This window comes from Marichromatium purpuratum 984 (genome assembly GCF_000224005.2).
Lineage (GTDB): Bacteria > Pseudomonadota > Gammaproteobacteria > Chromatiales > Chromatiaceae > Marichromatium > Marichromatium purpuratum.
The window spans coordinates 2,313,879-2,429,221 of record NZ_CP007031.1 but is presented as its reverse complement, the minus strand read 5'-3'; the positions used below and the strand labels follow the sequence as shown (position 1 = coordinate 2,429,221).

The window sequence follows — 115,343 nt, the reverse complement described above, 5'->3', positions numbered from 1 at the left end:
GAGCGGGTTGCGCGCGGTCAACTTCTCCTCCGCGCAGGGCGTGGCCTTCATGCACGAGTCGCTCTACGCGGCCGTCGGCAAGCGCCTGCCCTATGTGCTCAACATCGGCGCACGTGCCATCACCAAGGCCAGTCTCAACGTGCACTGCGCGCACGATGACTACCACTGCATCGACGACACCGGTTTCTTCCAGGTCTTTGCCAAGAACGCCCAGGAAGCCGCTGACCTCAACCTGATCGCGCGCAAGGTCGCCGAACTCAGCCTGACCCCGGCCGCCGTCGGCCAGGATGGCTTCCTCACCACCCATCTGATCGAGCCGCTGCAGGTGCCCGAGCGCGCCCTGGTCGAGGAGTTCTGCGGTCGCCCCGACGACATCATCGAGTCGCCGACCCCGGCCCAGCGCCTCGCCTACGGCGCGACCCGCCGGCGCGTGCCGCTGGTGTGGGACGTCGACAACCCGGTCGCCTCGGGTACGGTGCAGAACCAGGACGCCTACATGCAGGCGGTCGCGGCGCAGCGCCCCTATTTCTTCGATCACATCGCCGAGATCACCGACCAGTGCATGGACGAGTTCTTTGAACTCACCGGCCGTCGCTATCACCGCGCCATGGGCTACCGCCTCGAGGACGCCGATTACGTGCTGCTCGGTCAGGGCAGCATGGTCACCCAGGCCGAGGCGGTGGCCGACTATCTGCGTGAGACTCGCGGCCTGAAGATCGGTGTGATCAACCTCACCATGTTCCGGCCCTTCCCGGGCGAGCTGATCGCCGCGATGATCCAGGGTAAGAAGGGCGTGGCGGTGCTCGAGCGTACCGATCAGCCGCTCGCCGAGGACCTGCCGATCATGCGCGAGGTGCGCGCGGCGCTGGCCAAGTCCCTCGAGAACGGCATGATCGAGAAGGGCGAGGCGGCACCTTACCCGGACTACCCGAGCTATGGTCGTGGCGAGATGCCGCGTCTCTACTCCGCCAGCTATGGCCTCGGCTCGCGCGACCTGCAGCCCGAGGGGCTGATCGCCGCGGTCGAGAACATGGTGCCGGGCGGCGCCCAGCGCAAGTTCTTCTATCTCTCGGTCGACTTCGTGCGCGATCCGGTCGACCCCAAGGACGAGATCCGCATCCAGAGCCTCAAGGACGCCTACCCGAACGTTGGCGAGCTGGCGCTGCGCGGCAGCGAGAACCCCAACCTGCTGCCCAAGGGCGCGGTGACGGTGCGCATGCACTCGGTCGGTGGCTGGGGTGCGGTGACCACCGGCAAGAACCTCGCCATGACGCTCTACGAGCTGCTCGGCTATGACATCCGCGCCAACCCCAAGTACGGCTCGGAGAAGAAGGGGCAGCCGACCACCTACTTCCTCTCGGCCGCGCCCGAGCCGATCCGGCTCAACTGTGAGTACACCTACGTCGACGTGGTGCTCTGCCCCGACCCGAACGTGTTCACCCACTCCAACCCGCTCGCCGGTCTCGATCGCAAGGGCAGCTTCGTCATCCAGGCGAGCCTCGACGATGCCGAGCAGGTGTGGGCGAGCTTCCCGGCGTCGGCGCGCAAGTTCATCGTCGACAACGAGATTCGCGTCTTCTTCATCGACGGCTTCAAGATCGCTCGCGAGGAGGCCTCCAATCCCGAGCTGCAGTTCCGCATGCAGGGTAACGCCTTCCAGGGTGCCTTCTTCGCCGCCTCGCCGCTGATGGAGCGCTCCGGGCTCGACGAGGCCGGGCTGTTTGCGGCCATCGAGGAGCAGCTGCGCGCCAAGTTCGGTGCCAAGGGCGAGCGCGTGGTGCAGGACAACCTGCGCATCGTGCGGCGTGGCTTCGACGAGATCGTCGAGATCGTCGACAAGCCGCTGGTCGCCGGCCAGCTGATGCCGCGTCAGGAGCCGGCGCTGCCGGTGATGCTCAAGGCCATGCCCGAGGGCGATGGCGGCATCAGCGATGTGCACCGCTTCTGGGAGCAGACCGGCTCCTTCTACGCCAGCGGTCAGGGCAACGACAACCTCGCCGACCCGCAGATGGCGCTGTCGCTGATGCCCGCAGCCAGCGGCGTCTATCGCGACATGACCCAGATCCGCTTCGAGTACCCCAAGTTCATCCCCGAGAACTGCACCGCCTGCGGTAACTGCTTCACCGTGTGTCCCGACAGCGCGCTGCCGGGTCTGGTCAACAGCGTCTCCGATATCTTCTCGGCGGCGATCCTGCGCGTCGAGCGCAGCATGCCCACCCAGCACCTGCGTCGCGAGAGCCGCAACGTCGAGAAGCGTCTGCGTGCGCTGATCAACATCAACGGCGAGGCGGCCGACCTGCGCCAGCTGATGGATCAGGCGATCCTCGAGGTGCTCGCCGAGTTCTCCGGCGAGGAGAGCCAGAAGGCCGCGCTGGAGCAGGAGTTCGGGCTGCTGATGCAGGCGCTCGGCGACTACCAGTTCGCCGTCACCAAGCCCTACTGGGGCAACCGCGAGAAGCAGCAGAAGGGCAGCGGCGGGCTGTTCAGCATCACCGTCAACCCCTATACCTGTAAGGGCTGCATGGAGTGTATCGACGTCTGTAACGACGGCGCCCTGGTCGCCGAGCCGCAGACCGACGAGAGCATCCGCCAGATGCAGGCGCGTTGGGACATGTGGCTCGATCTGCCGACCACCGACCCGGACTTCATCCGCATCGACGACCTCGACGACAAGGTCGGCGCACTCGAGACCCTGTTGCTCGACAAGACCAACTATCTGTCGATGGTCTCGGGCGACGGTTCGTGCATGGGCTGCGGCGAGAAGACCGCGCTGCACCTGTTCACCTCGACCGTCACCGCGCTGATGCAGCCGCGCGTCAAGCGTCATCTCGCCGAGCTCGACGACCTCATCAACCGTCTCGAGACCCATGTCCGGCTCAAGCTCGCCGAGAGCATGGACCTCAGCAACACCGCCGCCATCACCAAGGCGCTCGACGAGCACAAGGACAGCGACCTGACCCTCAGCGGCCTGACCTCGGAACTCGATCAGGGCAACGGCGCGCGTCCGGTCGACCCGGAGTGGCTGAAGTGGGTGACCGGTCTGCTCGACACCCTGCGTCAGCTCAAGGCGCAGTACACCAGCGCTCAGCCGCGCGCCAACATGGGTATCGTCAACGCCACCGGCTGTAGCTCGGTGTGGGGCGCGACCTTCCCCTACAGCCCCTATCCCTTCCCCTGGGCCAACCATCTGTTCCAGGACTCGCCGTCGATGGCGCTGGGTCTGTTCGAGGGCCACATGCGCAAGATGGGCGAGGGCTTCAAGGCCATCCGTCAGGCCCGCATGGAACTCGAGGGGCGCTACAACGCCGCCGATCCGGCCTGCGACCTGACCTACTTCGGCTGGAAGGACTTCAGCGACGAGGAGTGGCTGCTGTGCCCGCCGGTGGTCGCCGTCGGCGGTGACGGGGCGATGTACGACATCGGCTTCCAGAACCTCTCGCGCGCGCTGATGTCCGGCCACCCGGTCAAGATCATGGTGCTCGACACCCAGGTCTACTCCAACACCGGTGGTCAGGCCTGTACCTCGGGCTTCATCGGCCAGGTCGCGGACATGAGCCCCTACGGCAAGGCGTGGAAGGGCAAGACCGAGATCCGCAAGGAGATGGGTCTGATCGGCATGGCGCACCGCACCAGCTTCGTGCTCAACAGCTCGGCCTCGCACCTCACCCACCTGCTCGAGGGCTACATCGACGGTCTGAACTCGCGCCACCCGGCCCTGTTCAACGTCTACACCAGCTGTCAGCCCGAGCACGGCATCGGCGACGACATGTCCAACCGTCAGGGTCGCATGGCCGTCGAGTCGCGCGCCTACCCGCTGTTCCGCTATGACCCGGATGCCGGTTCGACCTTCGAGGAGTGCTGCTCGATCGAGGGCAACCCGCAGATCGAGCGCGACTGGATCAGCTGGAGCATCGACTACACCAACGAGGACGGCGAGCCGGCCAGCCTCGAGGTGCCGCTGACCTTCGCTGACTTCGCGCTCACCGAGGGCCGCTTCCGCAAGCACTTCCGCAAGGCACCGCCGGAGACCTGGAACGACTCCATGGTGCCGATGGCCGAGTTCCTCGAACTCGACGAGGACGATCGCGAGGGTCGCTTCCCCTACATCTGGGGCGTCGACGGCAAGAACCGCCTGATGCGCGTGCTGGTGTCGCAGGAGCTGGTGCTCAGCTGTGAGGAGCGCCAGCAGTTCTGGGCGCAGCTGCGCGGGCTCTGTGGCGAACTCAACCGCATCGACCTCGACCGCGTGCGCAACGAGGCCAAGGCCGACATGGCGCAGAAGCTCACCGCCAACCTGCTGGCGATGGCCGGCGGCGAGGGCGGTGGTATCAATGCGCTGATCGGCAACGGCAATGGCAACGGTGCCAACGGTCACGGTGCCAATGGTGCCAACGGTCATGGTGCCAACGGTGCCAATGGCGCCAACGGCAGCGCCGACTGGGAGCCGGTGTGGGTGGAGACGCCCGAGTGCACCGCCTGTGACGAGTGCGTCAACATCAACCCGTCGATCTTCCGCTACAACGCCGAGCGCAAGGCCGAGATCGTCGACCCCAAGGCCGGTCCGTTCAAGGACATCGTCAAGGCCGCCGAGAAGTGCAGCGCCGCGTGCATTCACCCCGGCACCCCGTGGAACCCGTCCGAGCCCGGCGTCGACAAGCTGGTCAAGCGTGCGGAGAAGTTCCAGTAAGTCGACCGCCCCTGGCCGCCCGGCGTCCTGACGCCGGGCCACGCTAGAGGAATGCGCACGCGGCGCCGCGTCAGGCGCCGCGTGCCCCCGTTCGCCAGACACCCTCGGGTGTCGATCACACAGCAGTACTGACGCATGGCTCTATTCAGCATCTTTCCACGCCGCAAGACCTTCGATCACGGGATCTATCCCGTCGAGCACAAGGAGCTGACGGCGGACAAGCCGATTCGACGCATGCCGTTTGCCCCGGAGCTGGTGATCCCGCTGGAGCAGCACAAAGGCAAGCCGGCCATCCCGACCGTGCGCGTTGGTCAGGAGGTGGTGCGTGGCGAGCCGATCGCCGAGGCCGATGGTCATGTCTCGGTGCCGATGCATGCCCCGGCCACCGGCGTGATCCGCGACATCGGGTTGGCTCCCACCGCCGCTGGCCCCAAGGCCCCGGCGATCTTCCTCAAGGTCTACCAGGCCGCCAGCCAGCGGGTGCTGTTCGACAGCGCCCCCGATCTGACGGCGATGTCGCGCGCCGAGCTCGTCGCTGCCGTGCAGCAGGCCGGTCTGGTCGGGCTCGGTGGCGCCGCCTTCCCCAGTCACGTCAAGCTCGTGCCCCCCGAGGGGCGCACCATCGAGACGGTGCTGGTCAATGGTTGCGAGTGCGAGCCCTATCTCACCTGTGACCACCGCATCATGCTCGAACAGACCGCGGCGCTGGTGCGCGGCATCCAGCTGGTGCTGCGTGCCACCGGCGCCGAGCGGGCCGTCATCGGTGTCGAGGACAACAAGCTTGATGCCGTCGAGCATCTGCGCCGCGAACTCCCCGCGGACCTGCCGATCACCGCCGAGGCGGTGCAGAGCAAGTACCCGCAGGGCGCCGAACGCATGCTCATCAAGAGCCTGACCGGGCGCGAGGTGCCGGTCGGCGGGTTGCCGGCCGATGTCGGCGTGGCCGTCTACAACGTCGGCACCCTGGCGCAGATGGGCGAGTTGCTGCCCAAGGGGCGGGGGCTGATCGAGCGCGTGGTCACGGTCAGTGGCCCCGGCATCGAGCGCCCCGGCAACTTCATGGTGCCGGTCGGCACCCCGGTGCGCTTCCTGCTCGAGCAGGTCGGGCTCAAGGAGAGCTTCGGCGAGGTGATCCTCGGCGGGCCGATGATGGGCATGGCGGTGGCCTCGCTCGACGTGCCGGTGACCAAGGCCGTCTCCGGGGTGGTGGTGCTCGAACGCGAGGATCTCGACCTGGCCGAGCGCAAGGTCTACCCCTGCATCAAGTGTGGCGCCTGCGTCGAGGCCTGCCCGATCTCGCTCAACCCCTCGGTGCTGGGCGAGCTGGCGCAGGTGCGCGATTATGCGGCGATGGCCGAGCACTATCACCTCGACCAGTGCTTCGAGTGCGGCTGCTGCGCCTATGTGTGTCCGTCGAACATCCCGCTGACCCAGTATTTCCGCATCGCCAAGGCGATCAACCGAGAGGACAAGTAGCAGGGGCGGGCGTCATGACCGTCTTCCGGCCCGTGCCACGCGGGCATGGAGGCGAGGGTTGGCGTCGCCCCGTGCCCCAGGACCTCCGTCGCCCCGGCCCCGGCCGGTGGCGTGCGGACCTCAGGATATTCCGACGCCCCGGCGTCGTTGCGGTTTCGAAAATCTATGGCTAAAGGCATCGAAATAAGAACATCGCCGCACCTCAAGAAGGTGTTGACGGTTGATCAGATCATGCGCTCGGTGGTGCTCGCGCTGCTGCCGGTGAGCGCCTTCGCCGTCTATCAGTTCGGCCTCAGCGTGCTGCTGCTGCTGATCACCACCACGGTGGTCGCGGTGGCCACCGAGTGGCTGTTCGCGCGTCTCTCGGGGCAGGGCAACACCGTCTCCGACTGGTCGGCAGTGATCACCGGGCTGCTGCTCGGGCTCACCCTGCCGCCGGGCTTCCCGCTGTGGATGGCCGCGGTCGCCGCCTTCGTCGGTATCGCCCTCGGCAAGGCGCTGTTCGGCGGGCTCGGCTACAACGTGATGAATCCGGCGCTGGTCGGACGCGCCTTCGTGCAGGCCGCCTTCCCGGTGGCGATCACCACCTGGACCCCGGCCTTCGCCCCGGAGCGTTTCTCCGAGCTGATCCCCTCGACCCTGACCCTGCCGTTCATGCAGCCGGTGCCGGTCGCCGACTGGATCGCCGGACTCGGGCTCGATGGTTGGAGCGGGGCGACGCCGCTGGCGTTGCAGAAGTTCCAGCAAATCGAGCTGCCGCTCGGCGAGGTGTTCTCCGGCACCATCGCCGGTTCTGCGGGCGAGACCTCGGCCGTGCTGATCCTGGTCTGCGGGCTGTGGCTGGCGTGGCGGCGGATGCTCGACTGGCGTATCCCGGCCTCGGTGATGGCCGGCGCCGTGCTCACCGCGCTGCCCTTCTGGCTGCTCGATCCCACGCTCTATCCCTCGCCCTGGTTCGTGCTCTGCTCGGGCGGGTTGATGCTCGGCGCCTGGTTCATGGCCAGCGACATGGTCGCCTCGCCGGTGACCGCGCGCGGGGCCATCATCTACGGCCTGTTCATCGGCGTGCTGACGGTGATCATCCGGCTCTTCGGCGGCCTCGTCGAAGGGGTGATGTACGCCATCCTGCTCGCCAATGCCCTCGGTCCGCTGATCTCGGGCTGGACCCAGCCGCGCGTCTACGGCGCCGGCTCGCGGCCCAAGGCATGAATCGCCGGCTCCAACCTCTATCGGGCATTGACTCATGACGATCGAACAACAGACCCAAACCCCGGCGCCGAGCACCCCGGCCTGGGCGATGCTGCGCACCCTCGGCGGCATCGCCATGCTCTCCGGGCTGCTGGTGGTGCTGGTCTATCAGTTCACCCTGCCGATCATCGCCGAGAACCAGCGGCGGATGACCGAGAAGGCGGTGTTCCACGTCCTCGACGGCGCGGTGGCCAAGCGCGACTTCGTGCTCACCGCCGAGGATGCGCTGGTGCCGGCGGGCGAGGGCGCCGAGGGCGTCCATCTCTACGCCGGTTACGATGCCGCGGGCGCACTCGTCGGCATTGCCTTCCCGGGCGCCGCGCGCGGCTACCAGGACGTCATCCAGTTCCTCTTCGGCTATGACCCCGCCTGTCAGTGCGTGATCGGCAGCAAGGTGTTGAAGTCGACCGAGACCCCGGGACTCGGCGACAAGATCTCCACCGATGCCGAGTATCTGAAGAACTTCGAGGCGCTGGACGCGCGGCTCGATGCCGCCGGGACGGCGCTCGCCAACCCCATCGTCCCGGTCAAGCACGGCACCAAGACCCAGCCCTGGCAGATCGACGCCATCTCCGGCGCGACCATCACCTCCAACGCCATGGCGCGCGCGGTCAACGACGCCGCCCAGCGGGTGGCACCGGCGGTGCAGCGCGAGCTGGCGCTCTTCTCCGAACCGAACCGTAGCGAGGGCCGATGAATGGCTGAACTGCCCAACCAACAAGAGAGCCTGTCGCTCGACACCTTCGTGCGCGGGCTGTGGGAAGAGAACCCGGTGTTCGTGATGCTGCTGGGCATGTGCCCGGTGCTGGCGGTGACCAACACCACGGTCAACGCCATCGCCATGGGTCTGGCCACCACCTTCGTGATGGTGTGCTCGAGCTTGCTGGTGTCGCTGCTGCGCAACTGGATCCCCAAGCAGGTGCGTATCGCCAGCTACATCGTCATCATCGCCACCTTCGTCACCATCGTCGATTATGCCATCCAGGCCATCAGCCTCGAGCTGTATGCCGCGCTCGGCGCCTTCATCCAGCTGATCGTGGCCAACTGCGTGATCCTCGGTCGCGCCGAGGCCTATGCCTCCAAGCAGCGGCTGCACACCACCCTGGTCAACAGCCTCGGCATGGGCGCGGGCTTCACCCTGGCGCTGCTCAGTCTCGGCACGGTGCGCGAGGTGCTCGGTAGCGGCACCATCCTCGGCATCCCGCTGTTCGGCGCCGACTTCCAGCCCTGGGTAGTGATGATCCTGCCCCCGGGCGGGTTCTTCGTCCTCGGTGCCTGGCTGTTGTTGTTCAACTGGCTGCGGTTGCGTAAGGAACGCAAGCTGCAGTCCGCCGCGGAGAGCGCATATGCACGCTGAACCCTTGTCGCTGATCTTTCTCAACGCCGCGGTCGTCAACAACTTCGTGCTGGCGCTGTTTCTCGGCATCTGTCCCTTCCTCGGCGTCTCGGCGAAGAAGGAGACGGCCTGGAACATGGGCCTGGCGACCATGTTCGTGATGCTGGTGAGTTCGGCCGCGGCCTATGGCATCAACTGGGTGCTCGGCGAGCTGCAGCTCGAGTTCCTGCGCCTGATCTGCTACATCGCGGTGATCGCCTCGGCGGTGCAGCTGGTGGAGATGTTCGTCAAGCGCTTCAGCCCGGCGCTGTTCCGCTCGCTCGGCATCTTCCTGCCGCTGATCACCACCAACTGCGCGATCCTCGGTCTGGCGCTGTTCCAGACCGCCAAGGAGTATGACTTCGCGCAAAGCCTGGTCTATGCCGTCGGCGCCGGCGTGGGCTTCACCCTGGCGCTGATGCTGATGGCCGGATTGCGCGAAAAGCTCGCCCTGGCGCGGGTGCCCCGGGTCAGCGAGGGCGCGGCGATGAGCCTGATGCTCGCCGGGCTGCTCTCGCTCGCCTTCATGGGTTTCGCCGGGTTGGGTGGCAGCCATGGCTAGGTTGTTGCTGGTCCCGGTGATCATCTTCGTCGTGCTTGCCGGCTGGGTCGGGGTGCAGCAGCTGTACGCACGCTTCGCGCGGCGTCATCCGCAGCTCGGCCCCTACCGCCCCGAGGGCGGTGGCTGCTCCTGTGGCAGCGGTCACTGCGAGGTCGAGGTGGCCGTGCCTGGCCCCGTGCACGGCGAGTGCAACGCCGATCGTCTCTGATCGGCGTCCCTCTCGCGACCCCGCGTGGGTCGCAGGACAGCGTTTAAGGAGCTGACATGAGTGAATCACAGGCCGCTGGCGGCCCGCAGACCGAGGCCCTGATCAAGGCCTCGCGACGCATCACCCCGGAGGATACCGAGGAGGTCCGTCACCTCACCCTCGAGGTGCTCGATCCGGCCTTCCAGTTCGTCGAGGGCCAGAGCATCGGCGTGCTGGTGCCGGGGCCGCATCCCTTCGGCAACGCCGTGCACATGCGTCGCTACTCGATCGCCAACGCCCGACCCATGCCGCTCGACGAGGGGGTGGTGATCGAGCTGCTGGTGCGTCGCTGTTTCTATCTCGACGAGGTCAGCGGCGAGCGCTATCCGGGCATCGCCTCGAACTATCTGTGCGACGCCCAACCCGGCGACAAGATCAGCATCACCGGTCCCTATGCGAGCGCCTTCCGCATGCCGCTCGACAACCGGGCCAACCTGTTGATGATCGGCACCGGTACCGGGATCGCGCCCTTCCGTGCCTTCGCCCAGCACATCTACGAGCGGCGCGGCGACTGGAACGGTCAGGTGCGCCTGTTCTACGGCGGTCGTACCGGTCTCGACCTGATGTATGCCAACGACGAGACCTCGGACCTCGCCAACTACTACGACGAGAAGACCTTCAAGGCCTTCCGTGCGCTCGGCACCCGGCCGCTGATGCGTTCCTCCGAGGCACTGGCGCAGGGGCTCGAGGCCCATGCCGAGGAGACCCTGCGGCTGATGCGCGAACCCAACACCCAGGTGTTCATCTCCGGTCTGCGCAAGACTGCCGAGGCGTTCAACCGGGTGATGGCCGAGCAGGCCGGCGGCGAGGAGGCGTGGGAGACGCTCAAGCAGTCGCTGATCGACGACCAGCGCTGGTCCGAGCTGTTCTACGACTGACGCCCGCAGTGGTCGGGGCCGGAGGCCCTGACTGACGACAGGCTTGAACCCGACCGCCGCGCTTGTCAGGCTGGCGGTCGGATCCAGCCCCATGTCGTCAACCGGCCAGGAGGCCGACGCCATGTCCGTCGCACCATCCGTTCCGTCCAACGTCCTCTGGTCAGTGGTGCGCCGTCTCTCGGCGCTGCTGTTGCTGGCGGCGCTGATCCCCTTCCTGCTGCGCTTCCCCGCCATCGCCCCCTGGTTGGCGCTGGGGCTGGCGCTTTACCTGCTGGTGCTGTTGCGCGACCCCGACGCCTGGCTGGTGGTGGTGCCAGTGGCGCTGCCGCTGCTCCAGCTCGCGCCCTGGAGCGGCTGGCTGTTCGTCGACGCCTTCGATGCGCTGCTGCTCTGCACCCTCGCCGCCGGACTGTGGCACGGTGGTGGAGAAGGGCGGGCGCGCCCGAGCGCCGGCGCCCGGTTGCTCCTGCTGCTGCTGATGGTGCTCGCCGCGATCGGCTGCTGGCGCGGGCTCGGCGGCGCCTGGCCGCCGCTCGATGCCAACGCGCTGGTCTCCTACTACAGCCCGCTCAACGCCCTGCGTCTGACCAAGGGGCTAGTCTGGGCGCTGCTGCTCTATCCGTTGTGGCTGGCCGCGCGCGGTCGCGATCCGGCGCGCGCCGAGCGGCGCTTCGTCGCCGGGGTGCTGATCGGGCTGCTCGGGGTCGCGCTGGTGGTGGTGTGGGAGCGCGGGGTGCTGCACCAGCTGATCTTCTTCGAGGGTCCCTATGCGCTGCTCGGCACCCTGCTCGACTTCTCCACCGCCTATCGCGTCACCGCGCTCTTCGCCGACATGCACGTCGGTGGCGGCGCGATCGACGGCTATCTCAGCCTCGCCTGGCCGTTCGCGGTGCTCGCCCTGCTGATGGCGCGCTCACGCTGGTGGGGCGCGCTGGTCGCCATCGTCCTGCTCGGCGCCTGTTACGCGATGGTGGTGACCTTCTCGCGCGGGGTCTATCTCGGGTTCCTGGCGGTGGTGGCGGCGGCCTTGCTGCTCGGCTACTGGCGTCAACGTCGGGTGTTGCCGCGCGGGGTGGCGCTGCTCACCCTGGCGGCGCTGGCCGGCTCGGCGGCGATGGCGTTGTGGTCGTTCCGCTCCGGGGGCATGTTGGCGATGAGCTGTGCGCTCCTCGCCCTGGTGGTCGCGGCGCTGCCGGGCTGGCTCGCCGGTCTCGGGGTGTCCGTGCGCCGTCTCGCCTGGCTGAGTGGTGCGGTGGTGCTGGCGCTGGCCGGGCTGGCCGCTCACGGCGCGGCGACCAGCAAGTGGACTAGCCTGCCACTGCCGCTGGCAATGGCGATCGTCGTCGCCGGGGTGGCGCTGCTGGCGATGATCGGCTGGCGGCTCGAACGCGACTGGGGCGCTCGGCTGGCGCCGCGCCATCGTATCCTCGCGATGATGCTCTGGTGCGTGATCCTCGGGGCCTTCATCCCGAGTCTCTTCGGCAGTCGCATGGAGGCGCGCTTCGCCGAGGCCGGGAGCGATCTTCAGGCGCGGCTGACGCACTGGCAGGAGTCGCTCGCGGTGGTGCCGGCGGACTGGTCCGAGCGGCTGCTCGGGGTCGGCGCCGGGCGCTTTCCCGAGCGCTATCTGTGGACGCGGCGCGCCCCTCAGGAGTTTGGCACCCTGGGCCTCGCCACCGAAGCGGACAATCGCTATCTGCGTCTCTCCGGTGCGCGCGGTATGCGTCTTGGACAACGCATGCGGGTGCAGCCGAACACTGCCTATCGGCTCCGCCTGGCGGTGCGTACCGAGGCCCCCGAACTCAAGTTGCAGCTGCGTCTGTGTCACCGTCAGATGATCGCGCCGAGCGAGTGGAACCCGCGCTGCGCCAGCTTCGCCCCGATGGTGACCGATACCGCCGGTCGGTGGCGCCGGCTCGAGTTCGTCTTCGACAGCGCCAACCTCGGCTCTCTCGAGCAGGCGCTGCGCGCGCCGCTGCTGCTGACCCTCGCCAATCGCCGTGAGTACCGTCTGCTCGAGCAGCCGCAGACCCTGGTCGACATCGACGACGTCTCGCTGCAGCCGCTCGAGGGTGGGCGCGAACTGGTGCGCAACGGCGACTTCGGTGCGGGGATCGACCATTGGCTGAGCTATTCCGACTTCGACCACCAACGTTGGCACACCGATAACCTCTGGGTCCATCTGCTGGTCGAGCGCGGCCTGCTCGGTCTCGTCGTGCTGTCGCTGCTGCTGCTCGTCGCCACCCGTGGTCTGCTCGCCGGGCGCGTCGTCTCGCCGGCCTTCGGGCTCACCGTCTGGCTGGCCTTGCTCGGCTTCCTCGCGGTGGGCACCTTCGGCACCCTGCTTGATGCCCCGAGAGTGGCGCTGCTGTTCTATCTGCTGGCCTTGATGGGGCTGCCACTACAGGTCGAGACCCCGCTTCGGCGTCGACGCAGCGTGGCTGTCGAGGGTTGATTCCGCTTGCCTCGGCGGGAGTGGAGCCTCTACCCTAATTGGCCGAGTCCCACCGACTTGAGGAGTCGTGTCCGCCATGTCGATCGCCACGGAATATTTCGCCTTCCATCGGCAGTTGCAGGAGCGCGGGGTAGTGTTCTCCTTCGTCGGCTATCTCTCCGAGGGGATCCTGTTCTCGCTCGGTGAGGCGCTCAAGCAGAAGATGAGCCTGGAGGACGCCGACTCGCGGGTGATCAAGCGGGTGTTCTCGATCTTCGTCGAACAGGTGCAGAACATCATCCGCTACTCGGCCGAGCGGGTCGAGGGCGACCTCGGCAAGCCGGTCGAACTCAGCTCGGGGATCGTGGTGGTCGGTCGCGAACGCGACCGCTTCTTCGTCGTCTGCGCCAACATGGTGCGTCGTGACGAGGCCGCCGAGCTACAGCGCCGACTCGAGCAACTCGCCTCGATGGACAAGGACTCGCTCAAGTCCTATTACCGCGAGCGATTGCGCGCCCCGGTGGAGGATGACAGCCGGGGGGGCAACATCGGGCTGATCGAGATCGCGCGTCGTTCGACCGATCCGATCGAGTTCGGCTTCGTAGAAGTCACCGAGGCTCGCTCCTTCTTCTGTCTTAAGGCCTATATCTGAGAGAAGGATGGAGACGTTGGAGACGCTGTATCGCGCACCGACCGAACGCTCGCCGCTGCTTGAGTTCGATTTCGCCAATCGCCGTCTGCGCATCGAGGGTGAGTCCTACCCCGAGGACGCCGCGGCCTTCTTCGGTCCGGTGATCCAGGCGCTCGACGCCTTTCTCGCCACGGCCTCGACCGGTCAGTCTCCCGCGCTGCTGGTCGAGCTGCGCATGTCCTACTTCAACAGCAGCAGCGCCAAGGCGTTGATGAACATCTTCCAGCGCCTGGAGCGGGCCGCCGGCGCCGGGCTCGGGGTGCGCATCCGCTGGCACTACCATGTCGAGGACGACACCATGCAGGAATTCGGTGAGGACTTCAGCGAGGACTTCGAGCACGCCCTGTTCGAACTCTGCGAATTCGATGATGACTGACCGGCACCGATCATGAGCGCCGACGAGTCCGAGGAAGAATTCTCGCTCTATGCCCATGAGCAGGCGGTGATCCGTCAGGCCGAGGCGATGCTCGAGCGGCTCGACGAGGTCGCCGAGGGGGTGCGTCAGCTCGCCCGCGCCTATCAGGACGGCTATCACGAGTCACGCCGATTGGTGCGCATCAGCGACCGCATGCAGCTCGATCTGCACGACGCCAACCGCACCCTGTCGTTGCAGACGCGCGAACTCAACGCCCTCAATGCCACCCTGGTCAAGGAGATCGAGCGGCGCGAGCAGCTCGAGCAGGAGCTACGCCGGATTGCCTCGGTCGACGAGCTGACCGGACTGCACACCCGTCGCCACCTGCTCGAACTCGGCGAGCACGAGCTCAAGCGCATGGCCCGTCATCGGCGCGGTTTGTCGGTGCTGCTGCTCGACCTCGATCACTTCAAGCGGGTCAACGACGTCCACGGTCATGTCGCCGGCGACCGGGTGCTCGAGCACTTCGGCACCCTGTTTCGCAGCGCGCTGCGCGAGGATGACGTCCCCGGACGTTTCGGCGGCGAGGAGTTCATGGCGGTGCTCCCGGAGATCCGCCTGGAGGCTGCCGCCGAGGTCGCCGAGCGGCTGCGGGCGCGGGTGGCCGAGGCCGAGACCCAGTGGAAGGGCGAGCGGCTGCGCGTGACCGTCAGCATCGGCGTCGCCGAGGTCGCCGTCGACGAGCCGCTGGAGCGGGCGATCGCGCGCGCCGATCGGGCGCTCTACGTCGCCAAGCGCAACGGGCGCGACCGCGTCGAGCTGGCCGAGACCGAGCTGCCCGGCGCGAGCGGGCAGGACGTTCCAGACGCATGATCGCGCGGCTGGTTGCACTGCTGCTGATGCTGCTCCCGGGGGTGTTGCAGGCCGCCGGAGAGCGTTATGTGATCGGGGTCGAGAACATCGACTATCTGCCGCACTATGCCGCGCATACCGGGCACTTCGAGGGCTTCGCCCGCGAGCTGCTCGATGCCTTCGCCGTCGCCGCCGGGATCGAGTTCGAGTACAAACCGCTGCCGGTGCCGCGGATGGTCGTCAGCCTACTGCGTGACGAGGTCGATTTCCTCTATCCCGACGATCCGAGTTGGCGCACCGAGGCACGCGGCGGTCGAGCGTTCCACTACAGCGCCCCGGTGGTCTCTTATATCGACGGTACCCTGGTACGGCCCGAGTCCCTGGGGCAGGGAGACGAGTGGGTACGGCGCCTCGGGATCGTTGTCGGTTTCACCCCCTGTGCCTGGCACTCGCGCCTGGAGACCGGCACGCCGGTGCTGCGCGAGAACGCCGGCTTTGCCGCGCTGCTCAATCAGCTGCACAGCGGCCGGATCGATGCCGCCTATGCCAATGTCGCGGTCGCCGCCGAGCAGTCGCGTCGGCTGTTCGGTCGCGCCGATGCCCTGGCCTTCGATCCCGGGCTGCCGCTGGCACAGGGTGAGTACCGTCTCTCCACCCGGGCGCACCCCGAGGTGTTGGCACGCTTCGACCGCTGGTTGGCGAGCGAGGCGGCGCGGGTCGAGGCGATCAGACGCGCCCATGGTCTCGGCGCCGTCGCGCTGGAGGCGCATTGAGTATGCCTGGGCAACAGGATGCCACCCCGCCCGAGGTCCCGTTCTGGCGCGGGCTGACCTTCCGCCAGGCGGCCGTCACCCTGGCGGTGGTGTTGCTGTTGGGCATGTTGGTGGGGCTGCTGGAACTCTTCCTCGACTGGCGCGGGATGCGCGCCGATGTCGAGCGCGATCTGCGCGAGACCCTCACCCTGGTCGAGGGCTCGGCCTCCGAGGCGCTCTATCAGCTCCATCCCGAACTCGGTCGCCAGCTCGTCGACGGGCTCTTCGCCAGCGCCTCGATGCGTCGCGCCGAGCTGCGTGACGACTTCGGTCGGGTGCTCGCCGAACGGGTGCGCGAACCCGCAGCGACTGCGCTGGCCGAGGACTGGTCGTGGCTGTTTGCCGATGTCACCCGGATGCGTCTGACGCTCGATTACGGCTTCGCTGGCGCTGATGCGGAGCCGGTCGGAGCCCTCGAGGTCGAGCTTTCTGCGGCGGTGTTGACCCAGCGCTTCCTCGCCCAGGCCGGGCGCGACGCGCTGCTCGGGCTGGCGCGTGCGCTGGTGATCTCGGTGCTGGTCGCGCTGCTCTTCTATCTGATGATCACCCGCCCGCTGGTACGACTGGTCGGCGCCATCGCAGCGGTCGATCCGGCGCGTCCAGGGGGGTGGGCGCCGCCGCGTCTGCCTCATCATCGCGGTGACGAGTTCGGGCTGCTGCGCGCGCGCCTCGGTGAGCTGTTCGCCGCCTCGCAGCGCGGTCTCGATCAGCGCGACCGGGCGCAGCTCGAGCTGACCGCGCTCACCCAGGAACTCGAGGCGCGGGTACGGCGGCGTACCCGGGAGATCGAGCAGCAGCGCGATGCGCTCGAGCGGGCCTTCGGTGAGCTTGACGCCGCCCATCAGGAACTGGGCAAGGCCAACCGCATGATGGTCGAGAGCATCCAGTACGCGCGGCGCATCCAGACGGCGATGCTGCCCGACAAGGGTGCGTTGGGCGACGGGGTGCGCGAGATCCAGGTGTGCTGGGAGCCGCTGCATCTGGTCGGCGGCGACTGGTTCTGGCTCGAGCGGCTCGACGACGCGCGTTATCTGATCCTGATCGCCGATTGTACCGGGCACGGCGTGCCGGGGGCCTTCATCACCCTGGTGCTGGCCTCGGCGATGACCGACATTCTGCGCGATCATGCCAGCGCCGACCCGGCGACCATCCTGCGCGCGATCGATGCCGTGGTGCGCACGCGACTGCGTCAGGATCACCCCGAGGCCGAGTCGGACGACGGGCTGGAGGCGGCGGCGGTGATCTGGGAGCCGGCGCGCGCCGAGCTGAGCTTCGCCGGTGCCGGCATCCCGCTGCTGTGCATGGACCCTGCCGGGCGGGTGGAGACGATCCGCGGTGCGCGCGCGCATCTCGGCTACCGCAGTCTGCCGGCCCCCGAGGAGATCCCGGTGCACCGCATCGCGGTGGCGCCGGGGGCGCGCTTCTATCTGCTCACCGACGGCATCTCCGACCACATGGGCGGGCAGCCCCGGCGGCTGCTCGGTCGCCGCCGTCTGGCGGGCTGGCTGGAGCGTCACGCCGGGCTCGGTCTGGCCGAGCAGCTCGCCGCCGTCGAGCGTCTGCTCGAGGACTATCGCGGCGACGAGCCGCGGCGCGACGACATGACCCTGATCGGCTTCCAGCCGCGTTGAGCCGTCGCGGTCCGGTCGGTCAGCGGATGATGTCGGTGATCCGCCACTCGCGTCCCTCGAGTTCGAGGCGGATGTGGGTCGGCGCCTTGCCGAGTTCGCCGATGCGCACCAGGAAGCGATCGTAGGACTCGAAGAAGGCGTAATCGATGCCGGCGAGCAGATAGGGTGGAGTCTGCGAGGTGGCGCGTCCGACCGCTTCGCGCAGCGTCTGCCGCGCCCAGGGCAGGGTGATCGCCTGTTCGAGCGCGGCGTCGCCGAGTTCGCCGACGTTCCGGCGCAACCAGTCCATCACTCCGCCGGCCTCGCCCGCGGGCAGCATACCCTCGACGCCATCGGCGATCCGTGTCTTGTAGTTGTCGCGGATCGCCGGCAGGTCGACCAGGGCCGCCAGCTCGCTGGTGTCCTCCTGGTTGATGGCGTCATCGAGCTGGTAGACGGCATAGTAGGGCCACAGCCCGTAGCCGAGCACGGCGAGCAGGATCAGATAGCCGAGAAAACGCATCGTCGCTCCTCATCAGGTCAGGGCGGGAATCGATGGGGCATTCTAACCGCAAGCATCGCCCCGATATAATCATCCTCCCAAAAACCAGCCCGAGGTGATCGTGGACGACCCGACTCCCAATCCGAGCCCGCAACCCGACCCCGCGACCGCCGGGCTCCGTGTCTATCTGGTCGGTGGCGCGGTGCGCGACCGGCTGCTCGGTCGGGCGGTGCGCGAGCGCGACTATGTGGTGGTGGGCGCGCGCGCCGAGACCCTGCGCGCGCGCGGCTTCCAGCAGGTCGGCAAGGACTTCCCGGTGTTCCTGCATCCGCTCACCAAGGACGAGTACGCGCTCGCCCGCACCGAGCGCAAGACCGCGCCCGGCTATCACGGCTTCACCGTGCACGCCGACCCCGATGTCACCCTCGAGCAGGACCTGCTGCGTCGCGACCTCACCATCAACACCTTGGCCGAGGATGCCGAGGGCCGCATCATCGACCCCTATGGCGGGCTCGCCGATCTCGAGGCGCGGGTGCTGCGTCATGTCTCGCCGGCCTTCGCCGAGGACCCGGTGCGCATCCTCCGTCTGGCGCGTTTCGCCGCGCGCTTCGCCGAACTCGGTTTCACCATCGCTCCCGAGACCCTGGCACTGATGCGCGAGATGGTCGCCGCCGGCGAGGTCGATGCCCTGGTCGCCGAGCGGGTGTGGCAGGAACTCTCGCGCGCGCTCTGCGAGACCCGACCCTCGCGGTTTTTCGAGGTGTTGCGCGAGTGCGGGGCGCTGGCGCGCCTGCTGCCCGAACTCGATCGCTTGTGGGGGGTGCCGCAGCCGCTCAAGTGGCACCCGGAGGTCGATACCGGGGTGCACGCGATGCTGGTGCTCGACATGGCCGCACGGCTCTCGCCGTCGCTTGAGGTGCGCTTCGCCGCGCTCTGTCACGATCTCGGCAAGGGCACCACGCCGGCCGAGATCCTGCCCAGCCACAAGGGACACGAGGCGCGCAGCGTCGAGCTGCTCGAGGCGGTCTGTGAGCGCTTCCGGGTACCCAACCGCTGTCGCGAGCTGGCGCGCATCACCGCCGGGCAACATGGTCTGGTGCACAAGGTCGAGGAATTGCGCGATACCACCGTGCTCGATCTGCTCGAGCGCGCCGATGCGTTGCGTCGGCCCGAGCGCTTCGAGCAGATGCTGATCGCCTGCGAGGCCGATTTCCGTGGACGCACCGGCTATGCCGAGCGCGCCTATCCGCAGGCAGCGCTGTTGCGCCGGTTGCAGGCCGCGCTCGCCGTGCTCGATGTCGGCGCCATCGCCCGCGCCGCCCCCGAGCCGCGGTTGATCGCCGGGCGCATCCGCGAGGCGCGACTGGCGGCGATCAGGGCGGCGCGCGGCGGGGGAGCGCCCTGGTTTGTCCTCGGGACCGCCTTGGCGCATCATGATGGGTTTCCTTGCGAGTCGACCCCTGACCTACCGAGAACCATGAGCGAGACCATCAGCTATTCCGCCGAGGGCCTGGAGCAGCGCCCACTCAGGGCCTTCACCGAGAAGGCGTATCTGGACTATTCCATGTACGTCATCCTCGATCGCGCCTTGCCCCATGTCGGCGACGGTCTCAAGCCGGTACAGCGACGCATCCTCTATGCGATGTCCGAGCTGGGGCTGTCGGCGACGGCCAAGTTCAAGAAGTCGGCGCGCACCGTCGGCGACGTCCTCGGCAAGTTCCATCCTCACGGCGATTCGGCCTGCTACGAGGCGATGGTGCTGATGGCGCAGTCCTTCACCTATCGCTACCCGCTGGTCGACGGCCAGGGCAACTGGGGCTCGCCCGACGACCCCAAGTCGTTCGCGGCGATGCGTTATACCGAGTCGCGTCTCGCCCCCTATGCCGAGGTGCTGCTCGATGAGGTGGGGCAGGGCACGGTCGACTGGCAGCCGAACTTCGATGGCACCCTGGAGGAGCCGCGGCTGCTGCCGGCGCGTCTGCCCAACCTGCTGCTCAACGGCGCCACCGGCATCGCCGTCGGCATGGCCACCGACATCCCGCCGCACAACCTCCGCGAGCTGGCATGCGCCTGCACCCATCTGCTCGAGCATCCCGATGCCGATGTCGACGCGCTGATGCGCTTCGTCCCCGCGCCCGACTATCCCAGCGAGGCTGAGATCGTCACCCCCGCGGCCGACCTGCGCAAGCTCTACCACAGTGGCGGCGGTAGCGTACGGCTGCGTGCCCGTTACGAGGTCGAGCGCGGCGATATCGTCATCACCGCGCTGCCGCACCTGGTCTCGGGCAGTCGCGTGCTCGAACAGATCGCCCAGCAGTTCAACGCCAAGAAGCTGCCGATGGTCGAGGACTTCCGCGACGAGTCCGATCATGAGTTCCCGACCCGGTTGGTGATCGTGCCGCGCTCCAACCGCGTCGACATCGAGCGGCTGATGTCGCACCTGTTCGCCACCACCGATCTCGAGCGCAGCTATCGCGTCAACATGAACATGATCGTGCTCGATGGTCGTCCGCGGGTGATGAACCTGCGCGAGATCCTCGTCGAGTGGCTTGCCTACCGCACCGAGACGGTCCGCCGTCGCCTCAACCACCGGCTCGACAAGGTGCTCGAGCGTCTGCATCTGCTCGATGGGTTGCTGATCGCCTTCCTCAACCTCGACGAGGTGATCGCCATCATCCGCACCGAGGACGAGCCCAAGGCGGTGCTGATGGCGCGCTTTGCGCTCACCGAGACCCAGGCCGACTACATCCTCAACACCCGACTGCGCCAACTCGCGCGGCTCGAGGAGATGAAGATCCGCGCCGAGCAGGAGACGCTGAGCGCCGAGCGCGATGAGTTGCGCGCCATCCTCGATGAGCCCGCCGCGCTGCGCCGGCTGCTCGCCGCGGAGTTTGCCGCCGATGCCGAGCGCTACGGCGATGCGCGCCGTTCGCCGCTGGTCGAGCGCGCCGCGGCGAACGCCATCGACGAGACCGAGCTGGCGCCGAGCGAGCCGGTGACCGTGGTGCTCTCGGAGAAGGGCTGGGCGCGCGCGGCCAAGGGTCACGACGTCGACCCGGTGGGCTTCAACTACCGCTCGGGGGATGGCTTCCTCGCCGCGGCGCGCGCGCGCAGCAACCAGGCCGTCGCCTTCCTCGACTCGCGCGGGCGCAGCTACAGCCTGCAGGCCCATACATTGCCCTCGGCACGCGGCCAGGGCGAGCCGCTCACCGGGCGTTTCGATCCGCCCTCGGGCGCGCGTTTCGTGGCGGTGTTGGCCGCCGCCGAGGGGCGCTATCTGCTCGCCTCGGATGCCGGTTACGGCTTCCTCGCGCGCGCCGCCGACCTGGTGGCCAAGCCCAAGGGCGGCAAGGCCGTGCTGACCCTGCCCAAGGGCGCCGAGGTGCTCGACCCGGTGGCGGTTCCCGAGGCCGCGGGCGCGCTGGTGGCGGTGGCCAGCAGCAGCGGTCATCTGCTGCTCTTCCCCCTCGACGAGCTGCCGGAGATGAGCCGTGGCAAGGGCAACAAGCTGATCGCCATCCCCGGCGCGCGCGCCGCCACGCGCGAGGAGCTGATGGTGGCGATGGCGGTGGTCGCGCCCGAGGGCGCGTTGCGGGTGCGCGCCGGCAAGCGCGAGCTGACGCTCAAGCCGCGTGACCTCGAGCTCTATCGCGGTGATCGTGGTCGTCGCGGTCGGTTGTTGCCGCGTGGCTTCCAGCGGGTCGAGGCGCTGAGCGCCGAGACCTGATCGCGCGCCGGGTGCGGTGCGCGCGCCGGGTGCGTCGGGGCAGGGCGAGACCCTGCCGATGATGCGGCGCACCGCTACGGGTGACAGGCAAAAGGAGGTGACGATGCTCGACGGAACCCGCTCGACGATCCTGCTCGTCGATGACTCGCCCGAGAACCTGGTGGTGCTCAGCGAGCTGCTGCAGCCGGAGTTCCGGGTGCGCGTGGCCATCTCCGGCGAGAAGGCGTTGCGCGTGGTCAGTCGCGCGCCGCTCCCGGACCTGGTGTTGCTCGATGTGATGATGCCGGACATGGACGGCTATGCGGTGTTCGAGCGGCTGCGCGCCGATCCGCTGACCGCCGACACCCCGGTGATCTTCGTCACCGCGATGGACAGCGACGAGGCCGAGACCCGCGGACTCGACGTTGGCGCCGCCGACTATATCGCCAAGCCGGTCAATCCGCGCATCCTGCTCGCCCGTGTCCGTACCCAGCTCGAACTCAAGCGCGCGCGTGATCTGTTGCGTGACCAGAACGCCCAGCTCGAGCTGGAGGTCAGGCGGCGGATGCGCGACAACGTGCTGACCGAGCAGGTCAGCATCCTCGCCCTGGCGCACCTGGCCGAGATCCGCGACCCCGAGACCGGCAACCATCTGCGCCGCACCCAGCGCTATGTCCACGCCCTGGCCCAGCAGTTACGCGAACACCCGCGTTTCGAGACCTTCCTCGCCGGGCATACCATCGAGGAGCTGGCGCGCTCGGCACCGCTGCACGATATCGGTAAGGTCGGTATCCCCGATCACATCCTGCGCAAACCCGGTCGTCTGTCGGCCGATGAGTGGGAGGTGATGAAGACCCATGCCAAACTCGGCAGCCTCGCCATCGAGCAGGCCGAGCGCGATGCCGAGCGTCCGGTCGAGTTTCTCGCACTCGCCAAGGACATCGCCCACTATCATCATGAGAAGTGGGACGGCAGCGGTTATCCCGAGGGGCTTGCCGGGGATGCCATCCCGATCGCCGCGCGACTGATGGCGCTCGCCGATGTCTTCGACGCCCTGATCTCGCGCCGGGTCTACAAGGCGCCGATGGGATTTGCGGAGGCGCGCGACATCATCCTTGCCGGTCGGGGTGCGCACTTCGACCCGGACGTCGTCGATGCCTTCATGGCGCGCTTCGAGGAGTTCTGCGAGATCGCCACGCGATTCGGCGAGATCGAGGCATGAGTCCGTGACAGTCGTGACGGCGGGTCGGTGATTCGCGGCGCCCGCTCCAGTGCAGCCCAATCAAGCATTCAGATGGAGGTGAAGGCGATGGCGCGATCATGGCATAGCGGCTCCGCAGCGGGTCATCACGCCAGGGCTTGCCGGGTGAACGCCCGTCGATGAAGAGCGATCAGGGGCGCGCCACCGCCGGGGGGCAGGGACATGCCGGGCGTCGATGGCTGGTCGGATATGTCATCGTCGCCGGGCTGTGGGTACTGTTCTCCGACCTGCTGCTGGTTGCGCTGGGTGGTGGGCCATCCTGGTTGGTGATGGCGAGCGTGCTCTCCGGCGCCCTCCTGGTTGCCGCCAGTGCGCTGCTGTTGCTCGTCGCCGCGGACAGACCGCTGGAGTCGACTCCGCCGTCCAGGTTGCCGCGTGCGCAATGGCCGCCGGTGCTGTTGATGCTCGCGGCGATCGTGTCGCTGGCGATTACCGGGGGTTGGTTCTCCTACGAGCACCAGCGCGCCAACCTCACCGAGACCCTGCAGACCATCGCCGAGCTCAAGGTGCGCCAGGTCGAGCACTGGCTCGGCGAGCGCCTCGGTGACGCACGGATGGTCCAGACCAGCCAGCTCTATGCCGGACTCTATCGCGACTGGCAAGCCGGTGACGTCGCCGTGGGTCAGGCGTTGTGCACGCGGATCGTCGAGTACGCCCGTTTCAACAATTTCGGCGAGGCGCGGCTGGTCAGCGCCGAGGGCGATCAACTCTGTGATGTCGGCGATCCCGGGCCGCCGTTGCCGCGATTGCTGCGCGAGGCGGTGGCGCAGGCCGTCGCCGCGCGGCAGGTCGTGGTGCAGGGGCCTTATCGCGATGCCGCCGACCGTCTCCATGTCGATTTCCTGGTGCCGCTTCCGCTCGAGGCGGAGGAGTCGCCGCCGGTGGCGGTGCTGCACAACGATCCCTCCGAGCAACTCTATCCGCTGCTCGCCTTCTGGCCGTTGCCGAACTCCTCGGGCGAGTCCCTGCTGTTCCGACAAGAGGGCGACACGGTACTGTCGCTCAACGCCTTTCGTTATCGCCCGAACAGTGCCGCGCGGGCACGTACCCCGCTGACCGCCGAACAGGTGATCGCGGTGCAGGTGACGCGCGCTCCGGAATTGCTCGGCACCCTGGTCGAGGGGGTGGACTATCGCGGGGTGCCCTCGCTCGGCGTGGTGCTGCCGGTTGCCGGAGTGGACTGGCTCCTGGTCGCCAAGGTCGATCGTCGCGAGCTGTGGGGCGAGGTGATGCGCGATGTGCGCTGGATCGCGCTGGCGGCGCTGCTGGCGGCGCTGATGGTCCTGGCCGGCGCGGCGTTGTTGCGCCAGCGTCAGCGCCTGCTCTATGCCGAGCGGCTGCGCCATTCGCACGACGAGCGGTTGCGCGCGTTGAACCTGCTCGGGGCGATCGCCGAGGCCTCGCCCGATGCCATCTTCGCCAAGGATCTCGACGGACGCTATCTGCTCTTCAATCGCGCCGCGTCCATCTTGGTCGGGCGTGATCCCGAAGAGGTGCTGGGGCACGACGACCGGCTGCTGTTCCCGCCCGATCAGGCCGCTCAGGTCATGGCCAGGGACCATGACACCATCGCCCGCGGGGTCGACACGACCTTCCTCGAACACCTGAGCTGCGCCGCCGGCGAGCGCATCATGCAGAGCATCAAGGGGCCGCTGCGCAACGGGAATGGTGAGATCATCGGGGTGTTCGGGGTCGCGCGCGACATCACCGAGATCCACCGGGCCGAGCAGGCCCAGGCCGACGAGGCGCTGATGCGCAAGATCCTGATCGAGCAGTCGCGCGATGCGATCGTGATACTCGACCAGGACGGTGGTGTGCTCGAAGCCAACGAGAGCTTTGCCAGGATGCTCGAGCGCCCACTCGAAACCGCGCTGCAGCTGCGGCTCTGGGAGTGGGATCCGGGCTGGTCGCGTGAGCGTACGCTGGAGGTGCTGCAGCGCTTCGAACTCGGTTCGGGCATTCTCGAGACCAAGTGGCGGCGCAGCGATGGCCAATGCATCGATGTCGAGGTCGCCTTCAATCAGATCGAGCATCGCGAGGTCCGGCTGGTGTTCTGTGTCTGTCGCGACATCACCGTGCGCAAGCGTGCTCAGGAGGAGGTGACACGACTCTCGCGGGTGATCGAGCAGACCCAGGAGAGCATCGTCATCACCGATCTCGAGGGTCGTATCGAGTTCGTCAACGAGTCCTTCCTGCGGACCTCGGGCTACACCGAGACCGAAGTGCTCGGCGAGAACCCGCGGTTGTTGCGCTCGGGCAAGACCCCGCGGGAGACCTATGTCGAGCTGTGGCAGGCGATCACCAACGGACGTTCGTGGAGCGGTGAGTTCATCAATCGGCGCAAGGATGGCGAGGAATTCATCGAGTTCGCCATCATCAGTCCGATTCGTCAGCCCGACGGCGGCATCAGCCATTACGCGGCGATCAAGACCGATGTCACCGAGCGGCGGCGGATCGATCGGGAACTCGCCGCGCACCGTGATCACCTCGAGGAGCTGGTGGCCGACCGGACCGTGGAACTCGAGCGCGCGCGCGAGAACGCCGAGGCGGCTACCCGCGCCAAGAGCGCCTTCCTCGCCAACATGAGTCACGAGATCCGTACCCCGATGAACGCCATCCTCGGGCTCACTTATCTGCTCCAGCGTGCCGATCTGGGGCTCGAGCAGAGCGAGCGGCTCGACAAGATCGGTGGCGCGGCGCGTCACCTGCTGTCGATCATCGACGATATCCTCGACCTCTCCAAGATCGAGGCCGGACGGATGGAGTTGCATCAGCTCGATTTCCCACTGCTCGCGATCCTCGATCACGTACGCTCGCTGATCGCCGATCAGGCGCGGGTCAAGGGGTTGGCCGTGGAGATCGATTGCGACGCTGTGCCGCACTGGCTGCACGGTGATCCCACCCGACTGCGCCAGGCGCTGCTCAACTATGCCGCCAATGCCATCAAGTTCACCGAGCACGGGCGCATCGCGCTGCGCGCGCGACTGCTCGAGCAGCACGCCGATGAGGTGTTGGTGCGCTTCGAGGTCAGTGATACCGGTATCGGCATCGCGCCGGAGCAGTGCGCGCGCCTGTTCACCGCCTTCGAGCAGGCCGATGCCTCCACGACCCGGCGCCACGGTGGCACCGGGTTGGGGCTGGCGATCACCCGGCGCCTGGCCGAGCTGATGGAGGGTGCGGTCGGGGTCGATAGCCAGCCCGGCCTCGGCAGTACCTTCTGGTTCACCGCTCGGTTGCAGCGCGGGCGCGGCAAGGTGCCGCCACAGCTCGATGTCAGCGCGCCGGTTCAGGAGGCGGAGCTGCGCGAGCATTTCTCCGGAGCCCGCGTGCTGTTGGTCGAGGACAATGTGGTCAATCGTGAGGTGGCGCTCGACCTGCTGCAATCGGTCGGTCTCAAGGTCGATATCGCACACAACGGCGGCGAGGCGGTGGCCAAGGTCGGGGTGGAGCGTTATGCGCTGGTCTTGATGGATGTGCAGATGCCGGAGATGGACGGGCTGGAGGCGACCCGCCGGATCCGTGCCCTGGAGCTGGAGCGTCAGCCGGCGATCCTGGCGATGAGCGCCAACGTCTTCGACGAGGATCGGCAGCAGTGTCTGCAGGCCGGGATGAACGACTTCGTCGCCAAGCCGGTCGATCCCGACACCCTCTACGGACTCCTGCTCAAATGGCTGTCGAGTGGTGCGCCGCCTCTCGAATCGGCGCGTGTGCCGGCACCCGAGATCGTCCCCGACGACACCGTGCTGGCGGCGCGGCTGGCGATGCTCCCGGGCATCGACGGGCGCCGCGGATTGACCGCGGTACGCGGCCGTACCCAATCCTACCTGCGGCTGTTGCGGCTCTTCCTGCGTGACCATGGTGGAGAGCCGGAGCGCATCGCCGAGGCGCTGGCCCGTGATCAACTGGCCCATGCCCGGCAGCTGGTGCACGCGTGCAAGGGCGCGGCTGCGACGGTCGCCGCCGATGCCGTGACCGATCCGTTGATCCGGTTGCTGCCGCTGATCGAGCGCGATAGTGAGAACACACGCCAGCGACGCGCCGAGCTGCTGATCGATCTCGAACAGGGGTTGCGCCGGATCGAGCGCGGGTTGGGCGAGCTGGCGGCCGAAGGGCTGGATGAGCGAGTCGCGATCGATGAAGTGATCGATCCCGGTCACTTCACCTCGACCCTCGATGAACTCGAGCGCTTGCTGCGCGAGGATGATGCCGCCGCGCTGCACTTGCTCGAAGAGGCCGAGCCGCTGCTGCGCGCCGCGCTCGGCGAGCGCCTGCACGCGCTCACCCACGAGATCGAGCGCTTCGACTTCGATGCGGCGCTGGTGACGTTGGGCGCGGCGCGCGCGCGGATGACCCCGGGCGAGCGCTGATCCTTGGGGCGGCGTTTGGCGTGTGCACCGGCGCCGGATGGCAAGAGGCGGACGTCTCGATGGAGGCCGACTCCAAGGGAGGAAAGAGGGCGTGGCGGACTGACCGGTTCAAATGGGCTTGACACGATCGGACTGAAGCCTTAAAGTTTCAGTCCTCGCCAGGGAGCTAAGGGTTATTGCCCTCATCCCGACCCTTATGCCGAGGTGGCGGAATTGGTAGACGCGCATGGTTCAGGTCCATGTGGGCGAAAGCTCGTGGAGGTTCAAGTCCTCTCCTCGGCACCATATTCCAAGGTCATGTCCAGGTGACGTGACTCGAGCGAAAGAAGCAAACCGGCCCATTGGTCGGTTTTTTCGTTTCTGCGTACCGATCAGGCCCTCGAACGACCGCATTCATCGCCTCGGTGAGGCATGGCGGGCGCGCGATCGGTATGATGGGCGCACCGTTGCGCCACCCGTCGGCGCGCGTGCCCGATCATCCCGCCGTCACGGCCTCAGCGTTCTGGATCCATGACCCGTATCGACTTCTACACCCTCGCCGCAGACAGCAGCGGCGACCGCTTCATCTTCACCTGTCGCCTACTCGAGCGCATCCGTGCCGAGGGGTTGCGTGCGCTGGTGTATTGCCCGGAGAGCGAGTGGGCGCGCCATCTCGACCGGTTGCTGTGGACCTTCCGCGAGGACGGTTTCCTGCCCCATGGGCTGGTCGGGCAGGTCGATGCCGAGTTCACCCCGGTACTGATCGGCGCCGACCCGCGCCCGCCGGTGCCGACCGAGGTACTGGTCAACCTCGCGCTGACGCCGCCGGATGACCTGTCGCCCTTCGCGCGGGTCTGCGAGCCGCTCGACCAGACACCGAGCGTACTCGAGGCGGGGCGGGCGCGTTATCGTCACTACCGTCAGCTCGGCCATCCGCTGGAGCACCATCAGGTGCGACTCTGAACCATTCGGGCACGGCGCGGTACCGCTCAGGTGGCGCGCAGCTGGCGCGTCGAGCAATCCCGGCGCTGACCGCTCGAAGAGGGCGCAAGGCGAAGCGGCAACTTTTCGACTAACATAAGGGTGCGACTCGATCGCTGCGTCGTCATCAGGATGATGGCGTCGGTCGAGCGACTCGATGGATGCAATCGGGGGGTATCTCGGGAGGGAGATGGTGCCGAGGAGAGGACTTGAACCTCCACGAGCTTTCGCCCACATGGACCTGAACCATGCGCGTCTACCAATTCCGCCACCTCGGCATGAGGGTCGGGAGAGGGTTGAAAACCTTCGCTCCCTGGCGAGGCGGCAAATAATAGTGAGACAAGCCGACCCTGTCAACGCTAAACTTGATTTTTTTCCGACAGACTGGATTCACGTGCCAAAAAGAAGACCCTCATCGACCGCGCGACACGCGGACCCGCATCGCCAGCGCGAGGCGAAGAAGTACGCAAACCCCATCCCCAGCCGCGAGTTCATCCTCAAACGCATGGAGGAAGCGGGCGCGCCGCAGTCCTTCGAGGAGCTTACCGGCGTGCTCGGGCTCGACGACGAGCAGGACCTGATCGCGCTCGAGCGCCGTCTTGGCGCCATGGTGCGCGACGGCCAGCTGGTGCGTAACCGCAACGACGCCTTCTGTCTGGTCAACAAGCGTGACCTGATCGCCGGACGGGTGATCGGTCATCCCGACGGTTTCGGTTTCCTGCGTCCCGATGCCGGTGGTGACGACCTCTATCTCTACAACAAGGAGATGCGCACGCTGTTCCACGGCGACCGCGCGGTGGTCCGGGTCAGCGGCCGGGATCGTCGCGGTCGGCTCGAGGGCGCGGTGGTCGAGATCCTCGAGCGCAACACCCGCTCGGTGGTGGGGCGGCTCTACAAGGAGAGCGGTGTCGGTTTCGTGATGCCCGACAACAAGCGTCTGGCCCACGACGTCATCATCCCCAGCGACCGCTATGCCGGCGCCGACCAGGGGCAGATCGTGGTCGCCGAGATCACCGACCAGCCGACCCGCCGTACCCAGCCGATCGGTCGTGTCGTCGAGGTGCTCGGCGACAACATGGCCGCCGGGATGGAGACCGACATCGCCATCCGCACCCACGACCTGCCGGTGGACTGGCCGGTCGAGGTCGATGCCGAGATCGCCGGGCTCTCCGCGGAGGTCCCGGAGGAGGCGAAGGCGGGGCGTGTCGACCTGCGCAAGCTGCCGCTGGTGACCATCGACGGGGCCGATGCGCGCGACTTCGACGACGCCGTCTACTGCCAGCGCACCCCCAAGGGCTGGAAGCTGCTGGTCTGTATCGCCGACGTCTCGAGCTATGTCCGCCCCGGCACCGCGCTCGACAAGGAGGCCTATGCCCGCGGCAACTCGGTCTACTTCCCCGACCGGGTGATCCCGATGCTCCCGGAGGTGCTCTCCAACGGGCTGTGCTCGCTCAACCCCCACGTCGATCGGCTGTGCATGACCGCCGAGCTCTATCTCAACGACGAGGGCAAGATGATCCGCAGCCGCTTCTACGAGGCGGTGATGCGCTCGCACGCGCGTCTGACCTACGATGAGGTCTGGGCGATGCTCGACGCCGGCGATGCCGAACTCTGTGAGCAGCATGCCGAGGTGCTGCCCCATCTCCACGAACTCTACCAGCTCTTCCAGGTGCTGCAGCGCGCGCGCGCCGAGCGCGGTGCGATCGACTTCGACACCACCGAGAGCAAGTTCGAGTTCAACGACCAGGGCCGCATCTCCGGCGTGGTCCCGGTGATCCGCAACGACGCCCATCGCATCATCGAGGAGTGCATGCTCGCGGCCAACGTCGCCGCCGCGCGCTTCTTCGAGCGTCGTCGCATTCCGGCGATCTTCCGTATCCACGACACCCCCAGCGAGGAGAAGCTCAGCGATCTGCGCGAGTTCCTCGGTCAGCTCGGGCTGCGTCTGCCCGGTGGCGCCAAGCCGACCGCGGCGGACTATGCCGAGCTGCTCGACTACGTCAAGGATCGTCCCGATCGCCACCTGATCCAGACGGTGCTGCTGCGCTCGATGCAGCAGGCGATGTACAGCTCGGACAACGCCGGTCACTTCGGCCTCGCCTTCGACGCCTATACCCACTTCACCTCGCCGATCCGCCGTTACCCCGACCTCATCGTCCACCGCATCATCAAGCAGGTGCTGGCAGGGGCCACCGCGGCCGATCTCGACTACTCCAAGACCGAGCTGCAGCAGGCCGGCGAGCACTGCTCGGGCACCGAGCGGCGCGCCGACGAGGCCACCCGCGATGCCTCCGACTGGCTCAAGTGCGAGTTCATGCGCGACAAGCTCGGTCAGGAGTTCGACGGCACCATCACCAGCGTCAACTCCTTCGGCCTGTTCGTCGAACTCGACGAGGTCCATATCGACGGGCTGGTGCACATCACCGCACTCGACAACGACTTCTACCACTTCGATCCCATCGGGCACCGGCTCGACGGTGAGCGCACCGGCACCGTCTACCGGCTCGGCGATCGCCTGCGGGTACAGCTCGCGGCGGTCAACCTCGACGACCGCAAGATCGACTTCGTGCTCGCCGAGTCGACCCGTCCCAAGCGCGCGCCCAAGCCCGGTGCCTCGCGCAACAGCCGCAAGCGCAACGGTCGCAGCCGCAAGCAGCGCGCCGAGGGTCAGCCGCAGCAGCCGGTCGAGTCGGTCGAGCAGCCGGTCGTCGAGCACTCGCCCGCGCCCGAGCTCGCCGCCGAGGAGACGCCGAAGCCGCGCAAGTCGCGCCGCAAGCCCAAGGGTGCGCGCCAACCTGCCGTGTCCGAGCAGGCGCAGCAGGTACAGCCGGAGCCGGCGGCCGAGCCCGCCCCCCAGGGCGAGCAGGGCGGGGATGCCCCCAAGCCGGCGAAGAAGCGTCCGCGCAAGCGCAAGCCGAAGAAGGCGCCCGAGTCTGCCGCCGCACCCGCGCAGCAGCCGGTGGCGCCGTCGGGTGACGAGGCCCCGAAGGCTGAGGCCAAGGCGCGCAAGCCACGCTCGCGCAACCGGCGCAAGCGCAACAAGAGCGGCAACGGTAACGGCAATGGCAACGGGGCCCCGCAGGCATGAAGGACTGTGCCGCAGTCGCCGGGATCCACAGCGCCCGCGCGGCGCTGAAGTTCGGCGCCGACGGGGTCGGCGCGCTTTGGCTCGAACGCAGCCGGCGCGATCGTCGGCTCGGTGAGCTTGCCGAGCTGGCGCGCGCCGCCGGCGTCGAGGTCCGTCAGGTCGATCGCGACACCCTGGAGCGCGCCGCCGAGGGCGCCAACCACCAGGGCGCGGTGGCCTGGGTGCGGGTGCCCGCGGCACGCGCCGAGGCCGATCTCGATCGTCTGCTCGATGCCCTCGAGGTGCCGCCGCTGCTGTTGTTGCTCGACGGCGTGCAGGACCCGCACAACCTCGGGGCCTGTCTGCGCAGCGCCGACGCCGTCGGCGTGCATGCGGTGGTCGCGCCCAAGGACAACGCCGTCGGGCTGACCCCGGTGGCGTGCAAGGTCGCCAGCGGCGCCGCCGAGACCGTGCCCTATGTCCAGGTCACCAACCTCGCACGCACCATGGACCGGCTCAAGGAGCGCGGCATCTGGCTGATCGGCACCGCCGGCGAGACCAATGCCGAGCTCTATGGCGCTGATCTGCGCGGCCCGCTGGGGCTGGTGATGGGCCGCGAGGGCAGCGGACTGCGCCGCCTCACCCGGGAGCGCTGCGATGCCCTGGTGCGGCTGCCGATGCTCGGTCAGGTCGAGAGCCTCAACGTCTCGGTTGCCGCCGGGGTCTGTCTCTACGAAGCGCTGCGCCAACGGCGCGGCTGAACCCATCGACGCGCCACGCCGCCCCCTGTCCCGTCCTCAGTCGGCGGGCTCCGGGGCGTAGGCGCGCAACAACACCTCCACCCCCTGCTCGATCCGGCGCGCCAGCGTCGCCGCGTCCGCGCGTGGACAGCCGCCGCTGAACAGCCCGGTGGTCTGCAACCCCTGCCACATCCCCAACAGCTGCTCGGCGGCCAGGGTGCAGTCGTGCGCCCGCAGGTCACCGCGGCGCACCGCCTCGGCGAGGATGTCGGCGAGCTTGTCGCGGGTGGCCGTCGGACCCTCGCGATAGATCAGCGGCCCCAGCCAGGGCTGCTGACTCGCCTGGCTCGCCACCATCCGGTGCATGGTGACGAAGCCCTCGCTGGAGAGGAACTCCATCAACACCCCGCCGAACTCGATCAGGGTGCGGCGCAGCCCCGGTGCGTCGGTCGGCAGCTGGTCGAGGATTGCGGTCATCTCCGCGCGTTGGGCGAGCACGGTGGCGCGGACCAGGCCCTGCAGGTCGCCGAAGTGGGCATAGACGGTGACCTTGGACACCCCGGCGGCGCGGGCGATGCCCTCGATGCTCAAGGCCTTGGTCGAGCCGGCGAAGAACAGCGCGCGGGTGGCGTCGATGATCGCCTGGTGCTTGGCGGGATCGGGTGGCCGACCGCGGCGGGGCGTGGTGGCGGCGTCTGGCTTGATCGTGGTCTTTTGCATTTACTAAACGCTTTCGTACAGTAATAATGGATAGGTCCCGTCACGGGAGCCGTCCAGACCATAACCGAATCCCGTTCGGCGACGAACGGGTGGAGTCCCGCGAGTGCGTTATCTGATCCTTCCGCTGGCGCTGCTACTCGGTGCCTGTCAGCCCCAACCCTCCGGGAACGAAGCCGTCACCGAGGCCCCGCCTTGGGTGCTCGCGACCACCATCGAGCCCGCTGCGGGCACCGTCTGGCGACTCACCGGAAGCGTCCATGCCCGTCACGAGATCCCGCTGGCCTTTCGCATCGGCGGGGCGATCGTCCGGCGCGCGGTCGATGCCGGTGAGCGGGTCGAGGCCGGAGCGGTGCTCTTCACCCTCGATCCGGCCGATGTCGAGCAGCAGCGGGTGGCGGCCGAGGCCACGGTGGCCAGTGCCCGCGCCGAGACCGAGAACGCCGAGCGCGAGCGCGAGCGTCTCGCCGACATGCTCGAGCGCCGCCTGGCCAGCCAGCAGGAGTACGACCGCGCCGAGACCGCCGCGCGCGCCGCGCGCGAGCGACTGGTGGCCGCCGAGGCGAGCCTCGAGCAGGCGCGCAACGCAGTCGGCTATGCCGCCCTGCGCGCGCCTACCAGCGGCGTGCTGATCGCTGTCTCCGGTCAGCCGGGACAGGTGGTGGCCGCCGGCGAGCAGATCGCAGTGCTCGCCGAGGACGGCGCGCGCGAGGCCGTGGTCGAGGTCCCCGAGGACCGGCTCGAGGCGCTGCCCGAGCACGCCGAGGCGCGGCTGCTCGGCGTGAGCGCGGGCTTCGATGCCGAGTTGCGCGAACTGGCCGGGGCGGCCGACGCTGCTACCCGGACCTGGCGCGCCCGCTATCGACTGATCGAGGGCGCCGCGGCGCCGCTCGGCGCCACCGTCACCCTGCGCTTCACCAGTCCGCTCGACGCTGCCGCGGGCCTGGTGGCGCGGGTGCCCCTGGGCGCCGTGCTCGAGCGCGGTCGCGGCGCCCAGGTGTTCCGGATCGACGGCGATCAGGTGGTGGCCGAGCCGGTGCGGGTGCTGGGGCTGTTCGACAGCGGGGTGGAGATCCACACCCGGCTCGCCCCCGGGACCCCGATCGTCGCGCTCGGGGTCGATCGGCTCGAACCCGGTCAGCGGGTGCGGGTGCGGCCATGAGCGAGGGACGCTTCAACCTCTCCGCGCTCGCGGTGCGCGAGCGCTCCGTCACCCTGTTCTTCATCCTGCTCACCGCACTGGTCGGGCTGATGGCCTTCCTCCAGCTCGGTCGCGCCGAGGATCCCGCCTTCACCGTGCGGGTGATGGTGGTCTCGGCGCAGTGGCCGGGGGCGAGCGCGCGACAGATGCAGGATCTGGTCGCCGAGCCGCTGGAGAAGCGCATCCAGGAGGTCGCCTACTTCTACAAGGTCGAGACCACCGCGCGACCGGGGCGCGTCGACCTGCTCGTCGAGTTCCAGGACTACACCCCCTCGGAGGAGATCCCGGAGCTTTACTACCAGGTACGCAAGCGGATGCAGGACGCCGCCCCGAGCCTGCCCGCTGGGGTGCGCGGTCCCTTCGTCAACGACGAATTCTCCGATGTCTACTTCGCCCTCTATGCGCTCTCGGCGCCGGGGCTCGAGCCGCGTCTGCTGGTGCGCGAGGCCGAGCGCGTGCGCGACCGCCTGGCGCGGGTCGAAGGGGTGCAGAAGGCGCGGCTGCTCGGCGAGCGCCCGCAGCGCTTCTTCGTCGAGTTCGATCACGCCCGGCTGGCCAACCTGCAGCTCACCCCGCAGGCGGTGATGGACGCGCTGCAGGCACAGAACCAGTTGCTGCCGGCCGGTTTCGTCGAGACCGAGGGGCCACGCCTGGCGCTGCGCCTGGACGTCGGGCTGCGCGACCCGGAGGAGATCCGTCGGGTGCCGCTGCGCGTCGGTGGCCAGCTAGTCAGCCTCGGCGAGGTCGCCGAGGTGCGCCGCGGCTACGAGGACCCGCCCGCGTACCTGGTCCGCGCCGGTGGCGAGGACGCGGTGCTGCTCGGGGTGGTGATGCGTCGCGGCGAGAACGGGCTGGAGCTGGGCGCGCGGCTCGATGACTTCGTCGCGCGTCTGGAGGCGGAGCTGCCGCTCGGCATCACCCTGACCCGGCTGACCGACCAGGCCGACGCCATCGCCCACGCCGTCGACCTGTTCCAGATCAAGTTCCTGGTCGCCGTCGGCGTGGTGATGCTGGTGAGCTTCGTCGCCCTCGGTTGGCGTGCCGGACTGGTGGTCGGTATCGCCATCCCGCTGACCCTGGGGCTGACCTTCCTGCTGATGCTGATCCGCGGCATCGATCTCGACCGGGTCTCGCTCGGCGCGCTGATCATCGCCCTCGGGCTGCTGGTCGATGACGCCATCATCGCCATCGAGATGATGCTGGTGAAGATGGAGGCCGGCTGGGACCGGCTGCGCGCCGCCGCCCACGCCTGGACGGTGACCGCCGCGCCGATGCTCAGCGGCACCCTGGTGACGGCGATCGGCTTCGTGCCGATCGGCTTCGCCCGCTCCGGGGTGGGGGAGTACGCCGGCAACATCTTCTGGGTGCTGGCCTTCGCGCTGCTCGTCTCCTGGCTGGTGGCGGTGACCTTCACCCCCTACCTGGGCTCGCTGCTGCTCGCCGACCCCAGGCCCGGCACGGGCCATGGCGAGGGCTACAACGGCCCGCTCTACCAGCGGCTGCGCGCGCTGATCCGCCGCTGCGTGGGCCACAAGCGGCTGGTGGTCGGCTTCACCTTCGCGCTGCTGGCAGTGGCCGTCGCCGGACTCGCCGGTCCGGTGCAGAAGCAATTCTTCCCCAGCTCGGACCGCCCCGAGGTGCTGGTCGACATCTATCTCCCCGAGGGCAGCAGCATCGGCGCGACCGACGCGGTGACCCGTCGTGTCGAGTCGGTCTTGGCCGAAGCACCGGGGATCGCCTCGGTGTCGAGCTATGTCGGCGCCGGTGCGCCGCGCTTCTTCCTCGCGCTCAACCCCGAGCTGCCCAACCCGGCCTTCGCCAAGCTGATCGTGGTGGCCGAGGACGTCGCCGCGCGCGATGCGCTGATCGCGCGGCTGGAGTCGCACATCGCCGCCGGCGACTTCCCCGAGGCGCGGGTGCGGGTGCACCGGCTGCTCTACGGCCCGCCGGTGATCTGGCCGGTGACCTTCCGCGTCGTCGGTCCCGACCCGTTGCAGCTGCGCGCGCTGGCCGACCGGGTGCGTGCCCTGGTCGCGTCCGACCCGCACACCCGCGGCGCCCATCTCGACTGGGACGAGCGGGTGCCGGTGGTACGTCTCGCGCTCGACCCCGACCGGCTGCGACTGATCGGGCTGACCCCACGCGAGATCGCCCAGCAGATGCAGTACGCGCTCACCGGCATCGTCGCCACCGAGATCCGCGAGGACATCCGCAACGTCTCGCTGGTGCTGCGCGGCAGCCAGGACCAGGCGGTGCGGGCCGAGGCGCTCGCCGACCTCACCCTGAAGACGCTCGACGGGCGTACCGTGCCGCTGGCCCAGGCCGGCAGCCTCAGCGTCGGCTTCGAGGACCCGGTGCTCAAGCGCTACAACCGCGAGCCCTTCATCGCGGTGCAGGCCGAGGTGAGCGGCGCCCAGCCGCCGGACGTCACCATGGCGATCTGGTCGCGACTGGCCGAGCTGCGCGCGACCCTGCCGCCGGGCTATCGCATCGACATCGGCGGCGCGGTCGAGCAGTCGGCCAAGGCCGACGCCTCGATCCAGCGGGTGCAGCCGATCATGCTGGCGCTGCTGCTGATCGTGGTGATGCTGCAGATGCGCAGCTTCTCCGGCACCCTGATGGTGGTAGCGACCGCACCGCTGGGGGTGATCGGCGCGACCCTGGCGCTGTTGGTCGGCGATCGTCCGTTCGGTTTCGTCGCCCTGCTGGGGATGCTCGGGCTGGCCGGTATCCTGATGCGCAACACCCTGATCCTCGCCCAGCAGATCGAGGTCAACCTCGCCGCAGGCATGGCCCGCGCCGACGCGGTGATCGAGGCCACGGTGCGTCGCACCCGGCCGGTGGTGCTCACCGCCATCGCCGCCATCCTCGCCTTCCTGCCGCTGGCCACCGACACCTTCTGGGGACCGCTGGCCTATGTGTTGATCGGCGGCATCCTGGTCGGTACCGCCATCACCCTGCTGTTCCTGCCGGCGCTCTACGCCCTCTGGTTCCGGGTGCGGCTGGAGGGGTGAGGGAGGTCGCCAGCGACCAGCCGTCAGCGGGTTGAACCGCAAAGCCGCGAAGGGCGCAAAGGGGAATGAGCCGCCAGCAACCAGCCGTCAGTGGGTGCGGACCCGCGCCGCCTGTGGCCTCACGCCGACATCACACATCATTCACTTCGCGTGCTTCGCGGCTTTGCGGTTCAATCCTGGCCGCTGGCCGCTGGCCGCTGGCCGCTGGCCGCTGGCCGCATTGCGTCCGTCCCGCGAGGGCGTAGAATCCCACATCGATCCCAGTGATTTTCCCGCGCCGGTGTCCGCGTGACGCCGCGACCTCGCTGTCACCCCGACGTCCACGGCGTCGGGGTGGTGTTGTTGAAGCCTGACGGATGCCGACCGCTATGACCGCACTGGAATGGTTGCTCATTCCGCTCCTCGCGCTCACCCTGGTGGTGCTGACGCTGTTCTCCGCCAATCTGGCGACCCTGAGTCTGGCGCGGCTGCTCGCGCCGCGGCGAGCGCTCGCCAGCGCCGCGCTCGACCCCGAGCGGCTGCCCGAGGTGCTGGTACAGTTGCCGCTCTACAACGAGGGCGAACTGATCGGCCCGCTGCTCGAACACATGGCCGCACTCGACTGGCCGCGCGAGCGGCTGCACGTGCAGGTGCTCGACGACAGCACCGACGACTCGCTGACGCTCAGCGAGCAGGCGGTGGCCCGCGCCCGCGCTGCCGGGCTGCGCGTCGAGCTGATCCACCGGCGTGAGCGCACCGCCTTCAAGGCCGGCGCCCTGGCCGCCGGACTGGAGTGCTCGGAGGCGCCGCTGGTGGCGATCTTCGACGCCGACTTCGCGCCGCCGCCGGACTTCCTGCGCCGCACCGTGGCGGTGCTCGAGGCCGACCCGGGGCTGGCCTATGTGCAGACCCGCTGGGCGCATCGCAACCGTGATCACAGCCTGCTCACCCGGGTGCAGGCGCGGTTGCTCGACGCCCACTTCCGCGTCGAGCAGGAGGCGCGCTGGCGGCTCGGGCTGCCGGTGCCCTTCAACGGCACCGGCGGGGTGTGGCGCCGCGCGGCGATCGAGTCCGCCGGCGGTTGGCACGGCGACACCCTCACCGAGGACCTCGACCTGAGCCTGCGCGCGCACCTGCGCGGCTGGCGCTCGGCCTTCCTCGGCGGGTTGGAGGTGCCGGCGGTGCTGCCGACCTCGACGCGCGCCTGGCGCGCCCAGCAGTTTCGCTGGAGCAAGGGCTTCGCGCAGTGCTTCCTCAAGCTCGCCCCGATGGTCTGGTCGAGCCCGCGTCTGGCGCCGTGGCAGAAGCTGCTGATCAGCCTCGAGCTGGCCCAGCCGCTGGCCTTCCTGCTCGGCTCGCTGTGCCTGCTGATGGGCCTGCCGTTCATCGCCGGGGCGGCGGTCGGCGGGCCGCTGCTGGGCACGGTGGCGATCACCGCCTCGGTGCTCGGGCTGGTCGCGCCGGTCGGCTTCCTGCTGCTCGCCGGTCACGCCGGCGGGGTGCGGAAGACCGCGCGCGAGGTCGCCGGTGCCCTGGTGCTGACCAGCGGCTTGCTGCTCTCCAATGCCCGCGCTGGGGCCGAGGCGCTGCTCGGCCATCGCAGCGAGTTCGTCCGTACCCCGAAGCGTCAGGGCGGTCCCGGCGCGCGCCGGCGCCAGTGGCGCGGTGGTCTGCCGGAGCTCGCCGCGGGGCTCGCGCTGCTCGGTTTCGTGCTGTTGCAGCAGCCCATCGCGGTGATCTATCTGCTGGTGGTGATCGGGGGGCTGCTCGGGGTCGGCGTGCTGCAGCTGCGCGATGCGCTGCAGCTCGGTCGGACCGGCGAACCCGGCGCCTGAGGCGCACTCCGGCAAATCGGCGGCAAGGACGTCATTCGGGGCGAAAATCGCGCCCCGGGTGGCGATTTTTGGGGCCTTGGTCAAGTATCATGTTCGGTCTTCGCTTGAAACCCGAACCATGAGCACATTGCCAATGCTGGTCCTCCGTGGCGCGCCCGCCCTTTCCGATCTCCGTCTACGCAAGCTCGCCGAGCGGCTGAGCGAGCATACCGCCCGCCCGCTGCGGGTCTATGCCGAATACGTCCATTTCGCCCAGCTCTCGCGCCCGCTGGACTGGTCCGAGCAGCAGGTGCTCGAACGCCTGCTGAGCTATGGGCCGAGCCTGCCCCAGCACGAGCCCGAGGGCGCGCTGGCGCTGGCGGTGCCGCGCCCCGGCACCATCTCGCCGTGGTCGACCAAGGCCACCGACATCGCCCACAACAGCGGGCTGGTGGCGGTCGAGCGCATTGAGCGCGGCATCGCCTACTACGTCACCCTGGAGGACGGCACGGCCCCCGAGGCGGCGCTGCTGGCGCGCGCCGCCGAGCTGCTCCACGACCGCATGACCCAGGTGGTGCTGGGCGCGCTGGAGGAGGCCGAGCAGTTGTTCGTGCGCGCCGAGGCGCGTGCGCTGCGTCGCGTCGACCTGCTCGGCGGCGGGCGCGCGGCGCTGGTCGCGGCCAACACCGAGCTGGGGCTGGCGCTCTCGGAGGACGAGATCGACTATCTCGCCGAGAGCTTCGGTGCGCTCGGGCGCAACCCCAGCGACGTCGAGCTGATGATGTTCGCCCAGGCCAACTCCGAGCACTGTCGTCACAAGATCTTCAACGCCGACTGGACCATCGACGGCGAGGCGCAGCAGCGCTCGCTGTTTGCGATGATCCGCAACACCACCCAGTGCGCGCCCGAGGGCGTGCTCTCGGCCTACAGCGACAACGCGGCGGTGATCGAAGGCAGCATGGGGCGGCGCTTCCTCGCCGACCCCGACAGCGGCGTCTACGGCGCGCACGCCGAGCCGATCCACGTGCTGATGAAGGTCGAGACCCACAACCACCCGACGGCCATCGCCCCCGATCCCGGCGCGGCCACCGGCTCCGGCGGCGAGATCCGCGACGAGGGCGCCACCGGCCAGGGCTCCAAGCCCAAGGCCGGGCTGTGCGGCTTCTCGGTCTCCAACCTGCGCATCCCCGGCTTCGAGCAGCCCTGGGAGGTCGACCACGGCAAGCCCGGGCGCATCGTCTCGGCGCTCGACATCATGCTCGAGGGGCCGATCGGCGCGGCGGCCTTCAACAACGAGTTCGGCCGGCCCAATCTCGCCGGCTACTTCCGCACCTACGAGCAGACCGTCCCCGGTCTCGCCGAGGGTGAGGACGAGCTGCGCGGCTATCACAAGCCGATCATGATCGCCGGCGGGCTCGGCAACATCCGCGCCGAGCACGTCGACAAGCAGTCGTTCCCCGCCGGCACCCCGCTGATCGTGCTCGGTGGCCCGGCGATGCTGATCGGGCTCGGCGGCGGCGCGGCCTCGAGCATGGCCACCGGCGCCTCGGCCGAGGACCTGGACTTCGCCTCGGTGCAGCGCGCCAACCCCGAGATGCAGCGCCGCTGTCAGGAGGTCATCGACCGCTGCTGGGCGCTCGGCGAGGACAACCCGATCCTCTTCATCCACGATGTTGGCGCCGGCGGGCTGTCCAACGCGCTGCCCGAGCTGGTGCACGACGGCGAGCGCGGCGGGCGCTTCGAGCTGCGCGAGGTGCCCAACGCCGATCCCGGCATGTCGCCGATGGAGATCTGGTGCAACGAGGCCCAGGAGCGCTACGTGCTGGCGGTCGACGCCGCGCGGCTCGAGCGCTTCCGCGCCATCTGCGAGCGCGAGCGCTGCCCCTACGCGGTGGTCGGCGAGGCGACCGCGTCCGAGGCGCTCAAGCTCGGCGATCGTCAGCTCGAGGACACCCCGATCGACATGCCGATGTCGCTGCTCTTCGGCAAGCCGCCGAAGATGCACCGCGAGGTCAGCCACGTCAGCCCGCGCCGCGCGCCGCTCGACACCGCCGCGATCACCCTCGACGAGGCCGTCGAGCGGGTGCTCGGCCTGCCCACGGTGGCCGACAAGAGCTTCCTCATCACCATCGGTGACCGCAGCATCACCGGTCAGGTGGCGCGTGACCAGATGGTCGGTCCCTGGCAGGTGCCGGTGGCCGATTGCGCGGTGACCCTGAGCGACTACCAGGGCTACACCGGCGAGGCGATGGCGATGGGCGAGCGCACCCCGCTGGCGCTGCTCGACGCCCCGGCCTCGGGGCGGATGGCCGTCGGCGAGGCGCTGACCAACATCGCCGCAGCCGACATCGCCCGTATCGGCGACATCAAGCTCTCGGCCAACTGGATGGCCGCCGCCGGTCACCCGGGCGAGGACGCACGGCTCTACGACACGGTGCGCGCCGTGGGCCTGGAGCTGTGTCCGGCGCTCGGCATCGCCATCCCGGTCGGCAAGGACTCGATGAGCATGAAGACGGTGTGGCAGGGCCCCGAGGGCGAGCGGCGCGAGATGACCGCGCCGCTGTCGCTGATCGTCTCGGCCTTCGCCCCGGTGCGTGACGCGCGCACCACCCTGACCCCGCAGCTGCGCACCGACCTCGGCGACACCGAGCTGCTGCTCGTCGACCTCGGGCGGGGCGCCAACCGGCTCGGTGGCTCCTGTCTGGCGCAGGTCTACGGCCAGCTCGGCGAGGTCGCGCCCGATCTCGACGACCCGGCGCTGCTCAGCAGCTTCTTCGCCGCGATCCAGACGCTGCGCGCCCAGGGTCACCTGATCGCCTATCACGACCGCTCCGATGGCGGTCTGCTTGCCACCCTCGCCGAGATGGCCTTCGCCGGGCGTTGCGGGCTCGATATCGATCTCGCGCCGCTCGCCGGCGACGACCTGGCGGTGCTGTTCAACGAGGAGCTGGGCGCGGTGGTGCAGGTGCCTCGCGCGGCGCGCGCCGCGGTGCTGGCCGAGTTCGAGGCGGCCGGCCTGGGCGACTGCGTGACCCGTCTCGGCGCGCCCTCGGTCGATGGTCGGGTGCGCATCCGGCGCGGCGAGCAGACCCTGTTCGCCGCCACCCGCGCCGAGCTGCAGCGCACCTGGTCGGCGACCAGCCATCGCATGCAGGCGCTGCGCGACGACCCGGAGTGCGCCGACGAGGCCTATGCGCGCATCGCCGATGCCGCCGATCCCGGTCTCAACGCCAGCCTCGGCTTCGACCCGGCCGAGGACCTCAGCGCGCCCTATATCGCCCGTGGCGCGCGCCCGCCGATGGCGATCCTGCGCGAGCAGGGCGTCAACGGTCAGGTGGAGATGGCCGCGGCCTTCCATGCCGCCGGGTTCGAGTGCGTCGATGTCCATCTCTCCGACGTCGTTGCCGGGCGCGCCGAGCTGAGCCGCTTCCGCGGTCTGGTCGCCTGCGGCGGCTTCTCCTACGGCGACGTGCTCGGCGCCGGCGAGGGCTGGGCTAAGACCATCCTCTTCAACGCCCGCGCCCGCGATCAGTTCCAGGCCTTCTTCGAGCGCGCCGACACCTTCGCCCTGGGGGTGTGCAACGGCTGTCAGATGCTCTCCAACCTGCACGAGTTGATCCCCGGCGCCGGTCACTGGCCGCGTTTCGTGCGCAACCGTTCCGAGCAGTTCGAGGCCCGCACCCTGATGCTCGAGGTCGCCGCCGACACCCGCTCGGTGCTGCTCGCCGGCATGGCCGGCTCGCGGATGCCGGTGGCGGTGGCCCACGGCGAGGGACGCGCCGAGTTCCGCGACGAGGCCCATCTCGCCGCGGCGCGTGCGGCGGTGGCGGTGCGCTACGTCGAGAACGACGGTCACGTCGCCGAGCAGTACCCGGCCAACCCCAACGGCTCGCCCGAGGGCATCGCCGGCCTGACCACCAACGATGGCCGGGTGACCATCATGATGCCGCACCCCGAGCGGGTCTTCCGCACCGTGCAGCACAGCTGGCACCCGGATGGCTGGGGCGCGGATGCGCCCTGGATGCGGCTGTTCCGCAACGCCCGGGTCTGGGTCGACTGACCCGCGAGCGCGTCCGCCGCTCGCGGCGGGCGCGGCGTATCATGACGTCTGGATGACGCGGCGCGTCTCGGTGCGCCCTGTCGATGTCTTCGCCCCTGTTCGATGGATCGGGGGGAGGGAAGCGGGAGATGGCGTCCGGCCGTCGGGCGCGTCTCCCTGGATCGTGATCACATTGAGGTGATGCCCCATGGATGTCTCCAGACTGACCCTGTGCTCGCTGCTCGTCGCCGCCGCGCTCGCGCCTCATGCCGCGAGCGCCGACGACTGGCAACGGATCGATGCCGCCGCGCCCTTCGTCGACGCCGACGGGGTGTTTCGCACCCCCGCCTGTTCCGGTTCGCCACGGCTGGAGGAGGGGGAGGTGGTGGCCACCGACACCGACTACGCCTTCTTCGTCCGCGATGGTGATCCCGAGCGGTTGCTGTTGTTCTTCGACGGCGGTGGCGCCTGCTGGGACGCTGGCACCTGTATCGACGCCGCGCTCGACGGCAACGTGCTCTACTTCCCCGAGGTCGACGAGACCCCGGACGAGCTGGCCGGTTTCGGCGGGGTGTTCGATCTCGACCGCACCGACAACCCGTTGCGCGATCATCTCCAGGTCTATCTGCCGTACTGCACCGGTGACCTGCACCTGGGCGCGCGCGACACCAGCTATCCGCTGCCCGACGGTGGCGACTGGACCATCTATCATCGCGGGCACGACAACGTCATCGCGGTGCTCGAGTACCTCGCCGACTATTACGCCAACGAGGTCGGAGAGCCGCCCGAGGAGATCGTCCTGGTCGGCGCCAGCGCCGGCGGCTACGGCGTGCTCTACAACTATCCCGCGCTCGCCCGGCGCTTCCCCGGGGTCGAGCGGATACGGGTGTTGGTCGACTCGTCCAACGGGGTGATCTCCGAGGACCTGTTCGAGCGCGCGCTCGAGGCCGACGGGGTGTGGGGCGCGCAGGAGAACCTCGACCCCGAGATCGCCTCGGCCTTCGACGACGGCGCCGGGCAATTGGTGCCGGGGCTGTTCAACACCCTCGGCTGGCAGTACCCGGACGCCCGTTTCGGCCAGTACACCCGCGCCTATGACGCGGTGCAGGTGCTCTTCTTCAACGTCTCCTCCAACCTCGGCAATCCCGAGCGCTGGTTCGATCCGGTCTATCTGCTGCTCTCCGGGCTGGAGTGGACCACCCGCGCCCGCGCCTCGATGTGGGGTACCGCCTTCACCACCTGGAACTACCGCTTCTACCTCGCCCAGGGGCAGACCCACATGGTCTCCTTCTACGACGACTTCTTCAACGAGGACAGCGCCGGCGGCATCGAGTTGAGCGACTGGTTCGGCGACATGATCGAACGCCGCTGGACCTTCGGCAGCGATTGGCGCAACGCCAGCTGCGTCCCCGCCTGTCTGCCGCCCGAGGGGCTCGACCTGTCCACGCTCTAGCCTGATCGCCCCCGGCGCCGCGCGGCGTCGGGGGCGAACCTGTTAGGGTCGGTCGCCCAACCAGCGGATGGGGCCGTCGAAGACCTCCCGGCGGATCGATAACTCCTCGGTGATCGGGGTGTCGTCGATCATCTTCACGATCCCGCTGGTCCTGTCCAGGGTGAGCGTCGCCCGGAAGAGTGCGCTCCCATAGAGGATGGTCCCGGAGTAGCGCCCGCTGTCGGGCGTGTCCGTCGGCTCGGCGGCCCACGGGGTGAACCCGTCGAGGGGCGGCAAGGGGGCGTCCATGACGGCACAAAGCGTCTCGACGCTCTCGACAACCTGAAAACGTCCTGCGTCCGCTCGCAGCATGGAGCAATAGAATCGTGCATATTCCTCGGCGGCCGTGCTGTCCGTCAGACGCAGCTGTCCCGCTGAGACGAGTGCGTAGACGGTCGTGCTGGTGCCGTCTACAAGGGTGAGCTGGTCATCCGTGGCCAAGAGGTCGACCGCCCCGATGCGCTGGCCCTCTTGCACATGGACCTGATGCAGCCGCCAGGGGCTGAAGCCGAGGTCGCGGCGCTCGATTGCGATGACGCGCAGTTCGGGCCGTGCCAGCAGTCGCGCGCCGTCCTCGCTGCGCTCGGCGAGCAGGGTGAGTACGGCCTCGGCCTCGGTCCGATCCAGCGTTTTCCAATCACCGGACAGCAGGCGGGCCGCGCGGTGTCGAGGATCGATCGGGCGTGGCGATAGCCGTGCCGCTGGGTCGAGCGTGTCCGGCGGGGGCGGCGGGGCTTGCCACCGCGCGTGCGACCGCTCCGTCTCGGCCTCTTGTGCGAGTCTGTGCGCAACCGTCTGCAGCAGGGCCTCCATCTCGTGGTCGATCTCGTCCGGCTCGGTCTTGAAGAGGTTGACCAGCCAGGGTTCGAGCAACTGCCGCTCCTCGCGCGCCAGCCCGAGCAGGATGCGCCGGTCGCGACTGGCCTTGTAGTCGGCGCTGGCGGCGAGCAGTCGCAGCGGCAGCGCGAGCGCCTCGATGTCGCCGGCCAGTTCGTGCCAGGTCTCGACCCAGGCACGGGCGGTCTGATCGGTGATCCAGTCGACGGCGAAGCGGCGTGCGCTACGCACCAGGGCCTCGCCGAGTTCGGGCAGTCGGTCGTGTCTGCCGAAGAGATCGAGCCAGGTGCTGATGAAGCGGCGCCAGATGTGCGGGCCCTGGGTGCGGAGGAGGAGCCAACCGACGATACCGAGATCGCGGGCGGACCAGTCGGCTGGGGGCGGCTCCCTCAAGACGGCATCGAGTTCGTCGATGCCTGTCTCCCAACGGTCGAGCCACATCAGGGTGTCGGCATGGAGGAGACGGCGCCGGTAGTCCCAGGCGGCGGTCGGATATGGCTGTTCCAGTCGCTCCAGCGCAGTGGTGTGATGACCTGACCATACGAGATGGATGGCGAAATAAAGGCGGCGGCGCTGGCCCTCGCCGTCGAGTTCGAGCGCGCGCGTGCCGCTCTCCAATGCGCCTTCGAGATCTCCGAGCCCGTATCTCGCGATGCTGAGATGGGTCTGAACTTCGGCCTCATCCGGCATCAAGGCTGCCAGACGCTCGCACATGCGATGGATCAGCCGATACCTTCCCTGTTCCTGCAGCCAGCCGAGCAGATTGCTCCAAGCCTCCATGCGGTGTGGCGCCAGCTCCAACGTCTTGTGATAGGCGTGGAGTGCGTCCCTTTGTCGATCGAGGGAGTACAGATAGTTTGCGCGCTGGTGCCAGTCCGCCGCGTGCTGCGGCTCGCCTTTCAGTTCCATCGACTTCTGGAGATGCTTCCGCGCCTCCGTGTGTCGTCCGGCTCGCTGTAGGTTGTAGGCATGGTTACGGTTGAGAACGGGATCGTCTGGTCTCAGTGCGAGCGCCTTCTCGCTGGCGCCCAGCGCCGCTTCGTGACGACCGAGCTGGGACAATATGACGTCTTGTTCATTCCAACCGTGATGGTCCTCGGGGTCGAGCGCGCTCACCCGCTCCCAGCAGGCGAGCTGCTCGTCGAGTGGGCGCTCGAGCAGCGCGAGACAGCGCGTCTTCTCCCGCCAGTAGTCGGGATTGTCCGGGTCTCGCTGGAGGGCGCACTCGGTCTCTGCGAGGGCGCCCTCGTGATCGCCCCGTGACAGATGACTGGAGATCGAGCGTGTGAAGATCGAGCATAGCGGGTCCTCGTCATTGGCCGCCTGGAGGGCGGCTGCCTCGAGGTGCAGGCTCTCCAGCTCGCCGGCGCTCGCGCGTCTTGCCAGGGTGTCGAGTTCGCGGGGCGAGAACCAGATGCGCAGGAATTCGATGAAGAACGGGATGGTCTGGCCGCGTTGCTCCTTCACCTCCAGGCAGAGCCGCATCAGCGGTTCGCGCAACTCGTAGTAGTTGGAGCGACCGATCGAATCGGCCTGGATGACATAGCCGAGGTCTTCCAGCTTGCCGAGCTGGGTCGAGATGGTCTGGGAGCTGGTCATCACCTGGCGGGCGATCTCCTTGACCGGGGCGGCGCGGCGCAGCCGGCGCAGGGTGTCGAGGATGGCGCGCTGCAACGGGGCGAGCTGGAACATCCGCGACTGGTAATAGGGTGTCAGCTCGTCCAACAGCTTCATCAGCGGCGTGACCAGCTCGTCGAGCGAGTCGCGGGTCAGGAAGTCGTGGAAGATGGTGTAGACGCGCGGGTTGCCGCCGGCCAGATAGTGCAGCGCGCGCACCCGCGCCAGGCCCAACGGGCTCCAGATCTGGTCGGCGAGCGCCGGGTCGTTGGCGTATTCGGCGAGCCGGGCGAGCAGGGTCGCGGCCTCGTCGACCTCGAAGGGGCGCAGTCGCTGCTCGCGGAAGAAGCCGTAGAAGGTCTTGCTGCGCTCGGTCAGGGCCTCGGTGAGACTGGTGGTGGTGGCGAGGATGCTGGTGTTGCCGTGGTTCTGGATGAAGGCGCGCAGCTGCTTCTGGCCTGCGTCCTTCAAGGCGGTGAGCAGGTCGTCGAGGTTCTCGACGATCAGCAGCAGGGTACGCCCGTCGAGACATTCGAGCAGGCGTTGCTCCAGCGCCCCCGTCTGCTGCTCGGTGGGGAGATCGAGCGCGTCGTCGAGCCGCTCTTCCAGCCAGGCGAGATCCGTCTCGTCCTGACGTAGCTGGCGCAGGATCAATGCCAGCAGGGTGGTGTAGCCGGTGATGTAGGGATCCTCCGGCAGCCAGGCGATCCGCAGTCGGGCGGCGAGCCCGGTATCGGCGCGGAGGCGGTGGTTGAGCAGGGCGATCAGATGGGTCTTGCCGATGCCGCGCGGTCCGATCAGCAGCTGTTGGTGCTTGTTAGCGGTGGTGGCACTCTCGCCGATGTTGCGCATCAGGCGTTGCGCCAGCCTCTCGCGCACCACGAACAGGGCTTCCAGGGTACTGGGTTCGCTGAGGCTGGGGGTGAAGCTCGAGTGGAAGCCGCTCATGAGTCGATCCCGAGGTCGAGCCGCCACCAGCGGCGGATGAGATCGAGGGCGAAGCGATAGCGGCCCTCGGAGTCCTGCTCCAGGTAATGATCGCGCTGCATCAGCTTGACCAGGTCACGTAGCCCCTCGCGCTCTCCCTCCAGGAGACGGCGCGCGGTATCGGTGAGGCGCTGGTGACGAACATCGAGTCGCTGGTGGAGGTCGTCGAGGCTGAGCGGTTGGTGCTCGGCCAGGGTGTCGAGCATGGCGCGTACGAGTTCGGCGCGTGCGCCGTAGTAGGTGCCGAGCCGACTTCGAAAGTGTTCGAGTTGCCAGCTGTCCTGCGGCTCGGTCAGCGCGCGGGCGACGATCTGCTCGACCCGTTCCGGGGTTGCCACGTTGTCCTCGTCGGCGAGCGTGGCGACGACATGGTGGATGTAGTAGGGCACGTGGTCGACCAGTCGGGCGATGAGGGCCGCGGCGTGTTGTCTGTCCTCGACCCGGAGTGCCTCCCCCTGCAACAGCTCGGCCGCGAGTCGGGTCGCTTCGAGCGGGGCCAGGGGAGGGACCGTCAGGGTAAGCATGTCGTTGAGCGGTGCGTGCGGATAACCCGTCTCTCGCAACCCGGCGAGCACATGGTGCAGCCCGATCGAGCCGGTGTAGACCATCCGCAGCCCCGGGGCTGTCTGGCGGACGGCGCGCAGGGTGTCGAGCAGGTCGACGGCGGCGGGCCGTCCCTCGGTGTCGATGATCTTCTGCAGCATCCAGGGCAGTTCGTCCCAGATCAGCACCAGACGTCGCCCCGTGTCGACCTCGGCCAGCCCTGCGAACAGCTGCTCCAGGACCGTCTTCCAGTGTGGTCGACTGTGTTCGGGCAACTTCAGGATGCCGGCGATCTCGGTGCCCCCGAGCCTGGTCCAGAGTTCTCCAAGCCGTCTCTTCGCCTTTTCGGTCGTGCCCAGGGATGTCTGCAGCCCTTTTGCCAGGTGTTCCGTGAACTCGTTGGGGTGGCTGAGGCCCTCAACGTCCATGTCGAGTACGTCGAGCCCCTCGGGCGGTTCCGCCGCCATCTTCTTGATGACGACGGTCTTGCCCATGCGTCGCTCGGCGTTGAGCACGATGCTCTGTCGCTCGAGCGTCGACCAGAGGCGCTCGATCAGTCGATCCCGCCCGATCACGTCCTCGGGGGCCAGAACCCCGCCCGGATTCGCTTTCATCGCCTCACCATAAACGAGTCAGAAATAACGTACGTTAAATTTAACTCGTATTTTTCATGATGCAAGTCAGTGGCGATGACCGTCTTGGCGTGTTGCGCCTCCATCCTCGTCGCCACTGTGTGTCGCGCGCTGGCGGCGGTTCTCCGCCCTGTTCTCGATCCGTACTGAGATGATCGCCAGCTTACAGTCCTGCTTCTCGATGGTCTCGGATGAGGGAGCGCTGCAGCCGATGCCGGGCCGGGCTGAGGCTCGTCCGGTTGCGGTTCGGGTGTGCTGGGCGCGTTGGGGCGCGGTGTGGTTGCCAGGGCTGATGGGCGCGGCAAGCTTCTCCGGGACGGGAGACACATGATGCGTCAAACGACTACCGGCCGAGCACCGTCAGCGTGAGGCCGATGAGTCCGAGCAGGGAGATGGCGCGACGGCGCAGCCGCCCGATCTGCTGCGAGTGGCGGGCCGGTGTCTCTTGGTGACTGCCACGGGAGGATCGGCGCGCTGTCGCGGTTCGCATCGAGGCGCTCGAATGATGAGCCGGTCGGCGCGCCTCGTGCTCCCGATGAGCGGTCGCTGCCTGCTGGGACCTAGCCGTCGCCGGGTCTCATCGTCTCCAGGCGCTCGGGCAGATGCTTTACCAGATAGTCGATCAGACTGCGCACCGATGGCAGCATACCGCGCGGACTGTGGTAGAGCAGATAGATACGGTGCATCGAGCCGCTCCATTGCGCCAGGATCTGGGTCAGGGTGCCGGCGCGGACCGCCGGGGCGACAACCGGCTCCGGCAGCAGCGCGACCCCGAGTCCTCGGCAGACCACCTCGTGCAACAGTCGCATGTCGTTGGTCTCGACACGCGGTGCACACTGAAGCGTCAGCCGCTCGTCGTCCGGGCCATTGAGCTGCCAGCGCGTGCGACCGTCGATCGATTCCTCCGAGCGACAGAGAATGTCGTGGGTCGACAGTGCCTCCGGCCTCGTGGGTCGACCACGCTGTTCGAGATAGGTCGGACTGGCGACCAAGATCCTGCGTGCGTCGGCCAGTGGTCGGGCCACCAGACCGAGCGTCTCGTCGACCGGATCACTCGGACGCAGCGCCAGGTCGAAGCGCCCGTCGAACAGGTCGACCACGCGATCGGTGGACTCCACCACCAGCTTGACCTTGGGGTGCTCGGCCAGATAGTTCGCCAGGACCGGGGCGAGATAGCTCTCGGCCATCACCTGCGGGGCGGTCAGACGCACCGTCCCTGAGGGTTCGCGGCGCAGGTCGGCGACGCTCTCGTAGGCGTTTCGCGCGCCTTCCACCGCAGCCCGACAATGGGCGTGGAACCGCTCTCCGGCCTCGGTCAGCGCGATACGCCGCGTCGAGCGATGCAGCAGTCTTACGCCGAGGCGTGATTCCAGCGCCGCGACCCGACGGCTCAGCCGGGTCTTCTCGATCCCGGTGGCGCGGGCGGCGGCGGAGAAGCCATGGTGTTCCACCACGGAGGTGAAATAGACCAGGTCGTTGAAGTCGTCCACGGCTGATTGGTGCTCTGGCGCAACAGTCTTTGGCGATCCCACATCTTATCATCGCCACGGCGCGGCAGTACCCTGGCTCCAGCATCACCCCGGCCCCAGGCCGCTCTCAGCCATTCATGAGGTTCCTCCGATGACAGACCAGCCGACCCTTGAGATCCTTGCCTTCACCGATCCGGTCTGCACCTGGTGCTGGGGAGTCGAGCCGGTGCTGCGCGCGCTGCGGATCGGTTATGGCGATCAGCTCCGCATCCGTCCGGTGATGGGCGGGCTGGTCGAGGACATTCGCACCTTCTATGACCACGCCAACGCCATCGGTGGCGATCCCGAAGAGGCCAACGTGGCGATCGTCGCCCACTGGCTGGATGCCTCGGCACGTCACGGCATGCCGGTGCGGACCGAGGGCTTCCGGTTGTTCAGCGCCGAGACGGTCTCGACTTATCCGCAGAACATCGCCTACAAGGCCGCCGAGCTGACCGACCCGGAGCGGGCGCCGCGCTATCTGCGTCGCCTCCGCGAGGCCTCCGCCACCGAGGCGCGCGAGACCGGTCGGCGCGAGGTGCTGATCGAGCTGGCAGCCGAGGTCGGGCTCGATCTCGCGACCTTCATCGGGCGTCTGGAGGACGGCTCCGCCGAGTACGCCTTCCGCGCCGATCTGGCACTGACTCGCCGAGCCGGGGTGCACGGTTTCCCGAGCTTCCAGCTCGTCTTCGGCGAGCGCACGCTGTCGCTGCGCGGCTATCAGGGCTTGGCGAACATGCGCGCGGTGATCGAGAGCCTGAGCGAGGGCGTGCTGCGCTGGCGCTCGCCGCGCGGTGGCGCCGAGGGGCTGCTTGAACTCATCCACACCCTTGGGCGGATGGCCCCGGTCGAGTTGGCCACCATCCTCGACCTGTCTGCACCGGAGCTGGAGCGCCATCTCGTCGCGCTGGAGGAGGCCGGATCGATCCGGCGCGTGACCGTGGGTAACGGTTGCCTTTGGGAGGTTAGCGATGGCGGTGCCGGATGTGATCCGGCCGCTGGTCTCTGTGCAGCCTGACCGGGAGCGTCCTGTCACTCCTTGGGAGATGAGCGCGGAATGAGGTCGGGGCGGGCGCGATGATCGTCGGTGTCGCGGCCGGGTCGAATCGGCTGGCGGGGCGATGGCCGACCTCGGTCAGGTTGTCGGTGCGCACGCCGCTTCGGTTGATGCCATCGCAGTCAGCCGGGCGGCCATGTCCGCCTTGCGTGCGATCATCTTGTCGGCGAGCTTGTGGCTGCCGCCGCCCTCGTCGATGACGGCGCGGATTCGCGCATCGGGAATCCGCATCACCACCGCGATGGCCGTGGCGATGTCTTCGGCCCGCATGTCGCCGAAGAGCCTGACGGCGTGCGGGTTGTCCGCGTCACCGCGCAGCACGTCGAGTTCGTCCACCCGGGTGCCGAAGGCCCTGCCCTTGGGGTCGCCGTGGGCGCGGAACGACAGCGCGCCGCCGAGGTCGAGCGTCAGCACCCGGTCGTCGACCACGCCCTGGTTGTCGCCGTCGAAGCCGGCGGCGTCCCAGTTGGCCGTCCAGGCGTGCACGCCGAACCAGCGCTGGGCCTGTCTGCGCTCGTGCTCGCTGAGGTGGGCCACGCAGCGCTTGTCGAGTTCGAGCCATTCGGTCGCGACCTGGTCGGTCCGCGTGGTGCGCACATAGGTCAGGGTCGGCGCCCCGGTCAGCGCATAGAGGCGGGCGGCGAGCATCTCGTTGCGCGCGTGCATCGGCGACTCCAGCGTCTTGACGTAGTAACGCCGTCCGTCTGCGTCCTGGAAGAGCCCCGCGGGGTTGGTGCCCAACTGGTCGCCGATGCGTTGCATGGTGTCGGTATCCATCGCTGCTCTGGTGGAGATCATCGCGGCTCCTGGTTCAGTCGATGGCTCGGGTGCGGCGCACCAGGGCGAGTTGCGAGGAGGTTTCGATGGTGCCCTTGCGTGCGCCACGAACCTCGCGGATCGCCGTCTCGGGTTCCATGCCCAGCTCGACGAGCAGACGGGCAGCGATCATGCCCGCCCGGCCCAGCCCACCCCGGCAGTGCACCAGTACGGCCTCGCCATCGCGGAGCCGCTGGCGGATCTCGGGGCCGTGGATGAGCCACTGGGTCTCGAAGGCCGGAGTCGGGGTCGAGTAGTCGGCAATCGGCAGATGGCGCCAGTCGATCCCTCGTCGCCGCACCGCCTCGCCCAGATCGGGCACCTTGAGCGTCACCAGCTCGGCGGGCTCGACCAGCGTCAGCACCAGGGTCGCGCCCCAGGCGACGATGACGTCGAGATCGGTGGCGAGGTCGCGTCGCCAGGCGCCGGTGTGGGCGAAGGGGTCCTGCTTGCCCGGACAGAAAGTGATCCCGATCCGGCCGTGTGAGGGGCTCGCTCGGACCTCGGCAATCTGCAAGGGATGCGTCTGGCTGGTCCGGGCCACTGACATAACATCATTCGATGCGGGGGTGAGGGACATGGGCATGGCAGTTTAGCAAAGCGTCGGGGCAGGCTCCTCCCGCAGTCGCGCACCGCGATGGCGGCGTTCCTGCTGGCTCGGCGGGCGGCGTGTCCGCTCCTGGTGGATCGAGCGCACCAGTCGTGGGTTGATTGGTGCGTCAATGCAACAGTCCTTGGCGATTCTGCTGTCTTATCAGAGCAGGGGAGTCGGGATAAGCTGATCCCAGGTCCGAGGTCGCATGGCCGGTCCCTGGCGTACGGTCGTTGCTGGGGGTCAGGATCTCCATCCTCGCCATAGGTCCCGGAGATCGGCGCGGGCAACCGGCTGATCGCGGGGCGGCGACGAAACGTTTAGAGAGTGTTGCACATGACCGTTTCCACCCAGCAGAGGCTCGAGATGCTGCGCACCATGCTCCTGGCGCGGCGTTTCGAGGAAACCCTGACCGAGCTGTGCCAGCAGCCCGGCAAGATCCACGGCATGATGATTCTGGCGACTGGGCAGGAAGCGGTCGGCTCGGGGGGCTGTGCCGCGCTGTCGCCCGAAGACGTCATCGTCACCAACCATCGCAGTCATCATCACCTGCTCGCCCGCGGGGCCGACCCGAAGGCGCTGATGGCCGAGATCTTCGGTCGGCGCACCGGTTGCAACAAGGGCAAGAGCGGCACGCTGCACCTCGCGGTACCCGAGGTCAACGCGCTCTGCACCACCACGGTGGTCGGCGGCGGCTTCCCCATCGCCACCGGGCTGGGCTTCGCCCAACAGTATCGTGGCGAGGCGGCGGTGACGGCCTGTTTCTTCGGCGATGGGGCGACCAGCGAGGGCTCCTTCCACGAGGCGCTCAACCTCGCCGGGCTCTGGCACCTGCCGGTGGTCTTCGTGTGTGAGAACAACCGCTATGCCGCCGCGCAGGGTTACGACGAGCACACCCCGATCGAGTCGCTGGCGACCCGCGCCGATGCCTACGGCATGCCGGGCGAGCAGATCGACGGCAACGATGCGCCGGCGGTGTTCGAGGCCACCCGGCGCGCCCGCGAGCGCGCCCTGGCCGGCGAGGGGCCGACGCTGATCGAGTGCATGACCTACCGCTGGCGCGGTCACGGCGAGGGTGACCCACAGCGCTACCAACCTGCCGAGGAGATCGCTGCTTGGAAGGCGCGCTGTCCCATCGAGCGGTTGAGTGGGGCGCTGTGTGAACGCGGCGAGCTGTCCGCCGCAGTGCTTGGCGAGATGCGCACCGAGGCGGCCGAAGTCGTCGCCGAGGCGGTGCGTTTTGCCGAGGAGAGCCCGTGGCCCGAGCCGCACGAGGCGCTCGACGATGTCTGGGTCGCGTGAGGGGGAGGTGACGATGCAAACACTCGGAATGGGCCAGGCGGTCAATCAGGCGCTGCGCGAGGAGATGGCGCGCGATTCACGGATCTTCCTCGCCGGCGAGGGCATCGGGGTCGGCATCCACGACAGCCCGATGATGCCGACCGCGGGGCTGCTCGAGGCCTTCGGTCCCGCGCGGGTGAAGGACACTCCGGTCTCGGAGGCGGCGATCGCCGGGCTCGCGGTCGGCGCCGCCGCCGGTGGGCTGCGCCCGGTGGTGGAAGTGATGTTCAATCCCTTCTTCACCCTGGCCTCGGACATGATCATCAACCACGCCGCCAAGCTGCGCTATCTCTCCGGCGGCAAGACCCGCTTCCCGCTGGTGGTGCGGATCAAGAGCGGCGCCGGTTTCGGTGCCGGTTGCCAGCACTCGCACAACCTCGAGGCCTGGGTCGCACACTGTCCGGGGCTGAAGGTGGTGATGCCCGCCACCCCGGCCGACGCCAAGGGGCTGCTGAAGTCCGCCATCCGTGACGACAACCCGGTCATCTTCATCGAGGACATGGGGCTCTACTTCGCCCCGGACGCGGTACCGGAGAACGATTACACCATCCCCATCGGCAAGGCCGACATCAAGCGCGCCGGCACCGATGTCACCGTCGTCACCTGGTCGAAGATGCTCGGTGTCGCCATGCAGGCGGCCGAACAGCTGGCCGGCGAGGGCGTCGATGTCGAGGTCGTCGACCTGCGAACCCTGACCCCATTGGACAGCGAGACCATCCTCGCCTCGGTACGCAAGACCGGACGTCTGGTGGTGCTGCACGAAGCGACCCGCACCGGCGGTTTCGCCGGTGAGGTCGCCGCCGTGGTCATGGAGCAGGCCTTCGCCGACCTCAAGGCCCCGCTGCGCCGGGTCACCGGCCCGGACATCCCGGTCCCGGCCAGCCCGCCGCTGGAGCAGTTCTACATCCCCGGCGCGGGGCAGGTGGTCGCGGCGATCCGCGAGATCGTCTGACTCCGACCTCGGAGGCGCTCCGTCGTCTCCGGGTGTCGTTCGCTCCCGTCCATGGGTGCCCGTATACGCATGCGCCGCGCCGTCGACGACCAAGATCGTCGACGGCGCGGTGCTTCGTTCTGCCTCAGTCCTGCCACTTCTGGATCTCGATGATGTTGCCTTCGGGATCTTTGGCGTAGACCAGATGGATGGCGCCGACGCCACCGACATCGCCATGGACGGTCTCGCCGACGGTCGATCCGCCGTGATCGAGCACCTTCTGCAGACAGGCGTCGACATCGTCGACGGCGAAGGCGATGTGGCCGAAGCCGAAGGTGTTGATGGCCTTCCCCGCGTGCGTGTCCTGTTGATCGTATTGGAAGATCTCCAGTGTCGGACCGGTGTCGCCGAAGCCCGGCAGCAGCAGGTGGATCCCCTGTATGTGGACGGAGTCAATGGCGGTCAGGCGGTCGAGCCAGTCGCCGGACAGATCGCGCTCCGGTGGTTGTGGCGTACAGCCGAAGACGTTGGTGTAGAAGGTCGCGAGCCGCCTCCAGTCCTGGGCGACGATGTTGGTGTGGCTGAAGGTGATGCGCATGTCTCGTCGGCGGCTCCGGTGAGGAATGGATGAGTCCGTGGGCGGGTCTTGATGGATGCCCCAGGCCCTGAGCTTTCTTGCCTGGGGCGTCACTGTCAACAGACACGACGAGCATGACGCGCCGTGCGCCGTTCAGGCCCACGGCTCCAGCCGCCAGCCCTCGGCGCCGCCGACCAGACGCTCGGTCAGATCCAGTGCCTCCAGGAAGGCGTCGTCGTGGGAGATCAGCTCCAGTGCTGCCGGGTCGTGACGCCGCTCGATGTCGACTCCGGGTGTTCGTGGCTGATGAAGCGGCGAAGCTGCGTGTGTCCCGCTGTGCGGTAAGGGTGTCGAGCGCGATGGCGCTCAATGTCCTGGTGCCGCCTTGAAGTCGGGAAGCCCTTCCAGATCAGGATTGATCCATATCGCCCTGTCGTCCACATAAATCCTCGCGTTCGGGCGCCTGTCGAGGGCCGAGTCCAGACAGCCTGCTGGTACGACAAGCGGGGCCTCAGGTGTCGATCGTGTCGGCAGTGCCGATCCGCAGTGTATGCAGAAGCTCTTTTCGTGCAGGGTGTTGGGTAACTGGAAGGTCTTGACGTGCGCCTTGCCTTCGATCCAATGAAGCCGCGCGGACTGTGAGAACAGATTGGCGGCGTGAGCCGACCCCGTGTCCTTTTGGCAAAACGTGCAATAGCAAAGATAGAAGCTGTCGAAATCACCCTCGATCTCGAAGCGGACTCGACCACACAGACAGGATCCGTGGTGTCTTCCCTTCATTGAATGCTGCATGCGTGTTGCTCCTGTCGTGGCGGAGAGAAGAGCAAGCGGGCTCTTCTCTGACCTCGAAGATAGCGACACTCCCGCCGCGCGGCGAGCGCCGTCAGCCGCTCTGGCGCGCCGATCGCGGCACCGAAGCCCTTGAGCAGGAAACCGGCGTGCTCGACGAAGCGCTCGGGGGCGATGCCGAGTCGGGTGAGGATGTCGGGCAGCTCGGCCGGGATCGCCCCGCGCTTGCGTGGATGCAGGGCACGGCCGAGCGAGTCGACCAGGGTCAGATAGTCGCCGAAGGTGAAGGGGATCGTTGCCGGGACCTCGGCGGGGTTGCCGAAGGGTAGTAGTGGGGCAGGGGGTAGGCGATCGAGGACGGTCTCCCAGAGGTGGGTGCTGCGAGCGTCTGGCGAGCTGTCGGCGTGATCGGTCACGGCAGGTGAGGGCGCGTGCGTGGCTGGCGGGGTGTCAGTCTCGGATGTTGCGGTCTCCTGCGCAGCGCGCGCGTGTTGCGAGCCGGGATGGACGTCTGGCGATGCTCGTCTTGCCGTATCGGGTGATGGCGCCACGACGAGAGGCCGCCCGTTCGCCGCGCCATCATCACCCGCCCGCAACGCGGCGATTCGTGCCGCAATCCCGGTATGCGCGCTCTCCTCCGGCGTCTCCGCGATCCCCGCCCGAATCGGGTTGAGATCGACATAGGCCATCACCGCCAGCAGCGCCGTCTCATCGAGGATCGCCTGCGAACGGAAGCGTCCCTCCCAGAACCGCCCGCGTACCCCGTCCTCCCGATTCGCCGCCCGCGCAATCGATTCGTTGAGCACCCGCATGAACCACGAGAGATCCGCCAGCCGCGCCCGGTAGGTCGCGACCAATTCCGCGACCACCTCCAGCTCCGCCTCGGTCATCCCCGCCCGCGTCGCAGGCGACAGAAACCGCTCCACCACTACAGGCCCGCGGAACAGACAGCGCCAGCGCCGCAACACCTCGGTATCCGACCACTGAGCGGCGCGCTCCGCATCCACCCGCACCACCAGATGCACGTGATTGCTCATCACCGCGTAGGCCGCGACATCGATTGCGAACACTCCGGCGAGCTGGCGCAACCGCAACTCCACCCACCCGCGCCGATGCTCGAAACTCCGCCCCGTCAACCGATCGAAGCCGCAGAGATACGCCCGGCGCACGCAACGCGTGACGACGTGATACCAGGGCGTATCGGACAAGGAGACGAGCGAGGCGCGGGGACGAGTCATGGGGCATCTCCGCTAGGGGTGTTGGGATAAGCGTAGGAGAGGGCCTTGGGAGCGTCAACGATAAATGGGTGTCCCTTTAACGTTTAACGATACGATACCGAGTCGGGAGAGGATGTCAGGCAGCTCCGCCGGGATCGCCCCGCGCTTGCGTGGATGCAGGGCGCGACCGAGCGAGTCGACCAGGGTCAGATAGCCGTCGAAGGTGAAGGGGATCGTTGCGGGGACCTCGGCGGGGTTGCCGAAGGGCAGTAGTGGGGCAGGGGGCAGGCGATTGAGGACGGTCTCCCAGAGGTGAGTGCTGCGAGCGTCTGGCGAGCTGTCGGCGTGATCGGTCACGGCAGGTGAGGGCGTGTGCGTGGCTGGCGGGGTGTCAGTCTCGGATGTTGCGGTCTCCTGCGCAGCGTGCGCGCGTTGCGAGCCGGGATGGACGTCTGGCGATGCTCGTCTTGCCGTATCGGGTGACGGCGCCACGACGAGATACCGCCCGTTCGCCGCGCCATCATCACCCGCACGCAAGGCGGCGATCCGCGCCGCAATCCCGGTATGCACGCTCTCCTCCGGCGTCTCCGCGATCCCCGCCCGAATCGGGTTGAGATCGACATAGGCCATCACCGCCAACAACGCCGTCTCATCAAGGATCGCCTGCGAGCGGAAGCGTCCCTCCCAGAACCGACCCCGAACCCCGTCCTCCCGATTCGCCGCCCGCGCGATCGACTCGTTCAACACCCGCATGAACCACGAGAGATCCGCCAACCGCGCCCGGTAGGTTGCGACCAGCCCCGCGACCACTTCCAGCTCTGCCTCGGTCATCTCTGCCCGCGTCGCAGGCGACAGAAACCGCTCCACCACCACCGGGCCCCGGAACAGACACCGCCAGCGCCGCAGCACCTCGGTCTCCGACCACTGAGACGCCCGCGCCGCATCCACCCGCACCACCAGATGCACGTGATTGCTCATCACCGCATAGGCCGCGACATCGATCGCGAACACCCCCGCGAGCTGCCGTAACCGTAGCTCCACCCACCCGCGTCGATGCTCGAAGCTCCGCCCGGTCAACCGATCGAAGCCGCACAGATACGCCCGGCGCACGCAGCGCGTGACGACGTGATACCAGGGCGTATCGGAGAGGGAGACGAGCGAGGCGCGGGGACGAGTCATGGGGCATCTCCGCTGGGGGTGTTGGGATAAGCGTAGGAGAGGGCCTTGGGAGCGTCAACGATAAATGGGTGTCCCTCGATAGCGAATACAACCTGCGCCGACCGCACGAATCGCTCGGCGATCTTTCACCAATCGAGTTTCTCAACCGCCGCGGACATGCCACAGTGTCTATTTATGGATGGACCTAAAAAGGGGGAGTTGACACTTTCTTTCTGCGCGACGTATTGGGGTTGTTTATGGTTTTTCGCTTTTGCAATGAACCTTGAATCCGAATAGCTTGTCGTCAGGCGATGTTCCTATATAAGTAGCAAAGCAAGAGTTGTCGTTTTTTGTTTTGAAATCTACTCTTCCTCCAGGCTCCTTTTTTTCGACCTTGTTGTTTACGACAACCTCAATGTAGCCAAATTGTTTGTTAAAGCTAGTGACGCCAAAAGATGTTGTTTCTCCTAGTGTTGTTCCGCTATCCATTCTAAGCCAGAAATCAGCCTGCCCGGAAACAACGCCATCAGGTTTTTGTAGCAGTTTAGTCGATGCCTCAACAGCTTTTGCCTGTGATTCTATCTGATATAGTCTTTTTATTATTTCGTCGGATGAATTTTGAGATTTTGCTATTTCAATTGCTTCTCTGGTTTCTCCTATGAGTGTGTTTGTTCCGGTAATGGTTTTTTCAGGGGCGTTTTGTTTTGAGAGGTATTGGTTTGCGTATGCGCCGACTATGGCTGTTATTAACGCGGAAATTAAAGTTATAGTTGCACCTGTCGCACTATTTAAGTTGATTACTGTTTTGTTGCTGTTGCTGTTGCTGTTGCTGTTGCTGTTGCTGTTGCTGTTGCTGTTTTTTTGCATTTTTGGTGTGCCTATTCTGAGTTGCTATTTTTATATTTTTGCGAAATATAAAAATTTTCTTGTGTAATAAGTCGAGAGTCCTCCAATTAATATATTCGTTGGGTCTGCTCCGAGTCCTATCGTTAATCGCATTGCCTCAACGGAAAACGCTAAGCCAATGCCAGCCGCCGCAGCTTTTACACTGTAAGTGTAATCTTGTTCGTCCTTTTGTGTCCACGGCACCAGCAACACCCCGGCCATCCCATAGAGCCCGAGGTTGAGCACCAGGCTGACCAGGGCGCCGCTCTCGCTGCTGTAGTAGTGGTAGTAGAAGGGCAGGAAGCGGAGTTGCTGGAGGTCGGCGAGGATGGCCTCGGGGTTGCGCCAACGGTCAGGGGTCGGGAGGCCGCCGAGCTGGAGTTCGACGAGCAACAGCAGGTAGGGGCCGAGCAGGGCGAGCGAGGCCCAGCGGGCATGACGCGGGAGCGCGGCGCGGGTGGCGGGGTCGAGACCGCGCAGCGCGGTGACGAGCCAAGCGCCGAGTCCGGCCCCGAGCGCGCGGGTGAGCACCGAGACGCCCTGGGAGACGCCGGAGACGAGCAGAACTTGAACGAGTTCGATCGCCAGCCCGAGGGCGAGCCCGAGCACCACGGCGGCGGCAAGGGTGCCGGGGCCTCGCCGGTGACGGGCGAGGAGGATGCCGAGCGGCAACGCGGTGAGGATCTCGGCGAGGCCGCGGGCCAGGGCCCAGACCGCGCCCTGGTCGGAGACCGGCGCCCACAGCCAGCCGAGCCGTCCGGCGGCGGCCTTGTCGAGGATCTCGTCGACGCCCAGCACCAGATCGAAGGGGAACAGGACGAAGCCGAGATAGACGAGCAGGAAGAGCCCGAGCGCGGCGTCGACGGCGCCCGCGCCGGGGTGGCGCAGTCGTGCGCCGAGCCGGGCCAGCCGATGTCCGGCGCGCGTCCACAGCAGAATCCCGAGGGCGGTGCCGAGCAGTTCGGCGACGGGGTCGTTGAGCGAGACGGTGCGCGGCGGGAAGTAGACCTGCAACGCCTCGATGCCGAGCGCCAGCAGGGTGGCGGCGAGGGCGACGAGGAGCGCGGCGCGCGCCGTGCCGAGGCGCGGCGCCGAGGCGGCCATGCCGAGCGCCGCCCAGGGCAGGTAGAGGAGCAGGTTGGCGATCCAGTCGGCGCGCCGTCCCGGGGTGAGGGTGAGCCAGCCGGTGTCGGCGAGCCGGGCGAGCGCCTCGACGGGCGCGAGCGGTTGCAGATCGAAGGGGATCAGGCTGGCGTAGAGGATCGCCAGGGCGTAGCCGATCCAGACCAGGGTGAGCGCCCGCATCGCGCCCGCGCCGCGCTCAGTCGTCCCAGCTCAGCGCGCCGCCGGTCTGGTACTCGGTGACCCGGGTCTCGAAGAAGTTCTTCTCCTTCTTCAGGTCGAGTACCTCGGACATCCACGGGAAGGGGTTGGTGACGCCGGGGTACTGCTCGGGCAGGCCGATCTGGGCGCAGCGGCGGTTGGCGATGAAGCGCAGGTATTCCTCGAACATCGGCGCGTTGAGCCCGAGCACGCCGCGCGGCATGGTGTCGCGGGCGTACTGCGACTCCAGCTCGACGGCCTCGCGGATCATTGCGACCAGCTCGTCGCGGAACTCCGGGGTCCAGAGGTGCGGGTTCTCCAGCTTGATCTGGTTGATCACGTCGATGCCGAAGTTCATGTGCATCGACTCGTCGCGGAGGATGTACTGGAACTGCTCGGCGGTGCCGGTCATCTTGTTGCGCCGTCCCATGCTCAGCACCTGGACGAAGCCGACGTAGAAGAAGATGCCCTCGAAGATGACGTAGAAGGCGATCAGCTCGCGCAGCAGCTGCTGGTCGTTGGTGGTGGTGCCGGTGACGAAGTGCGGGTCGGCGAGGTGGCGGGTGTAGGGCAGCGCCCACTCGGCCTTGCGCGCCACCGCCGGCAGCTCGCGGTACATGTTGAAGATCTCGCCCTCGTCGAGCCCCAGACTCTCGACCACGTACTGGTAGGCGTGGGTGTGCAGCGCCTCCTCGAAGGCCTGGCGCAGCAGGTACTGGCGGCACTCGGGGTTGGTGATGTGGCGATAGACGGCGAGCACCAGGTTGTTGGCCACCAGCGAGTCGGCGGTGGAGAAGAAGCCGAGGTTGCGCTTGATGATGGTGCGCTCGTCCTCGGTCAGACCCTTGGGGTCCTTCCACAGGGCGATGTCGGCGTTCATATTGATCTCCTGCGGCATCCAGTGGTTGGCGCAGGCGTCGAGGTATTTCTGCCAGGCCCAGTCGTACTTGAAGGGCACCAGCTGGTTGAGATCGGCGTGACAGTTGATGATGCGCTTGTCGTCGACGCGGATGCGCCCGGCGCCGAGGGCGATCGACTCGAGCCCAGTGGCGCCGGCACCGGCGGGCGCGACGGCGGGGCGCTCGTCGATCGGCAGGGTCTGCTGGGCGGCGTCCTGGGCGAAGGGCTCGGGGCTGACCACCGGCGCGGCGCCGGCGCTCGACATCAGGGTGGCGTTGTCGAGCAGACCGCTGCCGGGGCGCGTGCGCGTGGGCTGCCGGCCCGGGGTGGCCGGCGGGGGCGGCGCATCCTCTCCGGGGCTGGCGGTGCGAGCGGCGGCGAGCGGGTCATCCCAGTTGAGCATGGCGAGGCGTTCCTGTGTCGGAGGGGTCGTGGCGGAGCCGTTCTGAACCCGTTGTCGAAGGCCGCGGAGCATCCGACACAGAGGGGCGTGCTGTCAAATCGGTATCACAACATGTAGGGATAGAGATTCTCTATCGGGCACTATATGTGGTGATTTAGACGCTTACTGGGCGTGCTGTCCGGCCTGCGGGTTCGAGCGGGTCGGGAGCGGCGCTGTCGCCGTGGGCGGGGGCGTGACGGTGGCGCGGCGGGCGCCGGGCAGATAGGTCGCGACCAGGGCATAGAGCGCGTCGGCGGCGGCCTCGGCCTGCTCGATCGGCAATCGGTCGAAGCCGATCAGGGTCGGCTTGACGCGCAGGTGCGACTCGGCGTCGGCATAGCGCAGGAAGATCGCGCGCGCGGCCTGCTCCAACGCCTCGAAATGGGCGCGGATGGCCGCGTCGCAGCACTCGGGCAGGGTGACGAAGTCCCACAGCACGTCGGCCCGCTGCTCGGTGTGGCGGATCACCACATAGGGCGTCTGGGTCTGCCGACAGGCGTGGAACCAGTCGCTGTCGGCAAAGGGGGCGCTGGCCTCGACGCGGTCGAAGGGGGCATCGAACATGACGGATTCCTGATCGCTTCCTTGATGACGGGGTTGAGGGTCGCTCCGGGCGAGAGGCTGCGGCACGACCTGATCGACGGGCGCGTCCGGGGCGCCCGGGTCGGTTGGTATCTACCTGGGTTCTGTCAGTCGGATAAGCTAAGCCCCCGCCTGTCGATGATCAATCTCAAAGCGGTGTTGCGTGATCCAGGTCTCGGCGACTGTGGCCTGGATCTGTTCTCAGTCGTCGGAGCCGAGCTTGAGACCCACCTTGGTCACCCGGTCGCCCTCGACCTCGCGCACCACCAGCGCCATCCTGCCCAGCTCCAGTCGGTCGCCGACCACCGGGTGCTGGTTGAGGCTGCGTCGGATCAGCGCATCGAGGGTGAGGTCGCGGTCGGCGGGGTCGATGGCCATGCCGTAGACCGTCGAGACTGCGCCGAGCTGCGCCTCGCCGTCGAGCACGAAATCGCCGAAGAAGGCGCGCTCGGTGAGCCGCTCGGGCACCGGCGGAGCGACGAACAGATGGTCGAGCCCGGGCAGGGCGCGGGTCTCGGCCATCAGGTAGAGATAGTCGCCGGCGTTGAGATCGCCGAGATCGCCGGCGTCGATCAGCTGGCGCTCGCGCACCACCGCCACCGGGCGCACCCCGGCGGGCAGATGCGGGGCGCGGCGCTCGAGCAGCACCGGGGCGTCGGCGGCGAGGCGGTAGCCGACCAGCTCCAGCTCCTGTTGACCGGGGATGTCGAGTTCGACGCGTTGCACCACATGGCTGGTGGGCGGCACCTCCAGCCTCAGCGCGCGGGCCAAGCCGGCCACCGTCCAGCCCTGCACCAGCAGCGAGACCAGCACCACGAAGAAGACGATGTTGAAGTACATCGCCGCGTGCTCGATGCCGGCGAGCAGCGGGAAGAGGGCGAGGATGATGGGCACCGCGCCGCGCAGTCCCACCCAGCCGATGAAGGCCTGCTCGCGCCAGGTGAAGCGGAACGGCAGCAGGCACAGCCACACCGCCAGCGGGCGGGCGAGGAGGATCAGCACCGCTGCGAACAGCAGCGCATCGCCGGCCACCGGCAGCAGGTGCGAGGGCGTGACCAGCAGCCCGAGCATGAGGAACATGCCGATCTGCGAGAGCCGGGCGATACCGTCGTGGAAGCGCTTGATGTTCTGGGTCGACTCCAGCGGACGGTTGCCGATCACCAGCCCGGCGAGATAGATGGCGAGGAAGCCGCTGCCGCCGAGCACCGCGGTCAGGCCGAACAGGGTCAGACCGCCGGCCATCACCGCCAGTGGGTGGAGTCCGGCGGCCATCGCCAGGCGGTTGATCAGTGCGGTGAGGGCGAAGCCGCCGGCCAGGCCGATCAGCGCGCCCAGCCCCATCTGGCGGGCGAACTCGGTGAGCATTACCAGCCCGAAGCCCTGGTCGCCACCGCCGATGATCAGCTCGATCAGCGCGATGGTGAGGAAGACTGCCATCGGGTCGTTGCTGCCCGACTCGATCTCCAGGGTGGCGCCGACGCGCTGCTTGAGCTCGAGCCCGCGCGCGCGCAGCAGCGAGAACACCGCCGCGGCGTCGGTCGAGCCGACGATGGCCCCCAGTAGCAGCCCCTCGAGCCAGTTCAGCCCCAGCCACCAGGCGGCGAACAGCCCGGTGATGGTGGCGGTGATCGCCACCCCCAGGGTGGCCAGCGACAGCGCCGGTCGCAGCCCGACGCGGAAGTGCTTGATCGGGGTCGCCAGCCCGCCGTCGAAGAGGATGATGGCCAGCGCCAGGCTGCCGAACAGGTGCGCCGTCTGCACGTCGTCGAAGGCGATGCCGCCCGGTCCCTGCTCGCCGAGGAGCATGCCGATGAGCAGGAACACCAGCAGCAGCGGCGCGCCGATGCGATTGGAGAGCACGCCGACGAGCATGCTGACCAGCAGCACCGCCGAGCCGACGAGGATGATCTGATTGGTGAGGTCCATAGACCCCTAAGGATATCGAAATCGCCGGGTCGATGTCCGGCCACGCCGGTCATCGGGCGCGAGGTGGGGTGGGTCGAGCGGGAGATGAGACGTCGAGTCGAGGTGGCATCCGGCGCTCAGCCATCAGCCTCCAGCGGATCCGCCGCCCGCGCGATGCTGGTCGCTGACGGCTGACGGCTGACGGCTGACGGCTGACGGCTGACGGCTGACGGCTGACGGCTGACGGCTGACGGCTGACGGCTGACGGCTGACGGCTGACGGCTGACGGCTGACGGCTGGCTCAGCGGCGTCCCTGGGCCTTCTGGTCGCGGTCGTAGAGAAAGCCACCGAGGGCACCGGCGCCGGCGCCGATCAGCGCACCCTTGCCGGCGTCGCCGCTGAGCGAGCCGATCGCGGCCCCGGTAGCCGCGCCGAAGGCGGCGCCGCTGCCGGTGCGCGAGGTGGTGGTGGTGCCGCAGGCGCCGAGGGCGAGTGCGGCGATGAGCGCGGTGGGGATCAGTGCATAGGCGTGCATTTGGCGTGTACCTGTGCGGGTTGTCCGGGGCGAGGCGTCCCTGTCGTCATACGATCGTCCTGGCTGCTAGCGTGGCGGCAAGGGCGTCCCAGCGCAAGCCTTGGCGTGCGTGCGCCGGGGCGAATCGGACGGACGAGGTGTCGGGCGGTTCGTCCCCCGAGGCTTGGAGGCGTCGCGCCGCTCCACTATAGTTCCAGACGATGACGGACACCGCGCCGGGTGAATGTGCCCGTCCTCCCGGGCCCGGCCGCACGGCGTGCGCGGCACGGTGCGCCGGTTCCCGAGCCAGCCGGTCCGCGCCCCTCGTGGCGTGGACCACGCCCCCCAGATCCCGATGCCGTTGACGCCCGGGGTCGCCCATCCAGCTTGAGACGATTCTGGTGGCAAAACCAAAGACTATTTCGACAGACGACATTCTGGTGATGTTGTGCAGTTCGGTGACGAAGGTACTCTCCACCGCCACGGGTAACCAGATCGGCTATTCGCCGATGGTGCAGAAGATCACCCGCACCTGTCTGCGCCCGGACATCGGCTGCTTCGTGTTGTTCGACGGTGGATTCTCGGGGTTGGTGATCATCAACTTCTCGTCGCAGGCGGCGATGGAGATCTATCGCTCCTACATGACCAACATGGGGATCTCGGAGTCGGAGCTGGCCACCGTGCACACCTCCGACGAGGTGGCCAACATGCTCGGCGAGCTGATGAACCAGATCGTCGGCGACTTCACCGGCAACGTCGGTCGTGATCTGCAGGTCTCGATCAACCAGAACCAGCCGAAGATGCTCACCATCAACAAGGAGGTGATGGTCAGCATCGACACCAATCTCGACCGCCCGCAGGCCCGTCGCGTCGCCTTCACCACCGCCCGTCGCAATGTCTTCTACATGGAGCTGGCGATGGACAAGACCGAGTTCCTCAAGCTCCACGACTTCGAGCGCGAAGAGGTCGATCCCGATCGCATCCTCGCCGAGCAGAAGCAGGGCGACGGCTCGGTCAAGAGCGGCGCGCCGCAGCAGTCGGCGCTGGTCGACACCGACCTGCTCGAGGAGCTGGGTCTCTAGCCCGTCCGGTCACCGACGCCCCGGCACAGGGATGTGCCGCGGCCATGCGTCTCGACGACGCATCGATCCATCCTTCCCCCGCTCGACGCCCGCCCCCGGCGCGTCCCTGCACCGCCCTGGCAGGCTCAGCCGCGCCCGGAGAGTTGTGCGTGGGCCAGCATGGCGTCGATCTCGCGCTCGGCCTCGACCCAGTCCTCGCGTTCGTGTCCGGGTGCGAAGCCGCGCCGCTCGGCCTTGTAGTAGGCCGCCTCGCGGATCATCGCCAGACGGTGCTCGGGGTCGACGGTGAGAAAGCGCGTCGGCGGGGTGTAGCTCGCGGCGGGCGTCGCCGCCGGCGCACTCGCCGCCGGTTTCGGTTGCGCGCGCGGCGTCGCCGTCGCGCTGCTCTTCGTGGCCGCCGCGGTGGTCTTCTTGGTGGTGGTGCGCGCGCTGGTGCGAGGGCTCTTGGTCGTGCTCGCGGCGCTCGCGCGCTTCTTGCGCGGGGTTGCCGGCTTGGTCGCGGTCTTCTTGGCCGCGGCCTTGTCCGTGCTGGTGGCCCGCTTGGGGGCGGTCTTCTTGGTCACGATCTTCTTTTCTTCAGCCATGTCGCACACTCGCTTGTGGATTCCTGTCGGGCCAAACCCCTGGGCCGTACCCTTTCGGTTTGCCTGCACGGACGACCGTCGCGGGATCGCTGATCCGGCGCGACGGAAAGGGGTCCGGGGCGGGGTCGGCGCGATTGCCGCGATCTGGCCTGGCGGGTGACGGCCGGCATCGCCTCGAGACCTCCATAGAATACACATAATCGACCTCGTGTCGGGCTGCGTCCAGGGCGATGGCGATAGGCGTGTGCGGGGGGCGAATTCAGTCCCCACGCAGCCCGCGCGCGGGTGGCTCGCGCCCCGCGCGCAGCGCCGGGGGCAGGGCGGCGGCGAGCGCCGCACACCAGGCCAGCAAGGGGCCGGAGAGGAGCGCCTGCGGCGGGATCTGCAGGGCCATGCTCCAGCCGAAGGCGCGCACGTTGATGATGCGGATCAGCAGCTCGCCCATCACCAGCCCGAGCGGGATGGCCAGCAGCCCCGCCACCAGTCCGAGGATCGAGCCCTGCGCCAGCAGCGTCAGGGCCAGGGCACGGCCGCTCATCCCGGTGGCGCGCAGCAGCGCGTGGGTGCGGCGGCGTTCGAGCTGCAGCGCGAGCAGCGCGCTGAGCACGCCGACGAAGGCGACGGCGAGTGCGAGCAGACGCAACACCTCGGTGATGGCGAAGGTGCGATCGAAGATCTCCAGGGTGAGCGTGCGGATCTCGCCGCTGGCCGTCAGCAGCAGGGTGCGGTCGTGGGACTCGGCGAGCGCCTGCACGCGCTCGCGCACCCGTTGCGGATCGCCGTCGGGGGCGAGCCTCAGGGCGAGCGAGCCGATGCCGATTCCCTCCCAGTGTGCGCGTGCCTCGCGGTAGGGGAGCATGAGCAGACCACGATCCGAGCCGTAGTCGCGAAACACTGCGCCGACGCTGAAGCGGCGCCAGCCATCAGGCGTGGCCAGCTCGATGCGGTCGCCGGGGGCGAGACGGTGATGATGGGCATAGGGCTCGGAGACGAGGATGCGTCCAGCCGCCCAGGGGTCGCCGTCGAGTCGCGCGAGCAGCAGCGGGCCGGTGGCCTCGGGGGTGGGGCGGTCGCGTACCAGCAGGGTGGCGTCGCCCTCGCGGGTGGTGACCGTCATGCGGCGTGCACGGATCACCGAGGCGACCCCGTCGGTCGCTACGAGCGCCTCGTCGAGACCGGGGGGCAGCGGGGCATCGCGGCTGTCGGCGGTGACATAGAGTTCGCCCTCCAGGGTGTGGTCGAGCCAGTCGATCACGCCGTGACGGAAGCTCTCGATCATCACCCCGACCCCGACGCTGGTGGCCACGGCGAGGGTCAGCGCGGCCGCGGCGATGCCGGTGCGGGCGACCGAGCCGGCCACCGTGCGCGCCGCCAGCACCAGCGCCAGCGGCGCGCCGAGCCGGGCGCCGAGCCCGGCGAGCGCGGCGGCGGCCCCGCGCAGCAGCGCCGGGACGCAGAGCACCAACCCGAGCACCACCACGAGCAGCAGCGCGAACCCCTGTGCGAGCGATTCGCCCGGGAGCAGGGTGGCGAGCCAGCCGGTCAGCGCGAGCGCGGCGCCGAGCCGGGCGAGCGGCGCGGTCCAGCCCTGGGCGCGCCGCTCCAGCCCCTGGGCGCGCATCGCCTCGCGCGGCGCGACGCCGGCGGCCTCCAGCGCCGGGGCGAGCGCGGCGAGCAGCGCCACGCCGAGCGCCAGCCCGGCGCCGAGCACCAGGGTCGCGGGGTCGAGCGCGAGCGTGCTGACCTCGAGGCGGAAATAGAGATCGTCGATGGTGCGCGCGACCAGCTGCACCAGACCCCGCCCGGCGAGGATGCCGAGCGCGACCCCGAGCAGCGCCCCGACCAGGGCGAGGGCCAGGGTCTCGGCGAGCACCAGCGCGGCGATCCGCGCGCGGGTGGCGCCGAGCGCGCGCAGGGTGCCGAACAGCGCGCGTCGGCGCACCACGGTGAAGGTCTGGGTGCTGTAGACGATGAAGCCGCCGACCAGCAGCGCGATCAGGCTCATCGCCAGCAGATTGATGCGAAAGGCGCGGGGCATCTCGTGGAGCGCCGCGCCGCGTTGGGCGCTCGCTTCCAGCCGCAGTCCCGGCGGTAGCGCGGCGGCGACCCCGGCGACCGCCTCGGGCGGCAGTACCAGATCGATGCGATCGACCACGCCGTCGCGCCCGGCGAGCCACTGGGCGCTGCCGAGATCGGCGAGCGCGATGCCATCGAGTCCCTGCTCGATCACCCCGACCAGCCGCGCCTGATGCGTCCTCCCGCCGTGCCGCACGGTCAGTCGGTCGCCGGGGCGTGCGCCGAGACGGCGGGCATCGGCCGCGCCGAGCAGCAGTGCGCCGGGTTCGGTGAGCAGGGCGGCGAGCCGCGCCGGGTCGGGCAGGGCCTCGGCGGCGAGCGCGTTGCCGCGCAGCGCGTCGGCCTGGAGCAGGTCGATGCCGAGCAGGGTGAGGCCCGCGCCCTCGAGGCGCAGCGGTTGCTCGATCACCGGTGTGGCCGGGTAGGGGGCGAGGGTCCGCAGCAGTCGCGCGGCCTCGGCGTCGGCGATGCCCGCGCCGCTCGGCTCGATGCGATGGCTGGCGCGACCGTCGAGCTGCTCGACCGAGAGCGCGATGGCACGGCGCGCGCTGTCGTTGGCCAGCCCCACCGCGACCACCACCGCGACCCCGAGGGCGATGCCGAGCACCGCCAGCGCGCTCTGCCAGGGCTGGCGCGAGAGCTGGCGCAGGCTGATGCGGGCGAGCATCGGGATCACCAGGACAGCGCCGTGTCGTCGGCGCGCAGCCGGCCGCGCTCGAGGGTCAGCACCCGATCGGCGATCGCCGCCACCGCGCGGCTGTGGGTGACCAGCACCAGGGCGCGGCCCTGCTCGCGAAACAGCGCCGCGAGCAGCTCCAGCACCCGCGCGCCGGTGTCGGCGTCGAGGTTGCCGGTGGGCTCGTCGGCGAGCACCAGCGCGGGCGCGTGGATCAGCGCCCGACCGATCGCCACGCGCTGCTGCTCGCCGCCGGAGAGCTGGTCGGGGAAGGCCTCGGCGCGCGCATCGAGCCCCAGGCGTTCGAGCAGCGCGCTACAGCGCGGTTGCGCCTCGCGGGCGCGCACGCCGTCGAGCGCCAGCGGCAGGGCGAGGTTCTCGGCCACGGTCAGCTCGTCGATCAGGTTGAACGACTGATAGATGAAGCCGACGCGGCGGCGGCGCAGCCGGGTCAGCGCCGGTTCGCCGAGGGTCGAGAGCCGCGTGCCGTCGATCTCCACCCAGCCGTGATCGGGCCGGTCGATGCCGGCGAGCAGATTGAGCAGCGTCGACTTGCCCGAGCCGCTGCGCCCGAGCAGCGCCACGCACTCGCCGGCGTGGGCGCTGAGGCCGACGCCCTCGAGCACCCGGCGCTCGCCGTGGCCGCCGGCCTCGCGGTAGTGCCGGTGCAGGTCGTGGGCGCGGAGCAGGGCATCGGTGTGGGGCATGGCCTCTCCAGCGGGTGGCTGACGGGGGTGTCTCCCGGCGAGATGGTGGGCGGGGGCGACAGGCACAAGGGGCGATGCCCGGCGGTATCGATGGGGTTGGATCAAATGGGGTGCGAGTGACCGTCATCCGAGCGTAGTATGTCTGTCCCGGACCCTCTGTTATGCTCTAGGGACGGTCGCCCGGCATCTCCGGGGCGCGCCGGACACCACGGCCGGATGCCGTCGGTCGCTCACCACCCGTCGCGGGGTCGCTCGTCATGACTGTGCACCATGCGCTCGTGCTCAACCTGCACCAACCCACCGGCAACCTCGAGCAGCTGCTCGAGCACCAGCCCTGGGAGGCGCGTGAGATCCTCTTCGCACTCGATCGCATCCCGCGCACCCTGTGGGGACACGAGGCGCTGGCGCGGGTCCACCTGTCGCTCTCCGGCACCCTGCTCGAGACCCTCTCCGACCCCGAGTTCCAGCAGCGTGTCTACGGCGTCGTCGACTGCGGCTCGCTGCTCTGGCACCTGCAGAACCAGCGGCTGTTCGAGATCCTCGGCACCGGCTATTACCACCCGGTGCTGCCGCTGACCCCCGAGGCCGATCGTCTGGAGCATCTCGAACGCTGGCGGGGGCTGGCGCGACACCTGTTCTGGCGCCCGCGCTTCGACGGCTTCTGGCCGCCGGAGATGGGCTTCTCGATGGAGCTGATCCCGCAGCTGCGCGCCGCCGGTTATCGCTACGTGCTGGTCGACAGCGAGCACGTCGAGCCGGTCACGCCGATGAGCTGGCAGGCGCTGCGTTACCGTCCGCACATCGCCCGTCATGGTGGCGCCGAGATCGTGGTGGTGGTGCGCGATCGCGAACTCTCCGACGCCCAGGAGTCGGGGATGGAGGTCGACTGGTTCCTGAGCGAGGTGGCCGAGCGCACCAAGTGGTGCGATTTCGAGCCGCTGGTGACCACCGCCACCGACGGCGAGAACGGCGGCTGGTTCCGCAACGTCACCCCGGGGGCGAACTTCTGGAGCGCCTTCTACCTGCCGCTGCTCGAGCGCGTCGGCGCCGGGACGGCGGCGCTGGTGCCGACCTTCATCGGCGACTATCTCGAACATCACGGCTTCCACGGCGAGGTACGGGTGCGTACCGGGGCCTGGAACACCGGCTGGCACCACGGTCGCGACTTCACCCAGTGGACCGGCTCGGCGCGCCAGCGCGCGGCACTCGACGACTGCGCCCGGGTCAGCGCCACGCTGCACCAGGCGCGCTGGGCCGCCGGCGAGCGCGACGACGGCGAGGCCCTGGCGATGCTGGACGAGGCGCTGAACGCGCTGCTGCGGGCCGAGACCAGCTGCAACTTCTATTGGGGCGAGGACTGGGTGGCGCGCGCCGAGGCCGACCTGACGCGGGCGCGCGCGCTACTCGCCGGGTCGTCGCCCGAGCCCGTCGCCGACGACTGAGCCCCGGGCTGGCGCGGCGGTGGCACGCCCGCCGCGCAGGATCCACGGACGCGGCCCGGCGCCGCGCCCGCTCGTGCATCATCAGCAGCAGAGGAGCACCGTCGTGGACCAGTTACCCGAATACATCGACGAATTGCCCAACATCAGCGGTCACGAGGCCGAGGTCGCGCGGGTGGCGACAGCGGCGCGCGCGCGTCCGCTGTTCGCCGCGCCCGGCGGCATCGACTTCCCGCGGGTGCGTGCGGCCACCGCCATCGCGCTGCACCAGCACCAGCCGCTGATCCCGGCCGGCGGCTCGGACCTGCGCAGCGCCGCCATCATCAGCAACCTGCAGTACATGATGGAGCACCAGGACATCGGCGATAACCACAACGCCCCGGTGTTCGTCTGGTGCTACAAGCGCATGGGCGAGTTCATCCCCCAGCTGATCGGCGAGGGCCACGCGCCGCGCTGCATGCTCGAGTACTCCGGCACCCTGTTGCACGGGCTGCGGCGGATGGGCGGGCACGGGGTGATCGAGGCGCTGCGGACGATCACCTGCAACCCCGACTACAGCCCCGCGGTGGAGTGGCTCGGCATGCCCTGGGGCCACGCGGTGGCGCCCTCCACCCCGGTGCAGGACTACCGGCTGCACGTGCGCGCCTTCCAGCACCACTTCGCCGCCCTCTTCGGCTGGGAGGCGCTGGAGCGGGTACGCGGCTTCTCGCCCTCGGAGATGGCCCTGCCCAACCACCCCGATGTCGCCTACGAGTTCGTCAAGACCCTGGTCGACTGCGGCTATCAGTGGGTGCTGGTGCAGGAACACACCGTGATCGAGCCCGAGACCGGTGGTCATCCGCGCCAACCGCACCTGCCGCACCGGCTGGTGTGCACCAACTCCAAGGGCGAGCAGGCGAGCATCATCGCCATCGTCAAGACCCAGGGGTCTGACACCAAGCTGGTGGCGCAGATGCAACCCTGGTACGAGGCCCAGGGGCTCGCGCCGTTGACCCTCGACGGGCATGAGGTGCCGCCGCTGGTCACCCAGATCGCCGACGGCGAGAACGGCGGGGTGATGATGAACGAGTTCCCGCCCAAGTTCATCGAGGTGGTGCGCGCGGCCAGCGGCTCCGACACCCCGCTGATGAACGTCAGCGAGTATCTCGAACACCTGTTCGCGCTCGGCGTGCGCGAGTCGGCGCTGCCCGAGGTGCAGCCGCTGTTCCAGGACCGCATCTGGGCGCGGATGCAGCCCGGCGACGGCCCGCAGCGGCTGGCCGAGGTGATCGACACGCTCAAGCGCGAGGACGACCGCTTCCACATGGACGGCGGCAGCTGGACCAGCGATCTGTCCTGGGTGGCGGGCTACGACAACGTGCTCGGGCCGATGGAGGCGGCCAGCGCGCTGTTCAACGAGCGCGTGCTGGTGCCCGGGATCGACAGCGACGACCCGCGCTACCGCAACGCGCTCTTCCATCTGCTGTGCTCGCAGACGAGCTGCTACCGCTACTGGGGGCAGGGCGAGTGGACCGACTACGGGCGCGAGATCTGCCGCCGCGCGATGGCGATCATCGAGCACGACCTGCCGCGTCCCGGCGGTTGAGCACAGGCGCCCGGGCCTGGCCCTTTGCCCGGCCGCCCGCCTGGGGTAGAGTCATCGGTTGGACGCCGGACGCAAGGACGGCACCTTCCGGCCCCAGGCGGGGCATCATACGTACACAGTGAATCCCATGAAGAACGCAGTGACTCAGCTCGCACTCGTGCTGACCCTGGTGCTCGGGCTGGCACAGCTCCAGCCGGTCGCGGCCCAGGACGAGCCCTTTACCGATAATTACATCGCCATCGATCCGGCCCTGATCGTCAACCTCGCCGGCGAGAGTCGTACCCGTTTCCTCAAGGTCGGCATCGATCTCTATGTCCGTACCGCCGAGGCGGCCGACGCGGTCAACACCCACATGCCGCTGATCCGCGATCGGCTGATCAGCTATTTCGCCGGCCGCACGGTCGATGAGGTGAGTGCGCTCGATCAGCGTGACGCGCTGCGTCTGGGCGCGCTCAAGGCGGTACAGGAGGCGCTGCTCGAACAGGCCGGCACCTTTGCCGTCGATGGTCTCTATTTCGGCAGTTTCATCATCCAGTAAGTCGGCAGCCGCCGCGAGCGACAGCCGTGTATCCCAGTTATTTCGGCCTTTCCGAACCCTGTTTCTCGATCGCGCCCGACCCGCGCTATCTGTTCCTCAGCGCGCAGCATCGCGAGGCGCTCGCGCACCTGGTCTATGGCGCCGGCGAGCAGGGCGGCTTCGTGCTGCTCACCGGCGAGGTCGGCACCGGCAAGACCACGGTCTGTCGCGCCTTCCTCGAACAGCTGCCCGAGCACGTCGAGGTGGCGCTGATCCTCAACCCGAGCCTCACCGCCAGCGAGTTGCTGATCGCGGTGTGCGAGGAATTCGGCATCGAGATCGCCGTCGGCGAGCGCTCGCTCAAGCGTCTGGTCGATGCCCTCAATCAGTATCTGCTGGTGCTGCACGCCGAGGGGCGGCGCGCGCTGCTGATCATCGACGAGGCGCAGAACCTGCGCCCGCGCGTGCTCGAACAGATCCGCCTGCTCACCAACCTCGAGACCAGCACCCACAAGCTGCTGCAGATCTTTCTCATCGGTCAGCCCGAACTGCGCCGGATGCTGGCGCGCGCGCAGTTGCGTCAGGTCGACCAGCGGATCACCGCGCGGGTCCACCTGCACCCCTTCGATCGGACCGAGACCAGCGCCTATATCGGCCACCGGTTGGCCATCGCCGGTTGTGAACGCATGCCCTTCACCGCCATGGCGCTGTGGCGCATCCACCGCTGGAGCCGGGGTCTGCCGCGGCTGATCAACATCCTCTGCGATCGCGCCCTGCTCGGCGCCTATGTCAGTCGTCACCCACGGGTGGATGCCGGGATCGTCGCCCGCGCCGCGCGTGAGCTTGGCGGCGACCCGATCGAGCATCATGACCGCTCGCGCGGTGCTTCCCCGGCATGGGTCGTCGGGGTGGTGCTGGCCGTAGCGCTCGGGGCTGGCTGGTGGGGCATGCGCTGGCTCGATGCGCGCTCGTCGCATCCGCTCGTCGAATCGGGCGCGAGCGGTGTCGCCGAGGTCGTGGAGCCGCTGTCGCGGCGTCTCCCCGAGCCGTTGCGGTCGGCTGCCGCGACCGAGCCCGAGGCGATGCTGCGATTGCTGCGTCGCTGGGGTGTCGAACTCGATACCCTGGGCGAGGGTACGCCCTGCGCGCGTGTCGCCACGCTCGGGCTGCGTTGCGAGTCGGGTCGGGGAACGCTCGCGGTGCTGCGGCGACTCGATCGCCCGGCGCTGCTCGCGGTCGAGCCCGAGGAAGAGGCCCCCGAATCGCGTTATCTTGTACTCACCGGACTGCATCGAGGGGTGGCGCTGATCGCGGGGCCCGAGGGGATGGTCGAGGTCGCCACCAAGGCGCTCGAGCGGGCCTGGTCGGGGGACTTCGTGGTGCTCTGGCAGCCACCCCCGGTCGGCGGGGCGGTGATCGGTCCCGGTGATGAGGCCGAGGCGATCCGCTGGCTGCGCCGACTGCTCGCTGGGGTGCCCGAGCTTGGTTTCAGCGACCTCGAGACCCCCGGCTTCGATCCGGTGTTGCGCAAGGCATTGGAACGCTTTCAGCGCAGCCAGGGGCTGGAGGCCGACGGTCTGGCCGGTGCGCGAACCCTGATCGCACTGCACAATCAGGTCGATCTGCCGGGGATCGCCCGGCTGCGGGAGGTCTCGCCATGAGCTACATCCTCGAGGCGCTGCGCCAGTCGGAGCAGGCACGCGGGCGTGATCGAGCGCCACCGTCGATGGCCCTCGCGCCGGCGCCGGTCCCCTCGCGTTGGGGGTTGGTGGCGACGCTGCTCGCGACCCTAGCGCTGGCGGTGGCGCTCTACGGGGCGTGGCGGGTGTCGACGGTGGCGGTATCGGTGGTGCCCGCGACCGCGTCGGATGCGGTCGCGTCCGCGCCGCCGCAGGGCGCGCTCGAGCCGTCGTCAACTCCGCCGCCAGTCCCCCGTCGACCGCTGCCCGAGGCGCTTGAGGCAGTCGAGCCGTCCGACTCGTCCAGGACGCGCCCGCCGGGCGCCGACCCGGCGCCGGTGGCGGCCTTGCCTCCGGAGCTGTTGCGCGATATCGAGTCGTTCAAGCGCGAACTCGAAAGCATGTCCCCCGCGGCGTCCGTCCCGGAGCGCTGATCGTCACGCCCGGATCGGTATAATCGCCTCGGTCCGCGGTCGCGCGGTGCGCCGCCTCCGAGGCCGTCCGCACGGCGATCCTCTCTCCCCGCTCAGCCCGGCCTCACGCGCATGTCACAGTCGAAATCCCGCGATCCCGACGTCCTCCATCGTCATCTGCGCGACGTGCAGGAGCTGCTCTCGCGCCAGCGCCTGGTCGACGAGCTGGTGCACCGTCAGCAGATGCCGCACCGTGACCTGGTCGAGTCGATCACCCACAAGCAGAACCTGGCGCGGCTGCAGCGCAAGCTCGATCGTCTCCATCCGGCCGACATCGCCTGGATCCTCGAGACCCTGCCGCTCGCCGACCGGCTGTTCGTGTGGGAGCTGGTGCGCGCCGACAAGGACGGCGACATCCTCCTCGAGGTCTCCGACGCGGTGCGCGCGAGCCTGCTTGAGACCATGGATCATTACGCGCTCAAGGCGATGGCACTGGGGCTCGACGCCGACGAGCTGGCCGACCTCGCCCCCGACCTGCCGGCCGAGGTGGTGCAAGCGGTGCTCGCCGCGCTCGATCAGGACGAGCAGGCGCACGTGCGCGCGGCGATGTCCTACCCCGAGGGCACGGTCGGCGCGCTGATGGACTTCGACCTGATCAAGGTTCGCGAGCAGGTCACCCTGGGTGCGGTGCTGCGTTATCTGCGCCGCTTCGGCGCGCTCCCGGACCACACCGACAAGCTCTTCGTGGTCGATCGCGAGGAGCGCTTCCGCGGTCTGCTGACGCTCGAATCGCTGCTGGTCAACGCCCCCGAGCGTACCGTCTCCGAGGTGATGAAATCGCGCGCGGTGGTCACCTTCCGCCCCGACGACGACGCCCGTGCCGCGGCACAGGCCTTCGAGCGCTACGACTTGGTCTCGGTGCCGGTGGTCTCGGAGCGTGATCGGGTGATCGGGCGACTGACGGTCGACGACATGGTCGACTACATCCGCGAGGAGTCCGAGGCCGAGATCCTCGGCAACGTCGGTCTGCGCGAGGAGGAGGATCTGTTCGCCCCGGTGATCCGCTCGGTGAAGAACCGCTGGGCCTGGCTGGCGGTCAACCTGATCACCGCCTTCGTCGCCTCGCGGGTGATCGATCTGTTCCAGGACTCGATCGGTCAGCTGGTGGCGCTCGCCGCGCTGATGCCGATCGTTGCCGGGATCGGCGGCAATGCCGGCAACCAGACCATCACCATGATCGTGCGCGCGATCGCCATGGGGCAGGTCGAATCGGCAGCGTTGGGACGCTTGCTGCGCAAGGAGCTGGGGGTGGCGCTGATCAACGGTCTGGTGTGGGGCGGGGTGATCGGGGTGCTCGCCGGGGTGCTCTATGGCAGTCCCGGGCTGGGGCTGGTGATGATCGCCGCGATGACCCTCAACTTGCTGCTGGCGGCCACCGCCGGGGTGTTGATCCCGCTGTTGCGCCAGCGCTTCGGCGGCGATCCGGCGCTCGGCAGTTCGGTGCTGATCACCGCGCTGACCGACTCCGGTGGGTTCTTCATCTTCCTCGGGTTGGCGACCCTGTTGCTGCTCTGAACGCCGGCCCTGGGCGGGGCCGGCGTGGTCGATCCACGCCGGGCGGCGTGGACCGGCGCGATCAGCCGCCCACCGGCATCGAGAAGTAGCGGTGGTTGATGATGAAGTGAGCGAGGATGCTCACCACGTAGCCGAGCGCGATCACCGGGGTCCAGCGCAGGTGGCCGAAGAAGGTGTACATGCCCTTCGACTGCCCCATCAGCGCCACGCCCGCGGCCGAGCCGATCGACAGCAGGCTGCCGCCGACGCCGGCGGTGAGGGTGACCAGCAGCCACTGGCCCTGGGTCATGTCGGGGTTCATGGTCAGCACCGCGAACATCACCGGGATGTTGTCGACGATCGCCGAGAGCACGCCGACCAGGGTGTTGGCGATGGTCGGACCGAGGTCACCGTAGGCGAACTGCGAGACCAGCTCGAGATAGCCGATGAAGCCGAGACCGCCGACGCAGAGGATGACGCCGTAGAAGAACAGCAGGGTGTCCCACTCGGCGCGCGCCACGCCGGTGAAGATGTCGAAGGGGAGGGTGTCCTCGATCTCGCCGCGCTTGATGGTGGCCTGCTCGCCGGTCTTCTTGAGATAGAAGCCGAAGAACTTGAGATAGGCCAGACCGGTCATCATGCCGAGCACCGGCGGCAGGTGGTAGAAGTTGTGGAAGCTCACCGCGGTGGCGATGGTGGCGAGGAACAGCAGCACGATGCGCAGCGCGCCGCGCTTCATCCGCACCCGCTCGTCGCTCGGCGGCGGGGTCTCGTTGGGGATGGCGCGGTGCATGAACGCGGCCGGGATGGCGAAGTTGAGCACCGAGGGGATGAACAGCGAGAAGAAGGTCTGGAAGTCGATCAAGCCCTTCTGCCACACCATCAGCGTGGTGATGTCGCCAAACGGGCTGAAGGCGCCACCGGCGTTGGCCGCGACCACGATGTTGATGCAGGCCAGACCGACGAAGCGTGGGCTGTCGGCGCCGACGGCCATGACCACGGCGCACATCAGCAGCGCGGTGGTGAGGTTGTCGGCCACCGGCGAGATGAAGAAGGCGAGCAGACCGGTGGTCCAGAACAGGGTGCGATAGCTGAAGCCCATGCGGATCAGCCAGGAACGCAGCGCGTCGAACACTCGACGCTCTTCCATGGCGTTGATGTAGGTCATCGCCGCGAGCAGGAACAGGAACAGCTCGCCGAACTCCATGATGTTGTGGCGCACCGCCTCGGCGGCGGCTTCTGGCGCGCCATGATGGGTGGTGTAGTAGTAGGCGATCACCAGCCAGATCGCACCGGCGGCGAGCACCACCGGCTTGGACTTGCGCAGGTGGGTGAACTCCTCGGCCATGACCAGGGCATAGGCGGCGACGAAGATCGCCAGCGCCGAGAAGCCGACCCAGCTGGTCGTGAGATCGAAGTGCTCGACGACCGACTCCGAGGCCATGGCCAGAGCCGGTGAAATGAACAAGAGGGCGGTGATCAGCCCCCTGAAGACGGGATGATGCATAGGGTTTCCTTTAGTTCATGAGGATTCGTGACGACCACGTCGCGGGCAGGCCGGCCGTTCGACCGGGGCGCCGTGGAACACGGATTTTCGCAAACGGAAAACACTTTAGGATGCCGCTTGGCAAAGGTCTCTGGCAAGTCCTGTGCCTTTTTCAGACTTTCGTCATGGTCAAAGCTCCGTCGGCGGAGTGCGAGCTTGCGCATGATGCCGGCTGTTGGGAGTCGCCTGTCTGCGTCCACGAAAAGGTTTCATGCGAACCCGGCGCCTGGGTCGCTGCCGTGCGCTCGCCGGCACGACCTCCGTCGCGCTGATCCGATTTGTTGAAAGCCCGACGAGCGGTATCCGGGTGCATTGCCGCACTGCTGCGGTGCGTGGCTCGGTCACTGCATTATCAGCACGATACGTGTCTTGAAAAGCCCTCGATGGGGACCATTGCATGGAGACGATCGGCTCGGGATCCAGGGTGGGAGGTGAGCGTGGCCGCTTCGCTCGGAGCGCTCGCCCGTGTCGTCCCCGGCATGTTGGTGTTCACGGTGCCTGGTGGTGGCTGCCCGGTATGACCTGAACCAATACGATGGACCAGGATGGGGGGTGGGATGTTGGAGATGCACGTTCAAGCAGGTCGAGTCGGCGGGGATCGCAAGCGTGACAGGACGGTGGTCGATTCCGAGGTCACCTTCGATCGGGAGCTTCAGCTGGTGTCGACGACCGACCTGCGCGGCGTCATCACCTATGCCAACGACGCCTTCGTCGAGGTCAGCGGATTCACCCTCGACGAGCTGGTCGGGCGACCGCACAATATCGTGCGCCACCCCGATATGCCCGCGGTGGCCTTCCGCGATATGTGGGAGAAGCTCAAGGCCGGGGAGAGCTGGCGCGGATTGGTCAAGAACCGCTGCAAGGACGGGCGCTACTACTGGGTCGACGCCTATGTCACGCCGATCTTCGAGCGCGGCGAGCGGGTCGGTTACCAATCGGTACGGACCTGTCCGCCGGCGCCGCACCTGGTCGAGCGCGCCGAGCGGCTCTATGCGCGGATGCGGCGTGACCACCGGCTCGACTTGGTGCGTCGGGTGCGACTGGTCGCGCCCTGGGTGTTCGGCGTGCTCGCCCTGGGGGCGGCCGCCTGGTTGCTCTCTCCGCTGGCGGTGCTGGTGGGTGCGACGATCGCCGTGATCACCCTGGTGCTCGGTGGTGCCGAGCTGGTGGGCTGTCTGCGCCTGCTGTCGCGAATGCGCGCGGAGTACGACAGTATCAGCCGTCTGGTCTACGACGGTGACTCGATCGCCGACGTCGTGCGCTTCCGGGTGGGGCTGCTGGAGTCTCGGGTGCGCACCATCCTGGGGCGGGTGAGCGATCGCGCCGACAAACTCAAGCTGCTCGCCCAGCGCACCGCCGACGCCTCCGCCGAGACCCTCGGCGATGTCGAGCTGCAACGCGACGAACTCTCGCAGATCGCCACTGCGATGACCCAGATGAGCACCACCATCACCGACATCGCCAACATCACCAACGAGTCCGAGGGGCTGCTGGAGCGCACCAGCGCCAACTGCACCAGTGCCCGCGATCGTATCCACGACAGCGCCCAGCGCACCCTGCGGCTGGCCGATACCATGGAGGCGGTGGCCGGGCAGTCGAACGACCTGCGTCAGGCCGCCGACAAGGTCGGCGGGGCGATGCAGGAGATCAACGGGCTGGCCGAGCAGACCAATCTGCTCGCGCTCAACGCCGCGATCGAGGCGGCGCGCGCCGGCGAGCACGGGCGCGGCTTCTCGGTGGTGGCCGACGAGGTGCGCAACCTCTCCACCCGCACCCAACGTTTCACCGGCGAGATCCGCGCCAACATCGAGCAGATGAACACCTATATCGCCTCGTTGGTACAGTCGCTCGGCGACAGCGTCGAGGGCGCCAGGGTGTGCTCGACCGACAGTCGCGAGTCGATCACCCTGGTCGAGGAGATCACCGAGCAGCTCGGTCAGGTGCTCGACTACATCCACCGCGTCGCCTCGGCGACCGAGGAGCAAGGCGCGGTGGCCGAGGAGATCAGCCGCAACAGTCATCGCGTCGACGATGCCGCGCGCAACACCCTGGAGAAGAGCCGCGAGCTGGCCGAGGTCGCCGAGGAGGCGCTCAGACAGCTGCAGCGTCTCCACGACATGAGTCGTACCTTCGGTTGAGGACGACGCGCCCCGGTCGCGTTCAAGGCGTTTGTCGGAGGGGAGGGGGAGCCGGGCGCGCGGGTGCGCGCCCGGCGTGCTCCGGCCGGGATTGCCCCGGCCGGTCGCCAGCGTGGCTCAGAGCGCGGCGATGCGCTCGCGCTGGGCGCGCAACTCGGCGATCGCGCGGCTGTGCTCCTCGAGCTTGGCGCGCTCCTTGTCCACCACCGCCGCCGGTGCCTTGTCGACGAAGTTGGGGTTGGCGAGCTTGCCCTCGGTGCGCTTGACGTCGTTCTCCAGACGCTCGATCTCCTTGTCGAGTCGCTTCAGCTCGGCCGCCTTGTCGATCAGCCCCGCCATCGGGATCAGCACCTTCATCTCGCCGACCAGGGCGATGGCCGACTCCGGCGCCGCCGCCGGATCGTCGAGCACGGTGACCGACTCGGTGCGGGCGAGGAAGTCGAGATAGTGGCGCGCGCTCTCCAGCCGCGCCCGATCCTGCGCCGAGGCGTTGGTCACCAGCACCGGCAGCTGCTTGCCGGGGGCGATGTTCATCTCGCCCTTGATCCGTCGCACCCCGAGCACGAACTGCTGCACCCACTCGATCTCGGCGACCGCCTCGGGGTCGGCCGCGGCGGCGTCGACCTTGGGGTAGGGCGCGAGCATGATGGTCTCGCCCTCGACGCCTGCCAGCGGGCGCACCTTCTGCCAGATCTCCTCGGTGATGAAGGGCATGATCGGGTGGGCCAGACGCAGCAGCGTCTCCAGCGTGTGGACCAGGGTGTGGCGGGTGCCGCGCTTGGCCGCGTCGCTCGCCTCGGCACCGGTGAGCACCGGCTTGCACAGCTCCAGGTACCAGTCGCAGAAGGCGTTCCAGGTGAACTCGTAGATCGCCTGGGCGGCGTGGTCGAAGCGGTAGTGATCGATGGCGTCGGTCACCGTGGCGGTGGTCTCGGCCAACCGCGCGCGGATCCAGCGATCGGCGGCGCTCAGTTCGAGCGCGCCGCCGGCGGCGCCGCAGTCCTCGCCCTCGGTGTTCATCAGCACGTAGCGCGAGGCGTTCCACAGCTTGTTGCAGAAGTTGCGGTAGCCCTCGATGCGCCCCAGGTCGAACTTGATGTCGCGTCCGGTCGAGGCGAGCGCGGCGAAGGTGAAGCGCAGCGCGTCGGTGCCGTAGCCGGCAATGCCCTCGGGGAAGTCCTTGCGGGTGGCCTTGGTGATCTTCTCGGCCAGGTGCGGCTGCATCATCCCCTTGGTGCGCTTCTCGACCAGGTCCTCCAGCTCGATGCCGTCGATCAGGTCGATGGGGTCGAGCACGTTACCCTTCGACTTCGACATCTTGTCGCCGTGGGCGTCGCGCACCAGGCCGTGGATGTAGACCTCGCGGAAGGGCACCTCGCCCATGAACTTGAGGCCCATCATGATCATCCGCGCGACCCAGAAGAAGATGATGTCGAAGCCGGTGACCAGCACCGAGGTCGGGTAGAAGGTCTTCAGGCGCTCGGTGTCCTCGGGCCAGCCGAGGGTGCTGAAGGGCCACAGCGCGGAGCTGAACCAGGTGTCGAGCACGTCGTCGTCCTGGCGCAGCTCGATCTCGGGGCCGAAGTCGTGACGCTCGCGCACCTCCGCCTCGGAGCGCCCGACATAGACGTTGCCCTCGCTGTCGTACCAGGCCGGGATGCGGTGTCCCCACCAGATCTGGCGGCTGATGCACCAGTCCTGGATGTTGCGCATCCACTCGAAATAGGTGTTCTTCCAGTTGTCGGGGACGAAGCGGATGTCGCCGTTCTCCACCGCCGCGATCGCCGGCTCGGCCAGCGGCTGTACGCGCACGTACCACTGGTCGGTGAGATAGGGCTCGATCACCGCCCCGGAGCGGTCGCCGCGCGGCTGCTGCAGCTTGTGGTCGCGCACCGCCACCAGCAGACCCTGGGCCTCGAGATCGGCGACGATGCGCTTGCGTGCCTCGTAGCGGTCGAGCCCGACATAGGCCTCGGGGATCAGCTTGCCCTCGTCGGGCTCGTTGGCGCGGATCGCCGCATCCGGGGTGAAGATGTTGATCAGACCGCCGTGGGGCTGGTCGGCGATCGCCGACTCGTCGCGGTGACGCAGCCATACCTGGTGGTCGTTGAAGTCGTGCGCCGGGGTGATCTTCACGCAGCCGGTGCCGAACTCGGGGTCGGCATGCTCGTCGGCGACGATCGGGATGCGTCGCCCGGTCAGCGGCAGCTCGACATACTCGCCGATCAGGTGGCTGTAGCGGTGGTCCTCCGGGTTGACCGCCACCGCGCAGTCACCGAGCAGGGTCTCGGGACGGGTGGTCGAGACCACCAGATAACGCACCTTGGCCATGCGCATCGGCCGCACCAGCGGATAGCGCATCTCCCACATGTGGCCCTGCTCCTCCTCGGAGAGTACCTCCAGGTCGGAGACGGCGGTGTGCAGCACCGGGTCCCAGTTGACCAGCCGCTTGCCGCGGTAGATCAGCCCCTCCTCGTAGAGCCGCACGAAGACCTCGCGCACCGCCTCGGACAGCCCCTCGTCCATGGTGAAGCGCTCGTGCTCCCAGTCGAGCGAGGCGCCCATGCGGCGCAGCTGACGGGTGATGTTGCCGCCGGACTCGCCCTTCCACTGCCACACCCGGTCGGTGAAGGCCTCGCGACCGAGGTCGTGACGGGTCTTGCCCTCGGCGTCGAGCAGCCGCTCGACCACCATCTGGGTGGCGATACCGGCGTGATCGCTGCCCGGTTGCCACAGCGTCTGCTTGCCCTGCATCCGCTGGTAGCGGATCAGCGCGTCCATGATGGTGTCCTGGAAGGCGTGCCCCATGTGCAGGCTGCCGGTGACGTTCGGCGGCGGGATCATGATGCAATAGGCACCCGACTCGCCCTGCTGTGTCTGCGGGACGAAGTAGCCTCGCTCCTCCCAGTGGCTGTACCAGGTCTTCTCCAGGTTCTGCGGGTCGTAATTCTTGTCCAGCATGTCGGTTTAGGGCTCGTTGATGGTGCGAATGCGAAACCTATCAGTATACCCGATGCACAGGGGCTGAAAATGACGGACGAGGGCGCTCGCCTAACCGCCAGCCTCCAGTCGCCAGCCCTCAGCTTCCAGCCACCAGTCGCCAGTCGCCAGTCGCGGGGAGGCTTGAACCGCAAAGCCGCGAAGCGCGCAAAGGGAATGATGCATGATGCCGGCGCGAGGCCATGGACGGCGCGGGTCTGCACCACCATCGGGTGATCGCGCCCACTGGTGGCTGATCGCTGGCGGCTGTCGGCTCAATCCCTCTTCGCGGCTTTGCGGTTCAAACCTCTGGCAACTGGCAGCTCGCCCCCCGCATTTCCCCGTGCGTTTCCCCGTCGACACGATAGACTCGAACCGACGCCGCCGGCGTGGCCGGCATCCATCTGCACTGGTACGGGAGGACTGAGACGATGGCGACCACCAAATCCGTGTTCGCATTCGAGGACGGCGACGGCAAGGACAAGCAGCTGCTCGGCGGCAAGGGGGCGAATCTCTGCGAGATGACCCAGATCGGGCTCAACGTGCCGCCCGGCTTCGTGATCGCCACCACCGCCTGTCTCGACTATCTGGCCGCCCCCGAGCAGGGGCTGCCGGCGGCGCTGATGGAGGAGGTGCGCGCACAGATGTGCGCGGTCGAGGAGAAGACCGGCAAGGGCTTCGGCGACCCCGACAACCCGTTGCTGGTCTCGGTGCGCTCGGGCTCGGCGATGTCGATGCCGGGGATGATGGACACCATCCTCAACCTCGGGCTCAACGCCGCCACCCTGCAGGGCGAGATCCGCGCCACCGGTGACGCGCGCTTCGGCTACGACGCCTATCGCCGCTTCATCCAGCTCTTCGGCAAGGTCGCGCTCGGCATCGACGACGCGGTCTTCGACACCGCCTTCGAGACGATCAAGCGCGCCGCCCACGCCCGCCAGGACGTCGACCTCTCGGCGCGCGAACTCGAACAGGTCTGCGAGCGCTTCCTCACGCTGGTGCGCGAGCACACCGGCCAGCCCTTCCCCGAGGACCCCTACCAACAGCTCGAACTCGCCATCCAGGCGGTGTTCAACAGCTGGCAGGGCAAGCGCGCGGTCGACTACCGGCGTCAGTTCCACATCACCCCGGAGATGGCCAACGGCACCGCCGTCAACGTTGTCACCATGGTCTTCGGCAACCGTGGCGAGGACTCGGCCACCGGCGTGGCCTTCACCCGCAACCCGGGCACCGGTGAGAACCGGCTCTACGGCGAGTATCTGGTCAACGCCCAGGGCGAGGACGTGGTCGCCGGCATCCGCACCCCCAAGCCGATCGACCGTCTCGCCGACGAGATGCCGGAGATGGCCACCGCGCTCACCGAGCTGCGCGACAAGCTCGAACGCCACTACCGCGAGGTGCAGGACTTCGAGTTCACCATCGAGCGCGGCCAGCTCTACTGCCTGCAGACGCGCAACGGCAAGATGAACGCCACGGCGATGGTGCGCACCTCGGTGGAGATGGTCGAGGCGGGGCTGATCGAGCGCGAGCGCGCGTTGTTGCGCATCGCCCCCGACCTGCTCGAACAGATGCTCTTCCCCCGGCTCGACCCCGGCGTGGTGGCCGAGTCCGTCGCCCAGGGGCTGCCGGCCTCGCCGGGGGCGGCCTCGGGGATCGCGGTGTTCGACGCCGATCGCGCCGAGCAGCTCGGGCGCGAACAGGGGCTGAAGGTGATCCTGGTGCGCGAGGAGACCAAGCCCGAGGACATCCACGGCTTCTTCGCCGCCGCCGGCATCCTCACCTCGCGCGGCGGCAAGACCTCGCACGCGGCGGTGGTCGCGCGTGGCATGGGCAAGCCCTGCGTGGCCGGGGCCGAGGGCATCAGCGTCGATGTCGAGCGGCGCGAGGCGCGGGTCGGGCTGACCCGCTTTCGCGAGGGCGAGACCATCACCATCGACGGCACCTCGGGCAAGGTCTACATCGGCGCCATCGCCACCGTCGAGCCCGAGTTCACCGCCGAACTCAGCACTCTGCTCGGCTGGGCCGACGCGCACGCCCGGCTGCGCGTGCTCGCCAACGCCGACACCCCGGACGACGCCCGTCGGGCGCGCCGCTATGGCGCCGTCGGTATCGGGCTGGCGCGCACCGAGCGGATGTTCAACGATGTCGAGCGGCTGCCGATCGTCATCGAGATGATCGTCGCCGAGACCCCGGAGCAGCGTCAGGACGCGCTCGACCGGCTGCTGCCGCTGCAACGCGCCGACTTCCAGTCGCTGTTCGAGGTGATGTCGCCCAACCCGGTGACCATCCGTCTGCTCGACCCGCCGATCCACGAGTTTCTCCCCGACGCCCAGGTTCTCGAACGCGAGATCGCCGACCTGCGCGCGCTCGAGTGCGGCGCGCGCGGGCTCGGCGTGCTCGCCGGGGCGATGGGCCTGCTGCACGCCGAGGACACCCTGCGCCACGAGGTCGACCGCGCCCGGCGGCTGGTCGAGCCGGCGCTGGTCGAGGAGGCGATCGCCAAGAAAGAGGCGATGCTGCGCAAGGTGCGCCTGCTCTACGAGACCAACCCCATGCTCGGCCACCGTGGCGTGCGGCTCGGCATCACCTTCCCCGAGATCTACCAGATGCAGGTGCGCGCTATCCTCGAGGCCGCCGCCGAGTGCGCCAAGGCCGGCATCGAGGTCCATCCCCAGATCAAAGTGCCGCAGGTCTGTACCGCGCAGGAGCTGCGCATGGTCCGCGCCTCGGTCGAGACCATCCACGCCGAGGTCGCCGAGCGCTACGGCGCGCCGGTCGCCTTCCGCTTCGGCACCATGATCGAGGTGGTGCGCGCCTGCATGCGCGCCGAGTCGCTCGCCGAGGAGGCCGACTTCTTCTCCTTCGGCACCAACGATCTCACCCAGGCGACCTTCTCGTTCTCGCGCGAGGACGCCGAGAACAAGTTCCTGCCGCTCTACAACCAGTCCGGCATCCTCCAGGACAACCCCTTCGACGTGCTCGACCGCAAGGGCGTCGGCAAGCTCATGGAGCTGGCGGTGGAGTGGGGGCGGCGGGTCAAGCCCAACCTGCACGTCGGCATCTGCGGCGAGCACGGCGGCCACCCCGACTCCATCGCCTTCTGCCATCAGGCCGGGCTCGACTACGTCAGTTGCTCCGGCCCCCGGGTGCCGGTGGCGCGGCTGGCGGCGGCGCACGCCGCGCTGGCCGGACGGCAATGAGGGGCATGGCTCGGCGTGCGCGGCGCGGCTAGGGTGTCGGGGGCGGACGGGAGCGGCGCACCGGCCGAGTCGATCCGGGTGCGCGGTCAGGTGCAGGGCGTCGGCTTCCGCCCGACGGTGTGGCGGCTGGCGCGCGACTGCGCCCTGGTCGGCGATGTCCGCAATGACGGCGAGGGCGTGCTGATCCGCGTCCGTCCCGGCGCCGGTGCGCCGCCCGAGGCGATCGCGCGCTTCTGCGCCCGGCTGCGCGCCGAGTGCCCGCCGCTGGCGCGGATCGAGCGCATCGAGCGCGCGCCGCTCGCCGACCCCGCCGCGCTCGCCGGGGTCGGCGATTTCGTCATCGTCGCCAGCGCCGACACCCCGGTGCACACCGCCATCGTCCCCGATGCCGCCACCTGCAGCGCCTGCGCCGCCGAGGTGCGGGACCCGGCGAACCGCCGTCATCGCTACCCCTTCACCAACTGCACCCACTGCGGGCCACGGCTGTCGATCGTCGAGTCCGTCCCCTACGATCGGGCCAACACCAGCATGGCGCGCTTCCCGCTGTGCCCGGCGTGCGCGCGCGAGTACGCCGACCCCGCCGACCGGCGCTTCCACGCCCAGCCCAACGCTTGCCCGGTGTGCGGCCCGCGGGTCTGGCTCGCCGGGGCCGACGGGCGGGCGCTGGAGGAGGCGGAGGCCGACCCCATCGCCGCCGCCAGCGCCCGGCTCGCCGCGGGCGAGATCCTCGCCATCAAGGGCATCGGCGGCTTCCATCTCGCCTGCGACGCCGGCAACGACCGGGCGGTGGCCGAGCTGCGTCGGCGCAAGCGGCGCTCGGGCAAGCCCTTCGCGCTGATGGCGCGCGATCTCGCGGTGGTGCGCCGCCATTGCCTGCTCGCCCCCGGCGAGGCCGAGACCCTCGCCAGCCCCGCCGCGCCCATCGTGCTGCTGGCGCGTCGCGCCGACGGCGCACCGCTCGCCGAGGCGGTCGCGCCCGGCCAGTCGACCCTGGGGATGCTGCTGCCCTACAGCCCGCTGCACCTGCTGCTGCTCGCCGAGTGGACGCGCCCGCTGGTGATGACCAGCGGCAACCGCGCCGGCGCGCCGCAGTGCATCGACAACGACGAGGCGTTGCAGGCGCTCGCCGGGATCGCCGACGCCTGGCTGCTGCACGACCGCGACATCCGCAACCGCGTCGACGACTCGGTGGTGCGCACCATCGCCGCGCGCCCCCGGCTGCTGCGCCGCGCCCGTGGCCACGCCCCCGGCGTGCTCGTCCTGCCGCCGGGGCTGGCGCGAGGCGCGGCGACGGTCGCGCTCGGCGGCGAGCTGAAGAACACCTTGTGTCTCGGTGATGGCGAGCGGGCGATCCTCAGCCAGCACCTCGGCGATCTCGAAGAGGCGGGCAGCGCGCGCGCCTGGGTGGCCACCCTGGCGCGCTATCTGACGCTGTTCGAGCACCGGCCCACGCGCATCGCGATCGACGCCCACCCCGACTACCGCGCCAGCCAGTACGGTCGCGACTGGGCCGCGCGCGCCGGGCTGGCGCTGGTCGAGGTGCAACACCACCACGCCCATATCGCCGCGCTGCTCGCCGAGCACGGTCGCCCGCCCGAGGCCGGGCCGGTGCTCGGCATCGCCCTCGATGGGCTCGGCTGGGGGGAGGACGGCACCCTCTGGGGCGGCGAGCTGCTGCAGGTCGACTATCGCGGGTCGCGACGGCTCGGCGGGCTGTGCCCGGCGGCGCTGCCGGGCGGGGCGCGGGCGATGGTCGAACCCTGGCGCAATCTGCTCGCCCAGCTCGAGCGCGCCGGGCTGCTCGATGCCGCGCTGCGCCGCTGGGCCGCGCTCGAGGCGGTGCGCGCGCTCGCCGCACAACCGCTCGATGCACTACGCACCCTGATCGCGCGCGGGCTCAACGCCCCGCCGTCCAGCTCTGCGGGGCGGCTGTTCGACGCCGTCGCCGCCGCGCTCGGCCTCGCCCCGGCCCGGCTCGGCTACGAGGGCGAGGCCGCGATCGCCGTCGAGACCCTGGCCGCCACCGTGCCCCCCGCGCCCGAGGGCTACCCCTTCGCCCTCGACATCGCCGCCGATGGTCGGCTGATGATCGACTCCGCGCCGCTGTGGCCCGCGCTGTTCGACGATCTCGCCGCCGGGACCACCCCGGCGCGCGCCGCCGCGCGCTTCCACGACGGTCTGATCCACGCCCTGGTCGCGTGCGCCACCCGGCTCTGCGCCAGCCACCGGCTCGACACCGTCGCCCTCAGCGGCGGCGTCATGCAGAACCGCCGCCTCGTCGAACCCCTCGCCACCGCCCTGGAGGCCCAGGGCCTCCAGGTCCTCCTCCACCGCCGCGTCCCCGCCAACGACGGCGGACTGGCGCTGGGGCAACTGTGCGTGGCGCGGGCGCGAGAACAATCCGCCCCGTGGGCCGGACAGGGCGTCCGGCGTTGACGGTCTGGGGGACTTGAACCGCAAAGACGCCAAGGACGCGAAGCAAGAGACGTATCGGCTGGCCGCCAGCCGTCTCCCTCCTTTGGAGAAAGGGGGGCAGGGGGGATTCGAAGCAGAGCGGCATCATGCGCGCAGAAGCTCCGTGGGCCGGGCAGGGCGTCCGGCGTTGACGGTCTGGGAGAGTTGAACCGCAAAGACGCCAAGGACGCAAAGCAAGAGGCGTATCGGCTGGCCGCCAGCCGTCTCCCCCCCTTTGGCGAAAGGGGGGGCAGGGGGGGATTCGAAGCAGAGCGGCATCATGCGCGCAGAAGCCCCGTGGGCCGGGCAAGGCGCAGCGTGCCCGGCGGCGTTGAAGGTTCGGGCGCGTTGAACCGCAAAGAGACCGTCCTTCCCGTCAACCGCCGACCATGCACGCCCGTCTCCCCCACTGGAGGCTGGAGGCTGGAGGCTGATCGCTGATAGCTGGTAGCTGGTCGCTGACGGCTCGTTGTATCTTGGATCGTCTTGCAACCCAGGAGATGTTCCCAGATGTCACGTCCGGCTCGCGCCCGTATCGATCTCGCGGCGATACGCCACAACTATCTGCACGCCAAGTCCTGCGCGCCCTCGGCGCGGGCGTGGGCGGTGGTCAAGGCCGATGCCTACGGGCACGGCGCGGTGGCGGTGGCGCGGGCGCTGGCGCCGGTGGCCGACGGCTTTGCGGTGGCCTTCCTGGAGGAGGCGCTGGAGCTGCGCGAGTCGGGCGTCGAGGGGCCGATCCTGCTGCTCGAGGGGGTGTTCGCGCCCGACGAGCTGGCGGCGGTCGATCGCGCCGGGCTGGATATGGTGGTGCACGCCGAGCACCAGCTCGAGTGGATCGCGGCAGCCCGTCCCGAGCGCCCCTTCGGCTGCTGGCTCAAGGTCGACTCGGGGATGCACCGGGTGGGGTTCGCGCCGCCGGATGTCGCTGCGGCGCTGGCGCGGTTGCGTGACTGCCCCCAGGTCGGGCGGCTGCGCGCGATCAGCCATCTGGCGCGTGCCGACGAGCCGGGCGAGCCCTACAGCGCGCGTCAGCTCGCCGCCTTCGACGACGCGGTCGCCGGGATCGTGCCGGCCAGCCTGGCCAACTCGGCGGCGGTGCTCGATCTACCGGCGGCGCATCGCGACTGGGTGCGCCCGGGGATCATGCTCTATGGCGTCTCACCCTTCGAGGCGGCCCATCCCAATGCCGCCGCGCTGCGCCCGGCGATGACCCTGGAGTCGGCGCTGATCGCCATCCGCACGCTGCCCGCCGGGGAGCCGGTCGGCTACGGCGGGCGCTTCGTCTGCCGTCGTCCGAGCCGCATCGGGGTGGTGGCGATCGGGTATGCCGACGGCTATCCGCGCCATGCCCCGGACGGGGTGGCGGTGATGGTGCGCGGGCAGTGTGCGCCGCTCGCCGGACGGGTGTCGATGGACATGATCACGGTCGATCTCACCGACCTCCCCGAGGCCGTCGTCGGCGACCGCGTCGAGCTGTGGGGGGCGCGGATCGACGCCGGTGCGCTGGCCCGCGCGAGCGACACCATCGCCTATCAGCTGTTCACCAATCTCAAGCGGGTGCGGGTCGAACATCAGCAGTGATGCGCCGTTGCGGCCGTCGATCGCCAACGTTGATCCTGACGATCAAAAAAATTCTCTTTCTGAGCGCGAGACTTTGGAGTAGATAGCCGCCTGTGGTTTGCACTGTAATCCAGAGGTAACGGAGAGATGTTGGAGACCGACGGCGGTTATGGCGACGAGGTGCTCGAGCGCGCCCCTCATCTGATGAACCAGAACGAAGACGCCGATGGTGGCGACGTCCTGGCGGCGCGCCGGCGCATCGAGCAGATGCGCGAACTCAAGCGGCTGCGCGACCTGCTGGAGGATCCGGACTTCGACGAGCAGATCTGACGCCCTCGTCCCGGGCCGCGTGCGCCCGGGTTCCGTCCGCTCGGGCGGCGGGCGCGCCGCCGCCGCACGTCTTTCCCAATCCCCTCAGTCCGTCCCCGCCGCCTTCGGCGGTTCCTCTTCTGAATCGAGTGGCGCCCGCACGGCGCGGTGCAGTCGCACGTCGAGCGGCGTGGCGGCGGAGAGGTGCAGGTCGCGCTGGGGGAAGGAGATCTCGATCCCGGCCTCGGCGAAGCGGTCGTAGATCGCCTGGTGCAGCTCGGTGATGATCGCGATGCGCCCGTCGAGCGAGTCGAGATAGCAGCGCATCACCAGCGTCAGGGCGTTGTCGCCGAAGCCCTCGAAGCTGAGCAGCGGCGCCGGGTCGTCGAGCACCTTCTCGTGCTGCTCGGCGATCTGGGTGAGGATCTCGAGCGCCTGGCGGGTGTCGCTGCCGTAGGCGATGCCGACCGGGATGGTCACGCGGTTCTGCTGGTCGGTGAGCGACCAGTTGAGCAGCCGTCCGGTGATGAACTCCTTGTTCGGCACCAGCAGCTCCTGCTTGTCCCAGTTGCGGATGGTGGTGGCGCGAATCTGGATGTTGGTGACCACCCCGGTGGTGTCGCCGATGGTGACGATGTCGCCGACCCGTACCGGACGCTCGAAGAGGATGATCAGGCCGCTGATGAAGTTGGCCACGATCTCCTGCAGACCGAAGCCGATGCCGACACCGAGCGCGGCCACCAGCCATTGCACCTGCGACCAGCTCAGCCCCAGGGTGGAGAAGGTGAGGAGGAAGGCCACGGCGGTGATGGTGTAGCTCGCCAGGGTCTTGATCGCGTAGCGCCCGCCGGCCGAGACCGCCTCGCTCTGCAGCAGCAGGAACTCGATCAGCGCCGGCAGGTTCTTGGCCGCCACGGTGGCGACGAAGATGATCACCAACACCAGCCCGACATCGGCAGCAGTGACCGGGACCAGTTGGGTGACGCCCTCAATGGTGCCCTCGTAGTGCCACAGCGCGAAGCGTTCGAGCATCGAGAAGGCGGGCAGCACGTCCGACCAGGTGATCCACAGCCCGACCACCGCGGCGAAGAAGATCGAGGCGTTGATCAGGCGTCGGGTCTGCTCGTCCATCGCCGCCAGATCGGGTTCGGTCTCCTCGATCGCCAGCACCTCGCTCGGGGTGTTCGGCTCGTTGTTCTGGGCGCGGCGCGCGGCCTGGCGTTCGAGCGCGGCCTGTAGCGCCAGGCGGCGGCGGGTGACGATCAGCCAGCGCACGATGGTCTGGTGGACCACCAGCAGGGCGAGCACCAGCCAGGTCTGCCCCACCAGCGAGCGGAACAACATCCCGGCGGTATAGACGTAACCGGCCAGCGCCAGCCCGGCGAGGGCCAGCGGCGCGCCCACCACGAAGGGGAACCAGACGTGGCGCAGCCGGTTGAGCCAACCCTCGGGGCGTTCGGCGAGGATCCCCTTGAACAGCCCCTTGGCGGGGTTGAGCAGATGCCAGAAGAAGGCGGTGAAGCCGAGCATGCAGGCGACCAGGGTGAGCCGCATCAGCTCGCCGGTGTCGACCGGGTTGTTGTTCTCGTAGGCGGCGACGGCCACCAGTGAGACCGGCACGATATAGCCCGAGAACCAGTCGATGGCGTGCCGGATGCGCGCCAGGGTGGCGGTGCTCCAGCGGAAGTGGCGATCGGCCACGCCGCCGGTGATGCACAGCCCACGGAAGGCGAGCAGGAAGTAGAGTCCGCCGGCGACCTCGGTGAGCGCGCTGGCGAAGGCGCGGGTGAACGGCGTGGCCTCGGTCGAGGCCTGTAGCTGCATGCCGAGCAGGGCCATCAGCAGGGGGACGGGGAGTGCCATCAGCAGGGTCAGGGCGATCGCCTTGACGGTGTGCTGGATGCCGTCGCTGCGCACCCGGCGCAGCGGTTCGGCGGTGGCGCGGATGGCGCGCCGCAGCGCCGTCAGGCGCCACAGCAGCGCGACGACCACGAGCAGCCCGGCCCAGAAGCTCCAGGCGTGTTGCAGCCGCTCGAGCAGGGTCGCCGCAATCGCTTCCCAGGCCCCTTGCCAGGACAGCAGCCAGAGGGTCGCCGCCGGCAGCGAATTGAGCGTCTCGACGCCGATCGGGGGGGCGCTGCGCACCCACAGCAGGCGTTCGGCGAGGAAGTCGTCATAGGTCTCGGCGATGCTCACCACCTGGTCGGTGACATAGTTGAGATCGGAGAGCTGGCGGACATAGTCGTCCTCGATGTCGAGGCTCTGCGCGATCAGCCGACGGCGCTGCTCGAGCACCTCGTCGAGCTGCTCGCGTACCTGCGCGCGCTCGTCCTCGGGGACGTCGAGGGTGAGTTCGTCGAGATAGCGGTTGCGGTCGCGCAGTCGGCGCTTTTCCTCGCGGTAGCGGATCTGGCGCAGCGTGGCCTCGGCGATTGCGTCCTCACGCGTGGCGATGTCCTTGCGGTACTGGCGCAGGTCGGGCAGCTGGGTGCGACGATCGAGCAACACCTGGCCGAGCGCGCGGCTCAGTCCGGCAGCCTCGAGACGCTGCTTGGCGCCGCGGAAGTCCTCCTCGATGCGCCTGCGCTCGCTCTCGATCCTCGCCTGGCGCTCGTTGAGGGTCTCGAGTTGCTTGGCGATCCGCGCCAGCGAGGCGCTGATCTCGGCATTGGTCTGGGTCTCGCGACGCACCAGCGGGTGCTTGTCGGCGGCCTCGCGCTGGGCCTGCTCGGAGGCGCGCTGGGCGGCCTCGGCCTCGGCGTTGCGCCGCTGGTTCTGCAGCTCCTCGAGTGCGCGCTGATAGGTCTTGAGTCGCTGCAGGCGCAGCGCGGCGAGATCGCGCCTGACCTGATAGAGCGCAATGCGCGCAGGTTGGCTGAGCAGTTCCTGCTCGAGCATCTGCGCCTCCGACCACAGCGCCTGACGACGCGCCTGGTGCGCCCAACGCTGGGCCTGGACGAGGTCGCCCGGTTGTCCACTGAGTTCGGCGGTGTCGAGGGCGGGGAGGTCGCCGAGTTGGTCGAGCGCTTGCTTGACCTCGGTCATGCGCGCGCGTGCCGCCGCCGGGCGGTTCTCGGTGGTCTGGATCAGTTTCTCGAGTTCGCCGAGTCGCGTCTCCTCGACGGCGACATCGGCCAGCGCTTTGTTCAGTCGCTGGGCGATGGCCTCGCTGGTGAGGTCGTCCGGGATCACCGCCTCGGGCGTGGTGGTGGCGGCGCGGGCGGCCTCGAGTTCGCGCTCCTGCGCCTTGCGCTGGCGCGGCGCGGTCTTCAGCGAGCGGGCGAACTCCTCGGCCTTGAGATCGAAGTTGCGCGTGTCCTCGAGACTGGCGCGCGCACGACGATAGCGTTCGAGCAGGGTGGTCTTGGCGCTCTCGTCGAGCGCGGTCGAATTCTCGACCTCGGTGGCGCGGGCCTCGACCTGGGCCATGGTGGGCAGGTTGACGGTGGTGGTCTCGGCCCCTGCCGGCGGTATCGCGAGCAGGGCGAGCAGCAGCCACGGCAGCAGGTTGATCCAGGGACGTCGGGGATGGCGGGAGCAGGTGTCGGGCAGCACGTCTGGCACCAGGTCTGGGTTACGGGCGAAGGGCGTTCGGCTCCCGTCGTGGAACGGGGTGTCCGGCGGTTCTGTGGTCGATCGGGGGAAGGGAGACGGATCTCCCGTTCGACTTCGTTGCGAGAGGGAGCGGGTCAGAGTCGCTTGATGAAGACCTTGGAGTTGCGTTGAAAATTGTAAAGCGCCTGCCGGGCCATGGGAAGCGCCTCCAGCCCGGCCGGGGCGAAGCCGCGCTCCTGGAACCAGTGCGCGGTCTGGGTGGTGAGCACGAACAGTCGCGTGATCCCCTGCGCGTGCGCCAGTCGCTCCATGTATTCGAGCAGCCGGTCGCCGCGTCCGCCGGCGCGGTACTGGGTGTGCACCGCGACACAGGCGAGTTCGGCCATGGCCTCGTCGGCATAGGGGTAGAGCGCGGCGCAGGCGGTGATCAGGCCGTCGCGCTCGGCGACCACGAAACGCTCGATCTCGGTCTCGAGGCGCTCGCGCGAGCGCCGCACCAGGATGCCGCGCTCCTCGAGCGGGCGCAGCAGTTCGAGGATGCCGGCGACGTCGTCGATGCGCGCCGCGCGTAACTCCTCGAACGGTTCGGCCGAGACCAGGGTGCCGCTGCCGTCGCGGGTGAACAGCTCGCGCAGCAGCGCGCCGTCGCCGCTGCGCCCGACCAGATGGACGCGTGGGATGCCGTGGCGGCAGGCCTCGGCGCTGGCGCGCAGACACTTGCCCAGCCCCTCGGGTAGCGGCGTGGCGGCGTCGAGCAGGGCGTCGACCTCGCCGGTGAGCAGGGTCGGGGGGAGGGCCGCGGTACGCACCTCCTCGTCCTCGAGCAGGAACACCAGCTTGTCGGCCTGCAACGCCTCGGCGGTGCTGCGGGCGACGTCGGCGGCGCTGAGGTTGAACACCTCGCCGGTGGGCGAGTAGCCGAGCGGTGGCATCAACGCCACCGCGCCTTGGTCGAGCAGTGCGCGCAGGGTGTGGCGATCGACCCGCCGTACGGTGCCGGTATGGCCGTAGTCGACGCCGTCGAGCACCCCGAACGGTCGCGCGGTGACGAAGTTGCCCGAGACCACCGGGATGCGCACCCCGGCCATCGGTGAGTTGGCCAGCCCCAGCGAGAGCAGTGCCTCGATCTCCACCCGCACCACCCCGGCGGCCTCCTTGACGCAGGCCAGCGCGGTGTCGTCGGTGACGCGCAGAGCGTTGACATAGCGCATCCGCGCGCCGCGCTCGGCCAGCCGCGCCTCGATCTGCGGGCGCGCGCCGTGGACCAGCACCAGACGGATGCCGAGCCCGTGGAGCATGGCGATGTCGTGTACCAGGTCGGGGAAGCGGGCGTCGGTGAGCGCCTCGCCGCCGATGGCGATGACGAAGGTCTTGCCGCGATGGGCGTGGATATAGGGGGTGACCTGGCGGACCCAGTCGACGAAGGGGTCGCGTGGGCGGTTGGATGAGGCGGGCAAGCGCGGGGTCCTCGGGTGTGGTGCCGTGGGGCGGCGGGGGTTTATTCGATACCGAGCCGGGCGAGCCGATAGTGCAGCGAGCGCTGTGACATGCCCAGGCGTCGCGCGGCGGCGGCATGGTCCCAGTGCGTCGGCTCGGTGGGCGCGGTCGGTGGTGCAGTGATCTCGGGCGCGGTGTCGTGGTGTGTCGAGGCGGGGTCGGGCAGGTAGAGGTCGCCGACCTCGATCAGGCTGTGCTCGCACAGCGCGGTGGCGCGTTCGAGGATGTTCTCGAGTTCGCGCACGTTGCCCGGGAAGGGGTGATGGGCGAGCGCGGCCAGCGCCTCGGGGGCGAGGTGACGCGGGGTGTCGGCGCCGCTCTTTTCGGCGATGCGCGCGAGCAGCCAGTCGGCCAGCGCGGGGATGTCCCCGCGTCGCTCGCGCAGCGGCGGCATGCGCAGCTCGATGACATTGATGCGATAGAAGAGGTCCTGGCGGAAGCGTCCGCGCTCGACCTCGGCGTTGAGGTCGCGGTGGCTGGCGCTGATCAGGCGCACGTCGACCGGCAGCTCGTGCTGGGTGCCAAGCGGTCGCACCGCCTTCTCCTGGATCGCGCGCAGCAGCTTGACCTGGGTCTGCAGCGGCAGCTCGGCGACTTCGTCGAGGAACAGGGTGCCGCCCTCGGCGGCCTGGAACAGGCCCTGTTTGTCGCTGCTGGCGCCGGTGAAACTACCCTTCTTGTGGCCGAACAGCTCGCTCTCGACCAGGTCGTGGGGGATAGCGCCGCAGTTGAGCGCGACGAAGGGACCGTCGCGCCGTGGCCCCTGGGCGTGGATCAGCCGCGCGGCCAGTTCCTTGCCGGTGCCGCTCTCGCCGGTGACGAACACCGGTGCCTGGCTGCGCGCGAGTTTGGCGATGAGCTGGCGGATCTGCGCCATCGCCAGGGAGTCGCCGAGCAACTGGGGGACGCGCTCGCCGCCGTGCTCGCCGCCGGGGCGGTGGGCGAGCTTGAGCGCGGCGCCGACGAGCTGGCGCAGGCGCTGCAGTTCCACCGGCTTGGAGACGAAGTCGAAGGCGCCGGCCTTCATCGCCTCGATCGCCGAGTCCATGTTGCCGTAGGCGGTGATCATCGCCACCGGCAGCTCCGGGTGGTGCGCGGCGATATGACGGATCAGCTCGATGCCGCTGCCGTCGGGCAGCTTCATATCGGTCAGACAGAGGTCGAAGGACTGCTCGGCGAGGCGCGTACGCGCCTCGATCAGGGTGGTGGCGGTCACCGCGCGGATCTCCATCCGCGCGAGGGTGATCCGCAGCAGTTCGAGGATATCGGTCTCGTCGTCGACGACGAGCGCCTGGGCCTTGTCAGTCGGCATTGGGTCGGTCTGGGTCCGTCGGTGGTAGGGCATGCGCTGCATCAAGGATAGCGCGGAGCGTCGACCGGTCGCCAGCGCTCAGCGGCCAGAGAGATGAACCGCAAAGGGATGAACCGCGAAGATGAACCGCGAAGGCGCGAAGAGCGCGAAGATAGAGATAAGGTTTTCGGCCGCTAGCCGCCAGCCGCCAGTGGATAAGGTTGGCGTCCATGATGGCGGCAGTGGCTGATGTCTTGCGGCGACGGCGGGAGGAAGAACGCCCACTGGAGGCTGACAGCTGGTAGCTGATCGCTTTTCCCTTCGCGTTCTTCGCGGCTTTGCGGTTCAATCCGCTGGCGGCTGGCGGCTGGCGGCTGGCGGCTGGCGGCTGGCGGCTGGCGGCTGGCGGCTGGCGGCTGGCGGCTGGCGGCTGGGTTCAATCCGCCCGGTCCTCGTCGGTCGTGGTCGCGAACAGCAGGCGGAAGCGACAGCCGCTGGGGCGGTTGGGCAGCAGCGCGAGGGTCATGGCGTTGCTCTCGGCCAGCTCGCGGGCGATGTAGAGCCCGAGTCCGGTGCCGCTGTGGCGGGTGGTGAAGAAGGGGTCGAAGATGGCGTCGGTGATCTCGGGAGCGATTCCCGGCCCCTGGTCGATCACCTCCAGCAACGGACGACGGGTGTGGTGATCGCGGTCGAGCACCAGGGTCACCGGACCGTCGGCGCCGTGCACCAGGGCGTTCTCGCACAGGTTGGCGAGGATCTGGTGGAGGTGTCTGGGGTCGGCCTCGACCGCGCCGGGGTCGCGTTCGAGGTGCAGGTGCAGCCGACGCGGGCCGAGTTGGCGGGTCTCGGTGAACTCGTCGACGAAGCCGCGCAACCAGTCGTAGAGTTCGAGCGTCTGGCGCTGCATGCGGTCGCGCCGCGAGAGTTCGAGCACGCTGCTGACGATCTCGTCGATGCGCGCGCTGTTGCGATGGACGATGGCGAGCAGTTGCTGCTCGTCACCCGAGAGTCCCGGGGCCTCGGCGCACAGCTCGGCGGCGTGGGAGATCGCGCTCAGCGGGTTGCGGATGTTGTGGGCGATGCTCGCGGTGAGGGTGCCGAGCGCGGCGAGCTTGATCCGCTGTGCCTCGGCGGTGGCCTCGCGATCGTCGCGCAGATAGAGAATCACGCCGCTGGCGCGGTGCGCGCCGAGCAGCTTGACGCTGACTCGCAGCGCACGTCCGTGATGGCTGACCACCGCCTGACGGTGCGCGCCGGGCTGGACCAGGCGTTCGAGTTCGGCGGCCAGTGCGGTGCTGACCGCGCCGAGGGCGACGCCGGGGGCGTGGTGGTCGTGGGCGATGCCGAGCAGCTCGCGGGTGGCCTGGTTCATCAGTCGCAGCCGCCGCTCGCCGTCGGCCACCAGGATGCCGGTGGCCATGTTCTGGATGATGAACTCGTTGAGCTTGGAGAGGTCATCGAGGTCGACCTGACGCCGCGCCGCCAGCGCTTCGGCGGTGCGCGCGCGGTGATAGAGCATCTGCGAGATCAGCGCCACGGCGAAGAAGAGAATGCCGAGCAGCCCGGCCTGGGTGAAGGCCGGCGCCTGTCCCTGGAACGCCTGATAGCCCTGCTGGGCGATCACCGCGATGGTGGCCAGCGCGGCGAACAGCAGTGTCAGCCGCCCCTCCATGGTCAGCGCCCCGGCGGCCACCGTCACCGTCAGCAGGATGCCGAGGCCGCTGGCCACGCCGCCGGCGGCGTGCATCAGCAGGGTGAAGACGACGATGTCGACGAGGATGGCGAGATAGACCTGCTGCTTGCGCGCTGGCCACTGACCGTAGAGACTCAGCCCACTGAGCAGCACCAGCAGGGTGTAGACCAAGAGCGCCGACCAGGCCAGCTCGGTGTCGGCGCGGGCGAGCAGCGGATCGACCGCGTTGGGTGAGAACACCAGGGTCAGCCCGACGACCAGCAGCAGCCGGATCAGCAGCAGCCAGCGCAGCGCCCCCCAGGTGGGATAGGATGCCGGGTCGAGGGGAGCGGCGGTGGCTTGGGACGAGGCGTGCTTGGGCATCGGGATGCTGTCGGGAGGCGGGCGGCGTTTTGCCAAAGCCGCTGGAATTAGACCAGAATTGTCGCGTTGCGACCATGGTTGGCATGATGGCGCGCCGCGCACGGCGGCGTCCGCCACCATCGGTTGCGCCCCTTTGTCATCGCGGCGCCCCGGGGCGGGGGCGGCGTCTTCTGTCATCAGCGTGACGACGAGTTTCGATGAATCTACACGAATACCAAGCGAAGCGGCTCTTGCGGGAGCGCGCAATCCCGGTGCCCGACGGCTGCGAGGCACGGACCGTGCAGGAGGCGAGCGCCGCCTGTGAGCGTCTCGGCGGCACGCGGTGGGTGATCAAGGCGCAGATCCACGCCGGCGCCCGGGGCAAGGCTGGGGGGGTGGTGCTGTGCGACGACCCCGAAGCGGTCGCACGCGAGGCGCAACGGCTGCTCGGCAGCCGTCTGGTCACCGCGCAGACCGGTCCGCACGGGCTGCCGGTCGAGACCCTGCTGATCGAGCGTCCGACGGCGATCGCCCGCGAACTCTATCTCGGGGTGCTGGTCGATCGCGCCAGCGAGCGGGTGGTGTTCATGGCCAGCGCCGCCGGCGGGGTCGATATCGAGGCGGTGGCCGCGGCCACCCCCGAGCGCATCCTCCGTCTCGCCGTCCATCCGGCCACCGGGTTGCGGCCCTATCACGCGCGTCGGCTCGGCTACGGGCTGGGGCTCGAGCGCGACCAGATCGCCGCGCTCGGTCGGCTGCTCGCCGCGCTCTACACCCTGGCCATCGACCATGACGCCACCCTGATCGAGATGAATCCGCTGGTGGTCACCGAGGAGGGCGAGTTGGTCGCGCTCGACGCCAAGATCGAACTCGACGAGAACGCGCTCTATCGTCACTCCGCGATCACCGTGCTGCGCGATCCGGGGCAGGAGGACGATCGCGAGGCCGCTGCGCGCGCTCACGCGCTCAACTACATCAGTCTCGAGGGCAACATCGGCTGCATGGTCAACGGTGCCGGGCTGGCGATGGCGACCATGGATCTGGTCAAGCTCCACGGTGGCGCCCCGGCCAATTTCCTCGATGTCGGTGGCGGCGCCACCGCCGAGCGGGTAGCCGAGGCGTTCAAGCTGATCCTGTCCGACCCCAAGGTCGAGGCGGTGCTGGTCAACATCTTCGGCGGTATCGTGCGCTGTGACCTGATCGCCGAGGGCATCATGCAGGCGGTGCGCGAGGTCCAGGTCGCCGTCCCGGTGGTGGTGCGCCTGGAGGGCACCAACGCCGCGCAGGGGCGGGCGCTGCTCGCCGCCAGTGGGCTGGCGCTGGAGCCGGCGAGCAGTCTCAACGATGCGGCGGCCCGGGTGGTCGCCTTGGCGGGCGGCGCCCGCGAGGAGCAGGGGCGATGAGCGTACTGATCGATGCCGACACCCGGGTGATCTGCCAGGGCTTCACCGGTCGTCAGGGCACCTTCCACAGCGAGCAGGCGATCGCCTACGGCACCAATCTGGTCGGCGGCGTGACCCCGGGCAAGGGCGGGCAGCGCCATCTCGACCGGCCGGTGTTCGACACCGTCCACGAGGCGGTGGCCGCCACCGGCGCCGATGCGAGCATGATCTATGTGCCCGCGCCCTTCGCCGCCGACGCCATCCTCGAGGCGGCCGATGCCGGCATCCGGGTGATCGTGTGCATCACCGAAGGTATCCCGGTGCACGACATGCTGCGGGTCAAGACCGTGCTCGCCTGTACCGGAGCCTGTCTGATCGGTCCCAACTGTCCCGGGGTGATCACCCCGGAGGCGTGCAAGATCGGTATCATGCCCGGCGACATCCACAGCCGCGGCCGGGTCGGTATCGTCTCGCGCTCGGGCACCCTCACCTACGAGGCGGTGTGGCAGACCACGCAGGTCGGACTCGGTCAGAGCACCTGCATCGGCATCGGCGGCGACCCCATCCACGGCCTCGACTTCGTCGACTGTCTGGCGCTGTTCGAGAACGATCCTGAGACCGAGGGGGTGATCCTGGTCGGCGAGATCGGCGGCGGTGCCGAGGAGGCCGCCGCGCGTTTCATCGAGCAGCGCATGAGCAAGCCGGTGGTGGCCTACATCGCCGGGGTCACCGCACCCCCGGGCAAGCGCATGGGCCATGCCGGGGCGATCGTCACCGGCGGGCAGGGCACTGCCGAGGGCAAGTTCGCCGCGCTCGATGCCGCCGGTGTGGCGGTGGTGCGCTCACCGGCGCTGATGGGCGCGCGGATCGCCGAGCTGATCTGAAGCCGTGATGATGGAATCGATGAACGCATCGCAACCGACGAGCCGGGTCCGGGTCGTCCAGTGCAACCCACTGGTCGGCGACATCGCCGGCAATGCCGAACAAGTGATCGCGGCGCTGGCACGCGCCCGCGCCGAGGGCATCGACCTGGTGGTCTTGCCCGAGCTGGCGCTCACCGGCTATCCGCCCGAGGACCTGCTGCTGCGTCCGGAGTGCGCCGAGCGGGTCGAGGCGGCGCTGGCGCGCATCCGTGCCGCGAGCACCGGTATCACTCTGGTGTTCGGCTATCCGCGCACCGCTGTCGGCGGACTGTTCAACGTCGCCGGGGTGATCCGCGACGGCGAGACGGTCGTCGAGTACGCCAAGCAGGCGCTGCCCAACTACGGCGTGTTCGACGAGAAGCGCTATTTCCAGCCCGGCACCCTGGCCGGGGTGTTCGAGCACCGTGGGCTGCGGATCGGCCTGAGCGTGTGCGAGGACATCTGGCAGGAGGCGCCGACCCGCCAGGCGGTCGAGGCCGGCGCCGAGCTGCTGGTCAACATCAACGCCTCGCCCTTCCACGCCGGCAAGCGCGTCGAGCGCGAGGCGCTGGTGGCGCGCCGCGCGCGCGAGCACGGGGTGGCGATCCTCTACGCCAATCTGGTCGGCGGTCAGGACGAGCTGGTGTTCGACGGCGCCTCCTTCGCCGTCGATGCCACGGGCAGGCTGGTGGCGCGCGCGCCCTGCTTCGACGAGGCGGCGCTCGACCTGGTGCTCGATGCCGGCGGCGCGCCCGGTCCGGCCCGTGCCGAGCAGCCCCAGCCGCAACCGCTCGAGGGCGAGGCGGCGATCTACCGCGCGCTGGTGCTGGGGGTGCGCGATTATGTGCGCAAGAACGGCTTCAAGGGGGCGGTGCTCGGGCTCTCGGGCGGGATCGATTCGGCACTGACCCTGGCGATCGCGGTCGATGCGCTCGGCGCCGATCGGGTCGAGGCGGTGCTGATGCCCTCGCGCTATACCGCCGAGATCAGCAACGAGGACGCCTTCGAGGAGGCGCGTCGACTCGGGGTGCGGACGCACCAGATCCCCATCGGTCCGGCCTTCGACACCTTTCTCGGGATGCTCGAGCCGGTCTTCGCCGGTGCCCCCGCCGATGTCACCGAGGAAAACATCCAGGCGCGCTGTCGCGGCGTGCTGCTGATGGCGATCAGCAACAAGCGCGGGGCGATCCTTCTCACCACCGGCAACAAGAGCGAGATGGCGGTCGGCTACGCCACCCTCTATGGCGACATGGCCGGTGGTTTCGCGCCGATCAAGGACGTGCCCAAGCAGCTCGTCTATCGTCTCGCCCGCTATCGCAACCGCGAGGTCGAGGTGATCCCGGAGCGGGTGATCACCCGCGCGCCCTCGGCCGAGTTGCGCCCGGATCAGACCGATCAGGACAGCCTGCCGCCCTACGACCGGCTCGACGAGATCCTGCGCCGCTATATCGAGTGCGACGAGGGCGTCGCGGCGATCGTTGCCGCCGGGTACGCGCGCGAGGAGGTCGAGCGCGTCGCGCGCCTGGTCGATCGCAGCGAGTACAAGCGCCGTCAGGCCCCGCCCGGGGTGCGCATCTCCGCGCGCGCCTTCGGTCGCGATCGGCGCTATCCCATCACCAGCGGTTTCTGAACCCCGATGCGAACGCCTGCGAGCCCCGCGCCGCGCCCGGGGCTCGCTGTCTTTTGCCCGGACGCAAACGTATACTCACGGCCAGGCCGTGATCCAAACTCTGGAGAGATTGCATGAAAAAGGTCGAAGCGATCATCAAGCCCTTCAAGCTCGACGACGTCCGTGAGGCGCTGTCGGCGGCCGGCATCACCGGCATGACCGCCACCGAGGTCAAGGGCTTCGGGCGTCAGAAGGGACATACCGAACTCTATCGTGGCGCCGAGTACGTGGTCGATTTCCTGCCCAAGGTGAAGATCGACCTGATCGTCGGCGACGATCAGGTCGAGGATTGCATCAACGCCATCATGACCGCCGCGCGCACCGGCAAGATCGGCGACGGCAAGATCTTCGTCTCCGACGTCCAGCGGGTGGTACGCATCCGTACCGGCGAGGAGGACGAAGCGGCGATCTAGCCGGTTTGCCGAGGGGCGCCCGTCGCCCCACGCATCGTCGGGGATTACGGCCGATCGCTGACGCTGCGTGGGGGAGCAGGTGCTCCGAGGGGCGCGGGCTCAGTTCTCGTCGAGACTGAGATAGTCCCAGACCTTGCGCGCGAGACTGATCTCATCGGGCTTGGGCGTGTCGTCGATGAAGCGCCCGGCCTCGCGGTTGATCTCGAGCACCCGACGCGCGTCGGCGGCCAGTGCCTCCTTGCCGAGCGCCTCGTAGGCGTCGACCATCACCTCCAGGGCGCCCTCCACCGCGCTGGTGCGCTGGAAGCGCTGGATGACGTATTCGGCGCGGTTGGCCGCCGCCAGATAGGCCCCCCGCTTCATGTAGTAGCGCGCGACATTGACCTCGTGCTTGGCGAGGTTGTTGCGCAGATAGAGCATGCGCTGACGGGCATCGGCGGCGTAGCGGCTCTGCGGGAAGCGCTCGACGAGGATGGCGAAGTCCTCGAAGGCGTCGAGCGCCGAGCCGGGATCGCGCTGCGACGGATCGGTGGGGATATAGCGATCGAGGAAGCCGACGCTGCGGTTGTAGTTGACGATGCCCTTGAGATAGTAGGCATAGTCGACGAAAGGGTTCTGCGGATAGAGCTTGATGAAGCGATCGGCCGCGGCCAGCGCCGCTTCCGGCTCGTCGGCGCGATAGTTGGCGTAGGCCGCATCGAGCTGGGCCTGCATGGCGTAGCGCCCGAACGGGTAGCGCGCCTCGAGTTTTTCGTAGTATTCGATCGCCCGTGTATAGTTGCCCGCGTCGAGTTCGGCGGCGGCCTCGGCGTAGAGCTTGGACGCACCCCAGTTCGCGGTCTGGTCGATCTCCTCGCCGAACACGCCGCAGCCGGTGAGCAGCGCGACGAGCAGCAGCGCGGGAAGTCGTGTTAACGTTCTTGGCATGTCCGTGGAATACCTGTTCGAAAATCATCCCAGTATACGCGAAGGCGTTCGCGCCAGCGCCCCCCTTTGCCGTCCCCGATCTCGGGCGGTGCGCACATGAACGGCGGAGTCGCACACCAACGCATCGAGCGTGACCTGGTGCTCGAGGCCGACCACGCCGGACGCCGTCTCGACCAGGTGCTCGCGGAGCTGTTGCCGGAGTTCTCGCGCAGCCGCCTGCAGCAATGGATCGAGTCCGGCGAACTCGTGGTCGACGACCAGCGCCGGCGTCCGCGCGACAAGGTCTGGGGCGGCGAGCGCATCCGGCTCGCCGCCACCCTGGCGCTCGACGAGCGCTGTGTGGCGCAGCCGATCGCGCTCGACATCGTCCACGAGGACGACGCCCTGCTGGTGGTCAACAAGCCCGCCGGGCTGGTGGTGCACCCGGCCGCCGGCAACCCCGACGGCACCCTGCAGAACGCGCTGCTCCACCACGACCCGGGGCTGGCGGCGTTGCCACGCGCCGGGATCGTCCACCGTCTCGACAAGGACACCTCGGGGCTGTTGGTGGTGGCCAAGACGCTCGCCGCCCACCGCTCGCTGGTCGAGCAGCTGCGGCTGCGCGAGGTCCATCGCGAATATCGCGCCCTGGTGATCGGCGAGTGTGTCGCCGGCGCTCGGGTCGAGGCCCCGGTGGGGCGCCACCCCACCCAGCGTACGCGCATGGCGGTGGTCGCCGGCGGGCGCCCGGCGGTGAGCCACTACCGGGTGCTCGAACGCTTCCCCGGCCACACCCTGCTCGCCGTCGAACTCGAGACCGGGCGCACCCACCAGATCCGCGTGCACATGTCGCATCTGCGTTATCCCCTGGTCGGCGACCGTCTCTATGGCGGTCGTCCACGCCCGCCGCGCGGCTGCAGCGAGGCGCTGCGCGGGGCGCTGCAGCGCTTCCCGCGCCAGGCGTTGCACGCCATCCGGCTCGGGTTGCGCCACCCCGAGGACGGGCGCGAGCTGCACTGGGAGGTGGCGATGGCCGCTGATCTGGAGGCGCTGCTCGCGCAGCTGCGCGAGGAGGGCGGGGATGACGCCGATCCGGCCTGACTGGCCCGCCCCGGCGCGGGTGCGCGCGCTCTCGACCACCCGCGCCGGTGGCCTCAGCGAAGCCCCCTACGCCGGACTCAATCTCGCCACCCATGTCGGTGACGATCCGGCGCGGGTGGCGCGCAACCGCGCCCTGTTGCGCGCCCAGGCCGGGTTGCCCGAGGAGCCGCTGTGGCTCGAACAGGTCCACGGCTGTGTCGTCGCCGACGACACCGCCGCACCCGGCTGCCGGGCCGATGCGGCGGTGAGCCTGCGCCCGGGACGAGTCTGCGCGGTGCTCACCGCCGACTGTCTGCCGCTGTTGCTGTGCGATCGTGAGGGCACCCGGGTGGCGGCGGTGCATGCCGGCTGGCGCGGTCTGGCCGACGGGGTGATCGAGCGCGCGGTCGCGACGCTGGCGATTGCGCCGGCACGGCTGCTCGCCTGGCTGGGACCGGCGATCGGCCCGGACGCCTTCGAGGTCGGCCCCGAGGTACGCGAGCGCTTCGTCGACCTCGATCCGGCCGCCGCGACGGCCTTCCGCCGGGGACGCGACGACCGCTGGTTGGCCGACCTGTTCGTGCTTGCCCGTCAACGATTGGTGGGCGCCGGAGTCACGGCGGTTTACGGCGGCGATCTGTGCACCCATATCGATCCCCAACGATTCTTTTCTTACCGGCGCGACGGTGTCACCGGTCGGCAGGCGAGCCTGATCTGGCTCGATCCGACCGCCGCCGCGCCCACTGGAGACCCTGAACATGTCTGATTGGATGATGCTGACCCTGGTCGGTGCCGACCGCCCCGGGATCGTCTCGCGCGTCACCCGCGCGCTCTGCGGTGTCGGTTGCAACCTCGGCGAGGCCTCGATGCTGCGTCTCGGCGGCAACTTCACCATCATGATGATGGTCGCCACCGAGCAGCCCGAGTCAGCGCTGCGCGCGGCGCTCGCGCCGGTGGCCGATGAACTCGGGCTGCGCCTGCACATCGATACCGTCAACGGCGAGCTGCACCAGCACCTGCTGCCCAACGTCCAGGTGCGGGTGAGCGGGGCCGATCGCACCGGCATCGTCGCCGACGTCACCGAGGCGTTGGCCGCCGAGGGCTTCCACATCCTCGAGCTGGAGTCGGACGTCGCCGGCGACAGCGCCAGCCCGCTCTACATCATGAACATCCAGGGTCACAGCGAGCGGCCCGTGGAGGTGCTGGTCGAGGCGCTCGCCGGACTGGATGCGCGCGGCGTCTCGGTCGACGTCGCCGCCATCGACCTGATGATCGGCTGAACGATGGCGATACTCGACATACTGAAACTCCCGGACCCGCGGCTCAAGCAGGCCTCGACCCCGGTCGAGCACTTCGACGCCGCGCTGCGCGACTTCGTCGCCGATCTCGAGGAGACCCGCCAGGACGGCCCCGCCGCCGTCGGCATCGCCGCGCCCCAGGTGGGGCGCTTCGAACGCATCGTGATTGTCGACTGCTCGTCGCGACCCAAGACCCCGAATCACGGCAACCTGGTGCTGATCAACCCCGAGATCGTCCACTGGGAAGGCTACGAGATGGGCCGCGAGGGCTGTCTGTCGGTACCCGACTACACCGGCAACGTGATCCGCGCCACCCAGATCCGGCTGCGTGCCCAGGACCCCGAGGGCGCGGTCCACGAGTACGAGATGGAGGGCTACGAGGCGCGCGCGGTGCAGCACGAGATCGACCATCTCGACGGCATGCTGTTCGTCGACCGGGTGGTGAGCCGACGCACCGATCTGTACCAGCGCAAGACCTACGCCAAGAAGAAGAAATCCAAGCCGGCGGCCTGAGCGCGTCGGTGACGATCACGGGGGCGCGCTGGCGGCGGCGTTGCGCCGGCGCGTTGAAGCCCTCGATAATCGGCCTTAATTCGACCCCATGGGACGGGGTGTCGAGAGCTGTCCGCGCGGCTCTCGTCGTCGCGCTCGCGCCACCCCTCCGCCAACCGTCAGCCCCCGCCACGCGGGGGTCCGAACACGAGTACCGCTCATGAGACCGCGTCCCCTCCGGTATCCCTTCCTCATCGCCTTGCTGCTGACCGCGGGGCTGGCCGTCGCCTCGCCGCGACCGGTGGCGCTCGCCGACCTCTATCCGGTCCCCGAGCAGACCAAGTCGGCGGTGGTCATCAACAAGGTGCTCGAGCGTTACCACTACCGCAAGCTCTCGCTCGATCCGGCCTTCGCCCAGGCGGTGCTGGCGAACTATCTCGACGCGCTCGATCCGAGCAAGTCGTTCTTCCTCGCCCGCGATGTGCGTCGCTTCGAGGACGGCGGCCGTCGACTCGACGAGCGGCTGCGCCGGGGTGAACTCGACACCGCCTTCGACGTCTTCCGCCTCTATCGCATGCGTGTCGACGATCGTGTCGACTACGCGCTGCGACTGCTGCAGGGCGACTTCGATTTCACCCGCGACGAACACTACGACCTCGAACCGGCCGAGGACGCCTGGGCCGAGGACGGCGCCGCGCTCGACGAGCGCTGGCGCAAGCGGGTGAAGAACGACTTCCTGGTGCTGCGCCTGGCCGATCGCGACGACGCCGATATCCGCGAACGCCTGCGCAAGCGCTACGAGGGGCTGGCGCGACGCATCGAGCAGTTCGACCGCGACGACGTCTTCCAGGCCTTCATGAACGCCTACACCCTGGCGCTGGAGCCGCACACCAGCTACATGTCGCCGAGCACCTCGGAGAACTTCGACATCAGCATGAAGCTCTCGCTCGAGGGCATCGGCGCGGTGCTGCGCGCCGACAACGAGTACACCGTGGTGCAGAGCACGGTGCCCGGCGGCCCGGCGCGCGAGTCGGGGCAGGTGCACACCGGCGATCAGATCGTCGGTGTCGGCCAGGGACTCGACGGTCCCTTCGAGGACGTCGTCGGCTGGCGTCTCGAGGACGTGGTGGAGAAGATCCGCGGTCCCAAGGGCTCGGTGGTGCGGCTGCAGCTGCTCTCCAAGGGCGCCGGGGTGAGCGCGCGGGCGCGCGAGGTCGCGCTGGTGCGCAACGAGATCAAGCTCGAGGACCAGGCGGCCAAGAGCTATGTCATCGACGATCTCGAGGCCACCCCTGGGGTGCGCGTCGGGGTGATCGAGATCCCCGCCTTCTATCGCGACTTCCAGGCCGAGGGCGAGGGGCGGCGCGATTTCCGCAGCACCACTCGCGATGTGCGCGCACTGATCGACGATCTGGTGATGCAGGGCGTCAGCGGCTTGCTAATCGATCTGCGCACCAACGGCGGCGGCTCGCTGGCCGAGGCCACCGCACTCACCGGACTGTTCATCGACACCGGGCCGGTGGTGCAGGTCAAGGACGCCTTCGGTCGCGTCGAGGTCGAGTCCGACCCCGAGTCCGGGGTGCTCTATACCGGTCCCCTGGCGGTGCTGGTCGATCGCGACAGCGCCTCGGCCTCGGAGATCTTCGCCGCGGCCATCCAGGACTACGGGCGTGGCTGGGTGATCGGCGAGCCGACCTTCGGCAAGGGTACGGTGCAGACCCTGATCGATCTCAACCGTTATGTCCCCGGCGAGCAGACCGATCTCGGTCGACTGCGCCTGACCATGGCCGAATTCTTCCGCATCAGCGGTGGCAGTACCCAGCTGCGCGGGGTCGAGCCCGACATCCGCTTCCCCACCGCCGATACCGTCATCGACCACGGCGAGCGCGCGCTCGACAACCCGCTGCCGTGGACGCGGATCTCACCGGCCGACTATCGCTATCTCGACATGGCCGACGGGGTCGAGACCCTGGTGCGCCAGTCGCAGGCGCGCATCGCCGACGACCTCGGCTTCCGCATGCTCACCGAACGCGGCAAGCTGCTGCGCGAGATGGAGGAGCGCACCCAGGTCTCGCTCAACGAGGCCCAACGGCGCGCCGAGGACGAACGGCTGGAGTCGGCCTTCAAGGCTCATCAGGACCGTTTCCTGCGCGCCCAGGGCATCACCCCGGTCGACGAGGACGCCGACCCGATCGACGAGGACGCGCTCGAGACCCAGCGCGAGGCGATCTCGCGCATCCAGGTCGAGGAGGCCGCGCGCATCCTCGCCGATGGCATCCTGCTCGGTCGTCATGCCCAGCCGCGCGCGGCGATGACCAACTGACGTCGCGCCTCCTGGCCGGACGCCGGCGGCGTCCGGCCGATTCCCCCGCAAGACTCAAGGACACCCCTTTGAACGACCCCCGATCGATCTACGCGCGCCGTGTCGAGCGACTCGCCGGTGCCACCGTCCCGCTGTTCGCCGGCAACCGCGTCGGACTGGAGAAGGAGGGGCTGCGCGTCTCCGCCGGCGGCCAGCTCGCCGCTACCGCGCATCCTGACGCGCTCGGCGCCGCGCTCACCCATCCCTACATCACCACCGATTTTTCCGAGGCGTTGCTCGAGCTGATCACCCCGGCGCTGGCCAGCGCCGAGGAGGCGCTCGACTTCCTCGCCGACCTCCATGCCCATGTCCATCGTCATCTCGACGACGAACTGCTGTGGGCGACCAGCATGCCCTGTGTGCTCGAGGGCGGCCGCCGCATCCCGCTGGCGCGTTACGGCTGCTCCAACGCCGCGCGGATGAAGACCGTCTATCGGCGCGGCCTGGGCAACCGCTACGGGCGTACCATGCAGGTGATCGCCGGGATCCACTACAACTTCTCCTTCGGCGAGGCGTTCTGGGACCGGCTCCAGGCGATCGAGGGCGAGCGCGGCGATCCACGCGCCTTTCGCGATCGCATGCAGATGGGGATGCTGCGCAACCTGCAGCGCATCGGTTGGCTGGTGCCCTATCTGTTCGGGGCCTCGCCGGCGATCTGCGCGAGCTTCGTGCAGGGGCAGGAGACCGACCTCGAGTACTTCGACGACACCACCCTCTACTACCCCCATGCCACCTCGCTGCGCATGGGCGATATCGGCTATCAGAACCAGCAGGAAGAGGGCACCGGTATCAAGGCGAGCTACGACAGCCTCGCCGACTATGTGCGCACCCTCACCTGGGCGATCGAGACCCCCTGTCCCGAGTATCAGCGCATCGGCGTCAAGGTCGGCGATCGCTACGAGCAGCTCAACGCCAACGTGCTGCAGATCGAGAACGAGTACTACAGCACGGTGCGTCCCAAGCAGCTCACCGAGTGGATGGAACGCCCGACCCTGGCGCTCGCCCGTCGCGGCATCCGCTATGTCGAGCTGCGTTCGCCCGACATCGATGTGTTCGAGCCGACCGGGGCGAGCGTCGCCCAGCTCCATTTCATGGAGTTGCTGATGCTCCACTGCGTGCTCGCCGAGAGCCCGCTGATCGATGCCGCCGAGCGCCGCGCGATCGACACCAACCTGGTGCTCACCGCGCACCGCGGGCGTGAGCCGGGACTGACGCTGGTGCGCGCCGGGCGCGAGACACGACTGCGCGACTGGGCCGAGGAGCTGCTCGATCGCTTCGCCGCACTCGCGGTGTTGCTCGACGGCGGCGAGGACGGGCCGCGCGCAGCGAGTCTGCGGGCTCAGCGCGACAAGGTGGCTGATGCTGATGTCACACCCTCGGCGCGGGTGCTCGCCGAGATGCGCGCCCACGGCGAGGGTTTCTTCGCCTTCGCCCAGCGGATGTCGAACGCGCATCGCGCGTATTTTCAGCAGCGGCGTCCGAGTGCTGCGCACCAGGCGCTGTTCGAGCGCTTGGCGCACGACTCGCACCAGCAGCAGCGCGCGCTCGAGGAGAGTGAGGAGGAGAGCTTCGACGACTTCCTGGCGCGCTATTTCGCCCAGGGGGGGGAGTAGGGCAGGCGCTCGGGCTTTAGTTCCAGCCGGGCAATCCGTGGGCGCCGAACCCCGGCCGCGCCGGGGCGCGGCCGGGGCGAGCGGCGGTCAGTCCTCGGACGGAGCGCCCTGTGCCGCCTGGGCGTTCGCTGCGGGGGCGGCCGGATACATCGATGCGCGCTGGGGATAGGCGGGCATCATCGCCTGGATCGCGGCGCGGCGTGCCTCCATCGCCTCGCGCACCTTGGTGCGGTAGGTCTCGATCGCCTGACGACGGGCCTCGATGTCGGCGTCGCGCGCGGGCATCTCGGGGCGCTGGCCGTAGGCCGGCGGGGTCGGGTACTGATCGAAGGCCGGCGGCTCGGGCAGGTCAGCCATGCCGGGGATCTCGGGCATGCCAGGCATCTCCGGCATGCCAGGCATTTCGGGCATCTCCGGGTATTCGCCGAAGGCGGGCATCGCCGGCGGTGCGGGCATGTCGGCGAAGCCCGGGGGCTGCTGCGGCATGGCGAAGGCGCCTGCCTGTTGCTCCATGAAGCGGCGCTGTGCCTCCATCGCCTGCTCGATCGCCCGGGCCTGGCGCTCGGCGAAGGCCTGCTGCTGCTCGGCCAGCGCCTGCTGCTGTTGCGGGGTGATGGGCGCCGGGTAGTAGGGCGCGCCGTACCAGGCGTTGGCGGCGGTAGCGGTGGCCCCGAGGACGAGGATGGAGGCTGCTGTAAGGAGTCTGGACATTGAACACACCTTTGGTTGCGAAGATTGAGTCGAGTCGATCGCGGGGAGGCCGTGCCCTCGGCCAGATGGCCGACGCGCGGCGTCCCCCGGACACCACAGGCTCGGTCAGCGCAATCGTCGTGGGCACGCCGCTCGGTGCGCATCCTCGGGACTGGCTCGGACATCCCTGTCGTGTCGATCTTCTTGTGCGTGCGTCGCGCCGGATCCGGGTCAGCGGCTTGACGCCTGCGCTCGTAGGGCACGGTGACACGCGCCCTCGGTCGTCTCTTGCCGTCTGCGCACCGCGCCTGGTGGACGGGGCGGCGAGTTCCGGATCAGGTCTTGATTATATAAGCGTTTGCTAAACTATCAAGCATCCCCGATCGGCCGTGACACGACACCTCGCGCGTGGTCCGTCACGGCGTCCTCGATCGGCGCTCAGAACAGCCGGTTGAGGCCGTTGAGGGCGGCGACGCGATAGGCCTCGGCCATGGTCGGGTAGTTGAAGGTGGTCTCGGTGAAGTAGCGGATGTTGTTGGCCGAGCCTTGCTGCGACATGATCGCCTGTCCGATATGGACGATCTCCGCGGCCTGCTCGCCGAAACAGTGGATGCCGAGGATCTCCAGCGTCTCGCGGTGGAATAGCAGCTTGAGCATGCCCACGGTGTGGCCGGTGATCTGGGCGCGGGCGATGCTCTTGAAGTCGGCCTGGGCGACCTCGTAGGGGATCTGCGCGGCGGTCAGCTCGCGCTCGGTGCGACCCACCGAGCTGATCTCGGGGACGGTGTAGATGCCGGTGGGGAACTCGTCGATCAGCGACCAGCCGCACTCGCCGTCGGCGATGTGGGCGCCGACGAAACGACCCTGGTCGTAGCTGGCGCTGGCCAACGCCGGTGGTCCGGCGACGTCACCGACGGCATAGATATGCTCCAGTGCGGTCTGGTAGCTGGCGTTGACCTCGAGCTGGCCGCGACTGTTGGGCGCGAGGCCGATCTCCTCCAGGCCCATGTCCTGGGTGTTGCCGGCGCGCCCGTTGGCCCACAGCAGATAGTCGGTCTTGAACTTCTTGCCCGAGCGGCAGTGCAGTACCACGCCGTCGGCTTCCGGTTCGACGTGCTCGTAGACCTCGTCGTGTCGGATCACCACGCCCTGCTGGCGCAGGTGATAGCTCAGCGCGTCGGTGATCTCGTCGTCGAGGAAGGAGAGCAGGCGGTCACGGGTGTTGACCAGGTTCACCTTGACGTCGAGTGCGCCCATGATCGAGGCATACTCGCAACCGATGACACCGGCCCCGTAGATCGTCAGCGAGCGCGGTGTCTGCTGCAGTCCGAGCACCGAGTCGCTGTCGAGCACCCGGGGGTGCGAGAAGTCGATGTCGGGCGGATGATAGGGGCGCGAGCCGGTGGCGATGACGAAGTGCTTGGCGCGCAGCCGCTCGCTCGGGCCGCGCGCGCGGCGCACCTCGATCAGGTCGGGCTCGAGGAACACCGCGCGCCCGAACACCACCTCGACCCGGTTGCGCCGGTAGTAACGGAAGCGGGTGCGGACCTGATCATCGATGGCGCCATCGGCGGCGCGCAGCAGGTCGGGGAACTCGACCTCAATCTGGTGCTGGGTGTGCTGGAACAGCGGGTTGCGGCGATAGTCGGCGAGCAGCTGGATGGCGTGGCGCAGCGCCTTGCTGGGGATGGTGCCCCAGTGGGTGCAGCCGCCGCCGACGCGCTCATGGGCTTCGACCACGGCGATGCGCTGACCGGTCTTGGCCAGCTTCATGGCCGCCCCCTCGCCGCCGGGGCCGGCCCCGATGACGATGGTGTCGAACTCGCGCGTGGTCATATGCAGGCTCCGGCTGTGTCGTCTTGCAGAGTGCTACAGGGTAGCACAGCCGACTGCCGGAGGGCGCGGCGCACCTCCTTGTGCGCCCTGTTCAAGTGTCCCTATCGATTAACGACGGATACCCGCGTTCAGAGGAAGTCGGGCAGGTTCTTGCGGATGTTGGTGGGACTCTGGGTGGTGAGGTTCTTGTCGACCTCGCCGGCGACCAGCTGGCGCAGCGAGGTCGACAGTTGCTTGCGCAGCACGCCGAGGAAACTGGGCGCGGCGATCACGTAGAGTTTCTTGAAGGCGCCTTCGAGTCGCGCGGTCTCGAGGGCGTTGCAGATGAGGTTGGCGAAGCGCTCGGCGTGTTCCTGCTTGAGTCCGCCTTCACCGTTGATGCCATGTCCTCCGGTGCTGGGGTCGTGTCCGCGGCCGCCGCGGTCGGTGTTCAGGTCCCCCTGGCGTAATCGGGCCTCGGGAAAGGCCAGGGTGTGGACTTCTTCGATCGGGCTTGCGGCCTTCTCGGCGTGGAAGATTCGAGCACGGCTCGTATCAGCGACCAGAACCCAAGTTGGCATGGTGTCACCTTCCTCCAGGTTG

The 115,343-nt window shown here is 68.6% G+C and carries 80 protein-coding genes, 2 tRNA genes and 1 pseudogene (1 of these 83 only partly in view); 52 read left to right on the top strand and 31 right to left on the bottom strand.

From position 1 onward, the window contains the following. From MARPU_RS10560 to MARPU_RS10495, 14 genes are all read left to right on the top strand, one after another. Positions 1 to 4,687: the 3' portion of a 2-oxoacid:acceptor oxidoreductase family protein gene (locus MARPU_RS10560; RefSeq protein WP_005223345.1), read on the top strand. Its footprint begins 260 nt before the window's first position; 4,687 of the gene's 4,947 nt are visible here — the last part of the coding sequence; its start codon lies beyond the left edge, outside the window; it ends in the stop codon at positions 4,685 to 4,687. A gap of 135 nt (positions 4,688 to 4,822) precedes the next feature. Then, the gene (gene rsxC / locus MARPU_RS10555; protein ID WP_005223347.1) at positions 4,823 to 6,163 is read left to right on the top strand and encodes an electron transport complex subunit RsxC; all 1,341 of its coding nucleotides are present in this window, start codon (positions 4,823 to 4,825) and stop codon (positions 6,161 to 6,163) included. A 165-nt stretch (positions 6,164 to 6,328) separates the two neighbouring features. Then, complete coding sequence (locus tag MARPU_RS10550; RefSeq protein ID WP_005223349.1) at positions 6,329 to 7,372, top strand: RnfABCDGE type electron transport complex subunit D; 1,044 nt, start codon at positions 6,329 to 6,331, stop codon at positions 7,370 to 7,372. Between the two features lie 34 nt (positions 7,373 to 7,406). Further along, on the top strand, positions 7,407 to 8,108 hold the full coding sequence (locus MARPU_RS10545) for an FMN-binding protein (RefSeq protein ID WP_005223351.1): 702 nt from the start codon (positions 7,407 to 7,409) through the stop codon (positions 8,106 to 8,108). Next, the gene (gene rsxE, locus MARPU_RS10540) at positions 8,109 to 8,768 is read left to right on the top strand and encodes an electron transport complex subunit RsxE (protein WP_005223353.1); all 660 of its coding nucleotides are present in this window, start codon (positions 8,109 to 8,111) and stop codon (positions 8,766 to 8,768) included. It begins immediately after the preceding gene. Further along, a complete protein-coding gene (locus MARPU_RS10535; protein WP_005223355.1) occupies positions 8,758 to 9,348 on the top strand; it encodes an electron transport complex protein RnfA in 591 nt (196 codons plus the stop codon). Before rsxE ends, MARPU_RS10535 begins: the two co-directional genes overlap by 11 nt. After that, the gene (locus MARPU_RS10530) at positions 9,341 to 9,556 is read left to right on the top strand and encodes a hypothetical protein (protein ID WP_005223357.1); all 216 of its coding nucleotides are present in this window, start codon (positions 9,341 to 9,343) and stop codon (positions 9,554 to 9,556) included. Before MARPU_RS10535 ends, MARPU_RS10530 begins: the two co-directional genes overlap by 8 nt. Positions 9,557 to 9,612: 56 nt before the next feature. Continuing rightward, positions 9,613 to 10,473: an FAD-binding oxidoreductase gene (locus MARPU_RS10525; RefSeq protein ID WP_005223360.1), complete on the top strand. Its 861-nt coding sequence runs from the start codon at positions 9,613 to 9,615 to the stop codon at positions 10,471 to 10,473. A gap of 121 nt (positions 10,474 to 10,594) precedes the next feature. Further along, the gene (locus MARPU_RS10520) at positions 10,595 to 12,928 is read left to right on the top strand and encodes a hypothetical protein (RefSeq protein ID WP_005223362.1); all 2,334 of its coding nucleotides are present in this window, start codon (positions 10,595 to 10,597) and stop codon (positions 12,926 to 12,928) included. 76 nt (positions 12,929 to 13,004) lie between these two features. Next, positions 13,005 to 13,559: a SiaB family protein kinase gene (locus MARPU_RS10515; protein WP_005223364.1), complete on the top strand. Its 555-nt coding sequence runs from the start codon at positions 13,005 to 13,007 to the stop codon at positions 13,557 to 13,559. A 7-nt stretch (positions 13,560 to 13,566) separates the two neighbouring features. Continuing rightward, positions 13,567 to 13,974 (top strand): DUF1987 domain-containing protein, encoded by a 408-nt coding sequence (locus MARPU_RS10510; RefSeq protein WP_005223365.1) that lies wholly within the window; start codon positions 13,567 to 13,569, stop codon positions 13,972 to 13,974. A 12-nt stretch (positions 13,975 to 13,986) separates the two neighbouring features. Then, positions 13,987 to 14,826 carry a GGDEF domain-containing protein gene (locus MARPU_RS10505; RefSeq protein WP_005223367.1) on the top strand — a complete coding sequence of 280 codons (840 nt, stop codon included), beginning with the start codon at positions 13,987 to 13,989 and terminating at the stop codon, positions 14,824 to 14,826. Next, positions 14,823 to 15,578 carry a type 2 periplasmic-binding domain-containing protein gene (locus MARPU_RS10500; protein WP_005223369.1) on the top strand — a complete coding sequence of 252 codons (756 nt, stop codon included), beginning with the start codon at positions 14,823 to 14,825 and terminating at the stop codon, positions 15,576 to 15,578. Before MARPU_RS10505 ends, MARPU_RS10500 begins: the two co-directional genes overlap by 4 nt. 2 nt (positions 15,579 to 15,580) lie before the next feature. After that, the gene (locus MARPU_RS10495; RefSeq protein ID WP_005223371.1) at positions 15,581 to 17,248 is read left to right on the top strand and encodes a PP2C family protein-serine/threonine phosphatase; all 1,668 of its coding nucleotides are present in this window, start codon (positions 15,581 to 15,583) and stop codon (positions 17,246 to 17,248) included. A gap of 19 nt (positions 17,249 to 17,267) precedes the next feature. On the opposite strand, the gene MARPU_RS10490 is transcribed toward MARPU_RS10495, so the two are convergent. After that, entirely contained in the window at positions 17,268 to 17,750 is a 483-nt protein-coding gene (locus MARPU_RS10490) for a DUF2939 domain-containing protein (protein ID WP_005223374.1), read from the bottom strand. A gap of 100 nt (positions 17,751 to 17,850) precedes the next feature. Here MARPU_RS10490 and MARPU_RS17685 point away from each other — a divergent pair. The 6 genes and pseudogenes from MARPU_RS17685 to MARPU_RS10460 form a co-directional block, all read left to right on the top strand. After that, positions 17,851 to 19,116: pseudogene (locus MARPU_RS17685) on the top strand (multifunctional CCA addition/repair protein); the annotation flags it as partial. A gap of 90 nt (positions 19,117 to 19,206) precedes the next feature. Then, on the top strand, positions 19,207 to 21,456 hold the full coding sequence (gene parC, locus MARPU_RS17680; RefSeq protein WP_043763556.1) for a DNA topoisomerase IV subunit A: 2,250 nt from the start codon (positions 19,207 to 19,209) through the stop codon (positions 21,454 to 21,456). Between the two features lie 103 nt (positions 21,457 to 21,559). Beyond that, positions 21,560 to 22,657 carry a response regulator gene (locus tag MARPU_RS10475; RefSeq protein WP_005223376.1) on the top strand — a complete coding sequence of 366 codons (1,098 nt, stop codon included), beginning with the start codon at positions 21,560 to 21,562 and terminating at the stop codon, positions 22,655 to 22,657. A gap of 158 nt (positions 22,658 to 22,815) precedes the next feature. Beyond that, a complete protein-coding gene (locus MARPU_RS16745) occupies positions 22,816 to 27,063 on the top strand; it encodes a PAS domain-containing hybrid sensor histidine kinase/response regulator (RefSeq protein WP_005223377.1) in 4,248 nt (1,415 codons plus the stop codon). A gap of 198 nt (positions 27,064 to 27,261) precedes the next feature. Beyond that, positions 27,262 to 27,348, top strand: a tRNA-Leu gene (locus MARPU_RS10465). Positions 27,349 to 27,573: 225 nt separating this feature from the next. After that, a complete protein-coding gene (locus MARPU_RS10460; RefSeq protein WP_005223378.1) occupies positions 27,574 to 28,005 on the top strand; it encodes a DNA polymerase III subunit chi in 432 nt (143 codons plus the stop codon). Between the two features lie 209 nt (positions 28,006 to 28,214). Here MARPU_RS10460 and MARPU_RS10455 read toward each other — a convergent pair. Beyond that, positions 28,215 to 28,301, bottom strand: a tRNA-Leu gene (locus tag MARPU_RS10455). A 116-nt stretch (positions 28,302 to 28,417) separates the two neighbouring features. Between MARPU_RS10455 and rnr the strand changes: the two genes are divergently transcribed. Further along, entirely contained in the window at positions 28,418 to 31,111 is a 2,694-nt protein-coding gene (rnr, locus tag MARPU_RS10450; RefSeq protein ID WP_005223379.1) for a ribonuclease R, read from the top strand. After that, entirely contained in the window at positions 31,108 to 31,851 is a 744-nt protein-coding gene (gene rlmB / locus MARPU_RS10445; RefSeq protein ID WP_005223380.1) for a 23S rRNA (guanosine(2251)-2'-O)-methyltransferase RlmB, read from the top strand. Before rnr ends, rlmB begins: the two co-directional genes overlap by 4 nt. A gap of 36 nt (positions 31,852 to 31,887) precedes the next feature. Here rlmB and MARPU_RS10440 read toward each other — a convergent pair whose 3' ends face one another. Continuing rightward, positions 31,888 to 32,550: a TetR/AcrR family transcriptional regulator gene (locus MARPU_RS10440; RefSeq protein ID WP_005223381.1), complete on the bottom strand. Its 663-nt coding sequence runs from the start codon at positions 32,548 to 32,550 to the stop codon at positions 31,888 to 31,890. Positions 32,551 to 32,653: 103 nt separating this feature from the next. On the opposite strand from MARPU_RS10440, the gene MARPU_RS10435 reads away from it, so the two are divergent. From MARPU_RS10435 to MARPU_RS10415, 5 genes are all read left to right on the top strand, one after another. Further along, positions 32,654 to 33,709 carry an efflux RND transporter periplasmic adaptor subunit gene (locus MARPU_RS10435; RefSeq protein WP_005223382.1) on the top strand — a complete coding sequence of 352 codons (1,056 nt, stop codon included), beginning with the start codon at positions 32,654 to 32,656 and terminating at the stop codon, positions 33,707 to 33,709. Continuing rightward, on the top strand, positions 33,706 to 36,762 hold the full coding sequence (locus tag MARPU_RS10430) for an efflux RND transporter permease subunit (RefSeq protein WP_005223383.1): 3,057 nt from the start codon (positions 33,706 to 33,708) through the stop codon (positions 36,760 to 36,762). The genes MARPU_RS10435 and MARPU_RS10430 overlap by 4 nt, the downstream gene beginning before the upstream one ends. A gap of 368 nt (positions 36,763 to 37,130) precedes the next feature. After that, on the top strand, positions 37,131 to 38,576 hold the full coding sequence (locus MARPU_RS10425) for a glycosyltransferase family 2 protein (RefSeq protein WP_005223385.1): 1,446 nt from the start codon (positions 37,131 to 37,133) through the stop codon (positions 38,574 to 38,576). 133 nt (positions 38,577 to 38,709) lie between these two features. Then, positions 38,710 to 42,615 (top strand): phosphoribosylformylglycinamidine synthase, encoded by a 3,906-nt coding sequence (gene purL / locus MARPU_RS10420; RefSeq protein ID WP_005223387.1) that lies wholly within the window; start codon positions 38,710 to 38,712, stop codon positions 42,613 to 42,615. 187 nt (positions 42,616 to 42,802) lie between these two features. Next, positions 42,803 to 44,047, top strand: coding sequence for a pectin acetylesterase-family hydrolase (locus MARPU_RS10415; protein ID WP_005223389.1), 1,245 nt, complete (start codon positions 42,803 to 42,805; stop codon positions 44,045 to 44,047). A gap of 42 nt (positions 44,048 to 44,089) precedes the next feature. On the opposite strand, the gene MARPU_RS16740 is transcribed toward MARPU_RS10415, so the two are convergent. From MARPU_RS16740 to MARPU_RS10395, 3 genes are all read right to left on the bottom strand, one after another. Further along, positions 44,090 to 47,488: an AAA family ATPase gene (locus MARPU_RS16740; protein WP_005223391.1), complete on the bottom strand. Its 3,399-nt coding sequence runs from the start codon at positions 47,486 to 47,488 to the stop codon at positions 44,090 to 44,092. Further along, the gene (locus MARPU_RS10405; protein WP_005223394.1) at positions 47,485 to 48,684 is read right to left on the bottom strand and encodes a hypothetical protein; all 1,200 of its coding nucleotides are present in this window, start codon (positions 48,682 to 48,684) and stop codon (positions 47,485 to 47,487) included. The genes MARPU_RS16740 and MARPU_RS10405 overlap by 4 nt, the downstream gene beginning before the upstream one ends. Before the next feature lie 578 nt (positions 48,685 to 49,262). After that, a complete protein-coding gene (locus tag MARPU_RS10395) occupies positions 49,263 to 50,192 on the bottom strand; it encodes a LysR substrate-binding domain-containing protein (protein ID WP_005223396.1) in 930 nt (309 codons plus the stop codon). A 130-nt stretch (positions 50,193 to 50,322) separates the two neighbouring features. Here MARPU_RS10395 and MARPU_RS10390 point away from each other — a divergent pair, with 130 nt between their 5' ends. Next, positions 50,323 to 51,228: a thioredoxin gene (locus tag MARPU_RS10390; protein ID WP_005223397.1), complete on the top strand. Its 906-nt coding sequence runs from the start codon at positions 50,323 to 50,325 to the stop codon at positions 51,226 to 51,228. A gap of 117 nt (positions 51,229 to 51,345) precedes the next feature. On the opposite strand, the gene MARPU_RS10385 is transcribed toward MARPU_RS10390, so the two are convergent. Both MARPU_RS10385 and MARPU_RS10380 read right to left on the bottom strand, forming a co-directional pair. Then, a complete protein-coding gene (locus MARPU_RS10385; protein ID WP_005223400.1) occupies positions 51,346 to 52,065 on the bottom strand; it encodes a hypothetical protein in 720 nt (239 codons plus the stop codon). Between the two features lie 13 nt (positions 52,066 to 52,078). Continuing rightward, positions 52,079 to 52,633: a cyclin-dependent kinase inhibitor 3 family protein gene (locus MARPU_RS10380; RefSeq protein ID WP_005223402.1), complete on the bottom strand. Its 555-nt coding sequence runs from the start codon at positions 52,631 to 52,633 to the stop codon at positions 52,079 to 52,081. A 378-nt stretch (positions 52,634 to 53,011) separates the two neighbouring features. Between MARPU_RS10380 and MARPU_RS10375 the strand changes: the two genes are divergently transcribed. Then, positions 53,012 to 53,977 carry a thiamine pyrophosphate-dependent dehydrogenase E1 component subunit alpha gene (locus MARPU_RS10375; protein WP_005223404.1) on the top strand — a complete coding sequence of 322 codons (966 nt, stop codon included), beginning with the start codon at positions 53,012 to 53,014 and terminating at the stop codon, positions 53,975 to 53,977. Positions 53,978 to 53,990: 13 nt separating this feature from the next. Further along, positions 53,991 to 54,968, top strand: a complete 978-nt coding sequence (locus tag MARPU_RS10370; protein WP_005223405.1) for an alpha-ketoacid dehydrogenase subunit beta — start codon at positions 53,991 to 53,993, stop codon at positions 54,966 to 54,968. 124 nt (positions 54,969 to 55,092) lie between these two features. Here MARPU_RS10370 and MARPU_RS10365 read toward each other — a convergent pair whose 3' ends face one another. The 10 genes from MARPU_RS10365 to MARPU_RS10330 all read right to left on the bottom strand — a co-directional run bounded on the left by MARPU_RS10365 (position 55,093) and on the right by MARPU_RS10330 (position 65,260). Further along, entirely contained in the window at positions 55,093 to 55,545 is a 453-nt protein-coding gene (locus tag MARPU_RS10365) for a VOC family protein (protein WP_005223407.1), read from the bottom strand. Positions 55,546 to 55,890: 345 nt separating this feature from the next. Next, positions 55,891 to 56,316, bottom strand: a complete 426-nt coding sequence (locus MARPU_RS17230) for a GFA family protein (RefSeq protein WP_005223411.1) — start codon at positions 56,314 to 56,316, stop codon at positions 55,891 to 55,893. Further along, on the bottom strand, positions 56,301 to 57,551 hold the full coding sequence (locus tag MARPU_RS10360) for a transposase (RefSeq protein ID WP_005223413.1): 1,251 nt from the start codon (positions 57,549 to 57,551) through the stop codon (positions 56,301 to 56,303). Before MARPU_RS10360 ends, MARPU_RS17230 begins: the two co-directional genes overlap by 16 nt. Before the next feature lie 54 nt (positions 57,552 to 57,605). Beyond that, positions 57,606 to 58,709 carry a transposase gene (locus tag MARPU_RS10355; protein WP_005223414.1) on the bottom strand — a complete coding sequence of 368 codons (1,104 nt, stop codon included), beginning with the start codon at positions 58,707 to 58,709 and terminating at the stop codon, positions 57,606 to 57,608. A gap of 234 nt (positions 58,710 to 58,943) precedes the next feature. Beyond that, the gene (locus MARPU_RS17675) at positions 58,944 to 59,555 is read right to left on the bottom strand and encodes a hypothetical protein (RefSeq protein ID WP_156929263.1); all 612 of its coding nucleotides are present in this window, start codon (positions 59,553 to 59,555) and stop codon (positions 58,944 to 58,946) included. Positions 59,556 to 59,585: 30 nt separating this feature from the next. Beyond that, positions 59,586 to 60,878, bottom strand: coding sequence for a VanZ family protein (locus MARPU_RS10350; RefSeq protein ID WP_005223416.1), 1,293 nt, complete (start codon positions 60,876 to 60,878; stop codon positions 59,586 to 59,588). A 16-nt stretch (positions 60,879 to 60,894) separates the two neighbouring features. Then, entirely contained in the window at positions 60,895 to 62,199 is a 1,305-nt protein-coding gene (locus MARPU_RS10345) for a ribonucleotide-diphosphate reductase subunit beta (protein ID WP_005223418.1), read from the bottom strand. A 162-nt stretch (positions 62,200 to 62,361) separates the two neighbouring features. Then, positions 62,362 to 62,802 (bottom strand): hypothetical protein, encoded by a 441-nt coding sequence (locus tag MARPU_RS10340; RefSeq protein ID WP_005223421.1) that lies wholly within the window; start codon positions 62,800 to 62,802, stop codon positions 62,362 to 62,364. Positions 62,803 to 63,021: 219 nt separating this feature from the next. Further along, positions 63,022 to 64,746, bottom strand: a complete 1,725-nt coding sequence (locus tag MARPU_RS10335) for a potassium/proton antiporter (protein ID WP_005223422.1) — start codon at positions 64,744 to 64,746, stop codon at positions 63,022 to 63,024. Between the two features lie 280 nt (positions 64,747 to 65,026). Then, on the bottom strand, positions 65,027 to 65,260 hold the full coding sequence (locus MARPU_RS10330; RefSeq protein ID WP_005223423.1) for a YMGG-like glycine zipper-containing protein: 234 nt from the start codon (positions 65,258 to 65,260) through the stop codon (positions 65,027 to 65,029). Between the two features lie 380 nt (positions 65,261 to 65,640). Between MARPU_RS10330 and MARPU_RS10325 the strand changes: the two genes are divergently transcribed. Next, positions 65,641 to 66,321: a DUF3334 family protein gene (locus tag MARPU_RS10325; protein ID WP_025275277.1), complete on the top strand. Its 681-nt coding sequence runs from the start codon at positions 65,641 to 65,643 to the stop codon at positions 66,319 to 66,321. Between the two features lie 125 nt (positions 66,322 to 66,446). On the opposite strand, the gene MARPU_RS17990 is transcribed toward MARPU_RS10325, so the two are convergent. From MARPU_RS17990 to MARPU_RS10310, 3 genes are all read right to left on the bottom strand, one after another. Further along, complete coding sequence (locus MARPU_RS17990) at positions 66,447 to 66,905, bottom strand: DUF2934 domain-containing protein (RefSeq protein ID WP_005223426.1); 459 nt, start codon at positions 66,903 to 66,905, stop codon at positions 66,447 to 66,449. Between the two features lie 259 nt (positions 66,906 to 67,164). Next, positions 67,165 to 69,648 carry an ABC transporter permease gene (locus MARPU_RS10315; protein WP_156929262.1) on the bottom strand — a complete coding sequence of 828 codons (2,484 nt, stop codon included), beginning with the start codon at positions 69,646 to 69,648 and terminating at the stop codon, positions 67,165 to 67,167. A gap of 5 nt (positions 69,649 to 69,653) precedes the next feature. Then, the gene (locus MARPU_RS10310) at positions 69,654 to 70,364 is read right to left on the bottom strand and encodes an ABC transporter ATP-binding protein (protein ID WP_005224319.1); all 711 of its coding nucleotides are present in this window, start codon (positions 70,362 to 70,364) and stop codon (positions 69,654 to 69,656) included. A 257-nt stretch (positions 70,365 to 70,621) separates the two neighbouring features. On the opposite strand from MARPU_RS10310, the gene MARPU_RS10305 reads away from it, so the two are divergent. From MARPU_RS10305 to mgtE, 6 genes are all read left to right on the top strand, one after another. Next, the gene (locus tag MARPU_RS10305; protein WP_005224318.1) at positions 70,622 to 71,806 is read left to right on the top strand and encodes a polysaccharide deacetylase family protein; all 1,185 of its coding nucleotides are present in this window, start codon (positions 70,622 to 70,624) and stop codon (positions 71,804 to 71,806) included. Between the two features lie 103 nt (positions 71,807 to 71,909). Further along, positions 71,910 to 73,388: a hypothetical protein gene (locus MARPU_RS10300; protein WP_005224317.1), complete on the top strand. Its 1,479-nt coding sequence runs from the start codon at positions 71,910 to 71,912 to the stop codon at positions 73,386 to 73,388. 127 nt (positions 73,389 to 73,515) lie between these two features. Further along, positions 73,516 to 73,926: a flagellar basal body-associated FliL family protein gene (locus tag MARPU_RS10295; RefSeq protein ID WP_025275275.1), complete on the top strand. Its 411-nt coding sequence runs from the start codon at positions 73,516 to 73,518 to the stop codon at positions 73,924 to 73,926. A gap of 26 nt (positions 73,927 to 73,952) precedes the next feature. Then, the gene (locus tag MARPU_RS10290; RefSeq protein ID WP_005224315.1) at positions 73,953 to 75,566 is read left to right on the top strand and encodes an ExeA family protein; all 1,614 of its coding nucleotides are present in this window, start codon (positions 73,953 to 73,955) and stop codon (positions 75,564 to 75,566) included. Beyond that, positions 75,563 to 76,018 (top strand): hypothetical protein, encoded by a 456-nt coding sequence (locus tag MARPU_RS10285; protein WP_005224314.1) that lies wholly within the window; start codon positions 75,563 to 75,565, stop codon positions 76,016 to 76,018. Before MARPU_RS10290 ends, MARPU_RS10285 begins: the two co-directional genes overlap by 4 nt. Positions 76,019 to 76,129: 111 nt before the next feature. Continuing rightward, positions 76,130 to 77,572, top strand: a complete 1,443-nt coding sequence (gene mgtE / locus MARPU_RS10280; protein ID WP_005224313.1) for a magnesium transporter — start codon at positions 76,130 to 76,132, stop codon at positions 77,570 to 77,572. 61 nt (positions 77,573 to 77,633) lie between these two features. Here the strand turns inward: mgtE and nhaD are convergent, their stop codons facing one another. Continuing rightward, the gene (nhaD, locus tag MARPU_RS10275) at positions 77,634 to 79,058 is read right to left on the bottom strand and encodes a sodium:proton antiporter NhaD (RefSeq protein WP_005224312.1); all 1,425 of its coding nucleotides are present in this window, start codon (positions 79,056 to 79,058) and stop codon (positions 77,634 to 77,636) included. Between the two features lie 605 nt (positions 79,059 to 79,663). Here nhaD and MARPU_RS10270 point away from each other — a divergent pair. Beyond that, a complete protein-coding gene (locus MARPU_RS10270) occupies positions 79,664 to 81,235 on the top strand; it encodes a methyl-accepting chemotaxis protein (protein WP_198015472.1) in 1,572 nt (523 codons plus the stop codon). A 117-nt stretch (positions 81,236 to 81,352) separates the two neighbouring features. On the opposite strand, the gene MARPU_RS10265 is transcribed toward MARPU_RS10270, so the two are convergent. Then, positions 81,353 to 84,196, bottom strand: coding sequence for a valine--tRNA ligase (locus tag MARPU_RS10265; protein WP_005224310.1), 2,844 nt, complete (start codon positions 84,194 to 84,196; stop codon positions 81,353 to 81,355). 449 nt (positions 84,197 to 84,645) lie between these two features. Here MARPU_RS10265 and ppdK point away from each other — a divergent pair, with 449 nt between their 5' ends. From ppdK to MARPU_RS10245, 4 genes are all read left to right on the top strand, one after another. Next, positions 84,646 to 87,414 (top strand): pyruvate, phosphate dikinase, encoded by a 2,769-nt coding sequence (gene ppdK, locus MARPU_RS10260; protein WP_005224309.1) that lies wholly within the window; start codon positions 84,646 to 84,648, stop codon positions 87,412 to 87,414. A 33-nt stretch (positions 87,415 to 87,447) separates the two neighbouring features. Next, complete coding sequence (gene hypF, locus MARPU_RS10255; protein ID WP_025275273.1) at positions 87,448 to 89,850, top strand: carbamoyltransferase HypF; 2,403 nt, start codon at positions 87,448 to 87,450, stop codon at positions 89,848 to 89,850. A 528-nt stretch (positions 89,851 to 90,378) separates the two neighbouring features. Beyond that, a complete protein-coding gene (gene alr, locus MARPU_RS10250) occupies positions 90,379 to 91,452 on the top strand; it encodes an alanine racemase (RefSeq protein ID WP_005224307.1) in 1,074 nt (357 codons plus the stop codon). Between the two features lie 126 nt (positions 91,453 to 91,578). Further along, complete coding sequence (locus MARPU_RS10245) at positions 91,579 to 91,761, top strand: PA3496 family putative envelope integrity protein (protein ID WP_005224306.1); 183 nt, start codon at positions 91,579 to 91,581, stop codon at positions 91,759 to 91,761. An 84-nt stretch (positions 91,762 to 91,845) separates the two neighbouring features. Here the strand turns inward: MARPU_RS10245 and MARPU_RS10240 are convergent, their stop codons facing one another. The 4 genes from MARPU_RS10240 to MARPU_RS10225 all read right to left on the bottom strand — a co-directional run bounded on the left by MARPU_RS10240 (position 91,846) and on the right by MARPU_RS10225 (position 100,139). Further along, positions 91,846 to 95,304 (bottom strand): mechanosensitive ion channel domain-containing protein, encoded by a 3,459-nt coding sequence (locus MARPU_RS10240; RefSeq protein WP_232229459.1) that lies wholly within the window; start codon positions 95,302 to 95,304, stop codon positions 91,846 to 91,848. A gap of 125 nt (positions 95,305 to 95,429) precedes the next feature. After that, a complete protein-coding gene (gene argA, locus MARPU_RS10235; protein WP_005224304.1) occupies positions 95,430 to 96,752 on the bottom strand; it encodes an amino-acid N-acetyltransferase in 1,323 nt (440 codons plus the stop codon). 41 nt (positions 96,753 to 96,793) lie between these two features. Further along, positions 96,794 to 98,104, bottom strand: a complete 1,311-nt coding sequence (locus MARPU_RS10230; RefSeq protein WP_043763542.1) for a sigma-54-dependent transcriptional regulator — start codon at positions 98,102 to 98,104, stop codon at positions 96,794 to 96,796. Positions 98,105 to 98,519: 415 nt separating this feature from the next. Then, positions 98,520 to 100,139, bottom strand: coding sequence for a sensor histidine kinase (locus MARPU_RS10225; RefSeq protein ID WP_005224302.1), 1,620 nt, complete (start codon positions 100,137 to 100,139; stop codon positions 98,520 to 98,522). A 197-nt stretch (positions 100,140 to 100,336) separates the two neighbouring features. On the opposite strand from MARPU_RS10225, the gene sucC reads away from it, so the two are divergent. The 4 genes from sucC (at position 100,337) to MARPU_RS10205 (ending at position 104,484) form a co-directional block, all read left to right on the top strand. Beyond that, on the top strand, positions 100,337 to 101,521 hold the full coding sequence (sucC, locus tag MARPU_RS10220) for an ADP-forming succinate--CoA ligase subunit beta (protein ID WP_005224301.1): 1,185 nt from the start codon (positions 100,337 to 100,339) through the stop codon (positions 101,519 to 101,521). Beyond that, positions 101,518 to 102,384, top strand: a complete 867-nt coding sequence (gene sucD / locus MARPU_RS10215; protein ID WP_005224300.1) for a succinate--CoA ligase subunit alpha — start codon at positions 101,518 to 101,520, stop codon at positions 102,382 to 102,384. The genes sucC and sucD overlap by 4 nt, the downstream gene beginning before the upstream one ends. Positions 102,385 to 102,403: 19 nt before the next feature. After that, positions 102,404 to 104,032 (top strand): NAD+ synthase, encoded by a 1,629-nt coding sequence (locus MARPU_RS10210; protein ID WP_025275271.1) that lies wholly within the window; start codon positions 102,404 to 102,406, stop codon positions 104,030 to 104,032. A 113-nt stretch (positions 104,033 to 104,145) separates the two neighbouring features. Further along, complete coding sequence (locus tag MARPU_RS10205) at positions 104,146 to 104,484, top strand: P-II family nitrogen regulator (protein ID WP_005224298.1); 339 nt, start codon at positions 104,146 to 104,148, stop codon at positions 104,482 to 104,484. A 99-nt stretch (positions 104,485 to 104,583) separates the two neighbouring features. Here MARPU_RS10205 and MARPU_RS10200 read toward each other — a convergent pair whose 3' ends face one another. Further along, positions 104,584 to 105,411 carry an outer membrane protein assembly factor BamD gene (locus tag MARPU_RS10200; protein WP_005224297.1) on the bottom strand — a complete coding sequence of 276 codons (828 nt, stop codon included), beginning with the start codon at positions 105,409 to 105,411 and terminating at the stop codon, positions 104,584 to 104,586. Positions 105,412 to 105,507: 96 nt separating this feature from the next. Here MARPU_RS10200 and rluD point away from each other — a divergent pair, with 96 nt between their 5' ends. The 6 genes from rluD to gshA all read left to right on the top strand — a co-directional run bounded on the left by rluD (position 105,508) and on the right by gshA (position 112,235). Next, complete coding sequence (gene rluD, locus MARPU_RS10195) at positions 105,508 to 106,491, top strand: 23S rRNA pseudouridine(1911/1915/1917) synthase RluD (protein WP_005224296.1); 984 nt, start codon at positions 105,508 to 105,510, stop codon at positions 106,489 to 106,491. Next, a complete protein-coding gene (pgeF, locus tag MARPU_RS10190; RefSeq protein WP_005224295.1) occupies positions 106,472 to 107,236 on the top strand; it encodes a peptidoglycan editing factor PgeF in 765 nt (254 codons plus the stop codon). Before rluD ends, pgeF begins: the two co-directional genes overlap by 20 nt. Then, positions 107,229 to 107,750, top strand: a complete 522-nt coding sequence (locus MARPU_RS10185) for a glycine cleavage system protein R (RefSeq protein ID WP_005224294.1) — start codon at positions 107,229 to 107,231, stop codon at positions 107,748 to 107,750. The genes pgeF and MARPU_RS10185 overlap by 8 nt, the downstream gene beginning before the upstream one ends. Before the next feature lie 3 nt (positions 107,751 to 107,753). Next, positions 107,754 to 108,281 carry a peptide deformylase gene (def, locus tag MARPU_RS10180; RefSeq protein WP_005224293.1) on the top strand — a complete coding sequence of 176 codons (528 nt, stop codon included), beginning with the start codon at positions 107,754 to 107,756 and terminating at the stop codon, positions 108,279 to 108,281. Between the two features lie 199 nt (positions 108,282 to 108,480). Further along, positions 108,481 to 110,583 carry a carboxy terminal-processing peptidase gene (locus MARPU_RS10175; protein WP_005224292.1) on the top strand — a complete coding sequence of 701 codons (2,103 nt, stop codon included), beginning with the start codon at positions 108,481 to 108,483 and terminating at the stop codon, positions 110,581 to 110,583. A 68-nt stretch (positions 110,584 to 110,651) separates the two neighbouring features. After that, entirely contained in the window at positions 110,652 to 112,235 is a 1,584-nt protein-coding gene (gshA, locus tag MARPU_RS10170; RefSeq protein ID WP_005224291.1) for a glutamate--cysteine ligase, read from the top strand. An 87-nt stretch (positions 112,236 to 112,322) separates the two neighbouring features. Here the strand turns inward: gshA and MARPU_RS10165 are convergent, their stop codons facing one another. From MARPU_RS10165 to MARPU_RS10155, 3 genes are all read right to left on the bottom strand, one after another. Next, complete coding sequence (locus tag MARPU_RS10165) at positions 112,323 to 112,946, bottom strand: hypothetical protein (RefSeq protein WP_005224290.1); 624 nt, start codon at positions 112,944 to 112,946, stop codon at positions 112,323 to 112,325. A gap of 417 nt (positions 112,947 to 113,363) precedes the next feature. Beyond that, positions 113,364 to 114,761, bottom strand: coding sequence for a Si-specific NAD(P)(+) transhydrogenase (gene sthA, locus MARPU_RS10160; protein ID WP_005224289.1), 1,398 nt, complete (start codon positions 114,759 to 114,761; stop codon positions 113,364 to 113,366). 128 nt (positions 114,762 to 114,889) lie between these two features. Further along, positions 114,890 to 115,321 (bottom strand): host attachment protein, encoded by a 432-nt coding sequence (locus MARPU_RS10155; protein ID WP_025275270.1) that lies wholly within the window; start codon positions 115,319 to 115,321, stop codon positions 114,890 to 114,892. Positions 115,322 to 115,343 lie beyond the last annotated feature (22 nt).

Coding starts and splice junctions, on each gene's coding strand:
- MARPU_RS10155 (WP_025275270.1), bottom strand. CDS start 115,321: ATGCCAACTTGGGTTCTGGTCGCTGATACGAGCCGTGCTCGAATCTTC.
- MARPU_RS17230 (WP_005223411.1), bottom strand. CDS start 56,316: ATGCAGCATTCAATGAAGGGAAGACACCACGGATCCTGTCTGTGTGGT.
- MARPU_RS17675 (WP_156929263.1), bottom strand. CDS start 59,555: ATGCAAAAAAACAGCAACAGCAACAGCAACAGCAACAGCAACAGCAAC.
- MARPU_RS16745 (WP_005223377.1), top strand. CDS start 22,816: ATGAAGAGCGATCAGGGGCGCGCCACCGCCGGGGGGCAGGGACATGCC.
- MARPU_RS10530 (WP_005223357.1), top strand. CDS start 9,341: ATGGCTAGGTTGTTGCTGGTCCCGGTGATCATCTTCGTCGTGCTTGCC.
- MARPU_RS10415 (WP_005223389.1), top strand. CDS start 42,803: ATGGATGTCTCCAGACTGACCCTGTGCTCGCTGCTCGTCGCCGCCGCG.
- MARPU_RS10380 (WP_005223402.1), bottom strand. CDS start 52,633: ATGTCAGTGGCCCGGACCAGCCAGACGCATCCCTTGCAGATTGCCGAG.
- sucC (WP_005224301.1), top strand. CDS start 100,337: ATGAATCTACACGAATACCAAGCGAAGCGGCTCTTGCGGGAGCGCGCA.
- MARPU_RS10305 (WP_005224318.1), top strand. CDS start 70,622: ATGACTGTGCACCATGCGCTCGTGCTCAACCTGCACCAACCCACCGGC.
- rsxE (WP_005223353.1), top strand. CDS start 8,109: ATGGCTGAACTGCCCAACCAACAAGAGAGCCTGTCGCTCGACACCTTC.
- rlmB (WP_005223380.1), top strand. CDS start 31,108: ATGAAGGACTGTGCCGCAGTCGCCGGGATCCACAGCGCCCGCGCGGCG.
- MARPU_RS10185 (WP_005224294.1), top strand. CDS start 107,229: ATGTCTGATTGGATGATGCTGACCCTGGTCGGTGCCGACCGCCCCGGG.
- MARPU_RS10460 (WP_005223378.1), top strand. CDS start 27,574: ATGACCCGTATCGACTTCTACACCCTCGCCGCAGACAGCAGCGGCGAC.
- MARPU_RS10295 (WP_025275275.1), top strand. CDS start 73,516: ATGAAGAACGCAGTGACTCAGCTCGCACTCGTGCTGACCCTGGTGCTC.
- MARPU_RS10330 (WP_005223423.1), bottom strand. CDS start 65,260: ATGCACGCCTATGCACTGATCCCCACCGCGCTCATCGCCGCACTCGCC.
- MARPU_RS10550 (WP_005223349.1), top strand. CDS start 6,329: ATGGCTAAAGGCATCGAAATAAGAACATCGCCGCACCTCAAGAAGGTG.
- MARPU_RS10350 (WP_005223416.1), bottom strand. CDS start 60,878: ATGCGGGCGCTCACCCTGGTCTGGATCGGCTACGCCCTGGCGATCCTC.
- def (WP_005224293.1), top strand. CDS start 107,754: ATGGCGATACTCGACATACTGAAACTCCCGGACCCGCGGCTCAAGCAG.
- MARPU_RS10375 (WP_005223404.1), top strand. CDS start 53,012: ATGACCGTTTCCACCCAGCAGAGGCTCGAGATGCTGCGCACCATGCTC.
- MARPU_RS10315 (WP_156929262.1), bottom strand. CDS start 69,648: ATGCTCGCCCGCATCAGCCTGCGCCAGCTCTCGCGCCAGCCCTGGCAG.
- pgeF (WP_005224295.1), top strand. CDS start 106,472: ATGACGCCGATCCGGCCTGACTGGCCCGCCCCGGCGCGGGTGCGCGCG.
- MARPU_RS10505 (WP_005223367.1), top strand. CDS start 13,987: ATGAGCGCCGACGAGTCCGAGGAAGAATTCTCGCTCTATGCCCATGAG.
- MARPU_RS10360 (WP_005223413.1), bottom strand. CDS start 57,551: ATGACTCGTCCCCGCGCCTCGCTCGTCTCCTTGTCCGATACGCCCTGG.
- MARPU_RS10425 (WP_005223385.1), top strand. CDS start 37,131: ATGACCGCACTGGAATGGTTGCTCATTCCGCTCCTCGCGCTCACCCTG.
- MARPU_RS10390 (WP_005223397.1), top strand. CDS start 50,323: ATGACAGACCAGCCGACCCTTGAGATCCTTGCCTTCACCGATCCGGTC.
- MARPU_RS10475 (WP_005223376.1), top strand. CDS start 21,560: ATGCTCGACGGAACCCGCTCGACGATCCTGCTCGTCGATGACTCGCCC.
- MARPU_RS10535 (WP_005223355.1), top strand. CDS start 8,758: ATGCACGCTGAACCCTTGTCGCTGATCTTTCTCAACGCCGCGGTCGTC.
- sucD (WP_005224300.1), top strand. CDS start 101,518: ATGAGCGTACTGATCGATGCCGACACCCGGGTGATCTGCCAGGGCTTC.
- MARPU_RS10230 (WP_043763542.1), bottom strand. CDS start 98,104: ATGCCGACTGACAAGGCCCAGGCGCTCGTCGTCGACGACGAGACCGAT.
- MARPU_RS10525 (WP_005223360.1), top strand. CDS start 9,613: ATGAGTGAATCACAGGCCGCTGGCGGCCCGCAGACCGAGGCCCTGATC.
- MARPU_RS10270 (WP_198015472.1), top strand. CDS start 79,664: ATGCACGTTCAAGCAGGTCGAGTCGGCGGGGATCGCAAGCGTGACAGG.
- MARPU_RS10225 (WP_005224302.1), bottom strand. CDS start 100,139: ATGCCCAAGCACGCCTCGTCCCAAGCCACCGCCGCTCCCCTCGACCCG.
- rsxC (WP_005223347.1), top strand. CDS start 4,823: ATGGCTCTATTCAGCATCTTTCCACGCCGCAAGACCTTCGATCACGGG.
- MARPU_RS10495 (WP_005223371.1), top strand. CDS start 15,581: ATGCCTGGGCAACAGGATGCCACCCCGCCCGAGGTCCCGTTCTGGCGC.
- MARPU_RS10200 (WP_005224297.1), bottom strand. CDS start 105,411: ATGCCAAGAACGTTAACACGACTTCCCGCGCTGCTGCTCGTCGCGCTG.
- MARPU_RS10310 (WP_005224319.1), bottom strand. CDS start 70,364: ATGCCCCACACCGATGCCCTGCTCCGCGCCCACGACCTGCACCGGCAC.
- MARPU_RS10205 (WP_005224298.1), top strand. CDS start 104,146: ATGAAAAAGGTCGAAGCGATCATCAAGCCCTTCAAGCTCGACGACGTC.
- MARPU_RS10245 (WP_005224306.1), top strand. CDS start 91,579: ATGTTGGAGACCGACGGCGGTTATGGCGACGAGGTGCTCGAGCGCGCC.
- MARPU_RS10490 (WP_005223374.1), bottom strand. CDS start 17,750: ATGCGTTTTCTCGGCTATCTGATCCTGCTCGCCGTGCTCGGCTACGGG.
- MARPU_RS10265 (WP_005224310.1), bottom strand. CDS start 84,196: ATGCTGGACAAGAATTACGACCCGCAGAACCTGGAGAAGACCTGGTAC.
- MARPU_RS10515 (WP_005223364.1), top strand. CDS start 13,005: ATGTCGATCGCCACGGAATATTTCGCCTTCCATCGGCAGTTGCAGGAG.
- MARPU_RS10175 (WP_005224292.1), top strand. CDS start 108,481: ATGAGACCGCGTCCCCTCCGGTATCCCTTCCTCATCGCCTTGCTGCTG.
- MARPU_RS10405 (WP_005223394.1), bottom strand. CDS start 48,684: ATGAAAGCGAATCCGGGCGGGGTTCTGGCCCCCGAGGACGTGATCGGG.
- alr (WP_005224307.1), top strand. CDS start 90,379: ATGTCACGTCCGGCTCGCGCCCGTATCGATCTCGCGGCGATACGCCAC.
- MARPU_RS10545 (WP_005223351.1), top strand. CDS start 7,407: ATGACGATCGAACAACAGACCCAAACCCCGGCGCCGAGCACCCCGGCC.
- MARPU_RS10370 (WP_005223405.1), top strand. CDS start 53,991: ATGCAAACACTCGGAATGGGCCAGGCGGTCAATCAGGCGCTGCGCGAG.
- MARPU_RS10440 (WP_005223381.1), bottom strand. CDS start 32,550: ATGCAAAAGACCACGATCAAGCCAGACGCCGCCACCACGCCCCGCCGC.
- MARPU_RS10345 (WP_005223418.1), bottom strand. CDS start 62,199: ATGCTCAACTGGGATGACCCGCTCGCCGCCGCTCGCACCGCCAGCCCC.
- MARPU_RS16740 (WP_005223391.1), bottom strand. CDS start 47,488: ATGAGCGGCTTCCACTCGAGCTTCACCCCCAGCCTCAGCGAACCCAGT.
- MARPU_RS10430 (WP_005223383.1), top strand. CDS start 33,706: ATGAGCGAGGGACGCTTCAACCTCTCCGCGCTCGCGGTGCGCGAGCGC.
- mgtE (WP_005224313.1), top strand. CDS start 76,130: ATGTCACAGTCGAAATCCCGCGATCCCGACGTCCTCCATCGTCATCTG.
- MARPU_RS10165 (WP_005224290.1), bottom strand. CDS start 112,946: ATGTCCAGACTCCTTACAGCAGCCTCCATCCTCGTCCTCGGGGCCACC.
- MARPU_RS10285 (WP_005224314.1), top strand. CDS start 75,563: ATGAGCTACATCCTCGAGGCGCTGCGCCAGTCGGAGCAGGCACGCGGG.
- MARPU_RS10340 (WP_005223421.1), bottom strand. CDS start 62,802: ATGTTCGATGCCCCCTTCGACCGCGTCGAGGCCAGCGCCCCCTTTGCC.
- MARPU_RS10510 (WP_005223365.1), top strand. CDS start 13,567: ATGGAGACGTTGGAGACGCTGTATCGCGCACCGACCGAACGCTCGCCG.
- MARPU_RS10500 (WP_005223369.1), top strand. CDS start 14,823: ATGATCGCGCGGCTGGTTGCACTGCTGCTGATGCTGCTCCCGGGGGTG.
- MARPU_RS10385 (WP_005223400.1), bottom strand. CDS start 52,065: ATGATCTCCACCAGAGCAGCGATGGATACCGACACCATGCAACGCATC.
- parC (WP_043763556.1), top strand. CDS start 19,207: ATGAGCGAGACCATCAGCTATTCCGCCGAGGGCCTGGAGCAGCGCCCA.
- MARPU_RS10365 (WP_005223407.1), bottom strand. CDS start 55,545: ATGCGCATCACCTTCAGCCACACCAACATCGTCGCCCAGGACTGGAGG.
- purL (WP_005223387.1), top strand. CDS start 38,710: ATGCTGGTCCTCCGTGGCGCGCCCGCCCTTTCCGATCTCCGTCTACGC.
- MARPU_RS10520 (WP_005223362.1), top strand. CDS start 10,595: ATGTCCGTCGCACCATCCGTTCCGTCCAACGTCCTCTGGTCAGTGGTG.
- ppdK (WP_005224309.1), top strand. CDS start 84,646: ATGGCGACCACCAAATCCGTGTTCGCATTCGAGGACGGCGACGGCAAG.
- nhaD (WP_005224312.1), bottom strand. CDS start 79,058: ATGCATCATCCCGTCTTCAGGGGGCTGATCACCGCCCTCTTGTTCATT.
- rluD (WP_005224296.1), top strand. CDS start 105,508: ATGAACGGCGGAGTCGCACACCAACGCATCGAGCGTGACCTGGTGCTC.
- MARPU_RS10355 (WP_005223414.1), bottom strand. CDS start 58,709: ATGACTCGTCCCCGCGCCTCGCTCGTCTCCCTCTCCGATACGCCCTGG.
- sthA (WP_005224289.1), bottom strand. CDS start 114,761: ATGACCACGCGCGAGTTCGACACCATCGTCATCGGGGCCGGCCCCGGC.
- MARPU_RS10210 (WP_025275271.1), top strand. CDS start 102,404: ATGAACGCATCGCAACCGACGAGCCGGGTCCGGGTCGTCCAGTGCAAC.
- MARPU_RS17990 (WP_005223426.1), bottom strand. CDS start 66,905: ATGGCTGAAGAAAAGAAGATCGTGACCAAGAAGACCGCCCCCAAGCGG.
- MARPU_RS10335 (WP_005223422.1), bottom strand. CDS start 64,746: ATGGACCTCACCAATCAGATCATCCTCGTCGGCTCGGCGGTGCTGCTG.